Genomic DNA, 115,343 nt, shown 5'->3' with positions numbered 1-115,343 from the left:
TTTTGTGTTGGCGCGGGTTACAAGGTGAATTCCTTCATTTTCTTCCGTCATATGTCCGATAACAGAGAAGTTCGGATTTCCTTTTATTTTGTCAAAATCATTAATGTCAATAGTAAATAAAAGTTCGTAATCTTCACCGCCATTTATAGCAACTGTGGTACTGTCGATATTAAATTCTTCGCAAGTAGAAATAAACTGCGGATCTAACGGAAGTTTATCTTCATATAAATTACAACCGACTTTAGATTGTTTGCAGATATGAATAATTTCAGAAGATAATCCGTCTGAAATATCAATCATTGCCGTTGGTTTTATGTCTAAAGCATGAAGTAGGGTGCGAACATCTTTTCGTGCTTCAGGTTTCAATTGGCGTTCTACCAAATAAGTATATGGATCTAAATCGGGCTGATTGTTTGGATTAACCTGAAAAACTTGTTTTTCGCGTTCCAAAACCTGCAATCCCATGTAAGCCGCACCAATATCTCCCGTTACAACCAATAAATCTGTTTTTTGGGCTCCGTTTCTGTAAACCAGTTCGTTTTCGTCAGCTTCACCAATTGCAGTGATGCTGATAATTAATCCTTTTTGAGATGAGGTTGTATCTCCGCCAATAACATCAATTTTATATTCTTTAGCGGCATGTGTAATTCCTGCAAATAATTCTTCTAAAGCTTCAAGCGGAAAACGATTAGAAACCGCAACCGAAACTGTAATTTGAGTCGGTTTTGCATTCATGGCACAAATGTCTGATACATTTACGACAACTGCTTTGTATCCTAAATGTTTCAAAGGCATATAAGCCAAATCAAAATGAACTCCTTCAATTAATAAATCGGTAGAAACGACTACTTTTTTGTCTTTAAAATCAAGAACAGCAGCATCATCGCCAATACTTTTTAAAGTAGATTCTTGAGTAACGTCAAAGTTTTTGGTTAAATGTTCAATTAAACCGAATTCGCCCAATTGCGCTATACTGGTTCTCTGCTGATTTTTATCTTCTATCATTTCTGTTAAGTTCCAAAGTTATTAAGGTGCAAAGGTACAAAGGATTTTTTTAAAGATGCTAAGATTCTGAGATGCTAAGGTTCTAAGTTTTTTATTCTGTAGAGACGCACCGCAGTGCGTCTTACGTCCTGTATATACTCATTGTTTAACACATAATGTGTGTAGACGCACTGTAGTGCGTCTCTACGTTTGTCAGCAGTAAAAAAAAATTTCATTTATTTTTTGCTGCTGACAAACTGTTGTCACCGGCCCATTTTACTTTTGAAGTATTAAAAATATTTAAACTTTAAAACCATGAAAACATTAGAAGCACAAGTTATTACTTCAGAAGATTTATTAAAACACTGGCAAGGACACAGAGCACTTACACGTCGTTTAATTGAGATTTTTCCGGAGAAAGATTTTTTCGAATTTTCAATTGGCGGAATGCGTCCTTTTGCAAAATTAGTAGATGAACTTTTGGCTATTGCAGTTCCAGGGCTAAAAGGAATTGTGACTAAACAAACGGAAGCATTTTCAGAAGGAAAAGACAATTTGATTTTCAAAGCGCAATATTTGGAAAAATGGGATGAAGCTACAGCAGAAATCAATAAATATTGGGAACAATTATCGGTTGAGGATTTTAGCGAGACCTTTAATCTTTTTGGACAATATGAATTTCCTGTAATTCAGAATATCCTATATTTTATTGATAATGAAGTGCATCATCGCGGACAAGCTTACGTTTATTTAAGAGCTTTAAATATCGAGCCACCGTTTTTCTGGGAGAGATAATTAATGATTTTTTACTAACTTAATATCAGAAATCTAAAACTAAGATTATGAGTTTAAAGAAGATAATGTCAAATTATGCAGATTATAATTTGTGGGTAAATCAACAATTTGTGAATTGGCTTTCGCCGAAATCAGATGAATTGCTTTATGCAGAAGTGTCGTCGAGCTTTTCTACTATTATGAAAACACTTGATCATATCTGGTCTACGGAAGAATATTGGTTTTCTGTTATTTCCGAATCTTCATTGTCAGAAAAGAGAGCAGAAAGTGATTTGTCAAAAGAGGAAATATTTGCTGGATTATTAAATTCGTCTACAAAATTGAAACATCTTATTAACTCATTATCTGAAGAAGATTTAATGAAAGAAGTTAAAATAGTAAATCCGTGGTTTGAGTGCGAATTGCCCATTTCCGAATATTTAATCCAAGTTATCAATCATGGAACGTATCATCGCGGTCAGATTGTAACAATTGGGCGAAATGTCGGAATTACAGATGCTTCAAACACCGATTATAATTTTTATAATGTAATTAAGACTATGCAATAATTAAAAAAACTCCCAAAGATAGAATCTGAAATTCTCTTTGGGAGTTTTTTATAAAAGTCTTTTTTTATTGATTTCTAATAATTCTAAAACTCTAGTTTTTAAAGATTCTGGTTCTAGGATTTTGGCATAATCTCCAAACATTAAAAACCATCTCGGAAAACCATCTTGCAAACTATGAGACATAAATGTCATTTCGATTTCGTCACCTACTTCTTTTTGAGAAATAAAACCGTGGTACTTCCTCTCTGTGGCTAAGTATCGTGCTATTTTTTTTTGAACCAAAATTCGAACTTTTGTTGTCGGAATCGTTTCGGTTTTGGTCAAATATGTTTCTAGAGAATCATGTTCGATTGTAAAATCAAGCTCTGTTTTTTTTATTTCCTGAATTCTATCGGTTCTAAACTGGCGATAGTCTTTTCTAAGATGGCAATAACCTAGAAAATACCAATTGTTATTATCGTGAAAAACGCCTACAGGTTCTAAATTTCGTTGCGTAGTTTCTTCTTTGTCAAAAGTTTTATAAGTTAAAAGAATTTGTTTTTTCTCTGCAATTCCTTCAAAAAGAACGGCCAAAGTATTGGGCGAATTATCATTAAACATGGGTTCTGCATCCTGCATTACAATTCTAGATTCGATGCTCGAAAGATAATCTTTGTCGTTACTTCTTAAAACCGATTTCAGTTTGTACATCGCCGATGCGTAGTGTGTTCCCAAAGAAGGATCGGTAAACTTTTGCATTAATTTTTCGGCAGCAATAAAACTGCTCACTTCTTCGCGCGTGAACATCACAGGCGGAAGTCGATAACCATCCATCAATGCGTAACCAACTCCAGCTTCGCTATAAATAGGAACTCCAGATGCTTCCAAAGTTCTAATGTCTCTATAAATGGTTCTTAAACTGCACTCAAAACGATCGGCTAATTCTTGTGCTTTTACAATCTTTTTAGATTGCAATTGAATAAGAATAGCTACAATTCGGTCAAATCGTTTTGGAGTTTCGTCAAGCATTTTTTTTAAGATTCTAAGGTTCTGAGTTGCTGAGATTCTAATTTTTTTGTAGAGATTCAAAGATACAGTTTTTGGTATTTTTTAAATATTTTTTAATTATTAAAATATGAAAAGGTACTTTTGAAAGGTAATATAGAAACATTATTAAGTTATAAAAGACCTTATATGATTGATAACTACATTTTCAATGAATATGAAAAAAGATTTGAACCTAAAGAAACTACATGTGCATATTGCGAAGAATCGCAAATACAAAACATGAAAGACACTCACTTTGTAGCACTTTATGTTACTGACGACCGTACTAATCTTATTGTGTATAGATCCGTAAAATATTCAAAATTATTAATTGGTATTCCAAGATGTGCATCATGCAAAGAAATTCATGATAAATCTGTGAGTAAATCCAGATTAATAACATGCATGATAGTTCCACTTTTATTGGGACTTTTGTTTTATTATATTTCGACTTTAGGCGTGTTTCTTTTCATAGCAGGTTTTTTTTCCATTCTTTTTGGGGGATTTTATGGATTGCATAAACTCACTCATTTTTTTGTGGCAAAAGAGAATGTTTATAATTTACATGATGGTACTGATAATGATAGATTTATTCAAAATCTAATTTTGGATGGGTGGTCTCTAAATCAGCCATCAGCGTAATAAAAGCAAAATTTATAGAAATAAAAAAGCTGTTCTAAACTAGAACAGCTTTTACTTTATAAGTCAAATGAATTTAAACATTTTTTTGCATCTTTACAGAATTATAGTACTAAATCTTAGCGTAAAAAATGAAGTTTCCTTTTGAGCCAGTTATTTTTGGTTATGAAATCAATATCCATTTAGTTTTAGAATATCTGGCATTTTTTTTAGGATATCGTTATTATGTTTTTTTGAGAAAAAGAACCAATGATACTATTGTTTCTTCCAATAGATTATCCATTATATTGGGAGCCGCAATTGGAGCTTTTTTGGGATTTAGAATTATGGGTTTTCTAGAAAATCCTATTTTTCATCTTGATGCAACATCAATTTTAGAACTTTTCAATGCGAAGACCATTATGGGAGGATTGTTTGGCGGACTTTTGGGCGTTGAAATTGCTAAGAAGATTATAGGAGAAAAAGAATCATCGGGCGACTTATTTACCTTTCCGATTATTCTAGGAATTTTTATAGGTAGAATAGGCTGTTTTTTATCTGGAACCAATGAGTTTACATATGGAAAAGAAACAAACTTTTTTACGGGTATGAATCTTGGTGACAATATTATGAGGCATCCAATTGCCTTGTACGAATTATTTTTTCTGATTATTTTGTTTTTTGTTCTGAAGAAATTAAAAAGCAGAAATATAAAAAACGGACTTATATTTCAGTATTTTATGATTGCCTATTTTACGTTTCGCTTTTTCGTAGAATTTCTGAAACCCAATTATTTCCTAATTTTCGGAATAAGTTCCATTCAGATCTTATGTTTGATTTGTCTGCTCTATTATAACAAAACAATTTTAAATTTATTTGTAAAAAATGCCAGTTAGAAAATATACTTATTATGATTTTACATTAAGCCTTTGTCCAGAATGCTTAAAGAGAATTGATGCTAAAATTGTTTTTGAAGACGAGAATGTCTACATGCTTAAAAGATGTCCGGAACATGGAAGTTCTAAGGTTTTAATTGCCGACGATATTCAATATTACAAGAATATCCGAAATTATAATAAACCATCTGAAATGCCGTATACTTTTAATACAAAAACGCATTATGGTTGTCCATACGATTGTGGTTTATGTCCAGATCATGAACAGCATTCTTGCCTCACAGTTGTTGAGGTTACAGATCGATGTAATCTGACATGTCCGACTTGTTATGCTGGTTCATCGCCTAGTTATGGGAGACACAGAACTCTTGAAGAAATAAAAGCAATGCTCGATACGGTTGTAAAAAATGAAAAAGAACCCGATGTTGTACAGATTAGTGGAGGCGAACCAACGATACATCCTGAATTTTTTGAAATTTTGGATTATGCAAAATCAATTCCGATAAAGCATTTAATGCTAAACACAAACGGAATTAAAATTGCAAAAGACAAAGAATTCGTTCAGAGGCTAAAAAGCTATGCTCCAGATTTTGAAATCTATCTTCAGTTTGATTCTTTTGAAGATAGTGTATTGCAAGAATTGCGTGGAGCCGATTTAAGCGAAATAAGAAAACAGGCTTTAGAAAATCTAAATGAAGTTAATTTATCTACCACTTTGGTTGTTACGCTTCAAAAAGGATTAAATGATCATGAAATAGGTAAAATCGTTGAGTTTGCGCTAAAGCAAAAATGCGTTCGAGGCGTTACATTTCAGCCGACTCAAATAGCGGGTAGATTGGAGAACTTTAACCTAGAAACCGATCGCATGACATTAACAGAAGTAAGAAGAAAAATTCTAGAGCAAACCACAGTTTTCAATTCAGATGATTTACTTCCAGTTCCCTGTAATCCTGACGCTTTGGTAATGGGTTATGCGTTAAAGTTAGGAGACGAAGTTTTCCCGTTAACGAGATATATTAATCCAAACGATTTATTAGACAATAGTAAAAACACTATTATTTATGAGCAGGATGAAGTGCTTCGCGGCAAAATGATAGACTTGTTTAGTACAGGAAATTCTGTAGAAGTAGCACAAGAAAACTTGAAATCGATATTATGCTGTCTTCCTAATATTGATGCACCAGAATTAGGATATGACAATCTGTTTAGAATTATTATTATGCAGTTTATTGATGCCTATAATTTTGATGTAAGAGCAATAAAAAAATCATGCGTACATATTGTCAATAAGGATAATAAAATAATTCCTTTTGAAACCATGAATTTGTTTTACAGAGATGATAAAGTAAAAAGATTAGAAGAATTAAGAACTAACATATAAAAGAATATGACAGCGCTAGAAGTAGGTAATTTAAGTGGTTTGGTCGCAATTTTTGTAGCGATTATGGTTGGCCCACCAATTTTAATGACGATCGTTGGTTTTGCAATTAAGAAAAATAGTCCCAATGGAGCAAAGGTTTGTTTTATTATAGGAGCTCTATATCTGATTATTGGCTTGGGAATATGCGGAACACTTCTGTCATAAGAAAATCCCAAAACGAATAGAATTACACTTGGCAAATAAAAAAGCTGTTCCAAATTGAAACAGCTTTTCGATCGTTAAATCGCAAAAAAAAAAATTAAAATCTATACAAAACTCCAAATTGAGGTTGATTGAAAATGTTTTCAAATAAGTTGATGTTTAATTGAAAAGTATCAGATGATGGACCATTTTCTGGAGATACGCTATTGTAAGCCAAAACATTTGCTAGAACAAAAGTTACTGCAATATTTTTAGTCACAAAATAATTTAATCCAACATTGATGTCAGCTGTTAAGCTATTGTCTGTATCGCTGCCAACTAGAGGAGCTTCAGTTTTGTTTCTTCCATAACCCAAACCAACTTCAGCATAAGTTTTAAAACGTTTTTTGTCTAACTCCAAGAAATAATAACGAGCAAAAGCGCCAACTCCAAAAACATTAGTTTCTATCTGAGTAGTTTCTACTTTATTACTTGAGTAATTTAATTTGGCTCCAACTGCAAATTTATCATTTAACAAATAGCCAAACTTTGGACTAAAGCCATAGTAATCTGCGTCACCGCCTGTACTAATTTTAATAGAACCTTCAAGAAACATATCTCCTTGTTGAAAAGTCACACCTTTTGCAGAATTCATTTCAGCTTCAGCTTGATCTTCTTGTGCGTTTGCAAAACAAAAGGTAAAAAGGGCTAAAATAACTGATAATTTAGTTTTCATAATCTTAAAAAATTTAATTGTTTGTAAGATTAAAAATACATTTACTGTTTTTAAAAAACCTTAAGTTTAGTTGAAAGCGTTAAAAAACAATTTATTAGGTTAATATTTATATAAATTAGTAAGTTTTTACTTGTTTTAATTTCAATTAAAAAAACGTAATCTGAAACAAAAAACCCGACAACTTTCGTTATCGGGTCTAATCTATATTCTTTGTTCTTTACTCTTTTATCTAAAAAAACTAGTCATTCAATTTCAAAACAGCCATAAATGCTTCTTGCGGAATCTCAACGTTTCCTACTTGACGCATACGTTTTTTACCCTTTTTCTGTTTTTCAAGCAGTTTACGCTTACGCGAAATATCTCCACCATAACATTTTGCGGTAACGTCTTTACGAAGTGCCTTAATCGTTTCACGAGCGATGATTTTTGCTCCAATTGCAGCCTGAATCGGAATGTCGAATTGCTGTCTTGGGATCAATTCGCGTAATTTCTCGGTCATTTTTTTACCGATATTGTAAGCGTTGTCTTCGTGGATCAATGCAGAAAGCGCATCAACTGTTTGAGCATTCAAAAGAACGTCCAATTTAACCAATTTCGAAGTTCTCATTCCGATAGGAGAGTAATCGAAAGAAGCATAACCTTTAGAAACTGTTTTTAAACGATCGTAAAAATCGAATACAATTTCTGCCAAAGGCATGTCAAAATTCAATTCAACACGTTCTGTTGTTAAATAAGTTTGGTTGGTAATTAAACCACGTTTTTCGATACATAAACTCATTACGTTTCCAACAAAGTCAGATTTTGTAATGATAGTAGCTTTAATATATGGCTCTTCAACTCTGTCCAGTTTTGAAGGCTCTGGTAAATCTGAAGGGTTGTTTACAATTAACGCTGTTTCAGGATGTTTTTTGGTGTAAGCCAAATACGAAACGTTAGGAACTGTAGTAATTACAGTCATGTCGAACTCACGCTCTAAACGTTCCTGGATAATTTCCATGTGAAGCATTCCTAAGAATCCACAACGGAAACCAAACCCTAATGCCGCAGAACTTTCAGGAGTAAAAACTAATGAAGCATCATTCAATTGTAATTTTTCCATTGAAGAACGTAAATCTTCGTAATCTTCTGTGTCAACAGGATAAATACCAGCAAATACCATTGGTTTTACATCCTCAAAACCAGTAATCATATTGGTAGTTGGTACTTTTGCATCTGTAATCGTATCACCAACTTTTACTTCACGAGCTTCTTTAATTCCAGAAATCAAATAACCAACATCTCCTGCCGAAACTACATTTTTAGGAACTTGATTTAATTTTAAAGTTCCAATTTCGTCAGCAAAATATTCGTTGTCTGTAGCCATGAATTTAATTTTCTGGCCTTTTTTTATTTCACCATTTACAACTCTAAAGATTACTTCAATTCCGCGGAACGGATTGTAAACCGAGTCAAAAATTAAAGCTTGTAATGGTTCTTCTGGATTTCCTTTTGGAGCAGGAATTTTTTCGATAATAGCGGCAAGAATGTTCTCAACACCAAAACCAGTTTTTCCTGATGCGTGAATAATATCTTCTAATTTACATCCTAGTAAATCTATAATATCATCACTAACTTCTTCTGGATTAGCACTTGGCAAATCGACCTTGTTTAAAACTGGGATAATTTCTAAGTCGTTTTCAAGAGCTAAGTATAAGTTTGAAATCGTTTGTGCTTGAATACTTTGAGCAGCATCAACAATCAAAAGCGCACCTTCGCAGGCAGCGATTGATCTTGAAACTTCGTATGAAAAGTCAACGTGCCCAGGAGTATCAATTAAGTTTAAGATATATTCTTCACCCTTGTATTTGTATTCCATCTGGATGGCATGACTCTTAATGGTAATTCCACGCTCGCGCTCCAGATCCATGTTGTCAAGCAATTGTGCTTTTTCTTCACGAGCTGTAACGGTTTGTGTTGCGCCTAGTAATCTGTCCGCCAATGTACTTTTACCGTGGTCAATGTGTGCAATAATGCAAAAGTTACGTATCTTCTTCATTTTATATATCAGTTCTCTATAACGAGTTTTAGTATTTTTTGGGTGTAAAACGGCCTAAAGCAATTGCTTTAAAGCATGTTATTAAGGCGCAAAGATAGCGCAAAGTTTTGGATTCTGGAATCTTGATGTTGGATAGTTGATTGGAAAGAATCAAAATTGATATTAAAATTCAAAATTGAATCCTTTTTCTGTTAATTTCTTATACATTTCGGGGTCAAATTTATAAAGTTTGGCCGCTCTGTGCGAAACATCTTTTTGCTTTTCGTCCAATGCAGTCAGTAGTTTCATGTGAAGCACTTTTCGTCTAAAATTAGATTTATCCAATTCGATTCCTAAAATTTCTTCGTACAAATGCATTAATTGCAATAGCGTAAATTTTTCTGGAAGAAGGTTAAAACCAATAGGAGCTTGACGAACTCTATTTCGCAATTGCAATAAACTGAAATCAAGAATTTCGTTATGGTCAAAAATCAGTTCAGGAATTTCGTTTATCTTGAACCACTTTGCTTCAAAAACCTTTAAACTGGCCTTAATGTTATAATCTTCTCTATTGACCAAAGTATAATAACCAATAGTAACCACACGTCTTTCTAGAACACGCTGCGGATTTGTAAAGGCTTTTAATTGTTCCAAATAGATGTTTTCGAGACCAGTAAGTTCCTGTAAAATTCGTTGGGCAGCATTATCTGCACTTTCGTCTATTTGAAGCCATCCGCCAAGAAGTCCCCATTTGCCTTTACTTTCTCCTTCGGCGTGCTGTACCAAGAGCACTTCGAGGCTCTCTTTGTTAAATCCGAAGAAAACACAGTCAATCGTGATTCCGTCTACTGCTGGTTTGTGTTGGTTAGTAGTTATTTCAGTCAATTTGTTGTTGTCGTGTTAGTATTGTGTATTGAAAATTAGAACTCAAAATTGAATCCTTTTTCAGTGAGTTTTTCATAGATTTCTGGATCAAACTTGTACAGTTGAGCGGCTCTGTGTGATACATCCTGCTGCTTTTCGTCTAAGGCAACCAGCAGTTTCATATGAAGAATTTTTCTTCTAAAGTTGGGTTTGTCCATTTCGATTCCTAAAATTTCTCCATACAAATGCATTAACTGCAATAAAGTGAATTTCTCTGGCAATAAATTAAAACCAATCGGTGTCTGGCGAACTTTATTTCTAAGATGTTTTATGCTGTAATCAAGAATTTCGTTATGGTCATAAATCAAATCTGGAATTTCATTGATTTTATACCATTTCGCATCAGAAGCCGTAAAACCTGCTTTAATGTTATAATCTTCTCTTTTTACAAGAGCATAATACCCAATCGTAATAACGCGTCGCAACGGAAAACGATCTGGATCTCCAAATGCTTTCAACTGTTCTAGGTAAATATTGTCAAGACCTGTAAGCTCATTCAATAACCGATGAGCGGCACTGTCTGTGCTTTCTTTTTTATAAATCCATCCACCTGGAAGCCCCCACTTTCCTTTACTGATACCTTCGGCGTGTTGTACCAAAAGTACTTCAAGACTGCCTTTGTCAAATCCAAAAATGACACAGTCAATTGTGATGGCATTCATCGCACTGTTTTCATTTTTTAAAGCAGTTTTGTCGTCTACATTTTCAACCATATATGAGATAAATTTTGACAAATTAAATAAATAAAATCATTATTAACCTTTTTGAAAGCCTTATATTTTTTTTAACGAAACAAAATTTTGATAATCAGTCGTTTAAAAATGTGCTAAAAAAGGGTTCTTTTTAAATTAATTCTTAAACGACTGATTGTCAATTTTATAAAACGTTGATTTTTTTATATTTTTTATTTCAATTCTTGTTCAGATTTTACAACATTAATAAAAATGAATTAGTATTAATCAGAATCGAAAAAAAATAACCCTAATATTTTGTTAATATAGAAAATTTGTTTTACACTTGTAGTCAAATTTACCATAAGATAAATTCAAATTGACTATAAGTAAAAAAGAACAAAACTACACTTAACTTAAACTTACCACAAATGTTTTTTTTAGAAATTGATTTAAATCGCTTTTTGATGAGATTACCATCATCAGATTTTGCCCAAAGAATCGATTTTAAAGTTGTTTATAGTCTGCAAGTACTAAATGTTGGAAAAGAGATTCAGGCCTCATTTTTGGCATGACCTGCTTGGGAAGTTTTCCAGATTTCTCTTAGGGTAAGAAACACTAACTATAACTTAAACTTAATCAATTCTTATTATGAAAAGCAAAAATTGTATTAAAACAACAAAGCTTCCATATTTTATGGCGGTGCTGCTTAGCGTATTTATGATGCAGTTTGGATTTGCTCAAGAATCCAAAACTGTAAGTGGGACAATTACCTCTTCCGAAGACGGATTTGGAGTTCCAGGAGCAACTGTACAAGTACAGGGAACAAAATCGAGTACTGTTACCGATTTTGATGGAAAATATAAAGTGGAGGCTAAAACAGGAGATGTTTTGGTAATCACTTTTGTAGGTTTCAAATCGCAGAATATCACGGTTGGAACTCAAAAAGTTATCAATGTCGTTTTGAATCCAGAAACTTCAGAACTTAAAGAAATTGTAGTAATCGGTTACGGTACTCAAAAGAAGAAAGTAAATACTGCAGCAACTTCTTTGGTGTCTGGAAAAGACATTCAGCAGGTTGCGAGTCTTGATGTTGTAAATGCTTTACAAGGTCAAGCTTCTGGGGTTTCGGTAACTTCATCTTCTGGACAGCCAGGTGCGAATATGGTGGTAAATATTCGTGGAGCAGGTACAGCAGGAAACAGTGATCCGCTTTATGTGGTTGATGGTGTAGTAGTGGATAATGGAATTGGATACCTTGATCCTTCGGTAATTGAAAGGGTTGACGTTTTGAAAGATGCTTCTGCAGCTTCTATCTACGGAGCAAGAGCAGCAAATGGAGTTATCTTGGTTACAACGAAAAAAGGAAAAGATGGTAAAATGAATGTGTCTTTCAGTTCTTATACAGGTTTTCAGCAAATTGCTAAAAAACTGGATTTGATGAATACGCAAGAGTATACAACAATAATGAACGAGGCTCGTGTAAATTCTGGATATGCGCCATTATATACTAAAGAGCAAATTGCTGCATTTCCTGACCATGACTGGCAGAAAGATTTATTCAACGAAGGTGCAATGAAACAAAATCACTCTCTTTTAATTACGGGTGGTGACGAAAAATCTACTATTGCAACTGGTTTATCTTACTACGGACAAGAAGGTATGATTGGAGGATCTACTAACCAATCTCAATATGATCGTGTTACTTTTTCAGTAAACTCGACTTCTGAAGTTATTAAAGGATATTTGAAAATTGGTGAAAACTTCACTTTATCAAATATCAAATCTAGTGGTGTTGCAGATGATGGTATCTACAGCAACGCAATTAGATCTTTCTTAAATGCTGCTCCAATTGATCAGGCTTATGACGAAAATGGAGATTTTGCACGTTCTATTATTTCTCAAGATATCAGCAACCCAGTTGGATCTTTATACTACAACAACTTTAATCAAACTAAAACAAATCGTTATGTAGGTAACATTTTTGCGGAATTAAAATTTGCAAAAAACTTTACTTTCAGAACTAGTTATGGTGTTGATATGACAGATAGCAATTACCGTTCTTTCAGACCAGTTTATTCGCTTTCTTCAAATGATAATAATACAGTTTCTAGCGTAACTCAAAGCGCGACAAAATCGTTAGGATGGATTTTTGAGAATACACTTCAATACAAATTCAACATTGCCGATTCTCATAATTTTGATGTGTTAGTGGGTACTTCTGCTAAAAAGAATACTTCTGATTACATGGAAGGGCAAGGAAGAAACTTAATTTTTGATGATTTCGAGCATGCTTATTTAGATAATGCAAAAGATCCGACATCAAATGTGGTAAAAGGAAATCGTAAAGATTATGCGATTCAGTCTTACTTCGGACGTTTATTGTACGATTATAACAATAAATACTTATTCTCTGCAACAGTTCGTCGTGACGGTTCATCAGAATTTGGTCCAGATAACAAATACGCTATTTTTCCATCGTTCTCTGCAGGATGGAATTTAGATAAAGAAGCTTTCTTCAAAGAAAACAAAGTTTTAAATACATTCAAATTAAGAGCAAGCTGGGGACAAAATGGTAACGACCAATTTGCTAGAAGATTTGCTTATATGTCAACTGTAAATTCTACAGACAAAACATATCATTTCGGAACTGGTGACGAAACTCTTTTAGTAGGTTCAAGCCCAGACCAATTAGCAAACCGTAACTTAAAATGGGAAACTTCTGAGCAGTTAGATTTAGGTTTTGATGCTACGTTGTTCACCAACTTCACTTTAACTTTTGATTACTATGACAAGAAAACCAAAGATTGGTTAGTATTGGCCTCTATCCCAACTTATGCTGGAGCAACTGCACCTTACATTAATGGTGGAGACGTAAGCAATAAAGGTTTTGAAATTGGTTTATCTTACCGTACACGTTTTGGAAAAGACTGGAATTTTGCTATCAATGCAAACCTTTCTCGTAATCAAAACGAAGTGTTGAAAATTGCTAATAATGAAGGAATCATTCACGGAGAATCAAACGTTTTATTCCAAGGTTTAGACGAGATGAACCGTGTTGAGGTTGGAAGACCAATGGGTTATTTCTACGGATTAAAAACAGACGGAATTTTCCAAAATGCTACTGAAGTTGCAGCAGGTGTTCAGCCAAATGCACAGCCAGGAGACGTTCGTTTCGTAGACTTAAACGGTGACGGAAAAATCGATGCAAACGATAAAACTCAAATTGGTGATCCAAATCCAGATATTAATTACGGGGTTAACTTAGAATTATCATACAAAGCTTTTGATTTCTCTATTAATACTTACGGTATCGCTGGAGGACAAAACGTTTTTGGAGTTCATGATTATACTCGTGCTTACACAAACAACACTACAGAGGTATTAGGAAGATGGACAACTGAAGGAACTTCTAACAGAATTCCGAGAGTTACATACGGAACAGATGATAATGGTAACTATACTAAATTCTCTGATTTGTATATTCAGGACTCAGATTTCTTCAGAATTAAAAATGCTACAATCGGATGTGATTTAACAAAGCTGACAACAAAACTTAGTTTCTTCAGTAAATTCAGATTGTATGTTGCAGGAAATAACATTTATACATTCACAAAGTACAAGGGAATGGATCCAGAAATTGGTTTCGGAAACGTAAATCAGTCTTGGGCTAAAGGTATTGATGTTGGATATTATCCTCAGCCAAGAACCTATTTAATGGGTCTGAATGTTAACTTTTAATTTTTGAAAACGATGAAAACATATATAAAATTATTTGCTCTTTCAAGCTTACTTGTTTTAGGCTCTTGCTCGGAAGATTTTTTAGAAAACGAACCATATACAGATAAAGTAACGGAGAATTTCTATAAAACTCCATCTGATGCTTTTGAAGGTTTAGTGGCAGTTTATGACGTATTGCAAAGAGAAGCTTACGGTACGCAATTGATCGTAAGTGAGCAGGCATCTGACAACTGTTTTGGAGGATTCGGTATTGCAGATCCAACAGTAGATTTGCAGTGGGACCGCTTTCAATATACTACAGATAAAGATATGAACGCTCTAACATGGACAAACTCTTATCTTGGTATTTACAGAGCTAACGTTTTATTAGAAAACTTAGACAAAGTAAACTGGGGATCTAATACCGCTTTGAAAACACGTTACGAAGCAGAAGCTCGTTTCTTAAGAGCGCACTTTCATTTCCAAGCGGCAAAAATGTTTGGAGATATTGTTCCGCTAGACCATACTGTAACAACAAGCGAATTTGAATTGCCAAGACAAGCGCCAGAAGTTACTTATGCTTTAATTGCAAACGATTTAAAATTTGCAGCAGATAACTTACTGACCAGAAAATTACTCACAAGCAGGAAATGCAAACTACGGACGTATTACAAAATGGGCAGCAGAAGCGTATTTGGCTAGAACATTTTTGTTTTACACAGGAGCTTATAGTAAAACAGATTTAGCAGGTGTAGTTACCAAAGCGCAAGCTGTAACCTATATTAATGATGCTGTAAACAACAGTGGCCACGGACTAGTTGCTGATTTTGCTAATCTTTGGTTAGCTGCTTCTTTCGAAAACTTTGCTGGAGAAGATAATACAGAAATGGTTTGGGCTGTACGTTTTAACGGTTCAGGAAAAGGAAACTGGGATCTTCACGAAGGAAACCGTTTTCAAGTAAACATTGCTCCGCGTGGAGGTTCAATTGGAAAATATGCAACAGGATGGGGAGGAGCAACAGTGAATCCAAAATTGGTTCAAGCATACGAATCTGGCGATAGTAGAAAAGCAGCATCATTTATTGATTATGTTGGAGAAGGTTTAAATTTTGATCCACAGGCTAGAGAACAACGTCAATACACAGGATATTCTTGGAAAAAATACTGTCCAATTACTAATGCGGCAGGAACAGCAGTTGTTGAAGCAAATGGAGGAAACTTCCAAATTGATAACTATCAGGATTATGCTATTATTCGTTTTGCCGATGTTTTATTAATGGCTGCCGAATTAAATTTGGAAGGAAATGCAGCTTTAGCACAAGCAGATTTAGACCGAGTTCGTGACCGTGCTTTCAAGAGTACTACGCATAGAATTCCTGTAACTAAAGCAGTTATTATGGAAGAGCGTCGTCTAGAATTGGCATTAGAAGGATTACGTTATTTTGATTTAATCAGACAAGGTATGCCAGCAATGAAAGCCGCTATTGATAACACAGCTGGAGATTCTCAGTTTGCAGTTACTTTTAGACCAGAAACTCTTGGTTGGTTTGCATTGCCACAGTCGCAGATAGTACTTTCAAATGGTACTATTCAACAAAATCCAGGTTGGAATTAACATTTAAACAAATTGATTATGAAACGTATATTATATATAATATTAGCGGCTGTAACTATCAGTTCGTTTTTATTTTCTTGTGAAGCAACTGAGGATCGTGAAAGCCTTCCAGCAGTAACGCTTACTCCAGAAACACTCGAGTTCTCGATAACTCAAAATGCAGCAAAAAAGAATGAAGTAGTTTTAAAGAATGATGATCCAACTGTAATTCCATTTTGGAGATATGTTGATGGAAACGGAAATGAACTTGGACATTCTAACAAAAGTGACGATAAAGTAAATTTCCCTTTTGCAGGAAAGTATACTATTTACTATACAGCGTTTGTTAGAGGCGGATCTGTAGAAGCGGCGCCAGTAACGGTAGAAGTTCCAGAGAATGATGATGCTTTCTTTAGTGATCCAAGATGGGAAAAATTGACCAACGGACAAGCTGGAAAAACTTGGGTTTTGTATATGACTGCTCCATTGGAATTTATTGGAAACACTCCTAGTTATGTAAACAGAGAAGTAAGTGGACCAGGTTGGTGGCCAAATCTTACAGATATTTCTTGGGCTGGTCTAGAAAATAAAGATTGGGGAGAAATTACATTTGATCTTAATGGAGGTTATAATGTTTCGGTAACACAAACCAACCCAGCTTTAGGGAATACACAAAAAACAACCAAAGTAGGAACATTCAATTTTAGTCTTACAGCTGGCGAAACAAATGATAGAATTTCGTTTAATGGAGGAACAGAAATGCTTCATCCAAATGAACCAAGTTACTTTAGTCCATCATTTAGTTTCACCAATGTAAAAATTGTTGAACTTACTGATAAAAGTTTATGTTTTATAGCTATTAGAGCAGATAATGATTATTTGATCTATCATTTAGTTCCAAAATCATAAGTTAGTTAGTTTTGAAGTCTCAGTTTTAAATACATTTATAATGTGCTTTAAGACTGAGACTTAAATTATTTTGGGTAGGAATAAATGAAATCGATTTTTATTTCTATCTTCAAATTCCAAAAAACAAAAAAGTACCCATGCATATTATTAAAAACATAAAAAACATAAGTTTATGGGCAGTTGCAGCCGGAGTTCTTTTCTTGAATTCTTGTGCAAAAAAAGAAGATGCATTTGTAAACCGAAAAGTTTCTTTTAATGCAGATTGGAGTTTTCATCTTAACGATAGCATTATTGATAAAGACACTATAGGAACTTCGACAAAATGGAGAACTTTAGACGTTCCTCACGATTGGAGCATCGAAGGAAAATTTGATGAAAAAAGTCCTGGCGGTTATGGCGGAGGATCTCTAAATGGCGGTTTAGGCTGGTACAAAAAAACATTCAAAGTAGCTGCAGAAGACAGCACAAAAATTACTTCAATCACTTTTGACGGTGTTTACAGAAACAGCGAAGTCTGGATAAACGGTCATTATTTAGGAAAACGTCCAAACGGATATATTGGTTTTCAATATGACATGTCACCTTATTTAAATTACGGAGACAAAAACAACGAAATAATTGTTAAGGTTGACAATTCAAAACAACCCAATTCACGCTGGTATTCGGGTTCAGGAATTTTTAGAAATGTCTGGATTGAAACCACAGATAAACTTCATGTGGGACAATGGGGAACTTATATTACAACTTCAAAAGTTACGACCGAAAAAGCTTCTGTAAGTATTGAAACGACAATTAAAAATCAATATGCAGCAAGTAAAAAAGCAACGGTAACAACCACTATTTTTAAAGAAGACAAAAAAGTAACATCCGTTACTCAAGATATAACAATCAATGCCAGCGAAAATCAAACACTGAATCAATCGACAGAAATTGAAAACCCGATTTTATGGTCAGATGAAAACCCAGAATTGTACACAGCAGTTACCGAAATTTCGTTTGACGATAAAATCATCGATCAATACAAAACCACTTTCGGAATCAGAGATTTTAAATTCGATTTGAACAAAGGTTTTATTTTGAATGGAAAACAAGTCAAAATAAAAGGAGTTTGTATGCATCACGATTTAGGTCCGTTAGGTTCTGCAATCAACACGCGTGCAATCGAACGCCAGTTAGAAATCTTGAAAGAAATGGGGGTAAACGGAATCAGAACTTCTCACAATCCGCCTGCTACAGAACTTTTAGAGCTATGTGACAAAATGGGTTTCATTGTCATGGATGAAGCTTTTGATATGTGGAAACAGACTAAAACCAAATACGATTACGGAAACGATTGGGACAAATGGCACAAACAAGATCTAATCGATCAATTGTTACGCGATCGAAATCATGCGAGTATTTTTATGTGGAGTATTGGTAATGAAATTCCAGAGCAATGGAGTGAAACAGGTGTTGAAATTGCGAAAGAATTGGCCGCAATTACGCGTCAATATGACAAAACACGTCCGTTGACTGCAGGAATGAATCCGCCAGTAAACATGAATATTGATGCCGTGACTTTGCAATTTGAGAAAAAAGATGTTTCGATTAATCCGCTTGCAGGATCTGGAGTTTTAGATTTAATCGGATACAATTATGCACATCAAACATTTGAACATCATTTAAAGAATTTCCCAAATACACCTTTCATCGCAACTGAAACCACTTCGGGTTTACAGACAAGAGGATATTACGATGCCGTTTCAGACACTATAAAAAAATGGCCAGTAAGATGGGATCTTAAATTTACAGAAGGAAATCCAGGAAATACCGTTTCGGCTTACGATCAGGTTCAGACACCTTGGGGATCTACACACGAAGCGACTTGGAAAATCATTAAAAAACACGATTTCTTGACAGGAATGTACGTTTGGACAGGTTTCGATTATATCGGAGAACCAACGCCTTACGAATGGCCATCAGTAAGTTCATATTTCGGAATTGTCGATTTAGCCGGTTTCCCGAAAGACGTGTATTATATGTACCAAAGCGAATGGACAGACAAAACGGTTTTGCACATTTTCCCGCATTGGAACTGGAAACCAGGTCAAACAGTTGATGTTTGGGCATACTACAATAAAGCTGATGAGGTGGAGCTTTTCGTAAACGGAAAATCGGTTGGAAAGAGAAGTAAAAAAGGAGACGATTTACACGTAATGTGGCGAATTCCTTTTGAAGCTGGAACTTTAAAAGCCATTTCTCGTAAAGATGGAAAAGTGGTTTTAGAAAAAGAAATCAAAACCGCTGGCAATCCTTCTCAATTAAAACTGACTGCGGACAGAAGCACGATTAAAGCAGATAAAAACGATTTGTCATTTATTACAGTTGATATTTTAGATGATAAAGGAACGATTGCACCAAATGCGAATAACGAAATTAATTTCTCTTTAAAAGGAAATGGAAAAATCGTTGGAGTTTGTAGCGGAGATCCAGTTAGCCATGAATCGTATAAAGGAAATAAACACACCGCTTTGGCTGGAAAATGTTTGGTTATTGTACAATCTGGCGATCAATCTGGAAGATTAGAATTAACCGCTAAAGCGAATGGCTTAAAACAAGCTACAATTGTAATTACAACAGAATAAATTTTTGAAATTTTAAATATAGCCACAGATTAAAAGGATTAAAAAGATTTTTATGCTCTCGCAGATCATGCAGATTTATTTTTGCAAATCTCTGTAAAAAGATAGCAACAGATAAAATGATTAAAAAGATTTAAATCTGCATGATCTGCTAAATCTGCGTGAAAAGAAAAAAGAAAAAAATCCTTTCGAATCCTTTTAATCTATGGCAAAAAAATAAAAAGTAACCAATGAAAAACTCAAAATTAACCGCATTATTTTCTGCTCTTATGTTTGGATTTTTAGCAGTTCCAAATGCTAATGCTCAAATCCAAAATGCAGATGTATTAAATGCTCCAATAGATATCAGTAAAGATTTTCAGAACTATCTGAATACTTTTTATTTCGCAGACGAATTGGCTTCTTTTGATCCTGCAACGGGAAAAGGAACGATCAAATATTTGAGATACAATTATAAAACGCGTCAGGCTTTCAACAACATGATGATGAAACCAGATGTGGAAAAAGCAAACGAATTTCCAACAACAGAATATGCAGAATCTCCTGTTTTACCTTTCGAAATTCAGTTTGTTTCAGATCGAACAGTTAGAATCAAAACGACTTCTGGAACCTCAGTTTCATCCGCAAAAAGAATCTCTAATGCTGATTGACGGCGTTGCGCCAAATCACCCAGAATTATGGAAATACTCTAAAATCGAAGGCGGTCACAGTTATACAAGCAAACACGGAAGAGTTGAAATCTTGACAAAACCTTGGCACGTAAAAATCTACGATGAAAAAGGAAAACTGCTGACAAGCACACTTCACGATACTGATTTTAAAAACACATACACACCAACGCTTCCGTTTTCTTACGTTCGCAGAAATAGTGATTATTCAAGAAGTATGGGCGCGGCGTTCAGTTTAGAACCAGACGAAAAAATATTTGGTTGTGGTGAATCTTTCACACAATTCAACAAACGCGGTTCAAAAGTAGTTTTATGGACGGATGACGCTAACGGAATCCAAAATGAAACGATGTACAAACCGATTCCGTTTTACATGAGCAGCCGTGGTTACGGAGTTTTCATGCACCATTCTACGCCAATTACAGTTGACTTTGGAAAGTATTTTTCAAGTGCCAACGAAATGTACATTGGAGACGACGAAGCCGATTTGTTTTTCTTCATCGGAGAACCAAAAGACATTTTAGATCAATACACGAATTTGACTGGAAAAGCGGCAATGCCACCACTTTGGTCTTTCGGTTTCTGGATGAGTAGAATTACTTATTTCTCAGAAAAAGAAGGAAGAGAAGTAGCAAGAGATTTACGTAAATACAAAATCCCAACAGATGTTATTCACTTTGATACAGGCTGGTTTGATGTAGATTGGAGAAACAATTACGAGTTTGCAAAATCTCGTTTCCCAGATGCCACAAAAATGATGTCTGATTTAAAGAAAGACGGTTTCCAAGTTTGTCTTTGGCAGTTGCCTTATTTTACGCCAAAGAATACTTTGTTCCCTGAAATCATGGATAAAAACTTAGCCGTAAGAGACAGAAAAGGAAATCTTCCGTACGAAGATGCTGTTTTAGATTTCTCAAATCCAGAAACGGTAACTTGGTATCAAGGAAAATTGAAAAAATTATTTGATGAAGGCGTAGCAGTTTTCAAAGTAGATTTTGGAGAAGCAGCTCCGCCAGACGGAATTTATCATTCTGGAAGAACAGGTTTCTACGAGCATAATTTATATCCATTACGTTACAATAAAGCGGTTGCAGAAATCACTCAAAAAGAAAAAGGATATACTTTAATCTGGGCGAGAAGCACTTGGCCGGATCACAGCGTTATCCTTTACATTGGGGAGGAGATTCTGAAACTAGCAACGGTGCTATGTCTGCAGAATTACGCGGCGGACTTTCTTTAGGACTAAGTGGATTCAGTTTTTGGAGTCATGATGTTGGAGGATTTGCTACAAAATCTCCTGAAAACATTTACAGAAGATGGACACCATTTGGAATGCTGACTTCACACGTAAGAAGCCACGGAGAACCGCCTCGCGAACCTTGGTTGTACAGTAAAGAATTCTTAGAAGGATTTAGAAAAGCAGATAATATGCGTTACGAATTAATGCCATATATCTACGCTCAGGCAAAAGAAAGTTCTCAAAAAGGTTTGCCAATGATGCGTGCTCTTTTTGTAGAATATCCAAACGATCCGGGAGCTTGGTTAGTAGATAATCAATATTTATTTGGTTCAAGCATGTTGGTTGCACCGCTTTTTGAAGAAGTTGAAGAAAGAGATGTTTATCTTCCAGAAGGAACTTGGATCGATTATCAAACTAAAAAAGTATATCAATCAGGATGGCATAAAATTAAAGCTGGTGAAGTGCCAATTGTAGTTTTAATTAAAGATGGAACTGCAATTCCACACATCGGTTTAGCGCAGTCTACAAAAGATATGGATTGGAGCAAATTGACTTTAAAAGTGTATGCAAGCGATAAAACGACTTCGGCAACAGCCAAAGTATTTTTACCAGAAGGCGATGCGGTACAAGAAATAAAAGTGAACAAAACTGGAAACAATTTTGAAGTAGCAGGAAATCCATTAAACGGAAAAACCACTTTTAAAACAGAGTGGATTAAATAAAAAAGTTAAACACAAATTACACGAATTACCACGAATTGAATTTTTGATAATTTGTGGAATTTGTGGTGAAAAATATAGCCACAGATTACACAGATTAAAAGGATTATTACTTTCGCAAATTTAGCAGATCATTCAGATTTTTTTAATTTTTAAATCAGCTCACTCGAGCGATAGCGAACAGACGAAGCAATCTGCCAAATCTGCGAGAGAAAATAAAAAGAAAAAATCCTTTATAATCCTTTAAATCTGTGGCAAAAAATATAATACCAAAAAACATGAAAAACTATCTAGTTCTCCCAGCCGTACTGTTTTCAATAGCAGTTGGCTACAGTCAAAAAACGAAAAGTGCTTACGAATTGGCATCGCCAAACGGAAAGAATACAATCAAATTTGAGCTTGTAAAAAATGCTCCAAAATATGCAGTTTCTCACGGAAAAACAGAAGTAATTTCTCCGTCAGATATGGGATTTGTATTGAAAGGAAATGAAGATTTAAGTTCAAACTTTGAAATTAAAGGAGCTAAGACTTCTACGTTTGACGAAACTTGGGAACAAGTTTGGGGAGAAAAGAAAAACATCAGAAATCACTACAATCAATTGGTAGTTGATTTACAGCAAAAAACAGGAAACAAACGTAAATTACAAATTCAGTTTCGCGCTTTTGATGACGGAGTTGCTTTCAGATATGTGTATCCAAAACAAAATGTAAAAGACAGCATTTTCATCATGGATGAAAAAACAACTTTCAACTTAAAAGAAGACGGAAAAGCTTGGTGGATTCCAGCAAACAGAGAAAACCGTGATGAATATCTTTTCAAAGATGCGCCAGTAAGTACTTTGGATACCGTTTTAACTCCATTAACAATCGAAAGCAAAAGCGGATTAGCGTTAAGTTTTCACGAAGCAAACTTGATCGATTTTGCAAGTATGACTTTGGTGAATAATAAAGGAACAGAATTAAAATCGGATTTGGTGCCATGGCCTGACGGAGTAAAAGTTCGCGTAAAAGATACTTTCACTTCTTCTTGGAGAACACTTCAAATTGGAGAAAATCCAGGAGAATTGATTACTTCTTATTTGGTTTTAAACTTAAACGAACCAAACAAATTAAAGAATACAAACAGTTATTTCAAACCTTATAAATATTTAGGAATTTGGTGGGGAATGCACATCGGAAAATATACTTTCTGGGAAAGCGACAAACAAGGTGCGACAACTAAAAATGCTGAAACGTATATTGACTTTACAGCAAAAGAAGGTTTCAACCATTTATTAATCGAAGGATGGAACAAAGGTTGGACGCCGGGTTGGTATGAAAACCGTATGCACATGTTCAGTTTCACAAAAAGCGCAGACAATTTCGACTTAGAAAAAGTGGTTGAATACGGAAAGAAAAAGAACATCGAATTAATCGGTTACCACGAAACAGGTTCAAACTTAATTAACTACTTAAAAGAAGTTGACGAAGGTTTTGCTTTATACAAAAAACTCGGAATCCATACCGTAAAAATCGGTCACGTAGGTTCTAAATTGAATATGAAACAAATGCATTTCGGACAGTTCGGAGTAAATTATTTCAGATATATTTTAGAAAAAGCAGCACAATATGATTTAGCGGTTTTATACCACGAATCAATAAAAGATACGGGAGAAAGAAGAACTTTCCCAAACATGGTTTCGAGAGAAGCAGCGCGTGGACAAGAATATAATGCTTGGAGCGAAGGAAATCCGCCAAACCATTTAAGTATTATTCCATTCACAAGATTACTTTCTGGACCAATGGATTTTACACCTGGAATTTTTGACGTTGAGGTAAAACAAGGTTATCCAGGAAAAAGAATTCAGGGAACAGTTGGACAGCAATTGGCATTGTATGTAACGATTTATTCTCCAATTCAAATGTTAGCCGATCTTCCAGAAAATTACGAAGGAAAACCAGCTTTACAATTCTTAAAAGATGTTCCAACAGATTGGGAAGACACTAAAATCTTAGAAGGAAAAATTGGTGAATACATCACAACAGCAAGAAAAGACAGAAACAGTGCCGATTGGTATTTAGGAACTTTAACAAATGAAAAACCTAGAAATGTAGAAGTTTCATTATCATTCTTAGATCCAAGCGCAACTTACGAAGCACAGATTTATGTAGATGCTGAAGGAACAGATCAAACGCATAATCCAGAAGCAGTGGCAATTTCTAAGAAAACAGTAAAAGCTTCAGATAAATTACAATTGAAATTAGGTGGAGCTGGCGGTGGAGCAGTGAGATTTAAAAAATTGTAATTTGTGTTAGAAGTTAAGAGTTAGATGTTAAACCCGACAGATTTTAAAAATCTGTCGGGTTTACTCAACACAAAGATTATACATAAGGTAATCTGTAGAGACGCACTGCAGTGCGTCTAACATATAGTTAGAAAATAAATATTTAGCCACAGATTAAAATGATTAAAAATATTTAAATCTGCATGATCTCCTAAATCTGCGAAAGAAAAAAAATCCTTTAGAATCCTTTTAATCTGTGGCAAAAAATAAACAAAACCATTTCCAGATGAAAAAACTTTTAATAACAGCAGTTTTAATTAGTTCAATCCATTTATTTGGGCAAAATGAAAATCGAATCATAAAAGTTGATTTTAAAAAAGAAGCAGGAAAATTAAACACCATGTTTAAAGAATGTATCGGTGCCGGAAGAGCAAACGAAGGTTTGAGAGCCGACTGGCAGCAGCAATTGGCATTGGTGAAAAAAGAATGCGATTTTAAATACATCCGTTTTCATGGTTTATTGTCTGATGATATGGCCGTTTATCGTGAAGACAACAAAGGAAATCCAGAATACAATTACCAATATGTTGATGTTTTATTCGATTATATTGTTAGTCTGAAAATGAAACCGTTTGTAGAATTAGGTTTTATGCCGAATGCATTGGCAAGCGGAAAAGAAACTATTTTTTGGTGGAAGGGAAATGTAACGCCTCCAAAAGATTATAAAAAATGGGAAGATTTGATTAAAAATCTAACCGCACATTTTAAAGAACGTTACGGAGATGAAGAAGTAAAAACATGGTATTTTGAGGTTTGGAATGAACCTAATTTATCTCCAGGATTTTGGACAGGAACGCAGCAAGAATATTTTAAACTATACGATTACGCAGCTCGTGGCGTAAAAGCCGTAAATCCTGCATATAAAGTTGGTGGCCCAGCAACGGCAGGCGCAGGATGGGTTCCGGAAACAATTGATTTTTGTGTGAAAAATAATGTGCCATTGGATTTTATTTCGACACATACTTATGGCGTAAATCAAGGATATTTGGACGAATTCGGAACTTCTGGAACCGTTTTGAGTCCAGACGTAAATAGTGTAAACGGAGATGTTATTAATTCGCGTAAGCAGATTACGAATTCAGCTAAACCTAATTTAGAACTGCATTATACAGAGTGGAGTTCTTCTTATACGCCAGCAGATCCAATTCACGACAGTTATCATTCGGCAGCTTACATTCTGCAAAAACTCAAGCAAGTTGGTAATGCAGCAAACTCGATGTCATATTGGGTTTTTACCGATATTTTTGAAGAACCATGACCAAGATTTACCCCTTTTCACGGTGGTTTTGGATTGTTGAATACGCAGGGAATTAAAAAGCCAGCTTATTTCTCTTATTATTTAATGAATAAATTAGGAGAAACAGAACTTCAAAATTCAGATAAAGCTTCGTGGACTTCCAAAAATGCAAAAGGCGATGTACAAGTTTTATTATGGGATTTTACGAATACGCATCCAGGCGATAAGGTTTGGAATCAAACTTATTACATTCAGGATCTTCCATCAAAAGAAAAAGGAAAAGTCAAAGTGGAGATTGATGGCATTCAGAAAGGAAAATATCTTTTAGAAATATATAAAGTCGGCTATAAAGTAAATGACGCTTATGCAGATTATTTGGCAATGAATAAGCCGAGTCAATTAACACGTCAGCAGGTAAATTCCATAAAAGAGAAAAATAACGGAGCGCCAATTTCAACAGAAAAAATTACAATTGACGCAAAAGGAACTTTCAGCAGAGAATTTAAAATCAACGAAAATGATGTTGTCATGATGAATTTAATCAAACAATAATAAAGAGAAAGCCACAAACATAAAAATAGTATTAACGGTATTTAAAGATGATGTGTGAGGAATCAAAAATCTTTAAATCAAAAAACACCTAACTATCTATGAAAAACAAAATGATATTCCTTTCATCAGCTCTAGTTTTTGCATTCTTTACTTCATGTAAAAATGATGCGCAAACTTTAGCTTCAAATTCGGCACAAACCGAAGAATACGTTGGAAAAGAAATAAGTACAGATCATGATGCAGAAATCGACAAATTGATTTCGCAAATGACATTAGAAGAAAAAATCGGAATGCTTCACGGGAACAGTATGTTTGCGAATGCTGGCGTAAAACGTTTAGGAATTCCAGAATTAAAAATGGCCGATGGTCCTTTGGGAGTTCGTGAAGAAATCTCTAGAGATAATTGGGCTCCAGCTGGATGGACAAATGATTTTGCTACTTATTATCCAGCAGGCGGCGCTTTGGCAGCAACTTGGAACGCAGAAATGGCACATACTTTCGGCACCAGTTTAGGAGAAGAATTACGTGCAAGAGACAAAGACATGTTACTTTCGCCAGCGATCAATATGGTGAGAACACCGCTTGGAGGAAGAACGTACGAATATATGTCTGAAGATCCATTTTTGAATAAAAAAATCGCCGTGCCTTTGATTGTTGGTTTACAAGAAAAAGATGTAATGGCGTGTGTAAAACATTACGCAGCAAACAATCAGGAAACGAATCGTGATTTTGTAGATGTACAAATTGACGAGCGTACACTTCGTGAAATTTATCTTCCCGCTTTTGAAGCTTCAGTAAAAGAGGCAAAAGCATACAGTATAATGGGGGCTTACAATAAATTCAGAGGCGAATATTTATGTGAGAATGATTATATGCTGAATAAAATCCTTCGTGACGAATGGGGATTCAAAGGTATTGTAGTTTCTGACTGGGCAGCGGTGCATTCTACAGCTAAAGCATTGAAAAATGGTTTAGATATTGAAATGGGAACACCAAAACCTTTCAATGAATTTTTCTTAGCCGATAAATTAATTGCTGCCGTTAAATCGGGAGAAGTTTCAGAAAAAGAAATCGATCTTCACGTAAAACGCATTTTAAGAACATTGTTTCAGGTAAAAGCAATGGGCGGCGGAACACGTGCAAAAGGAAGCATCGCAACTGAAGCACATTACCAAGACGCTTACAAAATTGCAGCTGAAGCGATTGTGTTGTTGAAAAACGAAAACAATGCATTGCCTTTAAAACTAGACGGAGTAAAATCTATCGCTGTAATAGGAAACAATGCAACAAAGAAAAATGCTCTTGGCGGATTTGGAGCGGGAGTAAAAACAAAAAGAGAAGTTACACCTCTTGAAGGTCTTAAAAATAGACTTCCTTCATCAATCAAAATCAATTACGCAGAAGGATATTTAGAGCGTTACGATGAGAAAAACAAAGGAAACTTAGGAAATATTACGGCTAATGGCCCAGTTACAATTGATGCTTTAGATCCTGCAAAAGTTCAGGAAGCTGTTGAAGCGGCTAAAAACTCAGATGTTGCGATTATTTTTGCGGGATCCAACCGTGATTACGAAACAGAAGCTTCTGACCGTAGAGATTTACACTTGCCTTTTGGACAAGAAGAATTAATTAGAAAAGTAACAGCTGCAAATCCTAAAACGATTGTAGTAATGATTGCGGGTGCTCCTTTTGATATTAATGAAGTTAGCCAGAAATCTTCTGCTTTGGTTTGGAGCTGGTTCAACGGTTCTGAAGGTGGAAATGCTTTGGCTGATGTAATTTTAGGAAAAGTAAATCCGTCAGGAAAATTACCTTGGACAATGCCAAAACAATTAAAAGATTCTCCTGCGCATGCCACAAATAGTTTCCCTGGGGACAAAGCAGTAAATTATGCTGAAGGAATCTTAATTGGTTACCGTTGGTTTGATACTAAAAATGTTGCGCCGTTATATCCTTTCGGTTACGGATTATCATACACAACTTTCGCGCTTGATAATGCAAAAGCAAATAAAGATTCGTATGCTCAAAACGACGTAATCGAAGTTACAGTCGACGTTAAAAACACTGGAAAAGTAGACGGAAAAGAAGTTGTACAATTATACACTTCAAAATCTGATTCTAAAATCACTCGTGCAGCGCAGGAATTAAAAGGTTTCAAAAAAGCCAACGTAAAAGCGGGAAGTTCAGAAAAAGTAACGATCAAAGTACCAGTAAAAGAATTGGCTTACTACGATGTTGCTGCTAAAAAATGGACAGTTGAGCCTGGAAAATATACTATTAAGTTAGGAACTTCTTCAAGAGATATTAAAAAAGAAATTCAAATAACAGTTAAATAAATTGTTATTGCTATAAAATAACCAAACCACCAACGCCAGCCCATTAAAAGCTGGCGTTGATTTTAAAAACTTATACATTTATACTTATATATTAGTCTAACCCATTCTGGTATAATGCCGATATAGTATGAAAATAGTCTAATTTTTATTAGACTATATTGAATACATAATCGGTATTACACTTAACTTAAACTAAACCAAATGAAAAAATCAATCAAAGATTACCTCTTATCTTTTATTCTATGTTTTGCTTTCTTAGGAGTTTTAGCTTGCAGTTCAGATAAAGAAGAAGCTCCAGTAAGTATAAAAACGCTTACTGTGAGTACAAGTAAAATCGATTTTGAAAGCAAAGAAAATACAATAGAAGTAACGGTTAATTCCAATGGGGTTACTTGGACATTGAGTAATCCTGTAAGCTGGATAAAAGTAAGTCAGACTACAGGAACTTCAGGAAGTACCGTGGTAAAAATTACCGCTTTAGAAAACACGACTACAGCTTTGCGAAATGCTGTGATTACTTTGACAAGCACCGAAGTGCCTTCTACAACAATTTCGGTTTCTCAGGCAGCAGGAAGCTTATATCCAAGTTACAATACCAATCCAATTGCGGCAGATGCCTCAGGAATGGGAAGTTCTGCTGTTGAATTGGCAGCAAAAATCAAATTAGGATGGAATATTGGAAATACATTGGAAGCAACTGGAGGAGAAACCGCTTGGGGAAATCCAAAAGTAACTAAAGCTTTAATTAATGCTGTAAAAGCAAACGGATTTAATGCGATCAGAATTCCATGTTCTTGGAATCAGAATTTGGAAAATGCTGCAACAGCAAAAATCAAAGTGGATTGGTTAAATCGTGTTAAAGAAGTAGTTCAATATTGCGTAGATAATGATATGTACGTTGTTGTAAACATTCACTGGGACGGTGGCTGGCTGGAAAATAATATTACCGAAGCCAAAAAAGTAGAAAACAATGCGAAACAAAAAGCGTTTTGGGAGCAAATCGCAACGCATTTAAGAGGTTTCGATGAGCATTTACTTTTTGCAAGCGCCAATGAACCAGCTGTTGAAGATGCGGCACAAATGGCCGTTTTAAATTCGTATCATCAAACTTTTATTGATGCTGTTCGTTCTACAGGAGGGAAAAATGCCACTCGTGTTTTAGTCGTTCAGGGACCGAACGACAGATATCGAAAAAACGAACAAATTAATGACTACATTGCCAGTAGATAAAGTTACAGGCAGAATGATGGTCGAAGTTCATTATTATTCACCGTGGAATTTTGCTGGTTTAACCAAAGACGAAACTTGGGGTAAAATGTTCTACTATTGGGGAACAGGTTTCCATTCTTCGACCGATACAGAACGAAATGCAACTTGGGGAGAAGAAGCCGATTTAGAAAAGAATTTCAAATTGATGAAAACCCAATTTGTAGACAAAGGAATTCCGGTTTTATTGGGAGAGTTTGGAGCAATTAGAAGAACAACTTTAACAGGAGACGCGCTGACTTTGCATTTAAACTCAAGAGCCTATTATTTAAAAACGGTAGTCAAAACGGCAAAAGCAAACGGATTATTACCTTTTTATTGGGACGAAGGGAGTCTAGGAAACAACGGTTTCGGAATTATGAATAGAACTGATAATACCGTCTTCGATACACAAGCTTTAAACGCTTTAATAGACGGGTTAAAGTAAAAAAAACAGGTTAAAACCATATAAGTGATATAAGTAAATTTAAGCACAATGCTAAATAAAAATTCAAATTATCTTATATCACTTATGTGGTTCAAAAAAATATTTAAATTGAAAAAATGAAAAAGAGTGTAATGTTTATTTTTCTGTTAATTAGTGTTTTAACTAATGCTAATGTGAGAATGCCTTTAATATTCTCTGACGGAATGGTACTTCAAAGAGACAAGCAAATTCCAATTTGGGGATTTGCAGATGCGAATGAAAGTGTAGAAGTCCATTTCAACAAACAAATTAAGAAAACGCAAGCCGATAAAAACGGAAAATGGACGGTAAATTTAAATGCTGAAAAAGCCGGAGGGACCTTTCGAATTGACAATTATCGGAAAAAATAAAATCACCATCAAAAATGTTTTGGTTGGAGAAGTTTGGATTTGCAGCGGACAATCGAATATGGAATTTCAGGTTATCAAAACCATGAATTCAGAAAAAGAAATTGCAGATTCTAATTACCCAATGATTCGTCATTTTGGTGTGGCACAAGATTTAAGCGGAACTCCAAAAGACGATTTAAAACAAGGAAAATGGGAAGTAGCAAACAAAGAAAATGTAGGCAATTTTACAGCAGTAGGTTATTATTTTGCTAGAAAATTATATTCAGAATTAAAAATACCAATCGGAATCATCAACACTTCTTGGGGAGGAACCAATGTAGAAACTTGGACAAGCCGTGAAGCTTTCGAAAATAGCCCAGATTTTAAAGCGATGATTGCCGATGTTCCAACCGTAGATATCAATGCTATTTTTGAAACCTATAAAAAATCGGTTTTAGACAACTTGAAAAAAGTGCAGGGTTTTGATGTTTCGATGGAAAACGAAGAGCAATTTAAAAACCCAAACTTCCAAGACAAAAATTGGCCAGAAATAAAAGTGCCATCACTTTGGGAAAATCAGCAAATTGGCAATATCGATGGGATTGTCTGGATGCGAAAAACCATTGTTTTAACAACAGAACAAGCTAAAAAGGAAGCCGTTTTACATTTAGCAAAAGTTGATGACGAAGACAAAACTTATGTGAATGGTGTTGAAGTTGGAACTAACAATCTTTGGGATGCTAAAAGAGTTTATAAAATTCCTGCAAACATTTTAAAAGAAGGAACAAACGTAATAGCCGTAAGAATTACAGATTACAGCGGCGGCGGCGGAATTTATGGCAATCCAGCAGATTTAAAAATTGATTTTAAAGATTCAAATGTACCGTTAGAAGGACTTTGGAAATTCAATGTCATAAAAGTGAGAATCGAAGTTTCACCAAACAGTTATCCATCGTTATTGTACAATGCCATGGTAAATCCGTTAGTGCCTTATGCGATGCAAGGCGTTTTATGGTATCAAGGAGAAGCGAATGTTTGGAGAGCATCAGAATACAAAAAATCATTTCCGTTAATGATCAACGATTGGAGAACCAAATTCAAACAAGGAAATTTCCCTTTTTATTTCGTTCAATTATCCACTTTTGATGAATTTGGTGGCAACAGCCAAAAAGGAAGCCGTTGGGCAGAACTTCGCGAAGCGCAATCGGAAACTTTAAAATTACCAAACACCGGAATGGCGGTTACAACCGATATTGGAAATGCAAAAGACATTCACCCAACCAACAAACAAGATATTGGTTTGCGTTTGGCAGCGATTGCAATGAACAATATTTACGGTAAAAAACAAGTTCACAGCGGACCAACTTATAAATCTCAAACAATAAAAGGAAACGAAATTATCCTTACTTTCGATAATATTGGCAGCGGATTATCAACGCCAAATAACGATGAATTAAAAGGATTCGAAATTGCAGGTTCAGACAAGGTTTTTCATTCTGCGAAAGCGATAATTAAAGACAACAAAATAATCGTTTCAAGCGATAAAGTTCAAAATCCTCTAGCAGTTCATTACGGTTGGGCAGACGATGATACGACAATTAATCTTTTGAATAAAGAAAAATTCCCAGCATCGCCATTTAGAACGGATAATTGGGAAATGCTTACGGCAAATGAGAAGTATAAAGTGAGTAAATAGTTTTTGAGTACTTAGTGATTAGCCCCTAGTAAAGAGCTAAATAATACGCAACGATAGATGTTCCGCTAGGAACATTTCGTCGGTAGAAATTTCATCGGTGGCAACGGAAATCCGTTGAATAAAATGTATATAACAAAAAAATGTTCCGTAGGAACATCTGATTTGTTACCGGTTTTTATCCTAACAGGTTTTAAAAACCTGTTAGGTATCACTAGATTTTTTTATTAGTTTAGATAAAAAATAAATACCTAACAGGTTTTTAAAACCTGTTAGGATAATATAACCAAATATGATTAAAAAAACATTTCTCATTTTACTTTTCACGTCTTATTATGCAAACATTTCGGCACAATCCAAGAATGTTTTGTGGTATAAACAACCTGCAGAATTCTTTGAAGAAAGCTTGGTTTTAGGAAACGGAAAAATGGGAGCAACGGTTTTTGGAGGCGCCAATTCAGACAAAATTTATTTAAATGACATTACGCTTTGGTCAGGCGAACCTGTAAATGCCAATATGAGTCCGGAAGCTTACAAAAATATTCCGGCAATTCGAGAAGCATTAAAAAACGAAAACTACAAACTGGCCGAAGAACTCAATAAAAAAGTTGAGGGAAAAAATTCCGAATCGTATGCGCCTTTAGGAACATTAGAAATCAATAATTCCGAAAAAGGGAAAGCGGTTAATTATCATCGAGAACTGGATCTTTCAAATGCTATTACTAAAGTTAGTTACGAAATGGCGGGCATAAAATATACGCGTGAATATTTTGTTTCGGCTCCAGATAAAGTTATGATTATCAAACTGACAGCCGATCAAAAAGGAGCTTTAAACTTTGATATCAATCTAAAAAGCCTTTTAAAATCAAATGTTGAAGTGCGAAACAATATTTTGGTATTAAAAGGTTCTGCGCCAATTCATGAAAACGCAGGGTATAATGTTTCTCCAAAATATTTGAGCTTAAAAGAAAGAGGAACACGATTTACAGGTTTGGTCCAAATCAAAAAAACAGACGGAAAAATTACAAGTTCTCGAGAAGCTTTAACGCTAACAGATGCAACCGAAGCGGTTATTTACGTTTCTGTGGCAACAAGCTTTAACGGTTTTGACAAAAATCCAGCATCAGAAGGATTAGACGAGGTGTCGATCGCCTTGCAAAATCTGAATAATGCATACGCAAAACCATTCGATAAACTAAAAGAATCTCACATTGCCGATTATCAGAAATTCTTCAATCGGGTCGATTTAGATTTAGGAAAAACAACCGCTCCAGATTTACCGACAGACGAACGTTTGTTGCGTTATGCAGACGGAAAAGAAGATAAAAATCTCGAAATTCTATATTTCAATTTCGGACGTTATTTATTAATCAGTTCGTCAAGAACTTTGGGCGTTCCAGCCAATTTACAAGGACTTTGGAATCCGCATTTGAGTCCGCCTTGGAGCAGTAATTATACGATGAATATCAATCTGGAAGAAAATTATTGGCTGGCAGAAAACACCAATCTCTCCGAAATGCATTCGTCACTCTTGAGCTTTATTAAAAATCTTTCGGTTACAGGAAAAGTGACAGCCAAAACTTTTTATGGTGTAGATAAAGGTTGGGCTGCAGCTCACAATTCAGATATTTGGGCAATGACCAATCCCGTTGGACAGTTTGGAAAAGAAGATCCGATGTGGGCGTGCTGGCCAATGGCGCAGGCGTGGCTGAGTACACACATTTGGGAACATTATACTTTTACGCAAGATGTAGCTTATTTAAAAAAAGAAGGATATGCGTTAATGAAAGGCGCAGCCGAATTTTGTTTAGGTTGGATGGTTACCGATAAGAACGGAAATTTAATTACTTCGCCTTCGACTTCGCCAGAAAATCAATATAAACTGGCAGATGGTTTTGTGGGTGCGACATTATACGGAGGAACTGCCGATTTAGCCATGATTCGCGAATGTTTTGAAAAAACTATAAAAGCTTCAAAAGTATTGAATACGGATGCTGATTTTAGAAAAAAACTGGAAACAGCGCTTTCAAAATTATATCCGTATCAAATTGGTAAAAAAGGAAATCTGCAGGAATGGTATTTTGATTGGGAAGATAATGATCCGAAACACCGTCATCAATCGCACTTATTCGGACTTTTTCCTGGCGATCATATTACGCCATTAAAAACTCCAGATCTAGCGGAAGCTTCAAAAAAGACATTAGAAATAAAAGGCGACGAAACCACCGGCTGGTCAAAAGGCTGGCGAATTAATCTTTGGGCAAGACTTTGGGACGGGAATCGTGCTTATAAAATGTATCGTGAATTACTTCGCTACGTAGATCCCGACGGAAAGAAAACAGAAAAGCCAAGAAGAGGAGGAGGAACGTATCCGAATTTATTCGATGCGCATCCGCCATTTCAAATTGATGGTAATTTTGGAGGAGCAGCTGCCGTTGCCGAAATGTTGGTGCAGTCAAATGAAAATGAAATTCGATTACTTCCTGCTTTACCAGACGCTTGGTCAGAAGGTTCTGTAAAGGGAATCTGTGCAAGAGGCGGATTTGAAATTGAAATGACGTGGAATGATAAAAAACCTGAAAAAGTAATTATTTCTTCTAAAAATGGAGGAAAAACAACTTTGATTTTTGGCGATAAAAAACAAGAAATTGTTTTGAAAAAAGGAGAAAGTATAGAAATCAAGTTTTAGAAAAGCTTCGGAGAAGCAAAATATTTATAGAATTTAATAATCAAACCAAAAAGAGCTCCAGCGGAGCGACATATAAATTATTTAAAATCTAAATATGTCGCTCCGCTGGAGCTCTTTTATATCTTGAACGCTTGTTTTTTTTCTATAAATATTTTGCTTCTCCGAAGCTTTTTTATAATTGAATTTATTTTTTTTCAGATTCAGAAGTTTCTTTTTCTTCTTCTTTTTGAGTATGTTCTTTTTTAAAAGTCTCGTACCATTTTTCAATCGACGGATATACAAATGCAGCAACTTTCTTTACTGGATTATAAAAAATGTAACTATCTAAAGTTTCCTCTTTAGCGAAAGTATTATTGAAATTTATCTTTTCGAACAAAGCAATAAAAATACTCAGAATAAGAATGGTTTTTAAAACTCTGAAAAATCCGCCTCCGAGTTTGTTCATCCAGCCTAACATGGCAAAATCGGCAATTCCAGTTAAAATTTTGGCTAAAAAATAAACGCCAATCACAACTAGAATAAACGTTAGGATAAAAGCGGTAATTTGAATATTGGTCGGATTCCAAGAAACGTGTTTTGAAATCATTCCCGTCATTAACGAAGAAAATTTAATCGCAAGATAAATTCCTAATAGTAAAGAAATGAAAGAGGCAACTTCTACAAAAAGTCCATTTTTTATGCCTTTGTACAAACTGTATCCTAAAAGCGCGGCTACAATAATATCAAAAAAACTCATGTTTTACGGGTGTTTAATAAAGGCGCAAAGATATGTTTTTTTTAAGGTTCAAAGTTGCAGAGAAGCAAAGGTTCAAAGGTTTTGTGAGAGATGTAATTTTAGTGTTTAATTTTTTTAGGCACATTGCGTTCGAACTCTGTATCTTTGCAAATCAAATTTAGAGTACAGATTGTAATTCTGCCCCCTTCAGAATTGAATTTTTGAGCGATCTAATATCTAAAATCAACAATCTAAAATCATATAATGTCTAGAGATACACAATTAAAAGAGCGCTGGGAAAAGCTCGTTGATATACTTTCCAATCAATTTTCGCAAGGCGAAGATTTAGATTTGGATGCCATAATTTACCTAATCGGAGTTCAAGAATACGGAAAAGTGCACCGCGAATACAAAAAAGACGAAAAACTGAATTTAATGCACATTGCAATCTGTCGATTACTAGAACCATACGGATTTTATGAATTCGAATATTTCGACGATGAAGGCTGGCCTCATTATAAAGTAAAAGAAAATTTACCGCCGTTAAAAGCCGGTGAACAATCGGTTTTAATGAAAGAAGCGATTGTGAGTTATTTTTTAGAAAGAAAACTTATTGAGTAGATTTTTTTTTAAGTGTTCAGTATTCAGTTGCTTAGTGTTCAGCGCTGTAAACGGAATACTGACCACTAAAAACCTGACCACAGACCACTAAAAAAATGTGCAGATACGCAATGACATCTTATAAGCCTCATTATGCTTGTTTTAATTGTCGAAAGACCTTTAAAAGAAGATTGATGGTTGATGTGAAAAAAGGAGAAACATCGGTTTTTGAAGCCAAATGTCCGCAATGCGGTGAATTTATGGCCAATATGGGACTAGATTTTGAATCGCCTAAGAAAGACGATGTCAAAAAGTGGGAACATATTAAAAGTTTATTTTCTGTAGGTATTACGTTTCACTCCTGCGGTTGTAGTGGGCAGGGCTATATTCCGAATTCAAAAGAAAAATTAGTGGAGTATTTTGAAGGGATAAAAAAAAGATATCTTGAAAATATGGGCTTTTGGCGCAATAGAATTGAACCAACAAATAAACAAGAACGAGAACGGGATTTAAATAAAAACTGGCATAAACTCAGCAGTATTTCTTCTAATTACAAAAAGGAAATAGTAACCAATCAGGAAGGTTTAGATTATTGGCATGGAAAGATTAAACAAGTTGAAGAAAAGTTAAATCTGATAAAATAATTTACGGAAAACCTAAAACTGCGACGGTGACCGCACACTTTCAACTAAAAACACTAAATTTGTACTCTCAATTATCGAAGGAAAATGATAGATAAGATAAAACAACATATAGAGGAAGCTAAAGCCTTTAATGAGAAAAATAAAGAATCGTTAGAACAATTCCGTATTAAATATTTAGGAAGTAAAGGTTTGCTGAAAGAACTTTTTACTGAATTTAAAAATATACCAAACGACCAGAAAAAAGATTTTGGACAAGTAATCAATACTTTAAAAGCGGTTGCTGAGGAAAAAGTAAGAGTTATTCAGGAAGAGCTTGAAAGCAAAGAAGAGTCTAAAGGAATTTTTGGAGATTTAACACGTGCGGCAGAACCTGTAATTATTGGTTCTCGCCACCCGATTTCTATCGTTAAAAATCAGATTATAGATATTTTTGCTAATATCGGATTCAATGTTTCTGAAGGGCCAGAAATTGAAGACGACTGGCATAATTTTACAGCATTGAACTTGCCAGAATACCATCCGGCGCGTGATATGCAGGATACGTTTTTTATCCAAACCAATCCTGATGTGTTGTTGCGTACGCATACATCATCGGTTCAGGTGCGTTATATGGAAAATCACAAACCGCCAATTCGTACGATTTCTCCGGGACGAGTTTTTCGTAATGAAGCAATTTCTTCTCGTTCGCACTGTATTTTCCATCAAGTGGAAGGATTATACATTGACAAAGATGTTTCTTTTGCCGATTTGAAACAAACGTTACTTTATTTCACAAAAGAAATGTTCGGAAAATCTAAGATCCGTCTTCGTCCATCTTATTTCCCATTTACAGAGCCAAGCGCTGAGATTGATATCTATTGGGGACTAAAAACAGAAACTGATTACAGAATCACAAAAGGAACGGGTTGGTTAGAAATTGGAGGTTGCGGAATGGTAGATCCAAACGTTTTGAAAAACTGTGATATTAATCCAGATGAATACAACGGATTTGCTTTCGGAATGGGAGTAGAGCGTATTGCAATGCTTTTATACCAAATTGGAGATATCCGTATGTTCTATGAAAACGATGTTCGTTTCTTAGAGCAGTTCAAAGCAAATATTTAGGAGCTATTTCCTGCTGTCCGCTGTATCTTTTGTTTTTTAAAGAAAAAAACAAAAGATGCCGCTTCCATCAGGGCTAGGGCTTTACGTTATAAATTACCTTTACAATAAACAAACCTTTGTTGAAGCTTCAGGCTTTGACAAAGGTTTTTAAAATTTAATAGATGAAAAAAGATATAATAATTCCAGAAGTTGAAAACGTATTTCTAGCAGCAGTGCAGGAATGGAGCGACGATTTTATGGAAAAAGTGTGGTACGCTTATTTGGTTAACGACAGTGATTTTAATTTAGACAGCGTAATGGTAGTTTCAAAAGCATTTGGAACTATTGATGGCGAAATGAAAAAGACTTCAATCTTGCGTCATGCATTTGTTGAGGTTCCTTCGGTTTCTGTCGTGAAAATAGAATTGGTAGAAAAAAGCCTTTTAGCGCTTAATAATGAGTTCATGGTAACTTTCTTCATCGGAAATACTTTATACGATAAGAAATTCATTTTTAAAGCCAATTCGCTTGACGAAAACAATACGGAAGAAGTACCGATTTTGTTTGTTGAAGGGATTATGGTGAAATAAGAATCAAGAACAAAGAGGCAAGAAAAAAGACTTATTATGCTGACAAATGAAAAAAGTAAATGTTCTGATCAAGAAAAACCCTGAAATTATTACCTTAATCATTGGGCTAATAATTTTCGTTGCTCTAGGTTTATTTTATAATAATTTAAAAGCGATCTTAATAGTTTTCCTTGGAATTGTTGTGTTCGGGATAATAATAGGAGTTATGCCTTTTTTAGCAAACATCTTTAAACTGATTTATTATTTATCGCTTAATTTTTTTAATAATAAGGTTAAAAAAAAGAGTCAAGACGAAATTAAATAAGTCTTGACTCTTTTTTTATGTTTAAGAAATCTATTTTCTTTGCTCTTGCTTCTTTCTTCTAAAATCAATCTAATGATTCAGTCAATTTCTTAAAAACAGACTTCGCGTCTTTTCCTTCATATAAAACAGCATAAACAGCATCTATAATTGGCGTTTTCGCACCGTAACCTTGATTTAGTTTATAAGCACTTTTTGTTGCGTAATAACCTTCGGCAACCATGCTCATTTCCATCATGGCACTTTTTACTGTATATCCTTTTCCGATCATATTTCCGAACATTCTATTTCTTGAGAAAACCGAGTATCCTGTAACCAACAAATCGCCTAGATAAGCCGAGTCGTTAATGTTACGTTTCATACGGTGTACTTTTCTAATGAATTTCTTCATTTCGCGAATCGCATTACTCATAAGAACCGATTGGAAGTTATCGCCATAACCTAAACCATGCGCAATTCCGGCAGCAATGGAGTAAATGTTTTTTAGCATTGCTGCATATTCAGTTCCGATGATGTCGTCTGAAATTTTGGCTTTAATATAATTTCCAGAAAGTGTTTTGGCTACAATTTTAGCTTTATCCGGATCGCCGCAAGCAATTGTCAAGTAAGAAAGCCTTTCTAAAGCTACTTCTTCTGCGTGGCAAGGCCTGTAATAACGCCAATATTGTAATATGGAATGTCGTATTCAATGTGGAAATGTTCGCCTACAATTAAACTCGTTTCTGGAACAATTCCTTTAATAGCAGAAAAAATGATCTTATCTGATAAAGAAACCGTCATGTTTTTTAACTCGGCATCTAAGAACGCAGATGGAATTGCAAAAATAATGTAATCTGCATATTCTATCGCTTCATTTATATTGTTGGTTAATTTGAGTTTTTTAGTATCAAATTCAACAGAACTTAAGTAGTTCGGATTGTGCTTGAATTTCTCGATATGCTCAATAGCAGCATCATTGCGCATGTACCACGAAATTTCAGAAAGATTTACACATAACATTTTTGCAATTGCCGTTGCCCAACTACCACCACCAATCACTGCAAATTTTAAATTTTCGCTCATTATTTTAATAATTTAAAACAAAAGTACTTAATAATGTGCTAATAAAGCAAAATCTGTTTTAAGAAATTTTGAAAACAAGCTTTAATTGCAATGACTTTCAAGAAGTTTAAGAACAAAAAAAAAATTTTTTAATGTTCAAACAATAAAACTATCTGACTTACGTTATAACAATTTATAAATTAGAATTTTAATGAATTTAAAAAAAATTGAGTTAGTTAGTTTTGTTTTAGTATTTTAAAAAGGCGTTCCTAAACTTGTTAAGAACGCCTTTTTTGATGAAATTCCAAATTTTAAAAAAATCCCAATAGAAAAATTCCAAATTCCAATACGTCTAAGATTGGAATTTGGAATTTTAAAAATTTGGAATTTATCCCTTAGTAACTAAGTTCAACAATAGATTTTACTTTATCTAAAGTCACTAATTGATTTTCTCCTAAACCTTTCCAGCCTCTTTCTTCAAAACGATTTACGATAAAATCGGCAGTTTTAGAATAGTCTTCTGTATATTGAGAAAGTTTAGTGTCCATTCCCATTTTATGGAAAAAATCAACCGTTTTGTTAATGGCTTCTTTTGCAACTTCTTCGTCAGAACCATTTAAGTTGAAGATTCTTCTTCCGTATTGCGCTAATTTTGCTTTTTTAGTTTCAAACATTACATGGTATAAACTTGGGCCAATTATCGCCAAAGTTCTAGCATGATCAATTTCATAAAGCGCTGTCAATTCGTGACCAATCATGTGGGTTGCCCAATCGCTTGGAACACCTTTTTGGATTAATCCGTTTAAAGCCATTGTACAGCTCCACATAAAATTAGAAGCCAAAGTATAATCAGTTGGGTTTGCTACGATTCCGGGACCAACTTCAATTAAAGTTTGTAGAACACCTTCTGCAATTCTATCCTGAAGAAATGCATCCGTAGGATACGTTAAATATTGTTCCATAACGTGCGTGTACGCATCTACAACACCATTTTCGATTTGTCTTTTTGGTAAAGACGAAATTACTGTAGGATCACAGATTGAAAATTGAGGAAATAAAGCACTTCCGCCAGAAGATAATTTTTCTTGAGTTGCTTCAATTGTTACCACATATCCAGAATTCATTTCGCTTCCTGTTGCCGGTAGCGTTAAAACTGTTCCAAATGGCATTGCATTTTCTTTAATTAAAATTCTTTTTTGAAGAATGTCAATCGGATTTCCTTCAAAGTTTACTGCTGCCGAAATAAACTTCACGCCATCAATTACAGATCCGCCGCCAACAGCCAAAATAAAATCGATTTTTTCTGCTTTGATCACATCAACAGCTTTCATCAAAGTTTCAAATCTCGGATTGGGTTCGATTCCACCAAATTCTACAATTTCAAAACCTTTAAGGTTGTTGATTACTTGATCGTAAATTCCGTTTTTAAAAATACTTCCACCGCCATAAGCCAAAAGCACTTTTGCACCTTTTGGAAGTAAAGTCGAAAGTTTTTCAATTTGTCCTTTTCCGAAAACTAAATTCGTCGGATTATATAATTCAAAGTTGAGCATTTTTTTAGCGTTTCTAAGATGCTAAGTTTCTGAGTTTTTTGCTTTAGAACATAAATTTTCAGAAACTTAACATTGTGATTTATTAATTTTTATTTTCTCATTTAGTGAATAAGAGATTGAGTTTTTAGATTTCTAAAAGAAAACCTTAGCATCTTAGAGCCTCAGTCCCTTAGACCCTTTATTTTAATTCTTGTAACAATTTTGCAGCTACCAATTTAGATGAAGCTGGGTTTTGTCCTGTTATTAAAAGTCCGTCTGCAACTGCGTATGGTTGCCAGTTTGGAACCTTTAGAAAAAATTGCTCCGTTGGATGATAAAGCATCTTCTAATAAAAACGGAACTACTTTTGTTAATCCAACAGCTTCTTCTTCCTCATTGGTAAATCCGGTTACTTTTTTGCCTTTTACTAGATATTCACCTTTTACTTTTACATTTTTCAAAACAGCAGGCGCGTGACATACAAATGCGACTGGTTTATTGTGCGTGTAAAAAGATTCGATTAAAGCAATTGAACTTCTATCTTCAACCAAATCCCAAAGCGGCCCGTGACCTCCTGGATAAAATACAGCGTCGTAATCTTTTTGGTTAACTGTTGAAAGTTTTAAAGTATTTTTTAATTTTTCTTGCAAAGCTTTATCAGCGTCAAAACGTTTGGTGTCTTCAGTTGCCGAAGCTGGATCGGCACTTTTTGGATCAATTGGCGGTTGTCCTCCAAGCGGAGAAGCAATTGTAATTTCGACTCCCTGATCTAACAGTTCATAATAAGGTGCTGCAAATTCTTCAGACCAAAATCCTGTTTTTTCTCCAGTGTTGCCCAGCTTATCGTTGCTGGTTACAACAAATAATACTTTTTTCATACCTTTTTTATTTGATTTTTGAGCTACAGCAGATGTGCTTACAGCGGTAAATGCAATTATTGCGAGTAATGCGATTTTTTTCATAATTTTAAATTTTTAACAAATTTACGTCTTAAGTGATATCAGTAAAAATAAAATAAACTATGTTTGTTATAAGTAAATTTATGTCATGGTAAATCTAGAATGGTACAGAACTTTTAAGGCTGTATATAAAAATGGTAATTTTTCGGTAGCCGCAAAAGAGTTATTTATGAGCCAGCCTGCGGTTAGTCAGCAAATTTCTATGCTTGAGGCTCACGTTGGAAATAAATTATTTAATCGGAAATCAAAAGGAGTTGAACCAACCGAATATGCTAAGTTACTGAATAATTTGATTATAGACGCTCTTGACAGGCTCGAAAGTGTCGAAACTAGTTTCCGGGCTAAAGCAGAAGATGCTAATCGATTAATTTCTGTTGGAATTTCAAAACATCTTTTTGACTGTGTTGGTAATCTTTTAATTTCAAAGTTTGATTTAATCGATTTTACTTTTGCAGAAAACGACGAACTTTTTGCTTTAGTAGACGCTAAAAAACTTGACTTTGCCATTACAACAAAAAGATTTGACACTTTTGATACTACTTATGAAATTGTTGGAAAAATCAAACTGATTTTAGTTGCTCCAACAAGTTTAGATATAACAGAGTTCCGTCAGAAATTAAAATCAGATAATTTTACTGAGATAGAGCAATGGCTCAATGCCCAAAAATGGTACAGCCATGATGCAAGAATTCCGCATATAAAATTATTCTGGTTGCATGCTTTCAATAAAAAGAGACCGTCGATGGTTCCAAATTACATTATACCTTCAGAATCAGAAATGCTTAGGCTTTTGGCTAAAAATGAAGGAATCGCAGCAACTTGGAATTGTAATGCCAGAAATTATATTAAGGAGAATAAATTGCAGTTAGTTTGGAATAGCTTTCATGTTCCAGAAGAATTTGTGTATTTGTTGGTGCCAAAAAATAATAATGTAAAGTCGTTTTTTGATATTATTGAGAAAGAATTAAAGCTGTTTTTTGGAAATCGATTGTGATTTCAATCATGTGTTCGTGTGTTTTAAAAGTTTAATTTTGATAAGTAAACCACTAAAATTTTCAAAAATGAAAAAGATTGCGACAGTATTAATCCTAATTGCAACTGTACTTATAAGTAATTCGTGCAGTAAAAGCGACGATGAAGCGATAGTAGATTGTTTAGCAGAATCAATTTTTGTTAAAATACATAATTCAACTGATGCTACTAATCCGAAGTTGATGAACTACTCGGCTGAGTATACAGGAACAGGAACTTTAGTTTCTGTAAAATGGACATTTGGTGACGGATTTACAGGAACTGGTACGGCGGTAACACATACTTATGCGGCTGCAGGAACATATGAAGCTAAGGCTGAAGTTACGGTTAAAAAAGATGGTACAGAATGTACTTCTATCCCTAAAAGAACTGTGACAGTTAACTAAGAAAGTTAAGAGATATTGATGAGAGTCAATTTTATAGTTTAATGCAAGAGCATAAATTATAAAGTTGACTCTCATTCGTTATATTTGTTTGATATGATTTAGGAATATGGAAAAGTTACAAAATATTAGAATTGCGGTTGATGCGATTGTTTTTGGTTATAAAAACAATGGTTTATATGTTTTATTGATTGAACAAAAGTTTGGTTCTGCAGATAAATATTGGGCACTACCTGGTGGTTTAGTCCAAAACGACGAATCTTTGAGTGATGCTGTTATTCGTGAATTGCATGAAGAAACCAATGTGCAATTAACGTTTATGGAACAATTGTACACTTTTGGTGATGATATTTACAGAGACTCCAGAAATCGTGTTATTTCGGTTGCTTATTACGCTTTGGTTGATGCTTCCAACTTAGAAATTAAAGCAGATACAGATGCAGAAAGAGTGCAATGGTTTAAAATTGATGAAATTCCGTCTTTGGCTTTTGATCATAATTTGATTTTAAAGAAAGGAATAGAAAGATTAAAAGTCAAACTGACTTACGAACCAATTGGTTTCGATTTACTTCCCGAGGAATTCTTATTCTCAGACCTCGAAAATCTTTATTGCACGATTTTAGAAAAAGAAATAGATCGCCGAAACTTCAGAAAAAAAATACTGAGCTATGGTTTTTTAGAAGAAACCGATAATTTTTCTCCAATAAGAAGCGGAAGACCAGCAAAATTATTTAAGTTCAATAAGCTAAAATACAATGAGTTAATTGATAAAGGCTTTCACTTCGAAATAAAGTTTGCGTAATTTTTACACAAAATAAATTGTTTATTTAAAATTAAATTCTACATTTGCGTATAATTAACGCAAACTAAAAAACTATGATACTAAATCTCGACCCAAAATTCGCTCCATTTCAAAATCAGGAAGAAATCAAATTTCAAAGTTTTACTTTCTCAGGAGGAGAACCACACATCAAAATCGCTCCAGATTTTGATCCAAATAGAAAAGTTACCATTACACATCGATTGAATTCATTCAACGATTTAGGTTTGTTATGCGTTACAGTTGATGCGCTAAGAAGAATGGATGTTAAAATCATTGATCTTTTTATTCCGTATTTCCCAGCTGCGAGACAAGACCGTGTTATGATTCCTGGCGAACCATTATCTGTAAAAGTATACGCCGATATTATTAATGTAATGCAATTGAACAAAGTTTTTGTTTTTGATGCGCATTCAGAAGTAACTCCAGCTTTGTTGAATAATAGTACCGTAATTCCGAATTACACTTTTATCAAAGAAGTTTTGAATAGAATTGGCGAAAACGTAAAACTGATTTCTCCAGACGGTGGCGCTTTGAAAAAAATTTACAAAGTATCTGAGTTTTTAGGTGGTGTTGAGGTTGTAGAATGCAGTAAAAGCCGCGATGTAAAAACGGGGAAATTATCTGGTTTTAAAGTTTACAATGAGGATTTGCAAGGAATGGATTGCTTAATTGTAGATGATATCTGCGACGGAGGAGGAACTTTTGTAGGATTAGCCGAAGAGCTAAAAAAGAAAAATGCAGGAAAACTTTACTTAGCAGTAAGCCACGGAATTTTTAATAAAGGTTTTGAAGTTTTAAACTGCTTTGATGGCATTTTTACAACCAATTCTTTTAAAGATTTTGAAGGCGAAAGTGTTCAAGTGATTGGATTAGATCAATTGGTTTAACTTTTGAATTGTAAAAAATGATACTAGAAGCAGCAATAGGAGACGCTTACGGAGCAGGATTTGAATTTCAGGAGTTAGATTATATCATTAGAAACAATCATTTAACTCAGTATCATAAACATGGTATGTATACAGAAATCTATAAAAGATATACTGACGATACACAAATGGCCATTGCAATAACAGAACTTTTATTGGAAGATGACAATTGGAATGAAATAAAAGTTGCCGATAAGTTTGTTGAAGTTTTTCACAGAGATAAAAGAAGAGGTTATTCAGATAGAGTTTATAACGCATTAGATGCGAGTAAAAACGGAACTGATTTTCTAAAAATTATCGATAATAGAAGCAGTGGAAATGGATCGGCCATGCGAGCTTACTCAATCGGAGTTCTAAAAGACATTAATCAGTTATTGGATTTTTGTGAAATTCAGGCAAAAACATCTCATCTTACTGCAGAAGGAATTAGCTGTGCTAAAAGAATAGCTTTAGCGGTTCATTTTTATAAATATAAATTGGGAGACAAAAGCTCTCTGATAGATTTTGTAAATGATACTTTAAGGGAAAAAGAAATATACAAAGTAACATCGCCAATTGATATGCATGGGTATTTTACAACTCAAGCTGTTATCAAAATGGTTTCTGAAGCAGATTCTATGCAAGATTGTTTAAAAACAGGAATCGATTATGGTGGAGATACAGATACCGTTGCAGCTTTGTGCATGGCGATTTTGAGTCAAAAAGAAAATTGCGAAAAAACACTGCCAAAGTTTTTATATGATGAATTAGAAAACGGCACATACGGAAAAGATTTTCTAATCAGTTTAGATCTTAAATTGAAAGAGAAGTTTCATTGAGATAAGAAGTTTCACGTTTCAGGTTTCAAGTTGTTGCGAGTGTGAGACATGAAACAAAAAAATACTATTAACTTTTTCAAGTTTAAAACCAAATTTCAGGCCCAGCATACAACCTGAAACTTTAAACTTGAAACAAAAACAACCAAAATATTATGAGCGACGATTTAAAACCAAGATTTATTGAGTCTTTAAAAAGAAACAATGATCAGATAAGAGAAGACAGAGCCAAAGTAATTGGTGAGGATTCAGAATTAATATACAGAAGAAGAGTCGAAGATATCGAATTAAAAATCAAAAGACTCGAAAGAGAACAAGAAGGATTAATTGATATTAGTCCACTGGATAAAAACAGTTTGACTTTTGCCGATTTTCAGCCAGAAGCTTTTGTTCAGAAGGACATGGAGCTTTCGTTGACGATTAGAAATTTAAACATCCAGTTTGAGGTTACAAAAAAGAGATTTGAATATTTATTTGGTAAAAAATATTAGTCATGGGAGGTACAAGATATGATTTCGGTGCTCGCGAGAGTAGAGCAAAAAAAGTAGGTTATGCTAGTAAATCAGCTAGCGAGATTTTTACACAGAATGCATTACGAATGGCTCATGAATCGATGAACCCAAACGGAGTGGTTTTTAGAGAAGCAAGAGATTCAGATGTGCATCCCAATACAGTTCCGATTATTTTAGGATTGGACGTTACTGGAAGTATGGGACATATTCCACATGAATTGATAAAAGAAGGACTTCCAAAATTAATGGGAGGAATTATCCAAGGTGGCGTTCCAGATCCAGCGCTTTTATTCTTAGGAATTGGCGATCACGAATGCGACAGATATCCGCTTCAAGTTGGACAGTTTGAATCTGGCGATGAAGAATTGGACATGTGGTTGACAAGAACCTACATTGAAGGCGGAGGAGGAGGAAACGCTGGCGAAAGTTATCTTTTAGCATGGTATTTTGCAGCTTTTCACACCAAAACGGATGCTTTTGAAAAAAGAGGACAAAAAGGCTTGTTGTTTACTGTTGGTGATGAGCCAGGTTTAAAAACACTTCCAGCTTCAGCAATTAAAGAAATTATGGGGCAGGGACAACAGACTTATACGCATCTTGAATTATTAGCAGAAGCGCAAAAAAAGTACGATGTCTATCATATCAGTGTATTGCATTCAGGACAAGCCGTCAATGCCGATGTAGAATGGAAAGAATTACTGGGGCAAAACTGTTTGTCTATAGAAGATCACAGAGAAATTCCAAACGTAATTAAAAAGATCATCTGCGATAAACATAAAAGTTCTGGCTTAGGAACAATACCCGTTTCTGATGCAAGTGATAGCAGTTTGGATGCTATAGAAATGCTTTAATTTTTAAACACATAGAATCATAGATTTCTTTTTTGAATTTGAGAGATTAAAGAAAGAAACTAGTTTCTAACACATAGCAACTATGTGAATTGAAATAAGTGAAACGTCTTTTAAAGTTTCCAAAAATCTATGTTTCTATGTGTTTAAATCAATAACAACAAAATGAAAACAGCGAAAATAGTTATAGGTTTAGGATTTGGTGATGAAGGAAAAGGCATAACAACAGATTTTCTGGCAAAACAAAACCCTGAATCTATAGTTATTCGGTTTTCGGGAGGACAGCAGGCCGCTCATACCGTCATGATTGGAAATAGAAAACACGTTCATTCGAGCTTTGCAAGTGGAGCACTTCGCGGTCTTCCATCTTATTACAGCGAACACTGTACGATTCATCCACTTTTTTTATACAACGAAAGAGAAGAATTAAAAGAAAAAGAGGCTAATCTGGATTTGTACATTCATCCTTTAGCAAAAGTGACCACTCCGTTTGATGTCTGGCACAACAGAGGAAATACGAGGAATATTGACCACGGAACCTGCGGAAAAGGCATTGGTTCAACAATGAAAAGAAATGAAGGTGCCGTATAAATTATTTGCTATAGATTTGATTGCACCTCGAGAAATGCTGTTAGAAAAACTAAATCAAATCGCCTATTATTATGGTTTTTTAAACGAAAGCGAAATCGACGAAGAAGTCAATCGATATTTGGAAGCAATCGATAAATTAAAATGGAATATTGTTGATTATACATTTCTTTCAAAATACGAAAATCTGATTTTTGAAGGCAGTCAGGGAATTTTGCTAGACATGGATCACGGTGTTTTTCCGAATGTAACCTATGCCAATACCACTTCAAAAAATGCAATTGAAATTTGTAATAAGCTAAAGATTGAAGATGTAGCGATTTATTACGTAACCCGAAGTTATGCAACCCGCCACGGACACGGCTGGATGGCCAATGAAGGAGAAATTAAATTAAAAAATAACGAAGAAGAAACTTGTGTTTTTAACGACTACCAAAAGCATTTACGTTTTGGAAATTTGAATTACGAACTTCTGAATTACGCTCTAAAACTCGATGCCGCTTACAGCCCAATGGCAAAACGAAATTTGGTTGTAACCTGTATGGATCAGTTGGAGCAGGATTATGAGTTTGAAAATCTCACAACAACGTTCAATGAAATTTATGGATCATTTTCACCCGATTCAAAAGATTTTAAAAACATTACTTCTTTGTTCCAATAAATAGAAAAAATGAAATACAATATAGATACCATAGCTCCAGAAAGTAAGTTTTTATTTTTCTGGGGTCATCAACCGAGTAAAGACGGAAAAATTCTTAAAACCTGTTTCAGCCAATGGTGGTTGAGTTCTTTTAAAGTAGATAAAGTAACTTATAAAACTGCAGAACATTGGATGATGGCAAAGAAAGCTGAATTATTCAACGATCAAGAAATTTTAGAAAAAATCCTTGAAGCTGATTCTCCTGCCGAAGCTAAAAAATTGGGTAGAGAAGTTAAAAATTATGTAGATACGATTTGGCTAGAAAATCGATACGAAATTGTAAAACAAGGAAACTTTCACAAATTCAGCCAAAATGCCGATTTGAAAACGTTCTTACTAAACACTAAAGAACGCGTTATTGTAGAAGCAAGTCCGGTCGATCCAATTTGGGGAATCGGAATGGCAGAAGATCACAAAGATGTCCTAAAACCAGAAGCTTGGAAAGGATTGAATCTTTTAGGTTTTGCTTTGATGGAAGTTAGGGATGAATTGAGATAAATATCATGAAAATAGAACTAATTAAATCAGTAAATGAATTTTTGAGTTTAATTCATCAAACTGAAAATTTTGAAAATAATTGGTACAGAGGTCATAAAGAAACAGACTTCCGTTTGGAACCAACTTTATATAGGGAAAAAAAACAAGTACTTACAGGGGATGAACACTTTCAAGTTAGACATTTTGAAGTTGAGGACGAAGAGTTTCTAATTAATGAATTTAAAACAAAACTACCCTTAACTATAAATGATTATACTCCAAGTGATTTAGATTATTTGTATTTAATGCAACATAATGGAATAAAAACAAGATTGCTCGATTTTACAACAAATCCTTTAATTGCTTTATTTTTTAGTGTTTTTGAAAGCAAAGACATAAAGAAGGAAAGTGAAGATTTTACTCGTAGAGATGAATTTGATGAAAATTGTTCAAGTGTTTTTTGCATAAATCCTAAAATTGTCAATAAGGTTTCATTTGGTGTTGAAAGTGTCGTGGATTTATCATTTTTAAATTTTGATGAAGTAAGATTTTTACAAACACCAGTTTGTATTGAACCAAAAAATACAAAAATAGATAAAAGAATAGAAGCTCAATTTGGAAAATTTGTACTTTTTGGAAAAGAAGTAAATCCACTTGATTGGTACGATGTTCCAAGAAAAAAGATGTTAAAAATTTTGATTCCAAATTCGAAGAGGGAAAAAATCTTAAATGAATTAAATCGAAAATATGGTCTAAATTCAGAATCGGTTTATCCTGATACAGGAATTCCAACTAATCAAATTGATAAAATAAAATTAGATCTTAAAGGAAAATATAAAAAACTGTAGTGTGAGAGCGATATACCTGACAGTTCTTATTAAAATATTAAAAAATGAAAAACATTCAATATATAAAAGGCGATGCAACATCTCCAGATGGTTCAGAAAATAAGATAATCGTTCACGTTTGCAATGATATTGGCGGATGGGGAAAAGGATTTGTAATGGCAATTTCAAAAAGATGGAAAACACCAGAAAAGCAATATCGCGAATGGTTCAAATCTAAAAATGATTTTGAATTAGGAAAAGTGCAGTTTGTTCAAGTTGAAGAGGATTTATGGGTAGCGAATTTAATTGGACAGCATAAAATAAATAAAGACGAAAACGGCGAAAGCTCCAATTCGATATAACGCTATTGGAGAGGGATTAAAAACGGTTTCTGATTTTGCAAAGATAAATGATGCATCGGTTCATATGCCGAGAATTGGATGTGGACTAGCCGGTGGAAAATGGGAAATGATTGAACCTATCATTCTTGAAAACCTCTCTAGTCAGGATATAAAAGTCGTGGTTTATGATTTTTAAATCCATAATAAAAGTATCATGAAAATTGAATTGTTAAAAGCGGATATAACAGAAATTAAGGTTGATGCAATCGTAAATGCAGCGAATACTTCTTTGCTTGGAGGTGGTGGCGTTGACGGTGCAATTCATCGAAAAGGAGGAAAAGCAATTTTAGATGAATGTGTCCAAATTAGAAATAAGCAGGGAGGATGCAAAACAGGTGAAGCTGTAATTACAACTGCAGGAAATTTGCCTTCTAAATATGTTATTCACACTGTTGGACCAGTTTGGAATGGTGACAAAGAAGAAAAATCAAAATTGTTGGCAGATTGTTACAAGAACAGTTTGAATCTTGCTGTTGAAAACAGAATCAAAACAATTGCTTTTCCAAATATCAGTACAGGGATTTATCACTTTCCAAAAGATAAAGCCGCAGAAATCGCAGTAAGAGCTGTAAAAGATTTCGATAAATCAAATGAAATAGAAAAGGTAATATTTGTCTGTTTCGATGATGAAAATTATAAGATTTATAAAGACCTTTTGTAGATGTTCCTTAGGAACATTTCGTTGGTAAAAAAAAAACATTAATATGAATGAAAATATAGCAAAAAGCGTCAGCAAGTTTTTAAGTCTGGTGCTTAGACATTCGCCAGAAAAAATCGGATTAAAATTAGATGAAAACGGTTGGGCAGATGTTGAAGAATTAATTACAAAATGTAATAAAAAAGGACAACGCATGGATGCAGAACTTTTAGATTACGTTGTAGAAAATAACGATAAAAAGCGTTTTGCTTACAATGAAGATAAAACCAAAATTCGTGCAAGTCAGGGACATTCCATTTCGGTTGAATTAAACCTGGCAGAAATAGAACCTTTGGAATATTTGTACCACGGAACGGTTGGGAAGTTTATGGAGAACATTCGTGCAGAAGGTTTGAAAAAAATGAGTCGCCAGCACGTGCATTTAAGTAAAGACAAAGAAACGGCAACAAAAGTAGGAAGCCGAAGAGGAGTGCCACAAATTTTAACCGTTAGAAGCGGCGCGATGCATAGAGACGGATTCAAATTTTATTTATCCGAAAACAATGTCTGGCTGACTGATGAGGTTCCGGCAAAGTACATTGAGTTCGCATCATAATAAAAAGATTGCTTTAGAGATCAGACTTTTCAAGAAACAATTTTAGTAATTCCTAAATACATAATCATGCTGAATATTATTAATGAAGAAAAGGAAATTTACACAATCGATAATTTTCTTACCGTTGAAGAATGTAATGAGTTAATAGAGAGAAGCGAACAAATTGGCTTTGAAGAAGCTGAAGTAAATGTTGATGGCGCACAAAAAATGATGAAAATGGTACGCAATAACGAGCGTATCATGTATCAGGATGATGAATACGCTTCTTTATTATGGCAGAAACTGGAACCATATGTTAGACCAGAAGTAGGAAACAGTACAGCTATTGGATTAAATGAAATGTTCAGGTTTTATAAGTATAATCCAAGTCAACGTTTTAAAATGCATATTGACGGAAGTTATAAACGCAATGAATCAGAATCTAGCTATTATACATTTCTTATTTATCTGAATGATGGTTATGAAGGCGGAGAAACAAAATTTGCTTCGGGTGAAATTATTGAACCCAAAACAGGATCAGCTCTTATTTTTGAACATAAGCAGCGTCATGAAGGAGCATCTTTGATCTCGGGAATAAAATATGTTTTAAGAACTGATATTATGTATAAAAGTAAAGACAGTATTTAATTAATGAAAAGAACACTAGTTTTTGGAGATATTCACGGAGGATTAAACGCTTTGGTTCAGTTACTGGAAAGAGTCTCGATATCTGAAAATGACAGATTGATTTTTTTAGGAGATTATGTAGATGGATGGAGCGAATCGGCACAGGTTATTGATTTTCTTATGGATTTATCCAAAAAGCACGAATGTATTTTTATAAAAGGAAATCACGATGCTTGGTGTCAAGAATGGTTGATGAACGATGTTGTAAATGATATTTGGTTTCTTCATGGAGGAAAATCGACAATAGAAAGTTATCAGAATTTTGGTCTTTCAGAAAAGCTGCAACATCAGGAATTCTTTAATCAAATGAAAGATTATTTTGTGGATGAAAACAACAATCTTTTCATTCATGCTGGATTCTCTTCTATGCATCGAGCCAGAAAAAGAACATTACCAAACCAATTTTTCGTGGGACAGAACATTATGGGAAATGGCGCTGACAATGGACAAGCGAATCAAAAAAGATTCACTTTTATATCCAAAAAGATTATTGCTTTTTAATGAAATCTACATAGGCCATACGCCAACGCTTCATTACGATGTAGAAATCCCAATGCAGGGTTGTAATGTTTGGAATATTGATACAGGAGCAGGTTTTTATGGAAAACTTTCCTGTATTGATATAGAATCAAAAGAATTTTGGCAGAGTGATGTCGTGCAAAACTTGTATCCTAGCGAGAAAGGAAGAAATAAATAAAATGAAAAATACAATAGAATCTGGTTTATTTGGCCTAGCTGTTGGCGATGCTTTGGGAGTTCCGGTTGAATTTCAATCTCGAGCTTATTTAAAACAAAATCCAGTTACAGAAATGTTTGGTTTTGGAACGCATCATCAGCCAATTGGAACCTGGAGTGATGACAGTTCACTTGCTTTTTGTTTAGTGGAGAGTTTATGTTCGGGCTATGATTTGAATGATATTGCAAGGAATTTTGTAAAATGGTATAGTGCAGAATTGTGGACACCACACGGACAGGTTTTTGATATTGGAATAGCAACCAGAAATGCAATTTTAAATATTGCAAAAGGGCATCAGCCTGATTTATGTGGAGGATTTTCTGAAAGCGATAACGGAAATGGCTCCTTAATGCGTATTTTGCCATTGGTTTTTTATCTTCAAAAAGAAAATAATATTGAAGTTATTTATCAAAAAGTAAAAGAAGTTTCATCTATAACACACGCGCATTTCAGATCTGTATTTGCTTGTTTTATTTACGTGGTTTATTGTTTGGAAATCTTAAAAGATAAAGATAAATTCGAAGCTTATAAAAATACCCAACTTGTTCTTTCTAAATTTTTGGAAGATAAAAGTTTTAATCCTGTTGAAATCGGATTATTTGATAGAATTTTGAAAAATGATATTTCAAAATACAATGAAAACGAAATTCATTCTTCGGGTTATGTGCTTCAAAGTTTAGAAGCGAGTATCTGGTGTTTTCTAAATTCGAATTCTTATGAAGAAACTGTTTTAAAAGCAGTCAATTTAGGACAAGATACAGATACAACCGGTGCTATTGCAGGAGGTTTGGCAGGAATTTATTACGGAATCGAGAATATTCCGCAAAAATGGATTGAGAATTTAGTAAGAACAAACGATATAAAAGATTTAGCAGAACGCTTATCAAATAAAATAAAATAACTTATATATGAACCCACTACTATTAACTGACGGTTACAAAGTTGACCACAGAAGACAATACCCAGACGGAACCACAATCGTATATTCTAACTGGACACCAAGAAAATCAAGAATTGAAACAGTTGATGAGGTAATCTTTTTTGGATTGCAGTATTTCATTAAAAAATATATCATTCATGACTTCGAAGAGGATTTCTTCAAAAAGCCAAAAGAAGAAGTGATTAAAAAATATTCTCGCAGAATCAATAATTATTTAGGCGAAAATTTAGTTGGAACTAAACATATAGAAGATTTACATGATTTAGGCTATATTCCGATGGTATTCAAAGCTTTGCCAGAAGGCGCAAGCGTTCCGTTGAGAGTTCCAATGTTTACGATGTACAATACAATTCCAGAATTTTTCTGGTTGACGAATTATTTCGAAACGTTACTTTCTGCAGTAGTTTGGCTGCCTTGTAACTCAGCAACCATTGCAAAAGAATACAGAAAAGTATTAGACAAATATGCGGCAGAAACTTCTTCTGTTCCAGAATTTGTAGACTGGCAGGCACATGATTTCTCAATGAGAGGAATGGGCGGAATAGAAGCAGCTCTAACTTCTGCAGCTGGACATTTATTGAGTTTTACAGGATCTGACACGATTCCTGCAATAGATTTCTTAGAAGAATATTACAACGCCAATTCAGATCTAGAATTGGTTGCAGGTTCAGTAGCCGCAACAGAACATTCTGTTATGTGTATGGGAACAACAGAAGGCGAGTACGAAACTTTCAAAAGATTAATTACAGAAGTATATCCAAAAGGAATCGTTTCTATCGTTTCTGATACTTGGGATTTATGGAAAGTTTTAACGGATTATCTTCCAAGATTAAAAGAAGAAATCGTTTCAAGAGAAGGTAAAGTCGTAATTCGTCCTGACAGCGGTGATCCAGTTGATATTATCTGCGGAAATCCGAACGGAAAAACAGAACAAGAGAAAAAAGGTGTTATCGAATTGCTTTGGGATGTTTTTGGAGGAACCACAAATGCTAAAGGATTTAAAGAATTGGTTCCGCAAATCGGAGCTATTTACGGAGACAGTATTACAGTAGCAAGAGCAACTCAAATCTGCGAAAGATTAAAAGAAAAAGGATTTGCTTCTACAAATGTTGTTTTAGGAATTGGTTCTTTCACATATCAATACAATACCAGAGATACTTTCGGATTTGCAATGAAAGCAACTTACGGAGAAGTAAACGGAGAGGGAAGAGCCATCTTCAAAGATCCGATTACAGACGACGGAACTAAAAAATCGGCTAAAGGATTAATGAAAATCGATTTAATCGATGGCAAATATCATTTAACAGATAATGTTTCTTGGGACGAAGAAAAACAGGGTGAATTGAAAGAAGTTTTTAGAGATGGAAAACTTTTGGTTGATCAATCGCTGAGTGAAATCAGAACGAGAGTAAAAAGTGAAGTAATTATCGAAGCTTAATTATAAATAGAAAGCCTGAATTTAAAATTCAGGCTTTTTTATTGCGCTCTGTTGTCATTTCGACCAAAGGGAGAAATCACACTCGTAAATCGACAAAGATGGGATGCCTTTTGCGGAGTTTCTTGTGTGATTTCTCCCTTTGGTCGAAATGACAAGATTGTGTAAACTGTTCGGGGAATTACTTCTTATAAAAATTATTATGATCAATATATTCCCAAACCTTTGGAGGCAATAAAGGTTGAATGTTTTTACCTTCTTTAATGCTGTTTCTAATAAAAGTCGAAGAAATCTCTACAATTGGCGCATCGATTACATGAATTTTGGGATGCGATTTTAGCTCAACATTTTCAGGTTCATCAGAAATTCTTGGATATACATAAATATCATGATTTTCCAGTATCACTTCATAGTTTTTCCATTTATGAAGCGTTTTCAGATTGTCTTCGCCCATAATTAATGAAAACTCATGGGTTGGATATTTCTCTTGTAAATGAGCGAGCGTGATAACGGTATAACTCGGCTGAGGTAATTTAAATTCGATATCAGACGGTTTTATCTTTGTGTAATCTTCTGTGGCCAGAAAAACCATTTGCAGACGCTGTTGGTCGTCTAATAAAGTCGATTTCTTTTTTAACGGATTGTGAGGCGTAACAACCATCCAAATCTGATCTAAATCTGCAAACTCGGCCATGTGATTCGCAATGATTAAATGACCAACATGTATGGGGTTATATGTTCCGAAGTAAAGACCTATTTTCATTTTTTATAGTTTCACAGAGAGTCGCTAAGATAGCACAAAGATTCGCAAAGTTTAAAATAATACTTTTGCGAATCTCCGTGTTTTTTCTTTGTGTATCTCTGTGGAATAAAATTACTTGTTTATGAAATCTTTTACCAGTTGATGTGCTTCTTCAAGAGCAACTGATAAATCATAGTTTTTGATAATCACGTCGAACTGAGGCGCTGTTGCCAATTCTACAGAAGCTTTTGCGATACGCATATTGATTTTATCTTCGCTTTCTGTAGAACGTTGTTTTAATCGACGTTTTAATTCGTCAACACTTGGAGGTTTAACAAAAACAGCCAAAGTTTCTTCTGGAAATTTGTGTTTAATACGAAGGCCACCAACCACGTCAATATCAAAAATGACATTTTTTCCTAAAGCCCAGATTCTTTCAATTTCCGATTTTAAAGTGCCGTAGAAGTTGTCGCGATATACTTCTTCCCATTCCAAGAAATCTTCAGCTTTAATGTGTTTTTTGAATTCTTCCAACGAAATAAAATAATAATCCTTTCCGTCTACTTCTTCACCACGTGGCGCACGTGACGCTGCCGAAATCGAAAATTCAAGATTTAAATCTTCCTGACCTAATAAATGTTTTACGATAGTTGTTTTTCCTGATCCAGACGGTGCCGAAAAAACAATTAATTTTCCTTTGTTCATTGTGTATGCTTTAGGCTTTAAGCAATATGCTCTAAGCTTGATATTTGTGTGGTATTTATGCTCTAAGCTTTAAAGCACATTCAATACTTGCTCTTTAATCTTCTCCAATTCATCTTTCATCATCACAACCAATTTCTGCATTTGAGCATGATTTGATTTAGATCCCATTGTATTAATTTCGCGTCCCATTTCCTGAGTGATAAAACCCAGTTTTCTACCATTAGCTTCAGTTCCATTAAGAGTTTCTATAAAGTAATCTAAATGATTGCCTAAACGGACTTTTTCTTCAGTAATGTCTAATTTCTCTAAATAATAGATTAATTCCTGCTCAAAACGGTTTTCATCAACATTCACCTGTAATTCTGAAATTGCAGTCTGCAAACGATCTTTAATTGCTTGTACACGTTCTGGATCAAGTGCCAAGGTATCATTCATGAATTGACGAATGTTTCCAATTCTTAAATTGAATTCTTTTTCAAGAGATTCACCTTCGTCTTTACGGAAGTTTAAAATGTTTTGAAGTGCCTCATCAATGATAACTTGAATCTGCTCCCAGTCATTCTCGTCAATTTCTTCGCGTTCTGTTTTTAATGTGTCAGGCATACGAACCGCCATTTTCATTAATTCAGTTTCATCAGCATCTGGATTTACTTCTTTTAACTGCGCAATATAATTTTTTACGACAGGCACATTTACTTTAGTTGAAGTTTGTTCTGCAGTACTTTCTACATAGATTGCAAAATCAATTTTTCCTCTTTCCAATTTAGTCGAAATAAGAGTTCGCAATCCAAGTTCCATCTCACGGTAAACCGATGGCATTCTTACATTTAAATCTAAACCTTTAGAGTTTAGAGATTTTACTTCAACGGTGATTTTTTTTGTAGGCAATTGCAAAGAAGCTTTGCCAAACCCTGTCATAGATTGTATCATATAATTGAGTATAAAGGCGCAAAGATAAATAAAAGTTTGATGTGTTACGTTGTAAATTGTGAATCAGTTTTATAGATCAAAATTTGCGGTTATTCTTACGTTAGTGCATTTATAACTTCGGCTACATTTTTTTGGCTGTTACCGATGTAAATTTTTCCGTCAATAATAAAAACTGGACGGCTTAAGAAAGTATAATGCTCTAAGATGTATTTTTTAAAATCAGCTTCAGTTAAAGATTTTTCTTTTAATCCCATTGACTTGTACAATTGAGCCTTTTTGCTAAATAACGCTTCATAACTTCCAGAAAGTTTATACATTTCTTCTAGTTGTTCTTCTGTAATTGGATCTTGTCTAATGTCTTGAAAAACTAGATTATTTTCTGGAAGACTTTTAATGATTTTGCGGCAAGTATCGCAGGAGGCTAAGTAATATATTTTGTCCATTATTTTATGAATTTGTTAGAATACAAAGAAAATCCATTTGAAGCTTAAAAATGATTAATTTTAGAAAAAAAAATAAAATTATGAGTTCAGTTTTTGATGTACAGAAAACGATTAGAGAAATTCTCTTGAAAATCTTAGACAGTCATTCGTTAGAACAATTAAACAAAGTTCCAGATGGTTTTAGCAACAATATTATTTGGAATATAGGTCATTGTATTTCGTCGCAGCAGGTTTTGGTTTATAAATTATCGGGCCTTCCAACAATGGTTTCTGAAGATTTCATTAACAAATACAGAAAAGGAACCAAACCAGAAGGGGATGTTTCTCAAGCTGAAGTTGATGAGATTCGAACATTGCTTTCTACAACATTAGAAAAAACAAAAAATGATTTTGAGAGCGGACTTTTTGTTGATTACCACGAGTATACTACTAGTATCGGTTTCACGCTTCGTCATGTTCAAGGAGCCTTAGATTTTAATAATTACCACGAAGGGCTTCATAGTGGAATTGCAATGGCATTAAGAAAATTGGTTTAAAAAAAGTCCCGCATTCAGCGGGACTTTTTTTATTCAATTATGGTTTCAATGGTAACCTTCATGGCTCCGGCACCTTTGTGTTTTGTAATGTCCATAAAAGCTCGTTTAGACAAATCGATTTCGCGGGTTTTTACAAAAGGTCCGCGATCTGTAATTTTTACAATAACGAATTTGCCATTGGCTTCATTGGTTACTTTAACTCTTGTTCCAAAAGGAAGTTTTTTGTGAGCTGCAGTATAACTGTTGTTGTTGAATCTACTTCCATTAGCGGTTCTTTTTCCATTAAAACGATCTGCATAGTAGGAGGCATGAGCGTTTTTCTTGTATGGTCTCAGTTTTAAACCTTTGTCAGTAAAAACAGAATCCGGCAACGGAATAATAGCTGGTTTTACATTTTTAACAGTATCTTGAATGATTTTAGGTTCTGTTGTAGGTTTGGTTTGGCTTATGACATACGTAAAGCCGCTAATTAAGGTTAAAGCGATTGTGGCGAATAAAATGTTCTTTTTATTTCTCATGGGTTATTCTTTTTCAGACTTGGGGGGAGTTTGTACAAATAATATGCCGAGATAAAAAAAGCCCTCATTAAGGGCTTTTAATTGGTATTTTTTAGAACCAAAGGTTCCATGGAATTCTACTTAAAATAAGCAATAATCCTAATCCGTAAAAAATAGCAAAGGTTTTAAATTTAGCTTCGCTATTGATTAATTTTTTATGTTTAGACCATCCGATAGTAATCAAGATGATAGCAATAATATTAATAAGAGGATGTTCTAATGATGTTAATCTTAATTCTGCATTTGACATTTGACCTAATACAGCAAAGCCTCTCGCAGAAACAAAATATAAGATTAAACCAATCAATAATTGAGTGTGTGTGCCAATTAAAGCAAATAAAGCGATTTTACGATCCTTACCAGTAAATTCTTTTTTTGAAGTTACTCCGATAATAGCGTTAACAACTGCAATTACTAAAAGAAGCAATGCTAAGTACGCCCAGCCAGAGTGAAATTTTTGTAGAAAATTATACATAAACTGTGTTTTTTGTTCAAAAACAAATATAACAAAAAAGGCTATAAAAAAACGGCATTAAACTTAAAAGTCAATGCCGTTTTTATTATTTATTTAGATTCTAAATTCTTAGAAATCGTAACGTAATGCGAAGTTCCAAGTTCTACCGAAACCAAAGTATACTTGGTTTGTAGTAGCAATACCTTTGTAAGTTGTAACAGTAGGAACATCAGCAGCAAATATATTTGTTTTTGCTTCAGCAATGTAAGTGTAATCAAAAAGGTTGTTTACATTTAATCTGAAACCTACTGAGTTGCTTTTGTTTCTACCTACTAACAATTTGTATGATAAACCAGCATCAGCAGTACCGTAAGATGGTAATTGTAATGCACCTCTGTTATCTTCTTTAGTAAAGTTTCCTGGAGAGATAGCAGCATACAATTTGTCAACATAGTTGTAGTTTGCATCTACAGTAAAACGAGGTAAGATTTCATAAGTTGCTCCTAAAGCAGCAGTTGTTTGAGCAGCATCACCAACTCTTACACCGTCAAGGAATAATGTTGAACCAGTTCCGATTTGATTGTTAGCTGAATCGTAACGGTTACTTGTACTTGTTCCTTCATATTTCCAATCTCCAAGAGATAGCATACCTGTAATAGTAAGTTTGTCAAGCACTTTAGCAGTACCATCAATCTCAATACCTGAGTGGATTTCTGTAATTCCAGCGAAATCAAAGTAACCACCTGGATTATCAGCAGCACCATCATTAGATCTTTGGTATCTGTCTTTCCAAGAAGTTCTGTATAAGTTAACATTTGCAGTAAATTTACTTGTACGTAAACCATATCCAGCTTCAACAGCAAAGATTTTTTCGTTTGTTAAGTTACCAGCTACAATTGAACTGTTGTTTGGGTAAACTGCATTAAAGAATGGTTGTTTTGAGTAGTATCCTGAGTTAACAAAAACATTATGGTGCTCGTTGATGTTGTAGTTAACACCACCTTTTACGTTACCACCTAAGATGTTTTCGTAATCTGTACTTGCTAATGGAGTTCCAGCTGCATATTTGAAATAGTCAACTCTTTTGAATCCTTGTTGAGAAAGCGCACCTTGAACGAATGCAGTAAATTTATCAGAAGTATACTCTAATTGAGTAAATCCTCCGTACCATCTTACGTCACCGTCATTGTTGAAGTTGATTTTTTCTTCTTTGTCAGTGCTTTTGAATACATTCCAAGCTGGGTATGTAGAATATGTACCGTATAAAACTCTATTTGGGTTGTTTACATCAAAATTGTCAGCGAATGCATCTGCTCCTAGAAGGTTGTTTACGTTTTGGTAGTGAAGACCTTTGTATCCTCTTACGTCAACTCCTAAATCCCAAGTTAAATTTTCTGTGAATTTTTTGTTGAAGTTAACAATTGCTCCATACCAGTTGTGAGAGTTAACAGATGAAATTTGAGAAATACCATTTGTAGTATTGTTTCCAGTAAGTGAAGTATTTTGGTATTGACCAGTCGTACCTGTTGTTGTACGAGTAGAAGCAGCTCCATTGATCATTACCGTTTCACCTGAATTATAAGCTACGATTTTGTCATAATCAACTAAACCGTTTGCAGTTCTAAATGCAGCGTTAGCATAATTTAATCCTTTAATAAATCCAGTTCCTCTAGATCCTCCTCCACGTCCGAAAGAAGCGTAAGCAACAGCAGATAATTTAGATGTTTCATTAATTTGGAAATCATAGTTTAATGAAGTAACAGGTTTGTGGTAGTAGTTTCTTACCATGTTGAAAGCCTGACCATCTTTGTATCCCCAATCAGAGTTATATCTAATGTTTGGATCAGATACTGAACCATATTGTTGATACTGTGCTATAGTGATGAATGTAGATCTTTGATCGTGCCATTGTGGAGCACCAGTAACTGTAAATTGGAAATCGTGTTTGTTGTTTTTTGTAGTATAACCAAGAGCTACATAGTAGTTATCTCCGTTAAATTGAGTTCCATCTACATATCCGTCACCTTGAGTGTGGCTGTATAATACAGAAGCAGAGAATCCGCTATCTAATTTTCCTGTGTTGTAAGCAACGTTAGATTTGAAGAAATTATCGTTACCAAAAGAAGTACCAACTGTACCACCTTGTTTTAAATCTGAAGCTTTGGTTACGTAGTTCATAGTACCTCCAACAGAAGCAATAGCTAATTTAGAAGAACCTAAACCTCTTTGTACTTGAATGAAAGAAGTAACGTCAGATAAACCAGCCCAGTTACTCCAGTAAACAGCACCGTTTTCCATGTCGTTAACTGGCATACCGTTAACCATTACCGCAATGTTGTTTTGGCTAAATCCACGAATTGTGATTCTAGAATCTCCAAATCCACCACCAGATTTAGTTACATAAACAGATGGAGTGCTTTTTAACATTTCAGGAAGTTCTTGGTTTCCTAGTTTTGCCTGAATTTCAGCAGCTTTAATTGTTGATACTGCAACAGGAGTTTTTCTGTCTTTTGCAATATCTACTGTGCTACTTTTAACTACGATCTCGCTCAATTCGTTTGAGTTAGAAACCAAAGTGATAGTTCCTAAGTTTGTAGTTGCGCCGTTAGACACATTAAATTTCACAGTTTGGTTGTCATAACCTAAGAAAGAGATAACAATCTCTCCTGTGCTTGATGTTGAAGTAAGAGTAAATTTACCATCAAAATCTGTTGAAGTTGCTGTAGTAGATCCTTTGATCACTACATTTGCTCCTGGTAATCCACCTGTTCCGTCGGTAATTTTACCAGTAACTTTTCCTTGAGAAAATACGGTTGAAACTATCATAAAGAATAGTCCGGTCAGTAACCAATTTTTCATTTTCTTCATTTTGTTATTGAGTTTATTGTTTTTGGCAAAATTATAACAAATAACTCAGATAATGTTATCGAAATGTTAAGAAAAACAAGTTTTGCTTTTTGTGCTGCGCATTAAAATGAATTTTTCTCTTTTTATTAAAAAAAATATTGATTTGTTGAATTTATGCAATGCTTTTTTGTTAAAACTGTAATTATTTCTATAGTTAAGCAATGTTAAAAATGTAAATTAGCGGATTTTTCTGTCTTTTGTCGGAATTTTATACAAAAAACGTCCTAATTTTACTAGTAATTAGGACGTTTCAAAAGTTATAGAATACTTAAGACAATGTTTCTATTTGTTTTTTAAGAAATGATTTAACAAAAATGAAGTCGAACTGTCGTGATTTTTAACAGTCTTAGAATTGATCTCGTCTAAGATTGAGTTTGCTAATTGCTTGCCTAATTCAACTCCCCATTGATCAAAACTAAAGATGTTCCAGATCACACCTTGAACAAATATTTTGTGCTCATATAATGCGATTAAAGATCCTAAGCTTTTTGGGGTAAGTTTCTGAATTAAAATTGTATTAGTTGGTTTGTTTCCTGTAAAAACTTTAAATGGTAACAAATATGATGCTTTTTCAGCTGCAAGTCCTTGTTTGTCAAATTCTGCTTGAACTTGAGCTGGAGTTTTACCATTCATTAAAGCTTCTGTTTGAGCAAAGAAATTAGACATCAATTTATCGTGGTGATCTTCATTGCCATAAAGAGGTTTTACAAATCCGATAAAGTCTGTTGGAATTCTTTTTGTTCCTTGGTGAATTAATTGGAAAAAAGCGTGTTGAGAGTTTGTTCCTGGCTCTCCCCAAATAATTGTTCCGGTTTGGTAATTAACAGGTTTGCCATCACGACCAACACTTTTTCCGTTGCTTTCCATAAAAGCTTGCTGTAAATAAGGAGCAAGTTTATGTAAATATTGTGTGTATGGAATCAAAGCTTCGCTTTCAGCACCATAAAAATTATTGTACCAAACGCTTAATAAAGCCAAAATAACTGGAATGTTTTCGTCGAATTCTGCCGATTTGAAATGCTCGTCCATTTCATTTGCTCCAACTAACAATTGATTGTAATTGTCAAAACCAATTGCCAAAGCAATGCTCAATCCAACAGCGCTCCAAAGAGAAAATCTTCCTCCAACCCAGTCCCACATTGGGAAAACGTTGTCCGGATTAATTCCGAATTCTGTTACATTTTTAATGTTTGTAGAAACCGCTGCAAAGTGTTTCGCAATATCTTCCTGAGTAGCCGATTTCAAAAACCATTCCTTAATAGTTTCTGAATTCGAAAGCGTTTCCTGAGTAGTAAAAGTTTTAGAAACAATCACGAAAAGTGTCGTTTCAGGATTTAGTTTTTTGATAACTTCATTTACGTGGTCGCCGTCAACATTTGAAACGAAATGTGTGTTTAGGTGATTTTTATAAAATTGTAAAGCTTCAACCGCCATAACTGGACCAAGGTCTGAACCTCCAATACCAATATTTACAACATCGGTAAAAGCTTTTCCTGTATATCCTTTTCTTTGTCCAGAGATTACTTCTTCTGTAAAGTTTTTGATTTTATTTTTTACTTCGTAAACTTCTGGAATTACATTTTCTCCATCAACCTTAATGACTGCCGATTCTGGAGCACGTAATGCCGTATGTAAAACAGCGCGATTTTCTGTCTGATTGATTAATTCTCCTCCAAAATATTGTGCGATTGCATCTTTCAGTCCGATCGAGTTTGCCAATTCTAATAAAAGAGAAACAGTTTCCTGACTAATATTGTTCTTTGAGTAATCTACTAAAAAATCATTCCATTGTAAATTGAATTTTTCAGCACGGGCACTATCTTGTTGAAACAATTCTTGTATTGTGGTTTCGTGAATTGCGTTATAGTGGTTTTGTAGATTTTTCCACGCTTCAGTCCCAGTTGGGTTTGTTGTGTTTAAAGCCATTTTATCTATAATTGAGTTTGTTTTCTGAAACACAAAAATACTGAAATAACTTTTAAAAGGGGAACGGTTTGCGATTATATAACAATTAGTTACGAAAACGTTTTATGAATTATCACTTTTGATTTTTAGAAATTATAATGATTGCTCCATCGTTTTCCTTTTCATTATAAATTATACGGCTGCTGTTTTTGTTTATAAATTCTAAAGTAATAATGTCCAGTTTTTTAAATGGCAAGAAGATGGTGTCTTGTTTTTTGTTGTATTTAAATGGAATTCCGTTTATTACAATCAAAGGCGATTCTCCAATTAAATCTTTTTCGAAGGCAGTGCTAACTAGTTGCTGTACAAAATATATGCTTTCTTCTTTTTCATTTAAAATAAAAACTTTTGGATTGGAGCATCCTACGGCTAATAATGATAAAAATATCAGAAAGGATTTTTGCATGAATAAATAAGAGTTTAAGAGATATTTTTTACCAGAATTTCCACCAAGGCTTTTTATTAATTTCTATAATTTTCTTCGAGACATCAACATCTATTCTTTTTGGAGATTCGGTTTTAATTTTAGAATCGTCAAAAAATAATTTTCCGCTTTCGTCCATTCCGAGAGGAGATTTTGTTCTTTCTTTCCATTCTTCGGTTTGCAATTCTAAAACGAAAGGTAAATCGATTTTTTCGCGAAAGCGTTTTTGAGCTTTTTCTATAATTTCTTCCTCTAAGTTTGAAGATGAATTTTTAAAAAGCGAAATTGAATTGTCTGGAATATTCAAAAGAAAAATTTGAGTTTTATCGCCAATTTTCTGAATATCCAAAACTTTAAAATAAGAAATAGAATCTAATAGAAAATGTCCAATTTTTGCTGAATCAGGATTAAATTTTGATAAATCTTTTGCATGCGAACTGGCAATCAAATATCTAAGATTGCTCGAAAGTCCTCCGCCAATCGAACTCATATCAGTAAAACCTTTTTCTTGAATAATCTGTCCGACTTTATAATTTAAAATTATATTTTCAGGAAGATTTGTGTCTCTGTAAAATAATTTTAAACCAGAAAAAGTTTCATGATACATGGCTTTAAGGCGTTCATTTTTCATGGCTTTAAATCAAAAAGATTATAAAATGGGTTATTACAAATTCCCAATACTATCCAATTCTCTTTTTAAAGGCTCAATCTGTTTCATGAAACGAGTTCTGTCGTTTCCTGTCAAAGATTCTCCAGTTGGAAGATTCAGTCTAAGAGCATCTACTTGTATTCCATTTTTCCAAAAACGGTAACAAACGTGATGACCAGAAGCTAGACCTGTACTTCCTACCAAACCAATTGTCTGACCTTGAGTAACGCGCTGTCCGCGGCGAACCAAGATTTTAGACATATGTAAATATTGGGTAGAATAGGTTCCGTTGTGTTTTACTTTTACAAAGTTTCCGTTTCCTGCAGTATATCCTGTAGCTTCAACAACACCAGAAGCAGTTGTAGAAATTGGCGTTCCTGTTGGAGCGGCGTAATCTGTTCCTTTATGCGCTTTCCAAGTGTGCTGTACCGGATGATATCTATTCATAGTGAATCTTGAAGTGATTCGGCTGAATTTAATTGGAGTTTTTAAGAAGAAGTTTTTAAGTGTTTTTCCTTCATCATCATAATATTCAACTTTACCAGAAGTGGTGTCTCTTGCAAAAGGGAAGGCATAAATTATTTTGCCTTTATATTCAAAAAATGCAGCCTCAAGATCTTCAACGCCATCATATGTTTTTCCGTTGATAAAACGTTCTGTGAAAATTAATCCGTAGCGATCTCCTTTTTTAAGTTTAAAAAAGTCAATAGACCAAGAAAATACTTTTGTGATTCTGCTGGCCAAAGCTGTTTCAACACTTTCGTTTCCTAAAGTTTCTGATAATGAACTTTTAAGAACGCCACCAATCATTTTTCTTTTTAAAGAAACAGGTTTTACTTTTTTGTATGCTTTTGCAATGCTATCTCTTAAGTCAATAACATAATAACTTAAGGCGTCTGGCTGATAAACAAAAACTTGAAGATTATTCGTTTTGTTTTTAGAACGAAGTAAAGTAAAGGGTTTGCCATAACGAATGCTTCTGACATTGAACGAATCTTTTACCTGTTCTACAATATCATGTACTTTTTTATCTCCAATATTTTGACTTTGGAGTATGGAGCCAAAAGAATCTCCTTTTGAAATAGTATCATTAACAACATTAAAGTCTGCGTAATTAAAACCGAATTCTATTTTTTTGGTTGCTGGTTTAGTAATTTTTGTTTCTACTTTTTCTTCTGCTTTTTTACATGAAAAAATAGAAAACAAGACAATTAAAATTACGACTGCTTTTTTCAAACTTTTAATATTTTTTTGTGGTGAAATTAAACTTCGGTTTCATTTCCCCAATTGGACAATTCTTCTTCGGTTCACAATTTAGGAAAAAAGATGCGTCTTTGGTATTTTGGGTGCATATATTTTTGCCAATCACTTCCTCCAGTAGCTTCTCCGTTACCTTTTCCGCTCTCCAAAATGTATTTTCTAGCCGTATTAAGGTGCTGCATTACCCAAGTAATGTTTACCGTTTTGTCATAATGGCGCATTGCTGCAATTAGTTCTGTATTTTGTTGGTCTTCAATAGGTAATTGGATGAATTTTTGCCAAAGGTTTTTAGTTTTAAAAGAAGCCATTTGTCTTAAAAACTGCTCTTTGTACTTTTTCTCAAACTCATTTAGCAAATATGATTTTTCGCCAGTATGATAATCTTTTCCGGCAGCTTGCCAATAAAGATGTTCAAAGCTAGTTTCTAAATCGGTATTTTCGTCAAAGTTTGCTTTGTATCTGCGGTCTGTCAAATTGATCACATCAGTAGAAGCAAATTCGATCATTCTATATTGAGCGCTTTGGAATCCGCTGGCAGGAGTAAGCGTATTTCTAAATTTCATGTATTGATCTACTTCCATACCATTTTCCATAATACTGAAAGAGTTGGTAAGCATGTCAAAATATCTTGTGATTCTTGATAGTCTTTCGCTAAAAAAATCAACTTGAATATTTTCTGTTTCGGCAATCTGATCAATCTCCCACAGAATCATTTTAAAAATCAATTCGTTTACCTGATGGTACATTATAAATACCATTTCGTCAGGAAGTGTGGTGCGTTGAATTTGCAGATTTAAAAGGGCATCGGTCTGAATATAATCCCAATATGTGATAGGTTTAGCCCAAAGCAATCCTTCTAATTGAACATCAGTTTTTTGATTTATGGCTTGAAATTTAAGATCAATTTCTTTTAAAAGTGCTTCAGAATTATCTGTAGGGTTCATTATTTTTTTACTTTAAGTGGACTTTTTAATCCTTTATAATCATCAAGATCTGCCTTAAGCGATCCGACGGCCAAATCTGCTTTAATTCTTATGGGAACTTTGTTTACATCATCTGTTATCCAGAGTGTTAAGCTCTCTTTTTCTTTAAATACTCTACCTGTTTGTACCAATGGCTTAAAGACCATTGTAGAAACGGTTCCAAATTTAGTCGTAATATCTTGACGGCCTACAAATTTTAACTTAAATTTTGTGATTTCTTCATCAAAAAACATATCGATTGTAATGGCTTCGCCTGATTTAAGTTTATCGATATTGGGATGGTTTCTCAAAAAGTAAAAGGCCGAAACAATATCTTGCACATCTTCTGATACTAGAATCGTTTTTTCTGATTTTCTTTTATAGTCTTTTACTAAAACTCTATTTTCTGCTTGATTGAAAAAACCTTCTTGATTTTTGGTGTAGCCACCTTCGTCAATTTTTCTAACATAACGATAGGGTTTTCCTGTTTCTTTGTCGAAATAACTTTCGTATAAATCTTCTACTTTAAAGAAAAATTTAGACATTCCAGTTGTGTAACCCTTTCCAACAGAGTGATATACCTTTTTGTTGTTTATCGTGGCATCTTTAACTTCAAGTGTAGCATAGCCCGCATTTACAATTCCGTAATGTATTCTAAATTTGAAATATTCTCCAGTATCGAAGGCATCTTCTTTTTGAGGCGCAAATGAGAGTGTTGTTAGTGCTAATATAGTGAGGATGAGCTTTTTCATAGTACATTCTTTACATTTTATTATAAAGATAGACAAATGCAAATTCTATTCCAAATGTACCAAAACAAAAAAACTCAGTCAAAAATGACTGAGTTTTTATGCTATTAACTAACCAAAAAACTATAAATTATGAAATTTATATCAATTCGGAAGGAAACCACCCCTTCCTGATTTGCGGTGCAAAGATAGATAGAAAGTTCAAAAATAAAATAGCAAAAGTCAAGTTTAACATAACATTTGCAAAAAAAGCATCGTTTTTTGGCGAATTATGTGATTTTGTGCATAAAAATTAACATTTTATAGCGTTCCTCTCAATTCTTGCTCTCTTTCGATAGACTCAAAAAGGGCTTTAAAGTTACCTGCACCGAACCCTTTTGCACCCATTCTTTGAATAATTTCGAAGAAAAGCGTCGGTCTGTCTTGAACTGGCTTTGTAAAAATTTGTAAAAGGTAACCATCTTCGTCGGCATCGACCATGATTGCTAATTTTTCGATTTCGTTCAAATCCTCTTTCATCATGTCCATATGAACCCCCAATCTTTCAGGAATTGCTTCGTAATATGCGTGTGGCGGAGCTGATAAAAATTCAACACCACGTGCTCTAAGTTGTGAAACTGTTTTAATAATATCGTCTGTGGCAATGGCGATATGCTGAATTCCAGGTTCGCCGTAAAAATCTAAATATTCTTCGATCTGCGATTTTTTCTTTCCTTCTGCCGGTTCGTTGATTGGAAATTTAATTCTTCCGTTTCCATTAGACATTACTTTACTCATCAAAGCAGAATATTCTGTAGTAATTTGTTTGTCGTCAAAAGATAGGAAATTCACGAATCCCATAACTTCTTCGTAGAATTTTACCCAAGTATTCATTTCGTTCCAACCTACATTTCCAACCATGTGGTCGATGTATTTTAATCCAGTTGATTCTGGGTTAAAGTCAGATTTCCATTCTTTATAACCTGGCAAGAAAACACCATTATAATTTTTTCTTTCTACAAAAATGTGAACTGTCTCTCCGTAAGTATAAATTCCAGAACGAACCACTTGTCCAAATTCATCTTCTTCAACAGTTGGTTCCATAAAAGAACGCGCACCACGTTTCATGGTTTCTTCATACGATTTTGTAGCGTCTTCAACCCAAAGAGCAGCCACTTTTACACCGTCACCATGTTTTTTTAAATGCTCGTTTATTGGAGAATCAGCTGTTAAAGGCGTTGTCAAAACAATTCTGATTTTATCTTGTTTTAAAACATAAGACGCTCTATCTCTTACTCCAGTTTCTAATCCTGCGTAAGCCAAAGATTGATATCCAAATGCAGATTTATAATAATGTGCAGCTTGTTTGGCATTCCCCACATAAAATTCTACATAATCTGTTCCTAATAATGGAAGGAAATCTTGCGCTCCTTCAAATATTTTCTCTAATCCGTATTCTACTGATTTTACTTCTTTTGACATGATGTTTATTTGTTTAATCGGTTAATCGTTTAATTGATTTTTCCGAAATGTTGTGTTTAAAATTTGTTTTTTTACCGCAAAGGCACTAAGTAAATCGCAAGGTTCGCAAAGTTTTTTATAGCGATCTTTGCGTAAAATCCTTGCGAACTTTGCGGTTAGATCGAAAGTGAAATTTATTCAACCCAAGATTTATAGTACTGTCCATCATCAAGCCCCATAGCTTCTTCAGTAACCATTAATGGACGGAAAGTATCCACCATAACGGCTAATTCCTGAGTTTCTTTATGGCCAATACTTCGTTCCATTGCGCCTGGCGCTGGTCCATGCGGAATTCCTTTTGGGTGTAAAGTAATATGGCCTTGCTCAATATTATTACGGCTCATAAAATCGCCGTCTACATAATATAGAACTTCGTCAGAATCTATATTACTGTGATTGTATGGCGCCGGAATTGCTTTCGGATGATAATCGTAAAGTCTTGGGCAGAATGAACAAACGACAAAAGTTGCCGTTTCAAAAGTTTGATGTACTGGAGGTGGTTGGTGTACGCGTCCAGTTATAGGTTCAAAGTTATGAATTGAAAATCCGTATGGAAAATTGTAGCCGTCCCAGCCTACAACGTCAAACGGATGTGTGGCGTAAACCACTTCATGAATCATTCCTTCCTTTTTGATTTTAATTAAAAAATCGCCATTTTCGTCATGAGTTTCCAATTCGCTTGGCAAAATAAAATCACGCTCACAAAACGGAGAATGTTCTAGATGCTGTCCAGATTGGTTTTTATAACGTTTTGGAGTATAAAAAGGAGAATAAGATTCTACATAAAATAATCGGTTATCTTCTGTTTCGAAATCGATCTGATAAATAATACCGCGCGGAATAATTAAATAGTCGCCATATTCAAACGGAATATTTCCTAACATGGTTCTTAACTTTCCTTTTCCTCTATGAATGAAAAGCATTTCATCAGCATCGGCATTTTTATAAAAATAATTACGAAGCGATTCTTTCGGCGCAGCCAAACCAATAATGCAGTCTTTATTGACAAGCATTGCTTTTCGGCTGTCTAAAAAGTCGTTTTCAGGTTTCAATTCAAAACCTTTAAAAAGAAGCGATTTTATATTTTTTCCGATTGCAATTTTAGGTTCAACCGAATAAGAGTTTAAAATTTCTTTAACCTGAGTTGGTCTGTGTACGTGATAAGATAGCGACGAATGCCCGTGAAAACCTTCGGTTCCGAACAATTGTTCATAGTAAAAACCTCCGTTTGGTTTTTCAAATTGGGTGTGTCGCTTTTGCGGAAATTCTCCGAGTTTGTGATATAATGGCATGGCTTTTCAATTAGATAATTAGTAAATTAGATAATTCGAAAATTTGAATTGCAGAGTGAATAATTAGTCTAATTTTTTTCAATTGACTAACTATATCAATTCGATAGAAGCATTATTCTGGATTTCTCTTAATAAGAAATTGAAGATACTCTAATAAACCTGTCCAATTTGTTTTCATTATAACAAATGTCGTAATTTTTTCGGAGTAAAAATAAAAATTATATTATTTATAACTATAAAATAACTTAGTTTTTTTGATTTAATTTTTATGATGTAAAAAAATACACTGTTTTTATTGAAGTATTCTCGGTTATAATACTAAAATTGAAACCCGATACTAAACCACGTAAAGCTTTTTGACATTTCTGGAGACCAAGATTGTTTTACTTCTATAGGCCCAATGATGGTTTCTAAACCATAACCAATGGCATATCCTGTATACTTTGGCATAGAGACCCAATCTACAGAAGAAAAAATATCATCTCCTAAGTTGGCAAAATTTGCAGATACATTGATGTGGTTTTTTTTGAAGATTTCGTAATCAATATTAATATCAGTTTTAATGTAACTGTTGCCGGCAATGCTTAGAAAATCGTATCCGTAGAAATAATTGAAATTGTTTATTTTGTTGTAGCCATAACCACCAAATATAAAATCAAAAAACGGAACACTGTCGCTGCCAATATTAAAACCAGCATCGGCTCCAAATTTTATAGTTGCTTTTCTAAATAGCGGTCTAACAACTGATATTTCGGCTTTCGCAATCGAGAAAGGTTTAAATTGCTTTGTATAATCTGATGATGCCATATAGGTTTGCAGATCTGTAGAAAAATATAATCCAGAACTCGGGTAATATTTTTCATCTAGCGAATCGTACTTTAAATAGGCAAAAGCACTAAAATAATTGCTTTTTTCAATTATGTTATCTTCGTTGGTAAGTGTTGGGGAATTAATTTTTAGATACTTATATTCTAATCCACCGCCCATTAAAAATTTCTGGACAAAAATAGTCTGAAAATAAGCCTGATTGGTTATATCCATGAAGTCAACATTAATAAGGTTGAAATTTGGATTCTCTTTAAGAACACCACTCAAACTAGTTGTTACATTTCTATTAAATTGATTTAGTCTCGAACGGAAGCCAAAACTGATGTTAAAACCATTTTCGACATAATAATTAAAATCATATCTGAAATTATCACCCAAAATTATATCTAAAGAAGTAACGTCGTTTTTTAAAAAAGTTTTTTTATGAGTTAGGTTTAATAAAACTGCACTTTTGTAAAGACCATCATAATGAAGTCCAAGTTTTAGATACGTCTGAGTTGGATTTTCTCTTAAAACCAAATCCAAATCGTCCTTATCTCCATCTGGCTGAAGGCAATAGGAGATAGTGCTAAAGTTTTGTGTTGCATTTAAGTTGTTTATCCCAGCTTTAAGTCCATCATAAGTTATGGTGCTTCCTGGTTTAAAACGAAGTTTACCGCGAATATATTCTTTGGTGTAATTATCTAATTTATCAGTATTTATGTCTTGAATATGAAGTGTGTCTGTTTCAACTTTTAATTTTGGCTTTTTGTAAAAGTGATTTTCATCACTCAGAGTCTTGATTTTTTCATAAACTGCAAAAGCGGCTTCTTCTCCTTTTCTAATGATTTCTTCTCCTCGGTCAAACGAGATAACTCCAAAATCACGAATATCGGGTCTGATGTAAACATCTGTGTCCTTTATCTTGCTTTTCATTTTTTCGATGGATTGCAGATTTGTAATCTGAACCAAGATTCGTGTGGCGTTTTTCAGGTTTTTTCTTTTCAGCAAATCATCTTGAACATCTACGCCAATAATAATATCAGCGCCGAGATTGCGAACTTCTTGTATGGGATAATTATTGACTACGCCACCATCAACCAACAAATTTCCGTCAATTTCAACTGGTGTAAATAGGGAAGGGAAAGCCGAACTCGCCATCATGGCCTGAACCAGATTTCCTTTATTTAGCAAAACTTCTTCACCTGTTTCAATGTTAGTTCCAATACATAAAAAAGGAGTTGGCAGTTTGTTGAAATCGCGAACGTGACGTACATTTCTAGTTAAACTGCTTAATAAATTATAATTGTACATTCCTTTTGAAAGTGCTTCTGGAATGCCGACTCTGAAATTACTGAAAGGCAAGACAATCGCATATAACTCGTCATTCTTCTTGCCATAAAAATTCTTAGAAGAACGCGGAATATAATCGTTTATTAATTCGTCAAAATTGGTTTGTTTGAAAATAGAATCAATTTGAGAAGCATTGTAACCAGAAGCATAAAGTCCGCCAATTACAGAGCCCATACTGGTTCCGCCAATGTAGTCAATTTTGATTCCAGCTTCTTCCAAAACTTTCAAAACTCCAATATGTGCAAAACCTTTAGCGCCGCCGCCACTTAAAACTAATCCTATTTTGGGTCTTTTGACACTATCTTTTTTTGTTTCCTGCGAAAATGATTTTGACGAAAACAAAAAGGTCAGCAATAAAACAAATGAGAATGCGCACGAAGAAGCTCCTTTGAAACAAATTTTTGAAATGTACAGTTGGAATGAACGCATAAAAACTTTAATTGGTTTTGTAAAAGTCGACAATTTTTTTGGCTTTAGAAACACCTATAACGTCTGAAATTTCTTTTTCTGTAGCCAATTTTAATCTTTTAACACTTTTAAAATGCTGAATTAAAGCAAGCATAGTTTTTTCGCCAATTCCAGGAATGCTTTCAACAGAAGAATTAAGTGCCGATTTGCTTCGCTTGTCTCTGTGAAAAGTAATTCCAAATCGGTGCGCTTCGTTTCGTAACTGTTGAATCACTTTTAAGGTTTCTGATTTTTTGTCTAAATATAATGGAATCGAATCGCCTGGATAAAAAAGTTCTTCCAAACGTTTTGCAATTCCGATAATGGCAATTTTACCGCGCAAACCTAATTCATCAATACTTTTCAAAGCCGATGATAATTGTCCTTTTCCACCGTCAATGATTATTAGCTGAGGCAAAGGCTGATTTTCGTCTAATAATCTTTTGTAACGGCGATAAACAATTTCGGTCATCGAAGCAAAATCGTCGGGGCCTTCAACAGTTTTAACGTTAAAATGGCGATAATCTTTTTTGCTTGGTTTTCCGTCTTTAAAAACAACGCAGGCCGCAACAGGATTTGTTCCCTGAATGTTCGAGTTATCAAAACATTCTATATGTCTTGGTTCAACAGGAAGACGTAAATCTTTCTGCATCTGCGCCATAATTCTGTTCACATGACGATCTGGATCTACAATCTGTAATTGCTTTAATTGTTCGATTCGATAAAATTTAGCATTTCGAATTGACAAATCTAAAATCTGTTTTTTGTCTCCAAGCTGAGGAACAGTTATTTTAATGTTTTCGCCCAAATCCATTTCAAAAGGAACAATGATTTCTTTTGATAATAGCTGAAAACGCTCGCGAAGTTCTATAATCGCCAATTCTAATAATTCTTCATCACTTTCATCCAGCTTTTTCTTCATTTCTAAAGTGTGCGAACGAATAATTGAACCATGAGAAATCTGAAGGAAGTTGACATAAGCCGCACTTTCGTCAGAAATAATAGAGAAAACATCAATATTGGTAATCTTCGGATTGATAATAGTAGATCTGGATTGATAATTCTCTAAAACTTCAATCTTTTCTTTTATTTTTTGCGCTTCTTCAAACTGTAAATTCTGCGCATAAGTGTTCATCAGTTTCTTGAAATCCTTTAAACTTTCTTTAAAATTTCCTTTCAGGATTTCACGAATTGCATTGACTTGTCTTTGGTATTCTTCCAAAGGTTCCAAACCTTCGCAATGGCCTTTGCAATTGCCAATATGATATTCCAGACAAACTTTAAATTTTCCCGAATTAATATTAGATGCGCTCAAATCATAATTGCAAGTTCGTAGCGGATATAATTCTTTGATTAAATCTAAAATAGTATGTACTGTTTTGAAACTGGTGTAGGAACCAAAATATTCAGAGCCGTCCTTGACCATGTTTCGAGTTGAAAATATTCTCGAAAAAGGTTCTTTTTTGATACAAATCCACGGATACGTTTTGTCATCACGAAGCAAAACATTGTATCTCGGCTGAAGTGTTTTAATTAAATTGTTTTCTAATAAAAGCGCATCGGTTTCGGTTGGAACTACGATGTGTTTTATCGTTACGATTTTTTTTACCAGTACATTTGTCTTGGCAGTATCGTGAATTTTATTGAAATAAGAAGAAACCCTTTTTTTTAAATTTTTAGCTTTGCCGACATACAAGATTTTCCCGTCTTTATCATAATACTGATAGACGCCAGGATTGTCTGGTAAAGTTAAAATTTGAAGATCTAAGGCTGGTTTTTGCATTCTTTTTTATGTGTGAAGATACTCGAAAAGCTTTTTCAAAAACCATTCCGATTTCCAAATGAAGCTTAACATTGAATTAGTTTCAAATTTACAAAATCAAAAGAATAATTTCTATATTTAGATTTTATAATTCTACATGAAAAATAGTACTCCATTGGTTATTTTTGGCGAATCGATTTTGCCGGGAGAACACAGAACGATAAACGTCGAAATTGCTCGGCTTCATACTACAACAAAACTAAATATTCCTGTTATTGTTCGTCGTTCCAAGAACGAAGGTCCGACTGTTTTATTTTCTGCCGGAATACACGGAGACGAAATTAACGGTGTTGAAATTGTTCGTCAGATTATCAGTAAAAAAATCAACAGACCTGCACGCGGTACAATAATCTGCATTCCGGTGATTAATATGTATGGTTTTGTGAATAAATCTCGCGAGTTTCCAGACGGGCGCGACTTGAATCGTGTTTTTCCAGGAAGTAAAAAAGGTTCGCTTGCCAGCAGATTTGCCTATCATATTGTCGAAGAAATTTTACCAATTTTGGATTATGCAGTCGATTTTCATGCGGGAGGAGCAAGCCGATTTAACGCGCCACAAATTAGAATCACAGAAAACAATCCTGAACTTAAAGTTTTGGCCGATATTTTTAATGCGCCATTTACACTTTATTCTAAAAATATAAATGGTTCTTTTAGAAAAACCTCTGAAAGTGCCAATGTAAAAATGCTTCTTTTTGAAGGTGGAAAATCTTTAGATATCAATAATGAAATTGCAAATCAAGGTGTTTTAGGAACAAAACGTTTGCTCCATTATCTGGGAATGTTAGATTCTAAGCAAATTATGGAACCTGCCTTAACACCCTCAATTTACATTAAACAATCGGTTTGGCTTCGAGCAAAATGTTCGGGTTTGCTTCATGATTTTAACTTGATCGGAAAATTTGTAACCAAAGGCACTATCTTGGCTATTATTACAGATCCGTTTGGGAAGTTTGAACAAAAAATCAAAGCGCCGCACGATGGTTATGTAATCAATGCGAATCATTCGCCAATTGTTTATGAAGGCGATGCTATTTATCATTTATCTAAAACTCCAGACAATGCCGACGAGTAAAAAAGAACTTCGAATAGAATATAAAAATTTCCGTAAAGCACTTTCTTTTGATGAAGTAGAAGAGAAGAGCTTGGCAATTGCAAACCAATTGATTCAAATGCCAATTTGGGATAAAATTTATTATCATGTTTTTCTTCCGATTGAAGAGCATAAAGAAGTCAATACCGAATTTGTTCTACATTTGCTTTCTGGAAAAGACAAAGAAATCCTGATTTCTAAAAGTGATTTCGAAACCAGAAAAATGACTCATTTTCTTTTAACGGATAATACTAAAATCAAAAAGAACGAATACAACATTCCTGAACCTGTTGATGGAATTGAAGTTCCATCTTCTAAAGTTGAAGTTGTTTTTGTACCACTTTTAGCTTTTGATGTTTTTGGAAATAGAATTGGTTACGGAAAAGGTTTTTACGATAAATTCCTTGCCGAATGCAAACCCGAAACTTTAAAAATTGGACTTTCATTTTTTGAAGCCGTAAACCAGATTGATGATGTTTTTGAATCGGATATCAAGTTGGATTATTGCGTAACGCCAGAAAAGATTTATCAGTTTTAATTTAATTGCAAAAAAAATAATGCCACAGATTAAAGGATTATAAAAGATTAATCCATTTAATCATTTTGATCTGTGGCAAAAGAACACACATTTAATTTTTTATACCTCATTTTATTGTAGAGACGCACCGCAGTGCGTCTAACACAATGTTTGCTGATTAATTGGATGCAAAAAAATAATGCCACAGATTAGAGGATTCAAAAAGATTAATCTATTTAATCATTTTAATCTATGGCAAAAAAACACACATTTAATTTTTTACACCCATTTTATTGTAGAGACGCACCGCAGTGCGTCTAACACAATGTTTGCTGATTAATTGGATGCAAAAAAATAATGCCACAGATTAGAGGATTCAAAAAGATTAATCTATTTAATCTATTTAATCAGTGGCAAAAAAAATATTCGCATTTCACAAAAAAAATATTCTACACCAAATCCCTTTAAAATCAAGGTTTCTCATTTTATTTTTACGTAAGAAAAGGATTTTTAAATTTTTTGGCACGATTTTGCTTACTCGAAAAAATGCAAATAATCGCCTCTAGTACATCCGGAATGCTAGTCCTTATTTGAAGCCTATAACCTTTTATTAATTTTTAAAAATTTACTTTATGAGAAATCTTAATTTCTTTATGATGGCATTCCTTGTACTTACTATTTTCAGCTGTAAGAAAGCGTATGCACCAGATCAAAGTTACGAGACAGTTGATTCTGCTGCGGCTGTAACAGATGCAATTCCAGAGGAAATGTACATTGAACCAAATACAGAAAGCTACGCAGGATTGGAAGAAAATCCTTTTGAATCTCCCCTAAAAGAGCCTCTTTCTACTTTTTCTATTGATGTTGATAATGCATCCTATACCAATATCCGCCGATTTATAAACGAAGGGCAAAAAGTTCCTAAAGATGCCGTTCGTGTGGAAGAGATGATTAACTTCTTTAAATACAAATATCCACAGCCAGAGGGTCAGCATCCGTTTTCTATTAATACAGAATACAGTGATTGTCCTTGGAATAAAAACAGCCGATTACTAAAGATTGGTTTGCAAGGAAAAGACATTCCGATGGCGAACCTGCCCGCTACTAATTTAGTTTTTTTGGTTGATGTTTCGGGTTCAATGGATGAACAGAATAAATTGCCATTGTTGAAAGAATCGATGAAAGTTTTGGTAAAAGAACTGAGAAGCATTGATAAAGTTTCGATTGTAGTTTATGCAGGATCTGCGGGAGTGGTTTTAGAACCAACTTCAGGAGATAATAAAGACGAAATTATGGATGCTTTTGATGATTTATATGCAGGTGGAAGTACAGCAGGAGGAGAAGGAATCGAATTAGCTTACAAATTGGCACAGCAGAATTTTATTAAAGAGGGCAATAATAGAGTGGTAATAGCTACAGATGGTGATTTTAATGTTGGCGCTTCTTCAGATGATGATATGCTGAAATTGATTGAACAAAAAAGAGAATCTGGAGTTTTCTTAACCGTTCTTGGATTTGGAATGGGAAATTACAAAGACAGTAAAATGGAAATTCTTGCCGATAAAGGAAACGGAAATTACGCTTACATTGATAACATTCAAGAGGCAAATCGTTTTCTTGGAAAAGAATTTAAAGGTTCTATGTTTGCTATCGCGAAAGATGTAAAAATCCAAATCGAGTTTAATCCGAATCACGTTCAGGCGTATCGATTGATTGGTTATGAAAACCGAAAATTAAATGCTGAAGATTTTAAAAATGATAAAATTGATGCAGGCGAATTAGGCAGCGGACACTCGGTTACGGCTTTGTATGAGATTGTTCCGATTGGTGTAGAAAGTGATTATGTTCCTTCAGATTTAAAATATACTAAAACGCAGAAAGTGGCTGGAAATCATAGTGATGAATTAGCTACAGTAAAATTTAGATATAAAAAACCTGATGGCAACAAAAGTATTGAAATCGTAAATGTAATTGCAGACCAAAAAACGGACTTAGAAAACAGTTCTCAAGATTTCAAATTTACAACTGCGGTTTCTTGGTTTGGATTAAAATTACGCGATTCAAAATATATAGCAAACAGTTCAAGTTCTGATATTAAAAGATTGGCAAAATTGGGTTTGTCAAACGACGAAGAAGGTTACAGATCTGAGTTTATACGATTGGTTGATGCTGTGAATTAATCATTTAATTCCAAAAAAAGAAAAATTCCAAACTCCAACTTAAAATTGGAATTTGGAATTTTTTATTTAAATATTTTTAAAACCTTATTTTACTTCTTTTATGGTTGAAGAATCAATCCAGCCTTGAGTTCCGTCTGTCAATTCGATTTTTTTCCAGCCTGCAATACTTTCTAAAACATAAACTTTTGCTCCTTCATGCAATAAAATAATTCCAGTTGAAGATTTTTTAGGCTCATGTCTAACTTGGCTTAATTCAGAAAAAACAATGGCTACACGGTCGTTTTCAAAATGATTTTTTTCAGACATTCCCGCTGAGATGCTTAAAGCAAAAGCGACCAAAATAATAAACATTCCGACAAAATAAATTCTTTTTGCAAGTGTAGCGTTCGAAAAATAATATCCAATAAAACTCAACAAAAACACAAAACCGAGCGCAACAGAAATTTTAGCCCAAGTATTATAATCAAAAATAGAAGTAAAGTTCTGAATCAGTTTGGCAAAACCTACTTTTGGAACTTCTTTGATTTCATCAATCGTTAGTTTTTTGGCAAATTTTAAGTTGTTTAACGTCTCCGGGTCGTTTGGTTTAAGAACCAAAGCCTTTTCATAATTATAAATCGAAGGAGCAACTTGATTTAGTTTGTAATAACAATTTCCAAGATTAAAATACACTTCGGCAGAATGTAATTTATCTTCTTTTATGATATTTTCATAAACCTGCGCAGCTTCTTTATATTGCCCTTTTTGGTACAATGCATTGGCCGATTCAAAGCGACCTTGCGCAAAGAAAACCTGCGAGATGAATAAAAAGAGATATAGTATGTTTTTCATTTTCTATTATAATAAAGATTATCAACTTTGCGAACTTAAATTCGACTCAATCTAAATCAATTTTCTTAGCGAACTTTGCGGTAAAAAAAATTAAACAATCTGTTTTTCTAATTCAGAAATAATCAATACAGCCTTATCATAATCCTGCTGAATTGAAGCGCTCGATGCTGGTGCATAACGGGCAAATTCGCAGTTTTCAGTCAAAGCAATAAAATTCTGAACCGTTTCTGGATTTGCATTTCTAGATAACAGCAATTCTCTTATATTGTCTTTGCTCATTTCTGAAGTTTCGATATGTAGTTTTGCTTTCAAGAAATTATGCATTGCTTTTTCAAGTGCAATATAGAAAGGCTCCTTGTTGTTAAGATGTTTCTTCGCTTGCGATAAATATTTTTTAGCCAGCTTATTATTCATTCTAATTCTATTTCCAGTAACATCACTATCCATAGCTTCTTTCTTCTTTCTAGCCAGAATGATTATCGGGATAATGATAAATGGAGCAAACAATAATCCTAAATACAGATTCGAATCATAAAAATCTTTTTTCTCAATAGGAATTAATGCTGTTCTAGATTTAATATTTTTGAATTGATCTGCTTTGGCCACAACATTTTTAGCGGCTCCTGTATTTGCTTCTGCAGGTGTTGGTCAGTCTAACACATCAATCATAATTTCTTTTGAAGTGATGGTTTTATAAGTACCCGTACTCAAATCAAAATAAGAAAACTGCATTGGCTTGATGGCATATTTTCCTCTGTATTGTGGTACAATAGTATATTTATCTGTAATTCTTCCAGACATACCTGTCAAAGAAGTGGTCACGTTTTCATCATGAACAGGATCATACATTTCTAATGCGTTCGGTACAACTGGTTTTGGAAGTGTAAATAACTTCATGTTTCCAGTTCCCTGAGCACTTACTATTAAGTCAAGACCTTCACCATTTTTAAGCGTTGTTTTTGAAGGCGTGACAGTAAAATTGAATCTTCCGACAGCACCAGTAAAGCCTTCAGGTTTATTGGCTTCAGGAAGCGGTCGCACATTGATAGTTTTGGCACCAGCAGAAACCACTTTATTGTCTTCTGTAATGATCATCTGACCAAACATATCACGACGATTTGTTGGCAATTGCACGCCAATATCTAATGAAAGAGGTTCAATAGTAAGTCTTCCTGATTTTTGAGGATATAAAATGGTCTTTTTTAAGATTACATAGTACGCCTGCTGACCTTGATAAGATCCTTGTTGTACAGAAAGTTGTTTGACATCAATGTTCTGATTCCAGAAATCATTGTATTTCGGTTTTGCTAATTCTTTAAAACCAGTAACGCCAATGTTATTAAAATACAGTTTATAAACAACCGTAATAGGTTCGTTTAAGTATGGATTTGTTTTTGAGATTTCAGCAACAAGTTCCAATAATTCATTTCCAGACCCTTGTGGTCTGTCATTTGGATCTCTTTCCTGAGCCACAGCATTGGTTACTGTAACCTTTATCGGATTGGTTTTGTAAACCTGACCGTTGAATTCTATTGCGGCCTGCTTAATGGTGACAACTCCTTTTCTCTCAGGCTGCAAGATATAAGAATATATTTTCTGAAAAGAGCTTCGCCCATTTATCCAAGACTGACTAATCTGTTGGCTTGGTTAGCTGCGACCATTTTAAACCCCTCAAAAGAAGGTTGCTCGAAATTATCTCCGTCAACATTCATGATGAAGTCGATGCGAAGTCTTTCATTTATTCCAAGCGAGTTTTTGCTGACTCTGGCTTCAAACTGTACTTGAGCCATAAGTCCTTGAAAAGTGAGTAGAAATAGAATTAAATATCTTTTCATTACTTGTTTAATCGTTGTTTTTAATGCTTAATCGTTTAAACGTTATTTTGTTTAATCGTATTGTTTGGATCAAATAAACAAATTAACGGTTAAACGATTAACCAAATTTTACCAGTCTTTTTCTGTTTTCTTAGGATTAGTTTTTACTTTTTGAGCATTTACTTTGTCCTGAATTTTCTTTTCCTCATTATTTACAGCGTCAAGCAAATTCTGAACACGTTCTTTTGATATTCCTCCAGGCTGTGGTTTTGGCTCTCCTTGATTATCAGATTTGTCATCTTTCTTAGGATCGTTTTTACCGTCTTTTTTGTCTTTATCTTGGTCGCCTTTGTCGTCTTTTTTATCCTTGTCTTTATCTTTATTTTTGTCCTTGTCTTTATCTTTGTTTTTATCCTTATCCTTATCCTTGTCTTTGTCCTTGTTTTTATCTTTCTGATCGTTTTTAGGAGGATTCTCTTTTAATTTTTGTTTTGCGTAAGCATAATTGTAACGTGTTTCATCATCAGTCGGGTCGTTACGAAGTGCTTGTTTGTAAGCTTCAACGGCTTGAGAATAATCTTTCTCTTTCATGAAAGTATTTCCAAGATTATGATAAGCCTTGTGTTTTTCAGGTCTCGTTTTGGCATTTTTTATCGCTTTCGCGTAAGCAAATTTAGCTTCCGAAATCTGATTTTGTCTATAAATGGTATTTCCTAAATTATATGGAGCTGCTGATTTTTTAGGAAATTTTGATTCCGAAATTCTATAGTTTACCTCAGCATCAGTAAATTTATTCTGTTTATATTCTTCATTACCAGCAGGCAATGATTTGTCCTTTTCTTGTGCAGCAGCTGCAAAAGAAACCGTTAGTAAAATATAAAGGATTAAATTTTTCATTCTAATTTTGTTTTCTGTTCTGAATTTCACTCTGAACATTTATTTCTTTTCATTAAATAAATCCAACTCTTTGATCCAGCTTGTTTTTCTTTCTAATAAGAAAATGTCTAGGAAAAGCAGTAAAAATGCAAATCCGATAAACCATTGGAACTGCGATTGAAATTCTGCCATTTGTGTAGCTTCAAATTCTGTTTTCTGAATATTGTTTAAAGCATTTTTGACATATTCTAAAACTTCTTTCGTGCTTCCGCCGTAAACATAACCACCTTTTGTTGCTTTTGCAATTGTTTTTAAACCTTCTTGATTTAATTTGGTAATAACTATTTCTCCATTTTGGTCTTTTTGATAGCCTCTTACAACGCCATTTTCTTTTAACGGAATTGTTCCTCCTCTTTCTGTTCCAACACCAATTGTGATGATTTTCATTCCTAATTTATTGGCTTCTTCTGCCGCGGCAGTTGCACCTTCAGAATGATCTTCACCGTCAGAAATCAGAATTAATAATTTACTGGTCTTACTCTTTTCATCAAAATAAGTAGAGGATAATTTAATCGCTTCATCCAAAGAGGTTCCTTGAGAAGAAACCATTCCTGGATTCATACTCTGCAAGAACATTTTTGCAACGCTGTAATCTGATGTAATGGGTAAAACTGGGAAAGCACTTCCTGCATACGCTACAATTCCGATTCTATCGCTTCCTAAATTGTTAATGATTTGAGAAACCAACTGCTTACTTTTATCCAAACGGCTAGGAACAACGTCTTCTGCCAACATACTTTTAGAAACGTCGACAGCAAAAACAATATCAATACCTTCTCGTTTTACGGTTTCCATTTTGGTTCCGATTTTCGGATTTACCAAGCCAATAATCAAACAAGTAAGTGCCAAAAGAATTACAACAATTTTTAAAACAGGTTTAAAAACCGATTTCTCAGGGCTCAATCTTTTTACCATTTCCAGATCACCAAATTCACGTTGCGTTCTTCTTTTCCAATACATATTGAAAAGAAAAATACATACCACAATTGGGATAAGTAATAAGAGATATAAATATTTTTTTTCGTCTAATTCCATAAATATTTTTAAAATTCCAATCTCAAATAATGCTGAGATAAATTCCAAATTCCAAACTTGTTTTAAGCTCCAATTCTAAAAATTCCAAATTCCAATTTGTTGTTTGGAATTTTTAGAATTGGAATTTTTTAATTTTTTCAAAATTAAATGAAGCTTCTATAAACCGTATTTCTTAATCCAACTTCAAGCAATAACATTAAACCTGCAAATAAGACAAAAAACCTATATTTTTCGTCGTAATCGTAGAATTTCAGTTCCTGAATTTCTGTCGTTTCCAGTTTATTGATCGATTTGTATATTTCTGCTAATTTATCATTGCTTGTTGCTCTAAAGTATGTTCCGTCTGTTTTTTGGGCAATACTTTTCATCAGCCTTTCATCGATTTCAACTTTTTGCATTTTGAATAAGAAACCTCCGTTTGGTGCGTATGCGTATGGAGATTCTGCCATTCCGTTTGTTCCAAGACCAATTGTATAAACTTTTATTCCGTATTGTTTTGCAATATCAGCGGCAGTTTCTGGTTCGATAAAACCAGCATTGTTAACACCGTCAGTAAGTAAAATAATTACACGGCTTTTTGCTTTGCTATCTTTCAAACGATTTACAGCAGTTGCCAATCCCATTCCAATTCCAGTTCCGTCTTGTAAAACCGTATCGTATTTAATTCCTTTTATAGCTTCAAGAATAATAGCTTTATCGCTTGTAACAGGCGTTTTGGTGTATGCTTCAGAAGCGTACAAAACCAATCCGATTCTGTCATTTGGTCTTTCTTCAACGAAATCGGCAGCAACTCTTTTTAAAGCTTCCATACGATTTGGCTTTAAATCTTTTGCCAGCATAGATCCAGAAACGTCAATTGCCATTACAATATCAATTCCTTTTGTTGTTTTAGTCTGGTTGCTAATATCTACAGTTCTTGGGCGTGCCAATGCTATAATTAATGAGCTTAAAGCGAGAATTCTGAAGACGTATAAAGCAGGTTTGAACTTGATCCAAAACGATTGATTATTTTGAAATCCTGCTGTCGAACTCATTTTTAAGGTAGCCGACTGCTGGTTGCGTTTCCAGAAAAACCAGATTACTGCAATCGGAATTAATAGAAACAACCAAAGGAACTCTGGATTTAAAAAAGTGATCTTGCTCATTAGTTGTTTGCTCTTTGAAGTTCAACAGAATTTAATATTCGGGTCGTGATTTCATTTGCATAAGTATCGCCTTCTTCATGTAAAATCAGGATTTGCTGTAAACCTTGATCTTGTTTGAAAAGTAACAATTCATAATATGCTTTTGTACTCGTTTTAGTTGCTGGATTCAAAACAGTCATTGTTCCGTAACCTTTTACTCCCTGAATACCTTCATTAGTTTGAAAATCTTCTTGTTTTACTATAATATTTTGTCCGCCTTGAGCCTCAATAATTTTTAAAGTGCCTTCGAGAGTTTTACTTAAATCAATATCTGTTGGCTGTTTGAATTTAGATGTTGAAACCGTTACGTAAAAATTATCAATCATACTTCCGTATGCAAAAAGCTGCATTTCTTTGATAAGTGCCATTGCTTCTTTTGGAAGTGCTTTTTGCGCGTCCATTCTTTTTAAAACCTTTGGCGTTTCAATAATAACAGCAGGACTTCCGTAAGCACTTTTTACCCACTCGCCTTCTAATAATTCTTTAGAAGGGTGACCAATTACATTGTCTTTTACATAATTGAACCCTTTGGTAACCACAAAGAAAGTTGTGGTAGCAAACAATAAAAGTATGATAGCGGCAACGGAATAACCAATTCTTGCATTACGCTGTTTTTTAAGCTGTGCCTGAATTTGTTTTTGTCTTTGCGCTTCGTTTAATAACTGATCTTCAATTTCTTCTGGAACTTCAGTTGGAATTGCATTATCAAGGGTTAAAATTACTTTCTGAATTTTATTTCTATCATCGGTAATTTCAAAATCAAGCGGTTTAGATTTCGCAAATTTTACCAAATCGGCCTGACGTAAAACGCGTTCTAAATTTTCAACCGTTTCTGGTGTAAGGGTCATTTTCTTTTTGGTCGAAGCTTCTCTAATCGCAGCAATTAACTCAGAAGTTGTGCTCTCCATTGCAGGAATATGAATGGCTTCTTCAATATAATTTCTAGCAATATCGGTCAGTTCGCTATAGTATTCTTTAATTTCTCCTTTTTGAACCAGTTCTTTTTGTTCTAGATTATTTAATAAACTAGTCGCTTTTTCGATAGGAGTTTTATAAACTTCCTCTTCGATTTTTTTCAACTGGCGTTTTTTTACATACCAGTAAACAAAAGCACCAATTCCTAAAATGGCTAGAACTATTAAAGTGTAAATCCACCAATTTCCCATTCCTTCATCAACAGAAGAAATATCTTTAATGTCGTACATTTTCTGCTGTAAGGTATCAACCTTTACAGCGGCAACTTCAACTTTAATAGAATCAGAGTAAAAAGGTTTTTTATCAATTAAAATTTTGATGCTCGGAATCGTGTAACGGCCAGAATCAAACTGCGTTAAACCATATTTTTTTATAAGTTCGTAATTGGTGGCATCTTTCTTAACCGTATCAATTGGATAAGACTGGATAACTTCTAACCGAACCGATATTTTTAAGTTTGGGAAATTCAACTTTTGATGTTGAAGTCACAACTGTTTTCAGGGTCAGTTTGAACTCGGCACCAATTTTATTTTTGGTGGTATCAATACTTGTTTCTACTTGTTTTTGCTGAGCAAAAATCATGGTAGAAAAAAGCAATAAAAATATATAAAGTTTAAATTTCATTTGATTAACGATTGAAGATTTTAGATTAACGATTTTTGATGGTTAATCAAAACTGCCAAATTTTATCGTGATTTAAAATAGCCTAATAGTTTAGTAACGTAATTTTCGTCTACTCTGGTATTTACAATTCCTGCTCCAGATTTACGGAATGTGTCTTTAAAGTAGTTCAGCTTTTCTTGATAATGTTTTTCATAATTCATTCGAACAGCTTTAGAACTTGTATCAACCAATTGTATTTTTCCGGTTTCGGCATCCAGCATGCTTACCATTCCTAAATTTGGTATTCTTTCTTCGCGAATATCGTATACACGAACACCTGTAATGTCATGTTTTTTTGAAGCAATCTTTAATGTATGCTCATAAGAATCAGACATAAAATCAGAAATCATAAAAATAATAGCTTTCTTTTTCTGGGTTCCAGATAAGAATTTCAAGGCTTGAGCAATGTCTGTTTTATGACTTTTTGGTTCAAATTCAATCAATTCACGAATGATGCGAAGTACGTGAGAACGTCCTTTTTTAGGCGGAATATACAATTCTACAGTATCAGAGAATAATATTAAACCAATTTTGTCATTATTCTGTGTAGCCGAAAAAGCCATCGTTGCCGCAATTTCGGTGACGATGTCTTTCTTGAATTGATTTTTAGAACCAAAAGATTCCGAACCCGAAATATCGACCATTAAAACCATGGTTAATTCGCGTTCTTCTTCAAATACTTTAACGTGAGCTTCATTGTAGCGTGCGGTTACATTCCAATCGATGTTACGAATATCATCTCCGTATTGGTATTGACGCACCTCGCTAAACGTCATTCCTCGTCCTTTGAATGAAGAGTGGTATTCTCCCGAAAAGATATGATTACTCAGTCTTTTCGTTTTGATTTCTATTTTCCGTACTTTTTTTAAAAGCTCTTTTGTATCCATTCTATTTGTTTAAAGTTTAAAGTTTAAAAGTTTCAAGTTCGTTTTGCAACAACTTGAAACCTGAAACCTGAAACAAATTTTTAAGGTACTTCAATCTCGTTAACGATTTTGTTGATAATGTCTACAGAAGTGATGTTTTCTGCTTCTGCTTCGTAAGTGATTCCAACTCTGTGACGTAATACATCGTGAACAACTGCACGAACGTCTTCTGGAATTACATAACCACGACGTTTGATGAAAGCATAACATTTAGCAGCATTAGCCAAGTTGATACTTCCACGAGGAGAAGCTCCAAAACTGATAAGCGGTTTTAAATCGGCTAATTTGTATTTTTCTGGGTAACGTGTAGCGAAAATAATATCAAGAATATATTTCTCGATTTTTTCATCCATATAAACTTCACGAACAGCTTCCTGAGCACGTAAAATCTGATCTACAGAAACTACCGGATTTACTTTTTCGTAAGTTCCTTTTAAGTTTTGACGAATTACAAAACGCTCTTCATCAATTTTTGGATAATCAATAACAGTTTTCAACATAAAACGGTCAACTTGTGCTTCAGGAAGTGCATACGTTCCTTCTTGCTCAACTGGGTTTTGTGTTGCTAATACTAAAAACGGACGGTCTAATTTAAATGTAGTGTCACCAATAGTAACTTGTTTCTCCTGCATCGCCTCTAATAAAGCAGATTGAACCTTTGCTGGAGCACGGTTAATCTCATCGGCAAGTACGAAATTGGCGAAAATTGGTCCTTTTTTAATTGAGAACTCATTTGCTTTAATATTGTAAATCATGGTTCCGATAACATCGGCAGGTAATAAATCTGGCGTAAACTGGATACGGCTGAAAGATCCTTGAACTGCTTGAGAAAGCGTGTTGATGGCTAAAGTTTTTGCCAGACCAGGAACTCCTTCCAATAAAATATGCCCTTGTCCAAGTAATCCGATCAATAGACGCTCGACCATATGTTTCTGACCCACAATAACTTTGTTCATTTCCATTGTAAGAAGGTCTATAAAAGCACTTTCTCTCTCAATTTTTTCATTTATCGCTCTAATGTCTAAAGTCGTTGTATTTTCTTCCATATAAATATTTTTAAAACCTTGATTTTAACGCCTAATTTTTGAGAGTGCAAATTGAATATTTTTTAAGAAGTAAGATGTTAAAGAATGGTTAAAACTTCGACCAAAGACCTAATTTTAAGGACTAATTGTGAATCTATTTTTATATTTTTAAGAACTTTGATGATTATGTTTTAGTAAAGCATAATTATTACCAAAAATAACGCATAATTATTATGAGCAAAACAGTCTTATCGCCTATAATTTCGGGCACTATGAATTGGGGAGTTTGGGATAAAAACCTTACAACTAAAGAAATGGAAAACATGATACAGGTGAGTATCGAAAACAAAATTACGACTTTTGATCACGCGGATATTTACGGTTCGTATACGACCGAAGCCGATTTTGGAAAAGCCTTTCACGCAAGTAAGATTGCCCGTGAAAAATTACAATTAATTACCAAGTGCGGAATTCAGATGATTGCTGATAAACGCCCCGAAAACAAAATCAAACATTACGATTATTCCAAAGACTATATTATTAAGTCTGTAGAAACATCTTTGAAGAATTTAAAAACAGATTATGTAGATGTTTTTTTACTTCACAGACCAAGTCCGTTAATGCAAGCTGATGAAATTGCAGAAGCGGTTGAGAAATTAAAAGGAGAAGGAAAAATTATTGATTTTGGACTTTCAAACTTTACAAGTTCACAAACTGAATTGATTCGTCAGAAAACAGAAGTAAGCTATAATCAAGTTCAGTTTTCTGCTACGCATTATGAAGCAATGACTGACGGAAGTTTAGATTATATGCAGACTAACGGAATTCGACCTTTATCATGGAATCCGCTAGGAACGGTTTTTAGAGAAGATACAAAACAAACTCGCCGTTTGAAAAAACTGTTTTCTACTTTATTAGAGAAATATCATTTAGGTGCAGATACACTTTTATTAGCATGGATTTTAAAACATCCAGCAAGAGTTATTCCTATTGCAGGAACTGTTAACGTTGCCAGAATTCAATCTCTGTCAAAAGCAGTTGAATTAGAAATGGATAAAGAAGATTGGTTTGCGATCTGGACTGAAAGTATGGGCGACGATGTGCCTTAATTTTTAAGTATTCAGTCGCAGTGACAGTATTCAGTTAAACGCGTAAAAAATAGTAGCCACAGATTAAAAGAATTTTCACAGATTGAAAAATCATTTAAATCCTTTTAATCTGTGGCAAAATGAAATCAACAAAATGAAAAAAACAGTTTTAATTACTGGTGCTACAAGCGGAATTGGAAAAGCAACCGCTCAGATTCTGGCAAAAAACAATTATAAAGTTATCCTTTGCGGAAGGCGTAAAGACCGTTTAGAAGAACTCGAGAAAGAACTTTCGGCTTTTACAGAAGTACATTCTTTAGAATTTGATGTTCGTAATAAAGAAGAAGTTTTAGAAAAAATAGGTGCTTTGCCAAACGATTTTTCTGCGATTGACGTTTTAATTAATAATGCAGGAAATGCCCATGGTTTAGATCCGATTCAAAATGGAAATTTAGACGATTGGGATGCGATGATTGACATTAATGTAAAAGGACTTTTGTATGTCTCAAAAGCGATAATTCCGCAGATGGTTGAAAGACAATCTGGGCACATCATTAATATCGGTTCAACAGCGGCAAAAGAGGTTTATCCAAACGGAAATGTATATTGTGGTTCTAAACATGCAGTTGATGCAATTACGGCTGGAATGAGAATCGATTTAAATCCGTTTGGAATTCGAGTTGGAGGCATTCACCCAGGTATGGTTGCAACAGAATTTAGCGAAGTTCGATTTAAAGGAGATGTGGAAAGAGCCGCAAATGTTTATAAAGGATTTGATCCGTTACAGGCAGAAGATATTGCCGATATTATTCACTTTGTAGTTTCACGACCTTATCATGTAAATATTGCCGATTTGGTTGTTATGAGTACAGCACAGGCCTCTTCGACGATTGTTAAAAAGAATATTTAAAACTAGATTATTAGACTTCTTAGAAAGTCGGATCTTTAGTTTAACTTAGGAAACTGAAAATCAATCTGAGAAGTCTAAAAATCTAAGTCAGTCTAATAATCTAAAAAGAATGATTAATAAGCGCCTTTTAATTAAAAATCTCCTCGCTCATAATGACGAAAGCAGTTTTTATGATAAGAAAAGGCAGTTGAATCTTCATTCGCGCGAAGGGAAGGGCAAGTTTCTAAAGCACATTTGCGCGTTATCCAATTCCAACCCAAACAATAATTCTTATATCGTTGTTGGGGTAGAAGATCAAGATAATGAGATTGTAGGCGATGATTTCTTCGATGATAGCCGAATTCAGAATCTGGTAAATGCATTTTTAGAAAATCCTCCAAAAATTCAATACGAAAACGTCCCTTTTCCCAATCTTCCAAAAGACAAAGTAATCGGTCTGGTTACCATAAAACCTAAAAGTAAAATCTCTTATTTTAAAAAAGGAATCCATACTATTCTAGCCAATAGCGTTTTTGTGAGACGTGGCAGTAATTCAATTCCACTAGGAGAACATGAGGTAATCGAAAAGAGCAATCAAAACACAGAAACGGTAATTGGAATAGAAAATAGCTCTCGAAACAGTATTCAATATACTTTAGACGGCGTTATCGATTTTATGAATTTCAGACATAAAGATATGTCGCCAAAATACCGTGTTTTTAAAGAATTATTCGTGATTTGTTGGGCTGGAGTTCCGAAAAAATTACGTGATAAAACGTATTTGTCTCGCGTAGATATCGAATTGATAAACGAACAAATTAAGCTTTTTTATTCGGCACAAGATGTTGTTACAATACAATATAATGATGATACTTTTACCATTACAGAATATGTTCCGCTGGGATTAAATGACAAAACGAGTTATTATCCGTTAGAAGAACAAACGATTCATTTCTTTGATAATGGTTATTATAAAATAGATCGCCAAATGCTTTTTCAGCCACCAGAGTTCAACCGAAAAATGTTGTATCATATTTATAATTCAAATATGGCTTTGCTCGGAAAACTTCAAAAAGAAATTGCATTATCGGATCGTGAAATGAAAGATCTGGAAAATCTTCCTTCTACTTTTATGATTTGTCATTTGAATGGTTTTGAGGATGCCAGACAAAAATTAATAGATGCAAAATTGCTTTTAAAACCGTATAAAAATGTGTACTCTTCATTTAAAGAAGCTTTGAGGGTTTTACGTAAGATGAAATATGATGTTCAGTAGAAAAGGCTCTAAGTTGCTGAGATGCTAAGAATCTAAGGTTTTTTCTATAAAGATACACTGCAATGCGTCTAGCTCACGCTGAAATTCTTATTGAAAATTCAAATATTTCTTTACTTCTTCATGCGGAAATAGAGGTTCTTTTGGGGCGTATGTATAAGATGTACTTCAAAATAAGTCGTTGTCAAATTATGCATCCTAGTTTTTTACAAGCAGACAGTAAATCCAATCGAAATGCGTTTACATTAAAGTCTTCTAGTTTCTTCTGTTTTTCCTGTAGTATTTGAGTTGATTTATATAATAGTTCAAACACATAGGAACAAATTTCTTCTTCTGATGATAACATTTGCAACTTTACAAAATCGGGTTTAACAGTGTAATGACCAACATTATAGGAGTAAAATTCTGTGAATGAAGAAGGAATTTCCACTCTTTTTTGAAATCGAAATGGGTAGGTTTTGTGACTTTCAATTAGTTGAAAATCTATCCAGAGATGTTCCATACAACCGCCATAATCCTTATGTAATTCATTTTCAATACCGCTGATATGCTTGTTGATTACATCGACAATTTTACTTTTGTAATCAGCATCTGTGATGTTTGCATTAAATGATACTCTCAGAGGTTCTTCAGATGGTTTTATACGTTCTTTTGGAAATTCCCGAATTACGCCCATTTTAAATACCCCAATCGAACTAAAATCCATAATTTTAGTGAATGATTTATTTATTATTCCGACTTCCTTTCGATGAAGAATTTTACTAATTTCTTCGATAATATTTGACTTTTTAACTAACGAACTTTTATTTGACGAAATACACAGATAGAGTTCGTCTTCTAAAAAAAAGCTATTTAGTGACTGATTAACTATTTCAGAATTAAAATCTTTGTTAACTCCACAATAAAACCATTTTAAATTTTCTTCATTTTTAGCTAATTGTCCTTCTTCGTTAAGCCAATTTGATAAGTAAAATTTACTTTTATATAATCTAAAGAGTTGTTTTGAATCCATGTGCTAATTCTTATTTAGAAAATGTGCAGGCGCAAATGTAGTCAACATATCTTTAAAGAAAGAATATTCTTTCTTTTTTATTATTGAAAATTCAAATATTTCTTTATTTCTTCATACGGAAATATAAGTTCTTTTGGACCATCTGCGTAGGATGCCGCTTCGTATGAGTTGTAATATAAAAGCAAGCCTTCGGAAGTGTAAAAAATATTTTGAGGTAGTTGAAATTTATCATTTTCAAACATTAAACCTGTAGCGTTGATATTGGCTTTTTCTGGAATTTTATATTTTGATCTGAATGTTTTTTCAGCGAAAGTTTTAAACTCGTTTTCGTTTTTAAATAACTGATTATTGAAAATGGTTTTTCCTGTTTTTTTATCGAATAATAAAGAGCGATAACCTTGATAACCGTGAGCGCCGCCAGTAAAAGTATAATGGTCAATTTTAAGATTTAAAATCTGGTCCGATTCAAATTCGACATTTCCAATGATTTTTGCTTCCCAGCCAAAGGTATCGTTTGGAAATTTTTGATGCATTTCTTGATAGGAGGCAATAAAAGATTTTGCCAATGCTTTGTAGCCATCAACTTTTACCGAATCGTCTTCAAAAAACACAATCTCTTTAATGACGGCAAATACTTTTTTATTAATGCTGTCTGAGGTTACTTTAACATTTTTAGCAATTGGAACTTCTATGGTGATTTTTGGGCAATCATTTTTGCATGGGACAGTAGATTTCTCTTCAAATGTTTCATTCTCAAATGAAAGCTCTTTTTTGCAACTTGTAAAAATCAAACACAAAAAGAGTATAAATAATGAATTTTTCATATCAAAAAGTGTTAATTATCTACAAAGGTAAGAAGTTGTGTCGCGATAAAATAAATTAAGCGGTAAATTTGTAAAAGAATTAAGGATTTAAAATTTATAACTATATGAAATTCAATACAAAAGTTATTCACGGAGGACAGCATCATGATCCAAGTACAGGCGCTGTTATGCCGCCAGTGTACCAAACTTCAACATTTGTACAAACAAGTCCAGGGAAACCTTTGGCAGATTACGAATATAGTAGAGCTTCAAACCCAACACGTACGGCTTTAGAAGAGGCGCTGGCTAGTATTGAAAACGGAACTCGCGGATTAGCATTTTCGTCTGGTCTTGCAGCTACAGATTGTGTTTTAAGATCTTTTAAAGCTGGAGACGAAATCATTGCAATGGATGATTTGTATGGCGGAACTTACAGAATGTTTTCTCGTGTTTATAAAGATTCGGGAATTAAATTTCATTTTGTTGATATGACGAATATCGAAAAACTGAAAAGTTTAATTAACGAAAATACGAAGTTAATTTGGGTAGAAACACCAACAAATCCGTTGATGAAATTGGCAGATATTCAAGAAATTGCAAAAATTACTAAAGAGAAAAATATTCTTCTTGCGGTTGATAATACTTTTGCAACGCCTTATCTACAAAAGCCTTTAGATTTAGGAGCAGACATTGTAATGCACTCTGCTACGAAATATTTAGGAGGTCATTCTGATGTTATTGCTGGAGCATTAATTGTAAAAGACGCAGCCCTTGGAGAACAATTGCATTTTCAGCAATTTGCAACAGGAGCGACTCTTGGCCAATGGATAGTTTCTTGGTTTTAAGAGGAATCAAAACGTTAGCTTTAAGAGTTCAGAGGCATTGTGAAAATGGAGAAAAAGTAGTTGAATATTTGAACAACCATCCTAAAATTAAAACGGTTTATTATCCAGGTTTAAAAAATCATCCGTTTCACGAAATTGCTAAGAAGCAAATGAAAGCTTTTGGAGGAATGGTTTCTTTTGATTTTAAATCAGGAAAGAAAGAAGATTCTATCACATTTTTAGAAAAATTGAAAGTGTTTACTTTGGCAGAATCTCTTGGTGGAGTTGAATCATTGGCTAACCACCCAGCTTTAATGACGCACGCTTCTATTCCTGCAGATAAAAGAGCAGAAGTTGGTATTACAGATGATTTAGTTCGATTGAGTGTTGGTATTGAAGATGCAGAAGATTTAATTGCCGATTTAGAGCAAGCTTTAGCTTAATATAAATTCCAATAAGAAAATCCCAAATTCCAATTTTTCTTTCGGAGTTTGGGATTTCTTATTTTAAAATTTCTTAGAATAGAAGATACTAAAGTGTCTAATGAAAAATCCCAAATTCACAATCTTAAAATTGGAATTTGGGATTTTTTATATTTTGAGATTTAATTTTTTTTAGAATTCTAAATAGTAGATGTATCCAAAGTTAAACCAAACCTGCCAATCGTTAGATTTGTTTTCTTTGTAAATATCTTTGTTTGGGTTTAATCCGTCAATCCAGTCTGAGCTGTACATATGAAAACGAGTTTCAAACATTAAATCACTCATTTCAGTTAGTTTATAATGTACACCTACTGCTGCTGTTGCCGCTAAAGCTACACCAGTTTCTGTAGAAAAACCATGTGCACGTCCGTCAGATGGAGTTAAGTATTTTCCTGGGGTATTAGCAGGAAGTGTAATGTCTCCTAAATGTGACCCAACTTTTGCTGAATAGTAGCTCACTTGAAACCCTACAGCTCCATACGGACTGAAGCTACCAACTGTGTTTTCGAAATCGTGGATTTTCATAAAAGGAGAAAATTCCATCTGTGCTCCCAAGCTTACTATGCTAGAACTTGCATGCATGTTTCTTAATTGTGTTGCAAATACTCCGTTAGGTTTGTATTCAACCCATTGGCCGTGGTGTTTTAAAGTGGTTCTGCTATAAGACAGATCAGATCTTACTTTAAAATGTTCTGTGAAAAAATTTTCTCTATTGTTATTGGCAGAAAAGTTTATAAAGTGCATGATTCCAATGCCAAAACCTGTGTTTCCGACATTATTATCAAAGTTGTTTCTTTCTCCAAAATCGGACTGTAAAGTTACTGGTCACTGCGTAGATTCCGATCTCTTGGGCTAATCCTTGTGCTGATACAGCAGTTGAGATGCCCAATAAGGCAAATAATGTGATAAATAGGTGCTTAGGCATTTTTTAGGGGCTTACAAATCTCGGCAAATATATAAAAAACATAATCGATTCAAAATATTAAATTGCTGTATTGAAAAATAACTAGCAAAATACTTAATTTACTAACTTTTAAAAGGTGTTTTGCGTGTAAACACCTACAGGTAAAATGCGTTTTTTTCTATTGTTTGAAAAAAACACAAATCGCTTCAAAAAAGTGAAAAATGTAACATCGAATCATTATTTGATATATCTTTGTCCGTTAAAACGAAAACGTTTTCTTAAACGTAGTTTCTTATTTTTTTATAAGAGTAAAAATTAAATCTAAATTATCTGAAAATTTATTTTAAAGATGGAACAAAAAATAAATGAATTTATGGCTCTTGTTGAGTCAAAAAATCCAAACGAGCCAGAATTTCTTCAAGCAGTTAGAGAATTCGCAGAAACTGTAATTCCGTTTATATCTGAGCGTAAAAAATATGACGGAAAGAATATCCTTTTAAGAATCGCTGAACCAGAAAGATCAATAATATTCAGAGTTCCGTGGGTAGATGATAAAGGAGAAATTATCGTAAATAGAGGTTTCAGAATTCAAATGAACTCTGCAATTGGACCTTACAAAGGAGGAATTAGATTTCATCATTCGGTAAACTTATCAGTTTTAAAATTCTTGGCATTTGAACAAGTATTTAAAAACAGTTTGACAACACTTCCGATGGGAGGTGGAAAAGGAGGTTCTGATTTTGATCCAGAAGGAAAATCTGATGCTGAAATTATGCGTTTCTGCCAGTCATTCATGACAGAATTATGCCGTCATATTGGTCCAGATCTTGACGTTCCAGCTGGAGATATTGGTGTTGGCGCACGTGAAATCGGTTACTTGTTTGGTCAATACAAAAGAATTAGAAATGAATTTACAGGAGTTTTAACTGGAAAAGGTTTGGCTTATGGAGGTTCATTAATCAGACCAGAAGCTACAGGATATGGAGTAGTTTATTTTACAGATCAAATGCTTCGTACAATTGGTCACGAAATTAAAGGAAAAAGAGTTGCTATTTCTGGATTCGGAAATGTGGCTTGGGGTGTTGCTTTAAAAGTAAATGAACTAGGAGGTAAAGTAGTTACTATTTCTGGAACCTGATGGTTATATTTATGATGAAGAAGGTATCTCTGGAGAAAAAATCGAACATATGGTTGAGATGAGAGCTACTGGAGATAATAGAGCAGAAAGATATTTAGAGAAATATCCAAATGCTATTTTCCACAAAGGAAAGAGCCCTTGGGAAGTAAAAGTAGATATTGCTATTCCATGTGCTACTCAAAATGAATTGAATGGTGACGATGCTAAGAAATTAATAGATAATGGCGTTTTATGTGTTACGGAAGCTGCCAATATGCCTTCTACTTTAGATGCTATTAAACTTTTCTTAGATAGTAAGGTGTTATTCGCTCCTGGAAAAGCTGCAAATGCTGGAGGTGTTGCTGCTTCTGGATTAGAAATGACTCAAAACTCAATTCGTTTAAACTGGACTAGTGAAGAGGTAGACTTGAGATTGAAAGAAATCATGATCGGAATTCATAACCAATGTAAAAAATACGGTGCAGAAGAAGACGGATATGTTAACTACGTAAAAGGAGCTAATATTGCTGGATTTGTAAAAGTTGCCGACGCTATGCTTGCACAAGGTGTAGTTTAAGATTTAATTGCAATATTTAAAATTACCCTCGTTATCTTAATAAGATATCGGGGGTATTTTATTTGTGCTAAAAATTAAATAAAAACCCGATTGTATTATATTTGTCTATTCGAATACATTATATGATGAAAAAAGTATTTTTCTGCGGTTTGTTTTTACTTCTAATTCAGTTTTGCGAAGCGCAGAGCAAATTGTCTTGGCAGGGATATTTTTCATTTAATGAAGTAAAAGACATTTCAGAATCTGGAACAACTGTTTTTGCGGCTTCCGAAAACGCACTGTTTTCAAAAAATACAACAACAAATGTTCTTAAAACGACGACGACTGTTGATGGACTTTCCGGCCAGACCATTTCGGCAGTTTATTACAGCGAAGCTTCTAAAAAAACAATCATCGGTTATGAAAATGGTTTGATGATCTTGATTAACGAAGTAGACGGAAGTATTCTAAAAGTTGTAGATATAATCAATAAGCAATTGCCAGCAAATACTAAAAAAATCAATCATTTTATGGAAAATAATGGATTGATATATGTTTCTTGCGATTTTGGAATTGTTCAATTTAATCTTAAAACGTCTCAATTTGGCGACACTTATTTTATTGGAGATAATGGAGCAGAAATAAGCGTAAAGCAAACCACAATGTTTAACGGATTTATTTTTGCGGCAACATCAAGCGGTATTAGAAAAGCGGACATTACAAATGCTAATCTTATAGATTACAGCCAATGGTCACTAGTGAATGGGGGAGATTGGTCAAGTGTTGAGGCTTTGGATTCAGAACTTATTGCCATAAATAGTACGGGGTATATTCATAGATTTAACTCCAATACTTTTGTGGGCTTTTTGCAGCTGCCTCAAGCGTCTGTTGATACACGAGCGAAAAACCATAATTTATTTGTAACAACTGCCAATACAGTATACGTTTATAATAATCAAATGGCGCTGAGTCGACAAATTACAAATTCTCAAGTTTTAGATAATACCTTGAATTTTAGTTGTGCAACTGCAGTTGGAAATCAGATTTTTATTGGAACAAAAGAAAAAGGATTGTTTGCTTCTGCTTTAAATAATGCAACAGCTTTCGAAAACAGTACGCCTAGCGGTCCCGTGCGTAATGATATTTTTTCTATAGATGCCGGTTCAAATGTTTTGTGGGCGGTTTATGGAGATTATGATGCGGTGTATAATCCATACCCTTTGGATAGCTACGGTATTAGTCGATTTAATGCTTCGGGATGGTTAAACATTCCATATTCTGATGTTTATGATGCCAAATCAATAACGAGAATCTATATAAATCCTAATAACGAAAAACAGGTTTATGCCGGTTCTTTTTTCTCTGGATTATTGAAAATTGAAAACGATATTCCAACTCATTTATATAATGAAAAAAATAGTGGTTTAGAGTCACTTAAAACAGCATCGCCAGATTATGTAGATGTCCGAATCAATGCAACGGCTTTTGATAAATCTGGAAATCTTTGGGTGACCAACAGCCGAATCAATAATGGATTGAAAGTTTTAAAAACAAATGGTCAATGGGGAAGTTATTCGATGACTTCGATATCAGACGATGTGGGAGAAGATAACTATTCAAGTATAGTGGTAGATCGCAACAATGTAAAATGGATTGGGACTTATAAAAGTGGAGTTGTAGGATTTAATGAAGCTACAAATACCTTCAAAAAAATGACTTTTGGAACCGATGCTGGAAATCTGCCAATTGCCGATGTTAGAGCAATAGCTTTAGATACAAAAAACCAGCTTTGGATAGGAACAACAAAAGGTTTGAGAGTTCTCTCTAATGTTTCTAGTTTTCAAACAGATAGTCAGTTAAAAGCAAATTCAATTATTATAACCGAAGACGATTTGGCTCAAGAGTTGTTATACGAACAGTTTGTAACTTCCATAGCAGTCGATGGCGCAAATAATAAATGGATTGGAACGGCAGATTCTGGAATATTTATGGTTTCGCCAAATGGCCAAGAAACAAAATATCATTTTACAATAAACAATTCGCCTTTGCCAAGTAATTATATAAATGATGTTAAGATAAATGCTAAAACGGGAGAAGTTTTTATTGCAACCGACAAAGGATTGGTTTCGTTTGGCGGAATTGCAACAGGGGCAAATGACGATTTAAGCAATGTATATGTTTATCCAAATCCTGTACGTCCGACTTATTCGGGAACCGTTAAAGTGGCCGGATTAATTGATAAGGCTAATGTGAAAATCACAGATATAGAAGGAAATTTAGTTTATGAAGTGACTTCTTCTGGCGGAACAATCGAATGGGACACAACTGCTTTTGGGAAGTATAAAGTAGCATCTGGTGTTTACATGGTTTTTATCTCTGCAGAAGATGGAGGAGAAACTAAAGTTAAGAAAGTGATGATTATACGTTAAAGTAATAAGTATCGGTCTCAGTTTTCAGTCTCAAACTCGAAACTTAAAATTGAAACAAAAAAAAACAAAAATTTGTGCTAGTCAAAACAAAAGCCATAGTAATTTCATCTTTAAAATTTCAGGAGAAAAGCTTGATTGTAAAATGCTTTACACTTTCTAGCGGACTGAAATCTTATTTTGTGCGTGACGCTTTTTCGAGTAGGAAAGCAAGTCAGAAAATTGCTTATTTTCAACCATTTTCTATTTTAGAAATTGAAGCTGTGCATAAGAATAAAGGAACTTTAGAGAATTTTAAAGAAATAAAAAGTGCTGTTCCGTTTCAGACTATCCATACTGATATTGTCAAAAGTACCATGGTGATGTTTTTGTCTGAAATGCTTCATTATTCTATTCAAGAAGAAGAGAAAAACGAACAGCTTTTCCTTTTTTTAGAAGCTGCGCTGACGTGGCTGGATCATCATGATGAGATTTCTAATTTTCATTTAATTCTCCTTTTAGAAATCACAAAATATCTCGGTTTTTATCCTGATATTTCTGAAATTGATTTGCCTTTTTTTGAAATGAATGAAGGTGTCTTTACACTTTTTCAAAATGGAAATTTGCTTTCAGAACACGAGACCAACTTGTTTAAAAAGTTATTGGAATTAAAATTCGATAACGATCAAAAAGTCTTTCATGTTTTAGAAAGGCAGATTCTCCTAAAAATTCTAATCGATTATTACAGTCTGCACTTGGAAGGTTTTAAAAGGCCCAAATCTTTGGATATTTTAAAAGAGGTTTTTTCGTGAGAGTATATTTTCTTTAAATTGTATAAAAACAAAAAAGGATCAAGTTTAACTCAATCCTTTTTTGTTTGAGGTTGCTTAACCTTATTATTTGATGAACTTAACTGAAGTGCCTAAGTCGTTTAATTTTAATAAATAAACTCCGTTTGGTAATCCAGAAATTGCAATAGTTTCAGATGAGTTATTGTTGACTCTTTTTACTGCTTTACCATCTATAGAGTAAATTACATAAGAAGAATTTTTAAAATCACTGTTTAATTTTATTTCATCTTTAGACATAGATGCAATAGGGTTGTTTTTTTTATTAAAATCAACAGTGCCTAAAGAAGATTTTTTAACGATGCTAACATTGTCAAAATAGATTGCAGGCAGCATCAAATTGACATCCAGCTGTAAAAAAGCAGCCATTGTTACTGATGTTGTTGGTGCTAAAAATGCTGTTATTTTAAAGTCAAAAGTTACTGTCTTCCAAACGCCAAATTCTCTAGTAAGAAAATCGGGTTGAGCAATAAAAGAGGCTCCTCCTGAAGTTACTTTTATGATTTCATAAGATAGATTGCTAATGTTCATGAAAGAAGGAACATCATTTGGAATATAATAGTCAAACTTTAAAGTGTATTCGTCAAGATCTGATAAAGTAAACTCTTGTTTGAATTGTAAAGTTGGCATCAGACCATTTTCTAAGTCTGATACTGGTAAACCCTTTAAGCTTGAAGATCCACCATTTTTAATTGTTTCTTCTTTTGATGTAGCTCCGTAAATAAAAGTCCATGAATCAGGAGCATTAGCGGTAAATTGTTCAAAACTACCGTTTTGTAGAAGATTCTGGCTTTTTGCAAAACTTACTGTAAGTAAGCATAAGATAAGTAATTTTGTTCTCATACACATTTTTTAAAGTTGGGTATAAAACTACAATTATTAATCTTACAATTCCTAATAATAGATTTCGATATGTTAAAATTTAACAAAAAATCATCACTGTAAACTGTAATGCTGTTAATCTTTTATAAATGCGTATTTGAATTAAGAATTTTTGAAAAAAAGAGCTCTTAATTTCTTATTTTGATAATGATTTCTTTTTTACTCTTAAAAATTGTCTTAAAAGTGCCAACTTTTGGCTTTAGATATTCTACTTCTGACTTAAATTTACTACTTTCGCACCTCGTTTAAGAAAAGGATAAAATGAGTACAAAATTTACTGAATACAAAGGACTTGACTTGCCAACTGTAGCGTCTGAAGTTCTTGATTTTTGGAAGAAAGAAAATATATTTGAAAAGAGTGTAACAACTCGCGAAGGTGCTGAGCCTTTCGTATTTTTTGAAGGTTCGCCTTCAGCAAACGGATTGCCTGGTATTCACCACGTAATGGCACGTGCGATTAAAGATATTTTTTGCAGATATAAAACTCAAAAAGGTTTTCAAGTAAAAAGAAAAGCTGGATGGGATACTCACGGTTTGCCTGTTGAATTGGGTACCGAAAAAGAATTAGGAATTACAAAAGAAGATATTGGTAAAACCATTTCGATCGAAGAATATAACGAAGCGTGTAAAAAAACCGTTATGCGTTATACAGACGTATGGAATGATTTGACTGAAAAAATGGGGTATTGGGTTGATATGGAAGATCCGTATGTGACTTATAAACCAAAATATATGGAGTCGGTTTGGTGGCTTTTGAAACAAATCTACGATAAAGGTTTGTTGTACAAAGGATACACAATTCAGCCGTATTCTCCAAAAGCAGGAACAGGATTGTCTTCTCACGAGGTAAACCAGCCAGGAGCTTACCGTGATGTTACTGATACTACAATTGTAGCGCAGTTTAAAACATTGCCAGAAACATTACCTTCATTCTTGCAAGGTTTTGGAGATATTCACATTTTAGCTTGGACGACAACTCCTTGGACACTTCCATCAAATACAGCGTTGACAGTTGGGCCAAAAATCGATTATGTTTTAGTAAAAACATTCAATCAATATACTTTTGAGCCAATCAATGTTATTTTAGCTAAAAACTTAGTTGGAAAACAATTCGGGAAAGGGTTTTTCTTAAGTGAAGATGACGCTGATTTTGACAATGTGAAAAACGGTGACAAAAAATTGCCGTACAAAATTTTAGCAGAAGCAAAAGGAGCAGATTTAGTAGAAATCCGTTACGAACAATTATTGCCTTACGTATTGCCTTATGAAAATGCTGAAAACGCATTTAGAGTAATTGCTGGAGATTTCGTTACAACTGAAGATGGAACCGGAATTGTGCATACAGCTCCAACTTTTGGTGCAGATGATGCTAAAGTAGCAAAAGAAGCAAAACCAGAAGTTCCGCCAATGTTGGTTTTAGACGAAAACGGAACTCCAGTTCCATTAGTAGATTTACAAGGAAGATTTACTTCTCATGTAGGTGATTTGGCTGGTAAATATGTTAAAAATGAATATTACGATGCAGGACAAGCTCCAGAGAAATCTGTAGATGTTGAAATCGCTATTCGTTTAAAAGAAGAAAACAAAGCTTTTAAAGTTGAAAAATACGTGCACAGTTATCCACACAGCTGGAGAACAGACGAGCCGTTATTATACTATCCTCTAGATTCATGGTTCATCAAAGTAACCGATGTGAAAGATAGAATGTTCGACCTGAACGAAACTATCAATTGGAAACCTAAATCTACTGGTGAAGGACGTTTTGGAAATTGGCTTAAAAATGCCAACGATTGGAACTTATCTCGTTCTAGATATTGGGGAATTCCGTTGCCAATTTGGAGAACAGAAGATAAAACAGAAGAAGTTATTATCGGTTCTGTTGAAGAATTGTACAATGCAATCGAAAAATCAATCGAAGCAGGTTTCCAAAAAGAAAATCCGTTTAAAGGATTTGAAATCGGAAACATGTCTGAGTCAAATTATGATTTAATCGATTTACACAAAAATGTTGTTGATGGGCTTACTTTAGTTTCAGCTTCTGGAAAACCAATGAAGCGCGAAAGTGATCTAATCGACGTTTGGTTCGATTCTGGAGCAATGCCGTATGCGCAATGGCATTATCCTTTTGAAAACAAAGAAAAAATTGATGGCAACAAAGATTTTCCAGCAAATTTCATTGCGGAAGGAGTAGATCAGACTCGTGGATGGTTTTATACTTTGCATGCAATCGGAACTTTGGTTTTTGATAAAATAGCCTACAAAAATGTAGTTTCAAACGGTTTGGTTTTGGATAAGAATGGAATTAAAATGTCTAAGAGTAAAGGAAATACTATAGACCCATTTAAAACCATTGCAGAAAACGGTCCAGATGCTACACGCTGGTATATGATTATGAATGCAAATCCTTGGGATAACTTGAAGTTTGACCTTGAAGGAATTGCTGAGGTTAAACGTAAATTCTTCGGAACACTTTACAATACCTATTCATTCTTCTCGTTATATGCAAACATCGACGGATTTAAATATGAAGAAGCCGAAATTCCGTTAAACGAAAGACCAGAAATCGATCAATGGATTATTTCTGAATTACATTCATTAATCAAATTTGTAGACGAATGCTACGAAGATTACGAGCCAACAAAAGCGACAAGAGCAATTTCTGACTTCGTTCAGGAAAACTTAAGTAACTGGTACGTTCGTTTATGCCGTCGTCGTTTCTGGAAAGGAGAATATGCAAAAGATAAAATTGCAGCCTACCAAACGCTTTATACTTGTTTGCTTACAATCAGTAAACTAAGCGCTCCAGTAGCTCCATTTTTTATGGATAAATTATACCGTGATTTAACAACTTCGACGGGAACCGAGGATTTTGCTAGTGTTCACTTGGCTGAATTCCCAAAATTTGTCGAAAACTTTGTTAATAAAACGTTGGAAAGCAAAATGCAGAAGGCGCAAACGATCTCATCTTTGGTATTGTCACTACGTAAAAAAGAGATGATTAAAGTTCGCCAACCTTTGCAAAAGGTAATGATTCCAGTACTTGACGAGAATCAGCGTGCTGAAATTGAAGCAATTTCTGACCTTGTAAAAGCTGAGGTAAATGTTAAAGAAATCGAACTTTTAGACGATGCTTCTGGTATTTTGGTTAAGCAAATTAAGCCTAATTTTAAAGCTCTTGGACCACGTTTTGGTAAAGACATGGGCTTGATTTCTAAGGAGATACAAGGTTTTTCTGCAGATCAGATCAATCAGCTGGACAAGCAAGGAACGCTAGATGTTGTTATTGCAGGAAATAGTGTAACTTTATCATTAGAAGATGTGGAAATTACATCACAAGATATCGAAGGATGGTTAGTTGCTAATTCAAACGGAATAACAGTTGCGCTTGATATTACTCTTACCGAAGAATTAAAAAATGAAGGTATCGCTAGAGAGTTAGTAAATAGAATACAAAACATTCGTAAAGACTCAGGATTTGAGGTTACGGATAAGATTAAAGTACAAATAAAAAGAAACGGTATTTTAGAAGATGCGGTTTCAAAAAACGAAGACTATATTAAGTCTGAAACATTAACAGACGAACTGGTTTTTGTGGACGCTTTAGAAAACGGCACAGAAATTGAGTTTGATGATATTAGAACCATTATATTAATTTCAAAATAGTTAGAAAATGATAGATGAAATTACAAGATACTCTGATGCAGATTTAGCAGAGTTCAAAGAAATAATCCAAGCAAAAATTAAAAAAGCACAAGAAGATCTTGATTTGATCAAAAGTGCCTATATGAACGATTTGAATAACGGTACTGACGATACTTCTCCAACTTTTAAAGCTTTTGAAGAAGGAAGTGAGACCATGTCTAAAGAAGCAAACTCTCAGTTGGCTATCAGACAAGAGAAATTCATTCGTGACTTAAAAAATGCTTTATTCCGTGTAGAAAACAAAACTTACGGTATCTGCAAAGTAACAGGTAAATTAATTAGCAAAGAAAGGCTTAAAATCGTTCCTCATGCAACAATGAGTATCGAAGCTAAAAACTTGCAAAGATAAGATTGCGTACAACTACGTAAGAGAAAAAGCGCTCCTTTTAGGGGTGCTTTTTTTTGTTTAACATTTAGCTATGAGTGTGTTTGCTGCTTAGTTTGTTCTTTGAAAGAAATTATTTATAATTATTCAAAATAATTTCAAAGAGAAGGTGTTCGTTTTTGTAAGAACTATTTTGTTTGGATTCTTTTTGGTTTTTCGTCTGCTTTTTAAATAAAAAAAACCGCCTTTAAGGACGGTTTTTTCAGTGTATATGTTTAAGAAAGTTATGCTAGATTTTTTTCAACATCAGCTTTGTGTTTTCTTAAAATAGCTCTTGTCATGCCTAAATTCGCTTTTGAAGCATCAGCAGCAAGATAGATCATGAATTTTTTGTTTGGAGAAATATCGATAATGTGAATTTGATTAGAAAGAGTAATCAAAATATCTTCGATGTCCTGGTTTAGGTTTAGTGCTTTTACAGCGCTCAATTTAGCTTTTACAACTTCTAAGTTATAGGCTGCTGCAAGTTCAGGATCAAAACTTGGATCGACAGTTAAATTTCCAAAGCTTAATCCAGATTCAATTTCTGTTACTGCTACAGCGATAAAGCCGTTTACGTTGCTTTTCATTTCGTTCAAAAACACGTTTAAAAAATCATTGCTCATAGTTCATTTGGGTTATTTGTTAATAGAATTTTATGTTATTTCAATAGTGAATTTTTGCTTAATTCTGCAGAAACTTCTTCAGTAGAGCGCATTAATAATGCTAAGTTGCTTCCTTCTTTAGAAAAAGCAACGATAAAATTAGAGCCGCTTATTTTGTTTCCAACAATAACGCCTTCGGCACTTTTTAGGTATAGTTGTTTTAAGGAGCCTTTTTCCAAATCGATTAAGAATTTTTCGCTCATAGATAAAATAGCTGCACTCATTGCGGCAATACTGTCGCCGTAATCAAGATTTAAGGAAGTGATAAGTTTTCCTTTTCCATTTAAAATTAATGCAGCAGTAGATTTTGTGCTAACAAGAAAGTCGTTTAGTGTAGTTGTGATTTCATTCATGATTTTGTAGGATTTTTGGAGGAATGTTAAATTTAGTTTGTGTTGGTATCCGTTTTCAAAAATTAACTCAAGTTATGCTAAACAAGTGTTAATTTTTGTTAACAAATATAAATTAAATTATGTATCATTGTAGTACCAAATCAGTAATAATTTAAATTATTTACTACAAAAAACTTACATTATGACTAAAGTATTGAAATTCAAGGAAGTAAACTCTGATGTAGAGCGCAGAATGAAGGAATTTGAAAAACTGCGTGTTAAGTTTAAAGCTGATGTAAAAAAGGGAGAAGCTAAGAAATTGGCGGCCGGAAAAGAAAGCAAGGGAATATTCAAGTCTATTTCAGAATTTTTCTCCGACAGCCCAAAAACGCCAGCAAAAGCTGCTGTAAAGAAGTAAACTTTACTAGGTTTAGATTAGCAGATAAACTTGTTTAGTTTGTTAGAAAAGAATTAACGCTCCTTTAGGAGCGTTTTTTTTGATTAAATTGCTATTTTTGCCCATCAAAAAATAATAAAATGTCATTACGAAAAGCGTATTTCCTTATATTCTTAGTTTTAATTGTTGATCAGCTTTCTAAAATTTATGTCAAAACAAATTTCGTTTTAGGCGAAGAAGTAAAAGTGATGGGCGCTGAGTGGTTCAAAATTCATTTTATTGAAAATGAAGGAATGGCTTGGGGAACAAAAATACCAGGAGAATACGGAAAACTAATTTTGACGGTTTTCAGAATCTTTGCTGTCGTTGGAATTGGCTGGTGGCTTTCTGATTCAGTAAAAAAGCGTCATTCAAATTACTTAATAGCAGCTATTGCATTAATCTTTGCTGGAGCGGCAGGAAACATTATCGATTCTGTTTTCTACGGGGTTATTTTTGATGATAGTACACATAACTTAGCGACTATTTTTTCTCCAGTTCCATACGGAACATGGTTTCACGGTCTGGTTGTAGATATGTTTTACTTTCCAATTTGGGAAGGAGAACTTCCGAGTTGGCTTCCAATATTTGGCGGAAAACATTTTGCTTTCTTTAATGCGATTTTTAATGTAGCCGATGTGGCAATTTCTACAGGTGTAGGTATACTTTTGGTTTTCAATAAAAGAGCGTTTCCAAAACACTAATTATTTTTAAAAATACAATATAAAAAATTCCAAATTCCAATTTTTGTTCGCAATTAGTGCTTCAAAAATTGGAATTTGGAATTTTTCATTATTGGGATTTAATATTTAATTGTGCTATTTTTACAATACTAAAACTAAACTTATGCAAAGTCCGTCTTTTTCCATTTATGATGCTTCTGCGGGATCAGGAAAGACGTATACTTTGGTAAAAGAATATTTAAAGATTATTCTTTCTTCTCCAAAAAACGATGCGTACCGAAATATTTTAGCCATTACTTTTACCAACAAAGCGGTTCATGAAATGAAAAGCCGTATTGTTGGAAATCTCTCTGAATTTGCAAAAGACGACCCGTCTCCCAAAGCTGCCGATTTGATGGAAGACTTATCGCGCGATACTGGACTTTCGATTATTAAAATTAAAACCAAATCGCAGCAAATCATTAAGCACTTAATTCATAATTATGCCGCTTTTGATATTTCTACAATTGATAAATTTACCCATAAAGTTATTCGTGCTTTTGCTCATGATTTGAATCTTCCGATGACTTTTGAAGTTACTTTGGATACCGAAAACTTATTAGTTGAAGCTGTTGATGCGATTATCGCACAAGCTGGAGAAGACGAAACATTGACCAAACTGCTCATCGATTTTACAATGGAAAAAACCGATGATGATAAAAGCTGGGATGTTTCTCGTGAAATTCTGGAAACAGGAAGGTTGGTCTTGAATGAAAACAATCGAAATGAGATTCTTCATTTTCAAGATAAAACAATTGAAGAGTTTGTTGAGATTAAAAAGAAGATGCAAGGGCTCTGCAAAGATCTGGAAGATGTAAATGAAGGTCTTGCAACGAAAGCAATTGAATTGATTGATAAAAACGGAATTGATCCAAAATCATTTTCAAGAGGGACTTTTCCAAATCATTTGCAAAGTATTCGAGATGGAAAATTCAATCCAAAAAATAAAACCTTTCATGAGTTTGATGATATTGCAATTAACAAAACGGCAAAAGACCGAGCGTTAATTGAAAATATTATTCCAGAATTGCTTCAAATATTAAAAGAGGTTTATCAAAACTTTGAAAAGAGAGATTTCTATAAAGCTTTTCTAAAAAATATTACTCCACTTTCTTTGCTGAATACTGTGAGTAACGAGCTTGCAAAAATTCAGTCAGAACAAAATATCTTATCGATTTCAGAATTCAATGCGATCATTCATCGCGAAATTCAGAATCAGCCAGCGCCTTTTATCTATGAACGTTTGGGTGAGCGCTATCGCAATTTCTTTATCGATGAATTTCAGGATACTTCAGAAATGCAATGGCAGAACTTGATTCCGCTTATTGATAATTCGCTTTCTGGTCTAGATGATTACGGAAATAAAGGAACTTTGATGATTGTTGGAGATCCGAAACAGTCTATTTATCGCTGGCGCGGAGGAAAAGCGGAACAATTTATCGAATTAAGTAAAGAAGAGGTCGCTTTTTTTCATCATGAAAAAATAGTAAAGCATTTAGATACCAACTATAGAAGCTATAGTGAAGTTATTGAATTCAATAATGCTTTTTTTAAATTGATTTCGGCTGAATTTACAAATGAAGATTATAAGGATTTATATGAAAATCACAGTTTTCAAAATACGAATTCAAAAAAAGGCGGTTATGTAAATATTTCTTTTCTTCCGATTGCTGAGAAAAATGAATCTGTAGATGAAGAAGAGGTTTTGGAGAAATCTGATTTGTATGTTTTGGCAACTTTAAATACAATTCGAGAAGTTGTTAAACAAGGTTTTGAATATAAAGATATTGTAATCCTGACCAGAAAAAGAGATCAAGGAATTGCGGTCGCAAATTATTTGACAGAACAAGGTGTTCCGCTTCTTTCTTCAGAGACATTAATGATTCAAAATGCATCAGAAGTTCGTTTGATAATTCATCTTTTGAGATATTTAAACAATAGTGCTGATTTAGAGTCGAAAGCCAACTTTTTGCATTTTCTTTCTTCGACAAAAGATTTGTCAATGCCTGTGCATGATTTCATTGCATTGGGAATGAGTCAAAGATTTGAAAAAGAATTTGAAGAATGGCTTATGACTTTTGATGTTTCTTTTTCATTTGAAGATGTGCGAAAGAAATCTTTGTATGAAGCGGTAGAAATCATCATTTCTAAATTTATTCTTCCATCGGAAGGAAATGCTTATGTACAGTTTTTTCTAGATATTGTTTTAGAAAGAGACATTCGAAATCAATCTGGAGTTGCAGACTTTTTGATTTTCTGGGATAAAAATTCCGAGAAATTTAGTATCCCGTCTCCAGAAGGAAATAATGCAGTTCGTATTATGACCATTCATAAATCTAAAGGATTAGAGTTTCCGGTTGTAATTATGCCTTTTGCAGATGAAGATTATAATAGAAAACCAAAAGATAAATTGTGGTTAGATACGGAAGAAATCGATTTGGGAGTTCCAAAAGCTTTGGTTGATAATAGTAGTGCTGTTGAGGGTTTTGGCGAAAGCGCTTCGGCAGTTTTCAATTTGAAAAAACAAGAAGAGCTTTTAGATAATATAAATGTACTATATGTTGCGTTAACTCGTGCTGAAGAACAGTTGTATGTGATTTCTCAATCGTTAAAAGCTAAAAGCGATGGCGAATATCCGAATAATATGGCTTCTTTTTTTATTAAATTCTTGATCAATGAAGGGGTTTATGAAGAAGAAAAATTGAATTACGAGTTTGGAAATAAAACCAGATTGTCAAAAAATACAGAAACGGTAGATACAGTCAAGTCGATTCCTATTGTGAGAGAGGTTTTAAATCCGAAAAATATTAAAATCGCGCAACGCGAAGCTTTAATGTGGGGAACGCATCAGCAGGAAGCTATTTCATATGGGAATATTGTTCACGAGATTCTGGCTTATGTGAAAGATAAATCAGATGTTGATTTGGCCGTAACAAAATCTATCGAGAATGGTTTGATAACGTACGACCAAGTAGATCAGGTTTTGAAAACTCTAAAAGAAATTGTCGATCACCCCGAATTGAATATTTGTTTTGATGGAAAAGATAGGGTTCTGAATGAACAGACCATTGTGCAGAAAGAAGGAAGGATTTTAAAGCCAGATAGAGTTGTGTTTTTAGAAAATAAACAAGCCTATTTATTGGATTATAAAACTGGAGCTGTTAATGCAAAATATCAGCAGCAAATTCAGGAGTATCAAGATGCAATTGAAGATTTAGGATACACGGTTCTAAAAAAGGCATTAGTGTATATAGGAACCGAAATTGAAGTGGTAAATTTGTGAAAAAATTAATCAGATGTTAAAGAAAAACGAAGCTTTATTTTTGTTAAGCTGTTAATTTTTAACGTTTTAAATAAATATAAAATGTACGGTAAAATAAAAGAACATCTGCAAAAGGAATTGCAGACCATTGAGGAAAATGGAATTTTTAAAAAGGAACGTATTATAACGTCTCCTCAAGGTGCAGAAATTACAATTTCGACAGGTGAAACAGTGTTGAACTTTTGTGCTAATAATTATTTAGGGCTTTCTTCTCATCCAGAAGTTGTACAGGCTGCTAAAGATGCAATGGATACACATGGTTTCGGAATGTCTTCTGTTCGTTTCATTTGTGGAACACAAGATATTCATAAAACATTAGAGAAAAAAATTGCTGATTTTTATGGTACAGAAGATACTATTTTGTATGCAGCTGCTTTTGATGCAAATGGAGGGGTGTTCGAACCTTTATTAGGAGAAAATGACGCAATTATTTCAGACAGCTTAAATCACGCTTCTATTATAGATGGTGTTCGTTTGTGTAAAGCAGCTCGCTATCGTTATGAAAATAATAACATGGAAGATTTGGAGCAGCAATTAATAAAAGCAAATGAAGCGGGAGCTCGTTTTAAATTAATTGTTACTGATGGAGTTTTTTCTATGGATGGTCTTGTAGCGCCACTTGATAAAATCTGTGACCTTGCTGATAAATATGATGCAATGGTTATGGTAGATGAATGTCACGCGGCTGGTTTTATTGGAGCAACAGGAAAAGGAACTCTTGAGGCAAAGAGAGTAATGGGAAGAGTAGATATTATTACGGGAACTCTGGGTAAAGCCTTAGGAGGAGCAATGGGAGGATATACTACTGCGAAAAAAGAAATAATCGAATTATTGCGTCAGAGATCTAGACCTTATTTGTTTTCAAATTCATTAGCACCTGCAATTGTTGGGGCTTCTATAAAGGTATTTGAGTTGTTAGAAAAAGACACTACACTTCGTGATAAGCTAGAATGGAATACCAACTATTTTAAAGAAGGTATGAAAAAAGCAGGTTTTGATATTATTGATGGAGATTCTGCAATTGTTCCAGTTATGCTGTACGATGCAAAATTGTCTCAAACAATGGCAAACGAACTGTTGAAACAAGGAATATATGTTATTGGATTTTTCTTCCCTGTGGTTCCAAAAGACAAAGCAAGAATACGAGTACAATTATCTGCAGCGCATGAAAAAGAGCACTTAGATAAAGCCATAAATGCCTTCGCAGTTGTCGGTAAAATGTTAAAAGTTATATAATTACCACTTCAGTTAAATTTTTGTAGGTTTTTTTTAACATTTCATTTTGTATTTAAAAAATTTGGTGTTACTTTTGCTTGTAATTAACTAAATTGTAATTAAAAAAATTAAGTATGAAACATCTTAACAAACTTTTAGTTGCTGTATTGATGGCGATGGGTTTAAGTTCTCACGCGCAAGACAGTAACAATCCATGGGCGATCTCTTTCGGGGTTAATGCTGTGGATACTAGAACAAGTTCAGGAGGTGGTAGTGGTTTCTTTGACCAACACTTCTCTCAGCCATTCGCTGTAAAAGACAACTGGAATATTCTTCCTTCTCTATCTTACATTGGAGTAAATAGATATGTTGGGCACGGTTTCTCAGTTGGTTTACAAGGATTTGTAAACAAAATTGATAAAGCTGTTTATTTTAGACCAACTGCTCCAGGACATGATGGAAGAGGTAACGTTGTAACTAATCCTGGTGACTTAATGTACTACGGAATTGATGCTACTATCAAATACAGCTTCCAAGAATTAATCAAATCTAAAGTGGTTGATCCTTCGTTATCTATTGGTGGAGGTTATACTTTCTTAGGAGATGACAGTTTTGGAACTGTTAACCCAGGTGCTGGAATCACTTTCTGGTTTACAGATGCTATTGGTCTTGAGCTTGCTACAAGATATAAATGGGCTGTTGCTTCAGGTTCAGGAGATAATCCTGGAAGAAATGATTACAATGGAGAAATTGATACTCCATCTCACTTCCAACACACTGCAGGTTTAATTTTCAAATTCGGAGGTAAAGATACTGACGGAGACGGAATCTATGACAAAGACGATGCTTGTCCAGATGTTGCTGGTTTAAAACAATTCAACGGATGTCCTGATACTGACGGTGACGGAATCGTTGATGCTTCTGATGCTTGTCCAGATGTATTTGGTTTAGCTGCATTAAACGGATGTCCTGATACAGACGGAGACGGAATTGCTGATAAAGATGACGCTTGTCCAGATGTTGCTGGTTTAGCTGCTTTAAAAGGTTGTCCTGATACTGACGGTGACGGAATCGCTGATAAAGATGACAAATGTCCTACAGTTGCTGGCTAGTAAAGAAAACGGTGGTTGCCCATTCTTAGATGCTGATAAAGACGGTGTAGCTGATAAAGATGACGATTGTCCTACAGTTGCTGGTTCAGCTAGTAATAGAGGATGTCCAGAAGTAACTTCTGAGGCGTTAGAAGATCTTAAAGTTCAAGCTAGAGCGGTATACTTCAACTCAGGAAAAGCTACTTTCAAAACTGGAGATAAAGAAACTCAAGCTAGATTAGATGCTATTAAAGAAATCCTTAAAAACTATCCAAACGCGAAATTCTCTATCGAAGGACACACAGATAGTACAGGTTCTGCTAAAATCAACCAAAAACTTTCTGAAGACAGAGCTAAAGCTGTGTTAGATGCATTAGTTCAAAGAGGTGTTAACCCAGAGAACTTAGAGTCTAAAGGATTTGGATTTAGCCAACCAGTTGCAAGTAACAAAACTGCTGCAGGTAAAGCACAAAACAGAAGAACTGAAATTAGACACATTGGTTCTAAATACCAAGGTAAACTATAATTAGTTTTCTAAATAAACAGGAAAAGCCATTCTTAATTGAATGGCTTTTTTTATTTTTATCCTATGGTAAATACTTCTTTTCTTCAAAAAATTGCCTCTGTTGTAATTGAGGACTTTGCAGACAAACTTTCTGAAATAACAATAATACTTCCTAATAAAAGGGCAAAAGTTTTTTTGATCGAAGCTCTTAAAAAAGAGACTTCAAAAACTATTATTGCTCCAGAGATTACAAGTATAGA

Annotated in this window: 91 protein-coding genes and 12 pseudogenes (2 of these 103 running past the window's edge); 62 read left to right on the top strand and 41 right to left on the bottom strand. The window is 34.1% G+C overall.

Annotated elements, in window-relative coordinates:
• Positions 1–1,005, bottom strand: partial view of a thiamine-phosphate kinase gene (gene thiL / locus ACPWTF_RS11550; protein ID WP_427875529.1) — the 5' portion only. Its footprint begins 42 nt before the window's first position; only the first 1,005 of its 1,047 coding nucleotides appear in the window; its start codon is at positions 1,003–1,005; its stop codon lies off the left edge, out of view.
• A 294-nt stretch (positions 1,006–1,299) separates the two neighbouring features.
• Between thiL and ACPWTF_RS11545 the strand changes: the two genes are divergently transcribed.
• Both ACPWTF_RS11545 and ACPWTF_RS11540 read left to right on the top strand, forming a co-directional pair.
• A complete protein-coding gene (locus ACPWTF_RS11545) occupies positions 1,300–1,779 on the top strand; it encodes a DinB family protein (protein ID WP_250834837.1) in 480 nt (159 codons plus the stop codon).
• Positions 1,780–1,826: 47 nt separating this feature from the next.
• Positions 1,827–2,327, top strand: coding sequence for a DinB family protein (locus ACPWTF_RS11540; protein WP_427875528.1), 501 nt, complete (start codon positions 1,827–1,829; stop codon positions 2,325–2,327).
• Positions 2,328–2,375: 48 nt separating this feature from the next.
• On the opposite strand, the gene ACPWTF_RS11535 is transcribed toward ACPWTF_RS11540, so the two are convergent.
• A complete protein-coding gene (locus ACPWTF_RS11535; RefSeq protein ID WP_427875527.1) occupies positions 2,376–3,335 on the bottom strand; it encodes a helix-turn-helix transcriptional regulator in 960 nt (319 codons plus the stop codon).
• Between the two features lie 165 nt (positions 3,336–3,500).
• On the opposite strand from ACPWTF_RS11535, the gene ACPWTF_RS11530 reads away from it, so the two are divergent.
• The 4 genes from ACPWTF_RS11530 to ACPWTF_RS11515 all read left to right on the top strand — a co-directional run bounded on the left by ACPWTF_RS11530 (position 3,501) and on the right by ACPWTF_RS11515 (position 6,452).
• Entirely contained in the window at positions 3,501–3,995 is a 495-nt protein-coding gene (locus tag ACPWTF_RS11530; protein WP_427875526.1) for a hypothetical protein, read from the top strand.
• Between the two features lie 128 nt (positions 3,996–4,123).
• Complete coding sequence (locus ACPWTF_RS11525) at positions 4,124–4,867, top strand: prolipoprotein diacylglyceryl transferase (RefSeq protein ID WP_427875525.1); 744 nt, start codon at positions 4,124–4,126, stop codon at positions 4,865–4,867.
• Entirely contained in the window at positions 4,857–6,248 is a 1,392-nt protein-coding gene (locus tag ACPWTF_RS11520) for a radical SAM protein (RefSeq protein WP_095928473.1), read from the top strand. Before ACPWTF_RS11525 ends, ACPWTF_RS11520 begins: the two co-directional genes overlap by 11 nt.
• A 6-nt stretch (positions 6,249–6,254) precedes the next feature.
• The gene (locus ACPWTF_RS11515) at positions 6,255–6,452 is read left to right on the top strand and encodes a hypothetical protein (RefSeq protein WP_427875524.1); all 198 of its coding nucleotides are present in this window, start codon (positions 6,255–6,257) and stop codon (positions 6,450–6,452) included.
• A 94-nt stretch (positions 6,453–6,546) separates the two neighbouring features.
• On the opposite strand, the gene ACPWTF_RS11510 is transcribed toward ACPWTF_RS11515, so the two are convergent.
• The 4 genes from ACPWTF_RS11510 to ACPWTF_RS11495 all read right to left on the bottom strand — a co-directional run bounded on the left by ACPWTF_RS11510 (position 6,547) and on the right by ACPWTF_RS11495 (position 10,815).
• Positions 6,547–7,164 carry an outer membrane beta-barrel protein gene (locus ACPWTF_RS11510; RefSeq protein ID WP_250834843.1) on the bottom strand — a complete coding sequence of 206 codons (618 nt, stop codon included), beginning with the start codon at positions 7,162–7,164 and terminating at the stop codon, positions 6,547–6,549.
• Positions 7,165–7,402: 238 nt separating this feature from the next.
• Positions 7,403–9,199: a translation elongation factor 4 gene (gene lepA, locus ACPWTF_RS11505; RefSeq protein WP_095928470.1), complete on the bottom strand. Its 1,797-nt coding sequence runs from the start codon at positions 9,197–9,199 to the stop codon at positions 7,403–7,405.
• Between the two features lie 162 nt (positions 9,200–9,361).
• Positions 9,362–10,063 (bottom strand): NUDIX hydrolase, encoded by a 702-nt coding sequence (locus ACPWTF_RS11500; protein WP_095928469.1) that lies wholly within the window; start codon positions 10,061–10,063, stop codon positions 9,362–9,364.
• 35 nt (positions 10,064–10,098) lie between these two features.
• Positions 10,099–10,815 (bottom strand): NUDIX hydrolase, encoded by a 717-nt coding sequence (locus tag ACPWTF_RS11495; RefSeq protein ID WP_250834845.1) that lies wholly within the window; start codon positions 10,813–10,815, stop codon positions 10,099–10,101.
• A gap of 609 nt (positions 10,816–11,424) precedes the next feature.
• Between ACPWTF_RS11495 and ACPWTF_RS11490 the strand changes: the two genes are divergently transcribed.
• From ACPWTF_RS11490 to ACPWTF_RS11425, 14 genes and pseudogenes are all read left to right on the top strand, one after another.
• A complete protein-coding gene (locus ACPWTF_RS11490) occupies positions 11,425–14,514 on the top strand; it encodes a SusC/RagA family TonB-linked outer membrane protein (RefSeq protein WP_427875523.1) in 3,090 nt (1,029 codons plus the stop codon).
• A gap of 12 nt (positions 14,515–14,526) precedes the next feature.
• Positions 14,527–15,195, top strand: a complete 669-nt coding sequence (locus ACPWTF_RS11485) for a RagB/SusD family nutrient uptake outer membrane protein (protein WP_427875522.1) — start codon at positions 14,527–14,529, stop codon at positions 15,193–15,195.
• Positions 15,188–16,108, top strand: coding sequence for a RagB/SusD family nutrient uptake outer membrane protein (locus tag ACPWTF_RS11480; protein WP_427875521.1), 921 nt, complete (start codon positions 15,188–15,190; stop codon positions 16,106–16,108). The genes ACPWTF_RS11485 and ACPWTF_RS11480 overlap by 8 nt, the downstream gene beginning before the upstream one ends.
• 18 nt (positions 16,109–16,126) lie before the next feature.
• Entirely contained in the window at positions 16,127–16,996 is an 870-nt protein-coding gene (locus ACPWTF_RS11475) for a hypothetical protein (protein WP_427875520.1), read from the top strand.
• Between the two features lie 137 nt (positions 16,997–17,133).
• Positions 17,134–19,620 carry a glycoside hydrolase family 2 TIM barrel-domain containing protein gene (locus tag ACPWTF_RS11470; protein ID WP_427875519.1) on the top strand — a complete coding sequence of 829 codons (2,487 nt, stop codon included), beginning with the start codon at positions 17,134–17,136 and terminating at the stop codon, positions 19,618–19,620.
• Positions 19,621–19,847: 227 nt separating this feature from the next.
• A pseudogene (locus tag ACPWTF_RS11465) lies at positions 19,848–22,247 on the top strand (alpha-xylosidase).
• Between the two features lie 275 nt (positions 22,248–22,522).
• On the top strand, positions 22,523–24,529 hold the full coding sequence (locus tag ACPWTF_RS11460) for a glycoside hydrolase family 97 protein (protein ID WP_427875518.1): 2,007 nt from the start codon (positions 22,523–22,525) through the stop codon (positions 24,527–24,529).
• A gap of 265 nt (positions 24,530–24,794) precedes the next feature.
• Positions 24,795–26,357, top strand: a pseudogene (locus tag ACPWTF_RS11455) (GH39 family glycosyl hydrolase).
• Between the two features lie 98 nt (positions 26,358–26,455).
• Positions 26,456–28,693, top strand: coding sequence for a glycoside hydrolase family 3 C-terminal domain-containing protein (locus ACPWTF_RS11450; RefSeq protein ID WP_427875517.1), 2,238 nt, complete (start codon positions 26,456–26,458; stop codon positions 28,691–28,693).
• Between the two features lie 201 nt (positions 28,694–28,894).
• Positions 28,895–29,923 carry a cellulase family glycosylhydrolase gene (locus tag ACPWTF_RS11445; RefSeq protein ID WP_427875516.1) on the top strand — a complete coding sequence of 343 codons (1,029 nt, stop codon included), beginning with the start codon at positions 28,895–28,897 and terminating at the stop codon, positions 29,921–29,923.
• Positions 29,901–30,386: a cellulase family glycosylhydrolase gene (locus ACPWTF_RS11440; RefSeq protein ID WP_427875515.1), complete on the top strand. Its 486-nt coding sequence runs from the start codon at positions 29,901–29,903 to the stop codon at positions 30,384–30,386. The genes ACPWTF_RS11445 and ACPWTF_RS11440 overlap by 23 nt, the downstream gene beginning before the upstream one ends.
• Positions 30,387–30,502: 116 nt before the next feature.
• The gene (locus ACPWTF_RS11435; RefSeq protein ID WP_427875514.1) at positions 30,503–30,775 is read left to right on the top strand and encodes a hypothetical protein; all 273 of its coding nucleotides are present in this window, start codon (positions 30,503–30,505) and stop codon (positions 30,773–30,775) included.
• On the top strand, positions 30,723–32,450 hold the full coding sequence (locus ACPWTF_RS11430; protein ID WP_427875513.1) for a sialate O-acetylesterase: 1,728 nt from the start codon (positions 30,723–30,725) through the stop codon (positions 32,448–32,450). The genes ACPWTF_RS11435 and ACPWTF_RS11430 overlap by 53 nt, the downstream gene beginning before the upstream one ends.
• 289 nt (positions 32,451–32,739) lie before the next feature.
• Entirely contained in the window at positions 32,740–35,136 is a 2,397-nt protein-coding gene (locus tag ACPWTF_RS11425; protein ID WP_427875512.1) for a glycoside hydrolase family 95 protein, read from the top strand.
• A gap of 184 nt (positions 35,137–35,320) precedes the next feature.
• Here the strand turns inward: ACPWTF_RS11425 and ACPWTF_RS11420 are convergent, their stop codons facing one another.
• Complete coding sequence (locus ACPWTF_RS11420; protein WP_427875511.1) at positions 35,321–35,872, bottom strand: CvpA family protein; 552 nt, start codon at positions 35,870–35,872, stop codon at positions 35,321–35,323.
• Positions 35,873–36,115: 243 nt separating this feature from the next.
• Here ACPWTF_RS11420 and ACPWTF_RS11415 point away from each other — a divergent pair, with 243 nt between their 5' ends.
• The 5 genes from ACPWTF_RS11415 (at position 36,116) to ACPWTF_RS11395 (ending at position 39,072) form a co-directional block, all read left to right on the top strand.
• A complete protein-coding gene (locus ACPWTF_RS11415) occupies positions 36,116–36,472 on the top strand; it encodes a hypothetical protein (protein ID WP_111377556.1) in 357 nt (118 codons plus the stop codon).
• Between the two features lie 173 nt (positions 36,473–36,645).
• Complete coding sequence (locus ACPWTF_RS11410) at positions 36,646–37,095, top strand: hypothetical protein (protein WP_427875510.1); 450 nt, start codon at positions 36,646–36,648, stop codon at positions 37,093–37,095.
• Between the two features lie 84 nt (positions 37,096–37,179).
• Positions 37,180–38,199, top strand: coding sequence for a phenylalanine--tRNA ligase subunit alpha (locus tag ACPWTF_RS11405; RefSeq protein WP_198855280.1), 1,020 nt, complete (start codon positions 37,180–37,182; stop codon positions 38,197–38,199).
• 161 nt (positions 38,200–38,360) lie between these two features.
• Positions 38,361–38,768, top strand: a complete 408-nt coding sequence (locus tag ACPWTF_RS11400; protein ID WP_111365565.1) for a hypothetical protein — start codon at positions 38,361–38,363, stop codon at positions 38,766–38,768.
• A 46-nt stretch (positions 38,769–38,814) separates the two neighbouring features.
• Positions 38,815–39,072, top strand: a complete 258-nt coding sequence (locus tag ACPWTF_RS11395) for a hypothetical protein (RefSeq protein WP_427875509.1) — start codon at positions 38,815–38,817, stop codon at positions 39,070–39,072.
• 64 nt (positions 39,073–39,136) lie between these two features.
• Here ACPWTF_RS11395 and ACPWTF_RS11390 read toward each other — a convergent pair.
• The 3 genes and pseudogenes from ACPWTF_RS11390 to ACPWTF_RS11380 form a co-directional block, all read right to left on the bottom strand.
• Positions 39,137–40,131, bottom strand: a pseudogene (locus tag ACPWTF_RS11390) (NAD(P)H-dependent glycerol-3-phosphate dehydrogenase).
• 374 nt (positions 40,132–40,505) lie between these two features.
• Positions 40,506–41,663, bottom strand: a complete 1,158-nt coding sequence (locus ACPWTF_RS11385; RefSeq protein ID WP_427875508.1) for an iron-containing alcohol dehydrogenase — start codon at positions 41,661–41,663, stop codon at positions 40,506–40,508.
• A 178-nt stretch (positions 41,664–41,841) separates the two neighbouring features.
• A pseudogene (locus tag ACPWTF_RS11380) lies at positions 41,842–42,604 on the bottom strand (type 1 glutamine amidotransferase domain-containing protein).
• A gap of 85 nt (positions 42,605–42,689) precedes the next feature.
• Between ACPWTF_RS11380 and ACPWTF_RS11375 the strand changes: the two are divergent.
• The 18 genes and pseudogenes from ACPWTF_RS11375 to ACPWTF_RS11290 all read left to right on the top strand — a co-directional run bounded on the left by ACPWTF_RS11375 (position 42,690) and on the right by ACPWTF_RS11290 (position 55,966).
• Positions 42,690–43,595: a LysR family transcriptional regulator gene (locus ACPWTF_RS11375; protein ID WP_095928451.1), complete on the top strand. Its 906-nt coding sequence runs from the start codon at positions 42,690–42,692 to the stop codon at positions 43,593–43,595.
• A 67-nt stretch (positions 43,596–43,662) separates the two neighbouring features.
• Positions 43,663–44,019, top strand: a complete 357-nt coding sequence (locus tag ACPWTF_RS11370; protein ID WP_427875507.1) for a PKD domain-containing protein — start codon at positions 43,663–43,665, stop codon at positions 44,017–44,019.
• A 106-nt stretch (positions 44,020–44,125) separates the two neighbouring features.
• Positions 44,126–44,818 (top strand): NUDIX hydrolase, encoded by a 693-nt coding sequence (locus ACPWTF_RS11365; protein ID WP_427875506.1) that lies wholly within the window; start codon positions 44,126–44,128, stop codon positions 44,816–44,818.
• 74 nt (positions 44,819–44,892) lie between these two features.
• Positions 44,893–45,726 (top strand): ribose-phosphate diphosphokinase, encoded by an 834-nt coding sequence (prs, locus tag ACPWTF_RS11360; protein ID WP_427875505.1) that lies wholly within the window; start codon positions 44,893–44,895, stop codon positions 45,724–45,726.
• A 17-nt stretch (positions 45,727–45,743) separates the two neighbouring features.
• Positions 45,744–46,583 (top strand): ADP-ribosylglycohydrolase family protein, encoded by an 840-nt coding sequence (locus tag ACPWTF_RS11355; RefSeq protein ID WP_427875504.1) that lies wholly within the window; start codon positions 45,744–45,746, stop codon positions 46,581–46,583.
• A gap of 152 nt (positions 46,584–46,735) precedes the next feature.
• Complete coding sequence (locus ACPWTF_RS11350) at positions 46,736–47,071, top strand: hypothetical protein (RefSeq protein WP_095928446.1); 336 nt, start codon at positions 46,736–46,738, stop codon at positions 47,069–47,071.
• Between the two features lie 2 nt (positions 47,072–47,073).
• Positions 47,074–47,943 carry a hypothetical protein gene (locus ACPWTF_RS11345; RefSeq protein WP_427875503.1) on the top strand — a complete coding sequence of 290 codons (870 nt, stop codon included), beginning with the start codon at positions 47,074–47,076 and terminating at the stop codon, positions 47,941–47,943.
• A 162-nt stretch (positions 47,944–48,105) separates the two neighbouring features.
• Positions 48,106–48,531, top strand: coding sequence for an adenylosuccinate synthetase (locus ACPWTF_RS11340; RefSeq protein WP_427875502.1), 426 nt, complete (start codon positions 48,106–48,108; stop codon positions 48,529–48,531).
• Entirely contained in the window at positions 48,515–49,189 is a 675-nt protein-coding gene (locus tag ACPWTF_RS11335; RefSeq protein ID WP_427875501.1) for an adenylosuccinate synthetase, read from the top strand. Before ACPWTF_RS11340 ends, ACPWTF_RS11335 begins: the two co-directional genes overlap by 17 nt.
• Before the next feature lie 9 nt (positions 49,190–49,198).
• Positions 49,199–49,726: an NADAR family protein gene (locus tag ACPWTF_RS11330; protein ID WP_427875500.1), complete on the top strand. Its 528-nt coding sequence runs from the start codon at positions 49,199–49,201 to the stop codon at positions 49,724–49,726.
• Positions 49,727–49,731: 5 nt separating this feature from the next.
• The gene (locus ACPWTF_RS11325) at positions 49,732–50,553 is read left to right on the top strand and encodes an FRG domain-containing protein (RefSeq protein WP_320495601.1); all 822 of its coding nucleotides are present in this window, start codon (positions 49,732–49,734) and stop codon (positions 50,551–50,553) included.
• Between the two features lie 44 nt (positions 50,554–50,597).
• Positions 50,598–51,069: pseudogene (locus ACPWTF_RS11320) on the top strand (macro domain-containing protein).
• Between the two features lie 18 nt (positions 51,070–51,087).
• Positions 51,088–51,594 carry an O-acetyl-ADP-ribose deacetylase gene (locus ACPWTF_RS11315; RefSeq protein ID WP_427875499.1) on the top strand — a complete coding sequence of 169 codons (507 nt, stop codon included), beginning with the start codon at positions 51,088–51,090 and terminating at the stop codon, positions 51,592–51,594.
• Between the two features lie 43 nt (positions 51,595–51,637).
• Positions 51,638–52,186, top strand: coding sequence for an RNA 2'-phosphotransferase (locus ACPWTF_RS11310; protein ID WP_427875498.1), 549 nt, complete (start codon positions 51,638–51,640; stop codon positions 52,184–52,186).
• A gap of 66 nt (positions 52,187–52,252) precedes the next feature.
• Positions 52,253–52,813 (top strand): prolyl hydroxylase family protein, encoded by a 561-nt coding sequence (locus ACPWTF_RS11305; protein WP_427875497.1) that lies wholly within the window; start codon positions 52,253–52,255, stop codon positions 52,811–52,813.
• Positions 52,814–52,816: 3 nt separating this feature from the next.
• Positions 52,817–53,549: pseudogene (locus ACPWTF_RS11300) on the top strand (metallophosphoesterase family protein).
• A gap of 1 nt (position 53,550) precedes the next feature.
• Positions 53,551–54,489 (top strand): ADP-ribosylglycohydrolase family protein, encoded by a 939-nt coding sequence (locus ACPWTF_RS11295; RefSeq protein ID WP_427875496.1) that lies wholly within the window; start codon positions 53,551–53,553, stop codon positions 54,487–54,489.
• Positions 54,490–54,496: 7 nt separating this feature from the next.
• Positions 54,497–55,966, top strand: coding sequence for a nicotinate phosphoribosyltransferase (locus tag ACPWTF_RS11290; protein ID WP_427875495.1), 1,470 nt, complete (start codon positions 54,497–54,499; stop codon positions 55,964–55,966).
• A gap of 178 nt (positions 55,967–56,144) precedes the next feature.
• Here the strand turns inward: ACPWTF_RS11290 and nadD are convergent, their stop codons facing one another.
• The 4 genes from nadD to ACPWTF_RS11270 form a co-directional block, all read right to left on the bottom strand.
• Positions 56,145–56,726, bottom strand: a complete 582-nt coding sequence (nadD, locus tag ACPWTF_RS11285) for a nicotinate (nicotinamide) nucleotide adenylyltransferase (RefSeq protein WP_250834880.1) — start codon at positions 56,724–56,726, stop codon at positions 56,145–56,147.
• A 111-nt stretch (positions 56,727–56,837) separates the two neighbouring features.
• Positions 56,838–57,410, bottom strand: coding sequence for a guanylate kinase (gene gmk / locus ACPWTF_RS11280; protein WP_250834881.1), 573 nt, complete (start codon positions 57,408–57,410; stop codon positions 56,838–56,840).
• Positions 57,411–57,479: 69 nt separating this feature from the next.
• On the bottom strand, positions 57,480–58,340 hold the full coding sequence (locus ACPWTF_RS11275; protein WP_111425235.1) for a YicC/YloC family endoribonuclease: 861 nt from the start codon (positions 58,338–58,340) through the stop codon (positions 57,480–57,482).
• 95 nt (positions 58,341–58,435) lie between these two features.
• On the bottom strand, positions 58,436–58,783 hold the full coding sequence (locus ACPWTF_RS11270; protein WP_427875494.1) for an arsenate reductase family protein: 348 nt from the start codon (positions 58,781–58,783) through the stop codon (positions 58,436–58,438).
• 80 nt (positions 58,784–58,863) lie between these two features.
• Here ACPWTF_RS11270 and ACPWTF_RS11265 point away from each other — a divergent pair, with 80 nt between their 5' ends.
• The gene (locus ACPWTF_RS11265) at positions 58,864–59,319 is read left to right on the top strand and encodes a DinB family protein (RefSeq protein WP_427875493.1); all 456 of its coding nucleotides are present in this window, start codon (positions 58,864–58,866) and stop codon (positions 59,317–59,319) included.
• 29 nt (positions 59,320–59,348) lie between these two features.
• Here ACPWTF_RS11265 and ACPWTF_RS11260 read toward each other — a convergent pair whose 3' ends face one another.
• The 13 genes from ACPWTF_RS11260 to uvrC form a co-directional block, all read right to left on the bottom strand.
• Positions 59,349–59,837, bottom strand: coding sequence for a septal ring lytic transglycosylase RlpA family protein (locus tag ACPWTF_RS11260; protein ID WP_250834883.1), 489 nt, complete (start codon positions 59,835–59,837; stop codon positions 59,349–59,351).
• Positions 59,838–59,928: 91 nt separating this feature from the next.
• Positions 59,929–60,351, bottom strand: a complete 423-nt coding sequence (locus tag ACPWTF_RS11255) for a hypothetical protein (protein WP_095928431.1) — start codon at positions 60,349–60,351, stop codon at positions 59,929–59,931.
• 108 nt (positions 60,352–60,459) lie between these two features.
• The gene (locus ACPWTF_RS11250) at positions 60,460–63,198 is read right to left on the bottom strand and encodes a TonB-dependent receptor (RefSeq protein WP_379798445.1); all 2,739 of its coding nucleotides are present in this window, start codon (positions 63,196–63,198) and stop codon (positions 60,460–60,462) included.
• A 321-nt stretch (positions 63,199–63,519) separates the two neighbouring features.
• A complete protein-coding gene (gene pgi / locus ACPWTF_RS11245) occupies positions 63,520–65,163 on the bottom strand; it encodes a glucose-6-phosphate isomerase (RefSeq protein WP_427875492.1) in 1,644 nt (547 codons plus the stop codon).
• A 112-nt stretch (positions 65,164–65,275) separates the two neighbouring features.
• Positions 65,276–65,608 (bottom strand): hypothetical protein, encoded by a 333-nt coding sequence (locus ACPWTF_RS11240; protein ID WP_427875491.1) that lies wholly within the window; start codon positions 65,606–65,608, stop codon positions 65,276–65,278.
• A gap of 28 nt (positions 65,609–65,636) precedes the next feature.
• A complete protein-coding gene (locus tag ACPWTF_RS11235; RefSeq protein WP_427875490.1) occupies positions 65,637–66,257 on the bottom strand; it encodes a hypothetical protein in 621 nt (206 codons plus the stop codon).
• 33 nt (positions 66,258–66,290) lie between these two features.
• Positions 66,291–67,511 carry a peptidoglycan DD-metalloendopeptidase family protein gene (locus ACPWTF_RS11230; RefSeq protein ID WP_427875489.1) on the bottom strand — a complete coding sequence of 407 codons (1,221 nt, stop codon included), beginning with the start codon at positions 67,509–67,511 and terminating at the stop codon, positions 66,291–66,293.
• A 71-nt stretch (positions 67,512–67,582) separates the two neighbouring features.
• Positions 67,583–68,479 carry a tryptophan 2,3-dioxygenase family protein gene (locus ACPWTF_RS11225; RefSeq protein WP_427875488.1) on the bottom strand — a complete coding sequence of 299 codons (897 nt, stop codon included), beginning with the start codon at positions 68,477–68,479 and terminating at the stop codon, positions 67,583–67,585.
• Positions 68,479–69,249: a DUF3108 domain-containing protein gene (locus tag ACPWTF_RS11220; RefSeq protein WP_248728588.1), complete on the bottom strand. Its 771-nt coding sequence runs from the start codon at positions 69,247–69,249 to the stop codon at positions 68,479–68,481. Before ACPWTF_RS11220 ends, ACPWTF_RS11225 begins: the two co-directional genes overlap by 1 nt.
• Before the next feature lie 297 nt (positions 69,250–69,546).
• Positions 69,547–70,707 carry a 4-hydroxyphenylpyruvate dioxygenase gene (hppD, locus tag ACPWTF_RS11215; protein WP_427875487.1) on the bottom strand — a complete coding sequence of 387 codons (1,161 nt, stop codon included), beginning with the start codon at positions 70,705–70,707 and terminating at the stop codon, positions 69,547–69,549.
• 173 nt (positions 70,708–70,880) lie between these two features.
• Positions 70,881–72,038: a homogentisate 1,2-dioxygenase gene (locus ACPWTF_RS11210; protein ID WP_427875486.1), complete on the bottom strand. Its 1,158-nt coding sequence runs from the start codon at positions 72,036–72,038 to the stop codon at positions 70,881–70,883.
• Between the two features lie 318 nt (positions 72,039–72,356).
• Complete coding sequence (locus ACPWTF_RS11205) at positions 72,357–74,627, bottom strand: patatin-like phospholipase family protein (RefSeq protein WP_427875485.1); 2,271 nt, start codon at positions 74,625–74,627, stop codon at positions 72,357–72,359.
• Between the two features lie 7 nt (positions 74,628–74,634).
• Positions 74,635–76,428: an excinuclease ABC subunit UvrC gene (uvrC, locus tag ACPWTF_RS11200; protein WP_427875484.1), complete on the bottom strand. Its 1,794-nt coding sequence runs from the start codon at positions 76,426–76,428 to the stop codon at positions 74,635–74,637.
• A 136-nt stretch (positions 76,429–76,564) separates the two neighbouring features.
• On the opposite strand from uvrC, the gene ACPWTF_RS11195 reads away from it, so the two are divergent.
• From ACPWTF_RS11195 to ACPWTF_RS11185, 3 genes are all read left to right on the top strand, one after another.
• A complete protein-coding gene (locus ACPWTF_RS11195; RefSeq protein WP_095928419.1) occupies positions 76,565–77,542 on the top strand; it encodes a succinylglutamate desuccinylase/aspartoacylase family protein in 978 nt (325 codons plus the stop codon).
• Positions 77,529–78,098 carry a 5-formyltetrahydrofolate cyclo-ligase gene (locus ACPWTF_RS11190; protein ID WP_427875483.1) on the top strand — a complete coding sequence of 190 codons (570 nt, stop codon included), beginning with the start codon at positions 77,529–77,531 and terminating at the stop codon, positions 78,096–78,098. Before ACPWTF_RS11195 ends, ACPWTF_RS11190 begins: the two co-directional genes overlap by 14 nt.
• Before the next feature lie 611 nt (positions 78,099–78,709).
• Positions 78,710–80,257, top strand: coding sequence for a vWA domain-containing protein (locus ACPWTF_RS11185; RefSeq protein WP_427875482.1), 1,548 nt, complete (start codon positions 78,710–78,712; stop codon positions 80,255–80,257).
• Between the two features lie 84 nt (positions 80,258–80,341).
• Here the strand turns inward: ACPWTF_RS11185 and ACPWTF_RS11180 are convergent, their stop codons facing one another.
• The 8 genes and pseudogenes from ACPWTF_RS11180 to ACPWTF_RS11145 all read right to left on the bottom strand — a co-directional run bounded on the left by ACPWTF_RS11180 (position 80,342) and on the right by ACPWTF_RS11145 (position 89,667).
• Positions 80,342–81,088: a tetratricopeptide repeat protein gene (locus ACPWTF_RS11180; RefSeq protein ID WP_427875481.1), complete on the bottom strand. Its 747-nt coding sequence runs from the start codon at positions 81,086–81,088 to the stop codon at positions 80,342–80,344.
• A 90-nt stretch (positions 81,089–81,178) separates the two neighbouring features.
• Positions 81,179–82,923 (bottom strand): annotated as a pseudogene (locus tag ACPWTF_RS11175) (BatD family protein).
• Positions 82,924–83,031: 108 nt separating this feature from the next.
• Positions 83,032–83,799: a tetratricopeptide repeat protein gene (locus ACPWTF_RS11170; RefSeq protein ID WP_427875480.1), complete on the bottom strand. Its 768-nt coding sequence runs from the start codon at positions 83,797–83,799 to the stop codon at positions 83,032–83,034.
• Between the two features lie 39 nt (positions 83,800–83,838).
• Positions 83,839–84,873 carry a vWA domain-containing protein gene (locus ACPWTF_RS11165; RefSeq protein WP_427875479.1) on the bottom strand — a complete coding sequence of 345 codons (1,035 nt, stop codon included), beginning with the start codon at positions 84,871–84,873 and terminating at the stop codon, positions 83,839–83,841.
• Positions 84,874–85,016: 143 nt separating this feature from the next.
• Positions 85,017–86,018, bottom strand: a complete 1,002-nt coding sequence (locus tag ACPWTF_RS11160; RefSeq protein ID WP_427875478.1) for a vWA domain-containing protein — start codon at positions 86,016–86,018, stop codon at positions 85,017–85,019.
• Positions 86,018–87,656: pseudogene (locus ACPWTF_RS11155) on the bottom strand (hypothetical protein). Before ACPWTF_RS11155 ends, ACPWTF_RS11160 begins: the two are co-directional and overlap by 1 nt.
• A 62-nt stretch (positions 87,657–87,718) precedes the next feature.
• Positions 87,719–88,582, bottom strand: a complete 864-nt coding sequence (locus tag ACPWTF_RS11150; protein ID WP_320494292.1) for a DUF58 domain-containing protein — start codon at positions 88,580–88,582, stop codon at positions 87,719–87,721.
• Between the two features lie 80 nt (positions 88,583–88,662).
• A complete protein-coding gene (locus tag ACPWTF_RS11145; RefSeq protein WP_095928410.1) occupies positions 88,663–89,667 on the bottom strand; it encodes an AAA family ATPase in 1,005 nt (334 codons plus the stop codon).
• A gap of 212 nt (positions 89,668–89,879) precedes the next feature.
• On the opposite strand from ACPWTF_RS11145, the gene ACPWTF_RS11140 reads away from it, so the two are divergent.
• From ACPWTF_RS11140 to ACPWTF_RS11130, 3 genes are all read left to right on the top strand, one after another.
• A complete protein-coding gene (locus ACPWTF_RS11140; RefSeq protein ID WP_427875477.1) occupies positions 89,880–90,755 on the top strand; it encodes an aldo/keto reductase in 876 nt (291 codons plus the stop codon).
• 133 nt (positions 90,756–90,888) lie between these two features.
• The gene (locus ACPWTF_RS11135) at positions 90,889–91,644 is read left to right on the top strand and encodes an SDR family NAD(P)-dependent oxidoreductase (RefSeq protein ID WP_095928407.1); all 756 of its coding nucleotides are present in this window, start codon (positions 90,889–90,891) and stop codon (positions 91,642–91,644) included.
• A gap of 109 nt (positions 91,645–91,753) precedes the next feature.
• Positions 91,754–92,899: an ATP-binding protein gene (locus ACPWTF_RS11130; protein ID WP_427875476.1), complete on the top strand. Its 1,146-nt coding sequence runs from the start codon at positions 91,754–91,756 to the stop codon at positions 92,897–92,899.
• 181 nt (positions 92,900–93,080) lie between these two features.
• Here the strand turns inward: ACPWTF_RS11130 and ACPWTF_RS11125 are convergent, their stop codons facing one another.
• Positions 93,081–93,908 carry a hypothetical protein gene (locus tag ACPWTF_RS11125; RefSeq protein ID WP_427875475.1) on the bottom strand — a complete coding sequence of 276 codons (828 nt, stop codon included), beginning with the start codon at positions 93,906–93,908 and terminating at the stop codon, positions 93,081–93,083.
• 80 nt (positions 93,909–93,988) lie between these two features.
• On the bottom strand, positions 93,989–94,732 hold the full coding sequence (locus ACPWTF_RS11120; protein ID WP_427875474.1) for a PdaC/SigV domain-containing protein: 744 nt from the start codon (positions 94,730–94,732) through the stop codon (positions 93,989–93,991).
• A gap of 104 nt (positions 94,733–94,836) precedes the next feature.
• On the opposite strand from ACPWTF_RS11120, the pseudogene ACPWTF_RS11115 reads away from it, so the two are divergent.
• Positions 94,837–95,978, top strand: a pseudogene (locus ACPWTF_RS11115) (cystathionine gamma-synthase).
• A gap of 171 nt (positions 95,979–96,149) precedes the next feature.
• On the opposite strand, the pseudogene ACPWTF_RS11110 reads toward ACPWTF_RS11115, so the two are convergent.
• A pseudogene (locus ACPWTF_RS11110) lies at positions 96,150–96,942 on the bottom strand (THC0290_0291 family protein).
• A gap of 328 nt (positions 96,943–97,270) precedes the next feature.
• On the opposite strand from ACPWTF_RS11110, the pseudogene gdhA reads away from it, so the two are divergent.
• The 3 genes and pseudogenes from gdhA to recO all read left to right on the top strand — a co-directional run bounded on the left by gdhA (position 97,271) and on the right by recO (position 101,811).
• Positions 97,271–98,615: pseudogene (gene gdhA / locus ACPWTF_RS11105) on the top strand (NADP-specific glutamate dehydrogenase).
• Between the two features lie 125 nt (positions 98,616–98,740).
• Positions 98,741–101,023, top strand: a complete 2,283-nt coding sequence (locus tag ACPWTF_RS11100; protein ID WP_427875753.1) for a ligand-binding sensor domain-containing protein — start codon at positions 98,741–98,743, stop codon at positions 101,021–101,023.
• 74 nt (positions 101,024–101,097) lie between these two features.
• Positions 101,098–101,811, top strand: a complete 714-nt coding sequence (gene recO, locus ACPWTF_RS11095; RefSeq protein ID WP_427875473.1) for a DNA repair protein RecO — start codon at positions 101,098–101,100, stop codon at positions 101,809–101,811.
• A gap of 84 nt (positions 101,812–101,895) precedes the next feature.
• Here recO and ACPWTF_RS11090 read toward each other — a convergent pair whose 3' ends face one another.
• The gene (locus ACPWTF_RS11090) at positions 101,896–102,690 is read right to left on the bottom strand and encodes a T9SS type A sorting domain-containing protein (RefSeq protein WP_427875472.1); all 795 of its coding nucleotides are present in this window, start codon (positions 102,688–102,690) and stop codon (positions 101,896–101,898) included.
• Between the two features lie 300 nt (positions 102,691–102,990).
• Between ACPWTF_RS11090 and ileS the strand changes: the two genes are divergently transcribed.
• Both ileS and ACPWTF_RS11080 read left to right on the top strand, forming a co-directional pair.
• Positions 102,991–106,392, top strand: coding sequence for an isoleucine--tRNA ligase (gene ileS / locus ACPWTF_RS11085; RefSeq protein WP_427875471.1), 3,402 nt, complete (start codon positions 102,991–102,993; stop codon positions 106,390–106,392).
• 7 nt (positions 106,393–106,399) lie between these two features.
• The gene (locus tag ACPWTF_RS11080) at positions 106,400–106,780 is read left to right on the top strand and encodes a TraR/DksA family transcriptional regulator (protein ID WP_012022792.1); all 381 of its coding nucleotides are present in this window, start codon (positions 106,400–106,402) and stop codon (positions 106,778–106,780) included.
• 260 nt (positions 106,781–107,040) lie between these two features.
• Here ACPWTF_RS11080 and ACPWTF_RS11075 read toward each other — a convergent pair whose 3' ends face one another.
• Positions 107,041–107,421, bottom strand: a complete 381-nt coding sequence (locus ACPWTF_RS11075) for a hypothetical protein (RefSeq protein ID WP_250834915.1) — start codon at positions 107,419–107,421, stop codon at positions 107,041–107,043.
• Between the two features lie 35 nt (positions 107,422–107,456).
• Positions 107,457–107,813 (bottom strand): roadblock/LC7 domain-containing protein, encoded by a 357-nt coding sequence (locus tag ACPWTF_RS11070; RefSeq protein ID WP_091494460.1) that lies wholly within the window; start codon positions 107,811–107,813, stop codon positions 107,457–107,459.
• 181 nt (positions 107,814–107,994) lie between these two features.
• Here ACPWTF_RS11070 and ACPWTF_RS11065 point away from each other — a divergent pair, with 181 nt between their 5' ends.
• The 6 genes and pseudogenes from ACPWTF_RS11065 to ACPWTF_RS11040 form a co-directional block, all read left to right on the top strand.
• Entirely contained in the window at positions 107,995–108,210 is a 216-nt protein-coding gene (locus ACPWTF_RS11065) for a hypothetical protein (RefSeq protein ID WP_427875469.1), read from the top strand.
• Positions 108,211–108,329: 119 nt separating this feature from the next.
• On the top strand, positions 108,330–108,932 hold the full coding sequence (locus tag ACPWTF_RS11060) for a lipoprotein signal peptidase (RefSeq protein ID WP_427875467.1): 603 nt from the start codon (positions 108,330–108,332) through the stop codon (positions 108,930–108,932).
• Positions 108,933–109,074: 142 nt separating this feature from the next.
• On the top strand, positions 109,075–112,233 hold the full coding sequence (locus ACPWTF_RS11055) for a UvrD-helicase domain-containing protein (protein ID WP_427875466.1): 3,159 nt from the start codon (positions 109,075–109,077) through the stop codon (positions 112,231–112,233).
• A gap of 81 nt (positions 112,234–112,314) precedes the next feature.
• A complete protein-coding gene (gene kbl / locus ACPWTF_RS11050) occupies positions 112,315–113,508 on the top strand; it encodes a glycine C-acetyltransferase (RefSeq protein ID WP_427875465.1) in 1,194 nt (397 codons plus the stop codon).
• 113 nt (positions 113,509–113,621) lie between these two features.
• A pseudogene (locus tag ACPWTF_RS11045) lies at positions 113,622–115,104 on the top strand (OmpA family protein).
• A 63-nt stretch (positions 115,105–115,167) separates the two neighbouring features.
• Positions 115,168–115,343: the 5' end (the start) of a PD-(D/E)XK nuclease family protein gene (locus ACPWTF_RS11040; RefSeq protein ID WP_427875464.1), read on the top strand. It continues 2,587 nt past the right edge of the window; the window shows 176 of its 2,763 coding nt (coding positions 1–176); it begins with the start codon at positions 115,168–115,170; its stop codon lies off the right edge, out of view.

Origin of the sequence: Flavobacterium sp. MMS24-S5 (assembly GCF_050320125.1) — a bacterium.
Taxonomy (GTDB): domain Bacteria; phylum Bacteroidota; class Bacteroidia; order Flavobacteriales; family Flavobacteriaceae; genus Flavobacterium; species Flavobacterium tyrosinilyticum.
The sequence above is the reverse complement of the archived record's forward strand: the minus strand, read 5'-3'. Positions and strand labels throughout refer to the sequence as shown.

What these genes read in the sequence shown, in the direction of transcription:
- ACPWTF_RS11160 (WP_427875478.1), bottom strand. Translation starts at nt 86,018, where the DNA reads ATGAGCAAGATCACTTTTTTAAATCCAGAGTTCCTTTGGTTGTTTCTA.
- ACPWTF_RS11535 (WP_427875527.1), bottom strand. Translation starts at nt 3,335, where the DNA reads ATGCTTGACGAAACTCCAAAACGATTTGACCGAATTGTAGCTATTCTT.
- ACPWTF_RS11385 (WP_427875508.1), bottom strand. Translation starts at nt 41,663, where the DNA reads ATGCTCAACTTTGAATTATATAATCCGACGAATTTAGTTTTCGGAAAA.
- ACPWTF_RS11240 (WP_427875491.1), bottom strand. Translation starts at nt 65,608, where the DNA reads ATGCAAAAATCCTTTCTGATATTTTTATCATTATTAGCCGTAGGATGC.
- ACPWTF_RS11375 (WP_095928451.1), top strand. Translation starts at nt 42,690, where the DNA reads ATGGTAAATCTAGAATGGTACAGAACTTTTAAGGCTGTATATAAAAAT.
- ACPWTF_RS11265 (WP_427875493.1), top strand. Translation starts at nt 58,864, where the DNA reads ATGAGTTCAGTTTTTGATGTACAGAAAACGATTAGAGAAATTCTCTTG.
- ACPWTF_RS11235 (WP_427875490.1), bottom strand. Translation starts at nt 66,257, where the DNA reads ATGAAAAATGAACGCCTTAAAGCCATGTATCATGAAACTTTTTCTGGT.
- ACPWTF_RS11355 (WP_427875504.1), top strand. Translation starts at nt 45,744, where the DNA reads ATGATACTAGAAGCAGCAATAGGAGACGCTTACGGAGCAGGATTTGAA.
- ACPWTF_RS11250 (WP_379798445.1), bottom strand. Translation starts at nt 63,198, where the DNA reads ATGAAGAAAATGAAAAATTGGTTACTGACCGGACTATTCTTTATGATA.
- ACPWTF_RS11065 (WP_427875469.1), top strand. Translation starts at nt 107,995, where the DNA reads ATGACTAAAGTATTGAAATTCAAGGAAGTAAACTCTGATGTAGAGCGC.
- ACPWTF_RS11295 (WP_427875496.1), top strand. Translation starts at nt 53,551, where the DNA reads ATGAAAAATACAATAGAATCTGGTTTATTTGGCCTAGCTGTTGGCGAT.
- ACPWTF_RS11415 (WP_111377556.1), top strand. Translation starts at nt 36,116, where the DNA reads ATGTCTAGAGATACACAATTAAAAGAGCGCTGGGAAAAGCTCGTTGAT.
- ACPWTF_RS11210 (WP_427875486.1), bottom strand. Translation starts at nt 72,038, where the DNA reads ATGCCATTATATCACAAACTCGGAGAATTTCCGCAAAAGCGACACACC.
- ACPWTF_RS11325 (WP_320495601.1), top strand. Translation starts at nt 49,732, where the DNA reads ATGAAAATAGAACTAATTAAATCAGTAAATGAATTTTTGAGTTTAATT.
- ACPWTF_RS11190 (WP_427875483.1), top strand. Translation starts at nt 77,529, where the DNA reads ATGCCGACGAGTAAAAAAGAACTTCGAATAGAATATAAAAATTTCCGT.
- ACPWTF_RS11440 (WP_427875515.1), top strand. Translation starts at nt 29,901, where the DNA reads ATGACTACATTGCCAGTAGATAAAGTTACAGGCAGAATGATGGTCGAA.
- ACPWTF_RS11180 (WP_427875481.1), bottom strand. Translation starts at nt 81,088, where the DNA reads ATGAAAAACATACTATATCTCTTTTTATTCATCTCGCAGGTTTTCTTT.
- ACPWTF_RS11260 (WP_250834883.1), bottom strand. Translation starts at nt 59,837, where the DNA reads ATGAGAAATAAAAAGAACATTTTATTCGCCACAATCGCTTTAACCTTA.
- ACPWTF_RS11520 (WP_095928473.1), top strand. Translation starts at nt 4,857, where the DNA reads ATGCCAGTTAGAAAATATACTTATTATGATTTTACATTAAGCCTTTGT.
- ileS (WP_427875471.1), top strand. Translation starts at nt 102,991, where the DNA reads ATGAGTACAAAATTTACTGAATACAAAGGACTTGACTTGCCAACTGTA.
- ACPWTF_RS11055 (WP_427875466.1), top strand. Translation starts at nt 109,075, where the DNA reads ATGCAAAGTCCGTCTTTTTCCATTTATGATGCTTCTGCGGGATCAGGA.
- ACPWTF_RS11425 (WP_427875512.1), top strand. Translation starts at nt 32,740, where the DNA reads ATGATTAAAAAAACATTTCTCATTTTACTTTTCACGTCTTATTATGCA.
- ACPWTF_RS11540 (WP_427875528.1), top strand. Translation starts at nt 1,827, where the DNA reads ATGAGTTTAAAGAAGATAATGTCAAATTATGCAGATTATAATTTGTGG.
- ACPWTF_RS11340 (WP_427875502.1), top strand. Translation starts at nt 48,106, where the DNA reads ATGAAAACAGCGAAAATAGTTATAGGTTTAGGATTTGGTGATGAAGGA.
- ACPWTF_RS11100 (WP_427875753.1), top strand. Translation starts at nt 98,741, where the DNA reads ATGAAAAAAGTATTTTTCTGCGGTTTGTTTTTACTTCTAATTCAGTTT.
- ACPWTF_RS11315 (WP_427875499.1), top strand. Translation starts at nt 51,088, where the DNA reads ATGAAAATTGAATTGTTAAAAGCGGATATAACAGAAATTAAGGTTGAT.
- ACPWTF_RS11370 (WP_427875507.1), top strand. Translation starts at nt 43,663, where the DNA reads ATGAAAAAGATTGCGACAGTATTAATCCTAATTGCAACTGTACTTATA.
- ACPWTF_RS11430 (WP_427875513.1), top strand. Translation starts at nt 30,723, where the DNA reads ATGCTGAAAAAGCCGGAGGGACCTTTCGAATTGACAATTATCGGAAAA.
- ACPWTF_RS11075 (WP_250834915.1), bottom strand. Translation starts at nt 107,421, where the DNA reads ATGAGCAATGATTTTTTAAACGTGTTTTTGAACGAAATGAAAAGCAAC.
- ACPWTF_RS11080 (WP_012022792.1), top strand. Translation starts at nt 106,400, where the DNA reads ATGATAGATGAAATTACAAGATACTCTGATGCAGATTTAGCAGAGTTC.
- ACPWTF_RS11485 (WP_427875522.1), top strand. Translation starts at nt 14,527, where the DNA reads ATGAAAACATATATAAAATTATTTGCTCTTTCAAGCTTACTTGTTTTA.
- ACPWTF_RS11165 (WP_427875479.1), bottom strand. Translation starts at nt 84,873, where the DNA reads ATGGAATTAGACGAAAAAAAATATTTATATCTCTTATTACTTATCCCA.
- pgi (WP_427875492.1), bottom strand. Translation starts at nt 65,163, where the DNA reads ATGGCTTTAAACACAACAAACCCAACTGGGACTGAAGCGTGGAAAAAT.
- ACPWTF_RS11310 (WP_427875498.1), top strand. Translation starts at nt 51,638, where the DNA reads ATGAATGAAAATATAGCAAAAAGCGTCAGCAAGTTTTTAAGTCTGGTG.
- ACPWTF_RS11060 (WP_427875467.1), top strand. Translation starts at nt 108,330, where the DNA reads ATGTCATTACGAAAAGCGTATTTCCTTATATTCTTAGTTTTAATTGTT.
- ACPWTF_RS11150 (WP_320494292.1), bottom strand. Translation starts at nt 88,582, where the DNA reads ATGGATACAAAAGAGCTTTTAAAAAAAGTACGGAAAATAGAAATCAAA.
- ACPWTF_RS11185 (WP_427875482.1), top strand. Translation starts at nt 78,710, where the DNA reads ATGAGAAATCTTAATTTCTTTATGATGGCATTCCTTGTACTTACTATT.
- ACPWTF_RS11420 (WP_427875511.1), bottom strand. Translation starts at nt 35,872, where the DNA reads ATGAGTTTTTTTGATATTATTGTAGCCGCGCTTTTAGGATACAGTTTG.
- ACPWTF_RS11400 (WP_111365565.1), top strand. Translation starts at nt 38,361, where the DNA reads ATGAAAAAAGATATAATAATTCCAGAAGTTGAAAACGTATTTCTAGCA.
- ACPWTF_RS11140 (WP_427875477.1), top strand. Translation starts at nt 89,880, where the DNA reads ATGAGCAAAACAGTCTTATCGCCTATAATTTCGGGCACTATGAATTGG.
- ACPWTF_RS11170 (WP_427875480.1), bottom strand. Translation starts at nt 83,799, where the DNA reads ATGAAAAATTTAATCCTTTATATTTTACTAACGGTTTCTTTTGCAGCT.
- ACPWTF_RS11435 (WP_427875514.1), top strand. Translation starts at nt 30,503, where the DNA reads ATGAAAAAGAGTGTAATGTTTATTTTTCTGTTAATTAGTGTTTTAACT.
- ACPWTF_RS11365 (WP_427875506.1), top strand. Translation starts at nt 44,126, where the DNA reads ATGGAAAAGTTACAAAATATTAGAATTGCGGTTGATGCGATTGTTTTT.
- ACPWTF_RS11530 (WP_427875526.1), top strand. Translation starts at nt 3,501, where the DNA reads ATGATTGATAACTACATTTTCAATGAATATGAAAAAAGATTTGAACCT.
- ACPWTF_RS11515 (WP_427875524.1), top strand. Translation starts at nt 6,255, where the DNA reads ATGACAGCGCTAGAAGTAGGTAATTTAAGTGGTTTGGTCGCAATTTTT.
- ACPWTF_RS11460 (WP_427875518.1), top strand. Translation starts at nt 22,523, where the DNA reads ATGAAAAACTATCTAGTTCTCCCAGCCGTACTGTTTTCAATAGCAGTT.
- ACPWTF_RS11120 (WP_427875474.1), bottom strand. Translation starts at nt 94,732, where the DNA reads ATGAAAAATTCATTATTTATACTCTTTTTGTGTTTGATTTTTACAAGT.
- kbl (WP_427875465.1), top strand. Translation starts at nt 112,315, where the DNA reads ATGTACGGTAAAATAAAAGAACATCTGCAAAAGGAATTGCAGACCATT.
- hppD (WP_427875487.1), bottom strand. Translation starts at nt 70,707, where the DNA reads ATGTCAAAAGAAGTAAAATCAGTAGAATACGGATTAGAGAAAATATTT.
- prs (WP_427875505.1), top strand. Translation starts at nt 44,893, where the DNA reads ATGATACTAAATCTCGACCCAAAATTCGCTCCATTTCAAAATCAGGAA.
- ACPWTF_RS11525 (WP_427875525.1), top strand. Translation starts at nt 4,124, where the DNA reads ATGAAGTTTCCTTTTGAGCCAGTTATTTTTGGTTATGAAATCAATATC.
- ACPWTF_RS11070 (WP_091494460.1), bottom strand. Translation starts at nt 107,813, where the DNA reads ATGAATGAAATCACAACTACACTAAACGACTTTCTTGTTAGCACAAAA.
- ACPWTF_RS11330 (WP_427875500.1), top strand. Translation starts at nt 49,199, where the DNA reads ATGAAATACAATATAGATACCATAGCTCCAGAAAGTAAGTTTTTATTT.
- nadD (WP_250834880.1), bottom strand. Translation starts at nt 56,726, where the DNA reads ATGAAAATAGGTCTTTACTTCGGAACATATAACCCCATACATGTTGGT.
- ACPWTF_RS11450 (WP_427875517.1), top strand. Translation starts at nt 26,456, where the DNA reads ATGAAAAACAAAATGATATTCCTTTCATCAGCTCTAGTTTTTGCATTC.
- ACPWTF_RS11275 (WP_111425235.1), bottom strand. Translation starts at nt 58,340, where the DNA reads ATGATACAATCTATGACAGGGTTTGGCAAAGCTTCTTTGCAATTGCCT.
- lepA (WP_095928470.1), bottom strand. Translation starts at nt 9,199, where the DNA reads ATGAAGAAGATACGTAACTTTTGCATTATTGCACACATTGACCACGGT.
- uvrC (WP_427875484.1), bottom strand. Translation starts at nt 76,428, where the DNA reads ATGCAAAAACCAGCCTTAGATCTTCAAATTTTAACTTTACCAGACAAT.
- ACPWTF_RS11410 (WP_427875510.1), top strand. Translation starts at nt 36,646, where the DNA reads ATGGTTGATGTGAAAAAAGGAGAAACATCGGTTTTTGAAGCCAAATGT.
- ACPWTF_RS11405 (WP_198855280.1), top strand. Translation starts at nt 37,180, where the DNA reads ATGATAGATAAGATAAAACAACATATAGAGGAAGCTAAAGCCTTTAAT.
- ACPWTF_RS11205 (WP_427875485.1), bottom strand. Translation starts at nt 74,627, where the DNA reads ATGCGTTCATTCCAACTGTACATTTCAAAAATTTGTTTCAAAGGAGCT.
- ACPWTF_RS11475 (WP_427875520.1), top strand. Translation starts at nt 16,127, where the DNA reads ATGAAACGTATATTATATATAATATTAGCGGCTGTAACTATCAGTTCG.
- ACPWTF_RS11130 (WP_427875476.1), top strand. Translation starts at nt 91,754, where the DNA reads ATGATTAATAAGCGCCTTTTAATTAAAAATCTCCTCGCTCATAATGAC.
- ACPWTF_RS11545 (WP_250834837.1), top strand. Translation starts at nt 1,300, where the DNA reads ATGAAAACATTAGAAGCACAAGTTATTACTTCAGAAGATTTATTAAAA.
- ACPWTF_RS11290 (WP_427875495.1), top strand. Translation starts at nt 54,497, where the DNA reads ATGAACCCACTACTATTAACTGACGGTTACAAAGTTGACCACAGAAGA.
- ACPWTF_RS11470 (WP_427875519.1), top strand. Translation starts at nt 17,134, where the DNA reads ATGCATATTATTAAAAACATAAAAAACATAAGTTTATGGGCAGTTGCA.
- ACPWTF_RS11145 (WP_095928410.1), bottom strand. Translation starts at nt 89,667, where the DNA reads ATGGAAGAAAATACAACGACTTTAGACATTAGAGCGATAAATGAAAAA.
- ACPWTF_RS11445 (WP_427875516.1), top strand. Translation starts at nt 28,895, where the DNA reads ATGAAAAAATCAATCAAAGATTACCTCTTATCTTTTATTCTATGTTTT.
- ACPWTF_RS11270 (WP_427875494.1), bottom strand. Translation starts at nt 58,783, where the DNA reads ATGGACAAAATATATTACTTAGCCTCCTGCGATACTTGCCGCAAAATC.
- ACPWTF_RS11345 (WP_427875503.1), top strand. Translation starts at nt 47,074, where the DNA reads ATGGGAGGTACAAGATATGATTTCGGTGCTCGCGAGAGTAGAGCAAAA.
- ACPWTF_RS11510 (WP_250834843.1), bottom strand. Translation starts at nt 7,164, where the DNA reads ATGAAAACTAAATTATCAGTTATTTTAGCCCTTTTTACCTTTTGTTTT.
- ACPWTF_RS11125 (WP_427875475.1), bottom strand. Translation starts at nt 93,908, where the DNA reads ATGGATTCAAAACAACTCTTTAGATTATATAAAAGTAAATTTTACTTA.
- ACPWTF_RS11490 (WP_427875523.1), top strand. Translation starts at nt 11,425, where the DNA reads ATGAAAAGCAAAAATTGTATTAAAACAACAAAGCTTCCATATTTTATG.
- ACPWTF_RS11090 (WP_427875472.1), bottom strand. Translation starts at nt 102,690, where the DNA reads ATGAGAACAAAATTACTTATCTTATGCTTACTTACAGTAAGTTTTGCA.
- ACPWTF_RS11495 (WP_250834845.1), bottom strand. Translation starts at nt 10,815, where the DNA reads ATGGTTGAAAATGTAGACGACAAAACTGCTTTAAAAAATGAAAACAGT.
- ACPWTF_RS11220 (WP_248728588.1), bottom strand. Translation starts at nt 69,249, where the DNA reads ATGAAAAAGCTCATCCTCACTATATTAGCACTAACAACACTCTCATTT.
- ACPWTF_RS11225 (WP_427875488.1), bottom strand. Translation starts at nt 68,479, where the DNA reads ATGAACCCTACAGATAATTCTGAAGCACTTTTAAAAGAAATTGATCTT.
- gmk (WP_250834881.1), bottom strand. Translation starts at nt 57,410, where the DNA reads ATGAACAAAGGAAAATTAATTGTTTTTTCGGCACCGTCTGGATCAGGA.
- ACPWTF_RS11255 (WP_095928431.1), bottom strand. Translation starts at nt 60,351, where the DNA reads ATGTATAATTTTCTACAAAAATTTCACTCTGGCTGGGCGTACTTAGCA.
- ACPWTF_RS11195 (WP_095928419.1), top strand. Translation starts at nt 76,565, where the DNA reads ATGAAAAATAGTACTCCATTGGTTATTTTTGGCGAATCGATTTTGCCG.
- ACPWTF_RS11305 (WP_427875497.1), top strand. Translation starts at nt 52,253, where the DNA reads ATGCTGAATATTATTAATGAAGAAAAGGAAATTTACACAATCGATAAT.
- ACPWTF_RS11135 (WP_095928407.1), top strand. Translation starts at nt 90,889, where the DNA reads ATGAAAAAAACAGTTTTAATTACTGGTGCTACAAGCGGAATTGGAAAA.
- ACPWTF_RS11395 (WP_427875509.1), top strand. Translation starts at nt 38,815, where the DNA reads ATGAAAAAAGTAAATGTTCTGATCAAGAAAAACCCTGAAATTATTACC.
- ACPWTF_RS11350 (WP_095928446.1), top strand. Translation starts at nt 46,736, where the DNA reads ATGAGCGACGATTTAAAACCAAGATTTATTGAGTCTTTAAAAAGAAAC.
- ACPWTF_RS11335 (WP_427875501.1), top strand. Translation starts at nt 48,515, where the DNA reads ATGAAGGTGCCGTATAAATTATTTGCTATAGATTTGATTGCACCTCGA.